The following is a 113,181-nucleotide window of genomic DNA, read 5'->3' as shown; positions in this document are numbered from 1 at the left end:
GCGTGCGTACGCCAGGTGAGCTCGTTCGCCAGCATGAGGTCGGAGACCCGGAACCCCTCCCGCTCGCAGGTGTCGAGCAGCTCGGCACCGGTGGCGAACGGGAAGCGTACGGGCGAGCGGTCGGGGACCACCCGCGCGGCGCCCACCGCGTGCTCGTCGACCACGAAGCCGCCGCCGACGGAGTAGTAGGTGCGCTCGCGCAGCACCTCACCCGAGGCGGCGTACGCCGTGAACACCATGCCGTTGGGGTGGCCCGGCAGGCTCTTGCGCCGATGCATGACCAGGTCGGTGGCGTTGTCGAAGCCGATCGATCGGTGGCCGCCGAGCGCTAGCTCGCCGGCCTCGCGGATGGCCGCCACCCGCGCGGACGAGGCTCGGGTGTCGACGGTCGCCGGCTCCTCCCCCTCGAGGCCGAGCAGCACCGCACCCTCGGAGCCGTGGCCGTGGCCGGTCGCTCCGAGAGAGCCGTACAGCTCGGCCTTCACCCGCCTCACCGCATCCAGGAGACCGTCCGCGACGAGGCCGTCGACGAAGATCTTCGCGGCCCGCATCGGCCCGACGGTGTGCGAGGACGACGGCCCGATCCCGATCGAGTAGAGGTCGAAGGCGCTCAACGCGGTCGCGACGGCCGTGGAGCCGGCGACCTCGGCGGTCACGTCACTCCTCGATCAACGCGTCGTAGGCCGCGGCGTCGAGCAGGTCGGCAGTGCTCGAGATGCGCATCTCGAAGAGCCAGCCGGCACCGAACGGGTCGCTGTTGATCAGCGCGGGGTCCTCGACCACGGCGGCGTTGACCTCGAGCACCTCGCCGTCGGCGGGCGCGAACAGGTCGCTGACCGACTTCGTCGACTCCAGCTCACCGCAGCTCTCTCCCCCGGTGATCTTGGTGCCCACCTCGGGCAGCTCGACGAAGACGATGTCGCCCAGCGCCTCGGTGGCGAAGGCGGTGACGCCGACGCGGGCGAGGTCGCCGCGGGTCTCGAGCCACTCGTGCTCGGCGGTGTAGGACAGGTGGGTCGGGTTGGTCATGGCTGCGCTCATCTCTCGGCTCATTTCTTGGAGTAGAAGGGAAGGTCGACGATCTCGGCGTCCTCGCGGCTGCCGCGCACGTCGACCTGGACCTTGGTGCCTGCGACCGCGAGATCGGGCCGGACGTACGCCATCGCGATCGGGTGGCCGAGGGTCGGCGACGGGGAGCCGCTGGTGACGGTGCCGACCTCGTCGCCGGTGGCCGGGTCGACCACGGCGTAGCCGGCCCGCGGGGACCGGCGCCCGGCGGCCACCAGGCCGACGAGCACGCTGCGCGGGCCAACGTCCCGGCGTACGGCCAGGGCGGCCTCCCCCACGAAACCGTCGGGCTTGTCGAAGGAGACGACCCGGCCGAGGCCGGCCTCGAAGGGCGTCGTGTCGCGGGTCAGCTCGTGGCCGTAGAGCGGCATGCCCGCCTCGAGCCGGAGGGTGTCGCGGCAGGCGAGCCCGGCGGGGAGGAGCCCGTGCGGCGTACCGGCCTCGGTGAGCGCCTCCCAGACAGCGACGGCCACCGCGGGAGCGCAGTAGATCTCGAAGCCGTCCTCCCCGGTGTAGCCGGTGCGGGCGAGCAGGACGTCGACCCCGGCGACCGTGCCGGCGTCGATGGCGTAGTAGCGCAGGGCGGGCACGTCGAGGTCGGTCAGGGCCGCGACGATCTCAGCCGAGGCGGGTCCCTGGACCGCGATCAGCGCCCACTCGGCGGAGGCGTCGCGGACCGCGGCGTCGTACCCCTCGGCCCGCGAGGCCAGCGCCGGAGCGACCACGTGGACGTTGCTCGCGTTGGCGACGACCAGGTAGCGCTCCTGCTCGAGCCGGTAGACGACGAGGTCGTCGATGATGCCGCCGTCCTCGGCGCAGAGCATCGAGTAGCGGGCGCGGCCGATGCCGATCGCCGAGGGCCGGCCGACCAGGGCGTGGTCGAGGGCGCGTCCCGCCTCGGGGCCGGTCACCTCGATCTCGCCCATGTGGGAGAGGTCGAAGAGGCCCGCGGTGGTGCGTACCGCGTGGTGCTCGGCGGTCTCCGAGCCGTAGCGGACCGGCATGCTCCAGCCGGCGAAGTCGGTGAACGAGGCGCCGAGCGCCTGGTGGATCTCATGCAGAGGGGTAGCGACGGGTGAGGTCATGTGTGCGGGAGGCTCCCTGTTGGTGGGTGCCGACAGCGGCACCCGTGGACGGGTGACCTCCCCGCTCTGTCATCGCTACCTGAGAGCTTCACCGCCACGTCGGGGCGGTTTGCACCGTGGGTGCAGGACCGTCGGATCCTGACTTTCCAGAGGTCGCCTCACCACAGCGGTCAGTGGGCCTGAGAGATTCTGGGGAGGTTTGCTCCTTCGGCGCCTCACCCGGGATGGGCAAGGACTCTCCCGCTGCGGTTCAAGTGGCGGATGTGAAGTTGTGCGGCAAACCTAGGTCTGGCCACCTCGGCCGTCAAGATCCGGGCACCTCGACACCCACTAACGGGAACTGTTCTCACCCGCTCTACGATGGCGCGGTGCCACCGACCAACGCCAGCACCCGGGTCCCCGTGGTCATCCTCACCGGCCATCTCGGGTCCGGGAAGACCACCCTGCTCAACCATCTGCTGCGCCAGCCCGGTGCCCGGGTGGGCGTGGTCGTCAACGACTTCGGCGACATCAACGTCGACGCCGGCCTCGTCACCGGCCAGATCGACGAGCCGGCCTCGATCGCCGGCGGCTGCCTGTGCTGCCTGCCCGACGCCGGCGGTCTCGACGACGCGCTGGAGAAGCTGACCCACCCGCGGCTCGCGCTCGACGTCGTCATCGTCGAGGCCAGCGGGCTCGCCGAGCCCGGCACCCTGGCCCGGCTGGTCCGGTTCAGCGGCGTCGAGCGCGTACGCCGCGGTGGGCTCATCGAGGTCGTCGACGCCTCGGCCTACTTCGACACCCTCGACGACGGCCGGGGCCCGGCGCCGGTCAGGTTCGCGGCCGCGTCCCTGGTCGTCGTCAACAAGACCGACCTGGTGCCGGCTCCTGAGCGGGACGAGGTCCTGGCCCGGATCGAGCGGCGCGTGCGGGAGCACAACCCCGAGGTCCACATCGCGTACGCCGTGGGCGGCCGCATCGACCCGCGGCTCGTCTACGACGCCGCGGTGCCCGAGGACCCGCCCGACGAGCTGCCGATCGCGGCGCTGCTGCGCGAGGCGGCCGCCTCGCACGAGGCCCATCAGCATGCCCGGGCCGTCACCGTGACGACCCCGGGCACCATCGAGCCGGCGCGGCTGGTCGACCTGCTCGAGGAGCCGCCGGCGACGGCGTACCGGGTCAAGGGGACCGTCGCCGTCGCGACCGGCCAGGGCCCGCGCAGCTACCAGGTGAACCTGGTCGGCCGCAGCGCCCATGTCGCGGCGGCGCGGACGCCCGGCCCGGCGAGCGAGCTCGTGGCCATCGGACTGGAGCTCGAGACCGACGCGGTGCGGCAGCGCCTCGCCGACGCCCTGGCCCCGGCCGAACGGCCGAGCACCGAGGGTCTTCGCCGGCTGCGCCAGCTGGTCCGGGTCAGCCTCTGACCAGCGGCCTCGGCCCGCGACGTACGGCGAAGTGTGAGGACATCGACGACAGTCGCGCCGTCCCGGCGTGCTGAGCAGCTAGCCTCGTAGATGTGAACCAGCCCAGCACCGACACGCCTGACATCAAGCCCAGGTCGCGCGCCGTCACCGACGGCCTGGAAGCCACCGCTGCGCGAGGGATGTTGCGCGCGGTCGGCCTCGGAGACGACGACTTCGCCAAGCCGCAGATCGGCGTCGCCTCGTCGTGGAACGAGATCACGCCCTGCAACCTGTCCCTGGACCGGCTCGCGAAGGCGGTGAAGAACGGCGTTCACGCGGCCGGCGGCTATCCGCTGGAGTTCGGCACCATCTCCGTCTCCGACGGAATCTCGATGGGCCACGAGGGCATGCACTTCTCGCTGGTCTCGCGCGAGATCATCGCCGACTCGGTCGAGACCGTGATGAACGCCGAGCGGCTCGACGGCTCCGTGCTGCTCGCGGGCTGTGACAAGTCGCTGCCCGGCATGCTGATGGCGGCCGCCCGGCTCGATCTCGCCTCGGTCTTCCTCTACGCCGGCTCGATCATGCCCGGGCAGCTCGACGGCCGCGACGTCACGATCATCGACGCCTTCGAAGCGGTCGGGGCCTGTCTCGCGGGCAAGATGAGCCGCGACGAGGTCACCCGCATCGAGAAGGCGATCTGTCCGGGCGAGGGCGCCTGCGGGGGGATGTACACCGCCAACACGATGGCCGCTGTCGCCGAGGCGCTCGGCATGTCGTTGCCCGGTTCGGCGGCTCCGCCCGCGGTGGACCGACGTCGCGACGGCTTCGCCCACCGCTCCGGCGAGGCGGTCGTCGGGCTGCTGCGCAAGGGCATCACCGCGCGTCAGATCATGACCAAGGAGGCCTTCGAGAACGCCATCGCCGTCGTCATGGCTCTCGGCGGCTCCACGAACGCCGTCCTCCACCTGTTGGCGATCGCCAACGAGGCCGAGGTCGACCTGGCCCTCGACGACTTCACCCGGATCGGCGAGAAGGTGCCCCACCTCGCCGACCTCAAGCCGTACGGCAAGTACGTCATGAACGACGTCGACAAGATCGGCGGGATCCCGGTCGTGATGAAGGCGCTCCTGGACGCGGGGCTGCTCCACGGCGACTGCCTCACCGTGACCGGGAAGACCATGGCGCAGAACCTCGCGGAGCTGAGCCCGCCCGCGCTCGACGACGACGTGATCCACACCTTCGAGCGGCCGATCCACCGCACCGGTGGCCTCACCATCCTGAAGGGCTCGCTCGCGCCGGACGGTGCCGTCGTCAAGACGGCCGGCTTCGACGAGACGGTCTTCCGCGGCACCGCCCGGGTCTTCGACGGGGAGCGGGCGGCGATGGACGCCCTCGAGGAGGGTCGCATCGTCGCCGGCGATGTCGTGGTCATCCGCAACGAGGGCCCCAAGGGTGGACCCGGCATGCGGGAGATGCTCGCCATCACCGGTGCCATCAAGGGTGCCGGTCTCGGGAAGGACGTCCTGCTCGTCACCGACGGCCGGTTCTCCGGGGGCACCACGGGCCTGTGCGTCGGCCACATCGCCCCGGAGGCCGTCGACGCCGGGCCGATCGCCTTCGTCCGCGACGGCGACACCATCGTCCTCGACGTCCTCAACCGCACCCTCGAGGTCCACGTGGACCCCGAGGAGCTGGAGCGTCGCAAGGTCGGCTGGGAGCCGCTGCCTCCGAAGTACCGTCGCGGTGTGCTCGGCAAGTACCGCCGCACCGTGCAGTCGGCCGCGGTCGGCGCCGTCACGAGCTGACCGCGGCCCGCGCCTCAGCCGGCGCGGCGCACGATCCGTTCCATGTCGGTGATGATCACTCCGCGTGACTCCAGCTTGACCCAGCCCTTGGCGGCGAAGTCGGCCAGCGCCTTGTTGACCGTCTCCCGAGCCGCGCCGACGAGCTGCGCGAGCTCCTCCTGGGTCAGGTCGTGGCGTACGTGGAGGCCGTCCTCGGTCTCCTGACCGAACCGCTCGGCGAGGTCGAGCAGGGCCTTCGCCACCCGGCGGGGCGCGTCCGCGAAGACCAGGTCGCCGATCACGTCGTTGGCCCGGCGCAGACGACCCGACAGCAGGGCGAGCAGCCCGCGCGTCACGCTCGGGCGACCGTCGAGCAGGCCCAGCAGGTCGTCGTGCGACAGCGAGGCCAGCTCGACGTCGTCGGTGACGGCCGTGACCGTCGAGGAGCGCCGGCCGGGGTCGAAGAGCGACAGCTCGCCGAACACCTGGCCAGGCCCGAGGATCGCCAGCAGGCTGTCCTGTCCGTTGGCCGCGGCCCGGCTCAGCTTCACCTTGCCCGCCACGACGGCGTAGAGCCGGTCGGCGGCATCTCCCTCGTGGAACAGCACCTCGCCGCGCCTGAGGCGTGTCTGGCCCATCATCGCGAGCAGCGCCGTCATCGACTCGTCGTCCAGCTCGCTGAAAAGCGGTGCGTGCCGAAGCACGTCCTGATCCATTACCCAGCCGCTCCTGTCGTCATGTGGCCGAAGCCATCAGCGTACCGAGACCGGCGGCTCCGACAGCGGATGTGTGTCCCGCATCGCACGCCTGTCGAGTGCGTTCTTCGCCACACCTTCCCGTCGGGAAGGCGCGAGGCCCTCGCGTCGTTGTGATGAGGGTGAAGCTCTCCATGCTGGATCGGTCCCGGACCCGGGCGGGGTACGCCGAGGGCGCTGCGCTGACCCACACGATCGAGCGGGCGGTGGCCGCCGAGCGGCTCGGCTACCACCGGTTCTGGGTCGCCGAGCACCATGCCGTGGCCGGGATCGCGTCGGGGTCGCCGCCGGTCCTGCTCGGTGCGCTCGGCGTGCACACGTCCACGATCAGGCTCGGGTCGGGCGGGGTGATGCTGCCGCACCATCAACCGCTGGTCGTCGCCGAGCAGTTCCTCATGCTCGACGCGCTCTACCCGGGCCGTCTCGACCTGGGGCTGGGGCGCACGCTCGGCTTCACCGCGCCCGTACGCCGCGCGCTGCGGCAGGATCTCGACGACCCGGACACGTTCGCCGAGGACATCGAGGAGCTCCGCGGCTACCTCGACCGCACCGCGGCGGTGACGGCGCGGCCGGCGGCCGCCCAGCAGATCCCGATGTTCGTGCTCGCGACGGGGCGCGGGGTCGCGCTCGCGTCGCGGCTCGGGCTGCCGGTGGTCCTGGGCGGTCCGGTGCTGGACAGCCCGCGGCTGGATGAGGTGCTGGGGGCGTACCGGAAGGACTTCCGGCCCTCCTCGCGGACTTCTGAACCCTCGGTCATGATCTCCGTCGACGTGCTCGTCGCCGACACCGACGCCGAGGCCGCCGAGCTCGCGCTGCCCGAGGCCTGGGCGATGGCCAGGTCGCGGCAGACCGGCGAGTTCGGCCCGCTCGAGCCGGTCGCGGCGATCCGGTCGCAGACCTGGTCGAACCAGGTGCGTGAGCGGGTCGACGCGCATCTCGCGCGGACGACCGCCGGCTCGGCCGACACCGTCCGGCGCCGTCTCGACCAGCTGTCCGAGGCCACCGGAGCCGACGAGCTCCTCGCCTTCACCTCGACCTACGACCGCGACGCCCAGCTCGCCTCCGACGCCGCGCTCGCCCAGATCATGACCGCATCCACCCACCGCCGAGTCGGCTCGTCCTGACCGAAATCTCTGCCGAGTCGGCTCGTCATGACGCGCCGACTCGGCGGGTCGTGGTCAGCGTGTCAGCGTATGGGCGGCCTCGAGGAGGAGACGGCCGAGCTCGGCCTGGCGCGGGGGCGCGAGGCGGGCCTCGATGCCGGTGATGCTCAGCGCACCGTAGGGCTGATCGTGGGCGTCGAAGACCGCGGCACCCAGGCCCCAGCTGCCGACCACGATCAGGCCGGGGTTGACGGCGAAGCCACGCTCGCGGGTCGCGGCGATGCGCTTTCGCAGAGCGGACGCCGAGTGCTCCTCGCCGTAGGCCGGGACGAGGTCGGTGCGGGCCAGGTAGGCCTCGCGCCGCGGCTCGGGCATGAGCGCCAGGATCGCCAGGCCCGCCGAGGCGACCCCGAGCGGGAACCGGATCCCCTCGTGGAGCACGTGCGAGCGGATCGGGAAGCTGCCGTCCTCGCGCAGGACGCAGACCGTCTCGTCGCCGCGCCGGATCGAGAAGAACGCGCTCTCCCCCGTCTCCCGGGCGATGCGCAGGACCGCCGCCCGCGCCGCCGGGGTGATGTCGTGGCGGGTGGTCGCGGCGGCGCCGAGCAGGAAGCACTCCGGGCCGAGGTGCCAGTCGCCGGTGTCGTTGTCGCGCTCGACCAGGCCCTCCTCCTGGAGTGTGCTGAGCAGCCGGTGGGCGGTCGGGCGCGGGATGGCGGCGGTCGTCGCGAGCCGGGTGGTCGTCGCACCCTCCGGCTCGCGCGCGGCGAGCAGTCGCAGCAGGTGCGCGCTGCGGCGGATCACGCTGGGCTGGGTCGTGCCCGGACCGGGTTCCATGAGACGTACGATAAGGGACGTCCACTGAGTGAACGCATCTGCGGCAGCGAGGTCGGTCATCGAAAGACTGAGCGTGAACTTGCGCTCACCTATTGACCGAGCGGCCGACCCATCCTTGACTGATCAGCATGGACAAGGTCATCTCCTCAGCCGCCGAGGCGGTCGCGGACGTCCCGAACGGAGCGACCCTCACGGTCGGCGGTTTCGGGCTGTGCGGCATCCCCTCGGTGCTCATCAATGCTCTGCTCGAGGCCGGCGTGACCGACCTCGAGGTGGTCTCCAACAACGCCGGCGTCGACGACTGGGGCCTGGGTCTGCTGCTCGGCGCCGGACGCCTGCGCCGGGTCGTCGCCTCGTACGTCGGTGAGAACAAGGAGTTCGCGCGGCAGTACCTCTCCGGTGACCTCGAGGTCGAGCTCACCCCGCAGGGCACGCTGGCCGAGCGGATGCGTGCCGGTGGCTCCGGCATCGCGGCGTTCTACACCCGCACCGGCGTCGGCACGCAGGTGGCGCAGGGTGGGCTGCCGTGGAAGTACGACGACGCGGGCAACGTCATCAAGACCTCGCCCGAGAAGCCGGTGATGACCTTCGAGACGCCTGACGGCGAGCGTGAGTTCGTCCTGGAGGAGGCCATCGTGGCCGACTTCGGGATCGTGCGCGCCTGGAAGGGCGACCGCCACGGCAACCTCCTCTTCAAGGACTCCGCCCGCAACTTCAACCCGCTGGCCGCGATGGCCGGTCAGATCACGATCGCGGAGGTCGAGGAGCTCGTCGAGCCCGGCGAGATCCCGCCGAACGACGTCCATCTCCCCGGGGTCTACGTCCACCGCGTCGTACCCCTGACCCCCGAACAGGCCGCCGACAAGCGCATCGAGAAGAGGACGGTCCGCTGACATGGCATGGACACGTGAAGAGATGGCCGCCCGCGCCGCCGCGGAGCTCTCCGACGGCGACTACGTCAACCTCGGGATCGGGCTGCCGACGCTGGTGCCCAACTACGTCCCCGACGACGTCGAGCTGGTGCTGCAGAGCGAGAACGGCATCCTCGGCACCGGCGCCTACCCGACCGAGGACGCCGTCGATCCCGACCTGATCAACGCCGGCAAGGAGACGGTCACGGTACGCAAGGGCGCCTCGTTCTTCGACTCCGCGACCAGCTTCGGGATGATCCGCTCCGGCAAGATCGACGCCGCGATCCTCGGGGCCATGCAGGTCTCGGCCTCCGGTGATCTGGCCAATTGGATGATCCCCGGCAAGATGGTCAAGGGCATGGGCGGCGCGATGGACCTCGTCCACGGCGCCAAGAAGGTCGTCGTGCTGATGGAGCACGTCGCCCGCGACGGCTCCTACAAGATCGTCGACGAGTGCTCGCTGCCCTACACCGGACTCGGCGTCGTACAGCGCATCATCACCGACCTCTGCGTACTCGACATCACTCCCGACGGCCTCCGTCTCGTCGAGCTCGCTCCCGGTGTCACGATCGGTGAGGTCGAGGAGAAGACCGAGCCGCCGTTCCTCCGCTGATCGCCGAGGCGTCAGCCGGGTCGGGCGAGGCGTCAGCCGGGTCGGGCGAGGCGTCAGCCGGGTCGGGCGAGGCGTCAGCCGGGTCGGGCGAGACGTCAACCCCGTCGGGCGAGACGTCAACCCCGTCGGGCGAGACGTCAACCCCGTCGGGCGAGACGTCAACCCCGTCGGGCGAGACGTCAACCCCGTCGGGCGAAACGTCAACCCCGTCGGGCGAAACGTCAACCCCGTCGGGCGAAACGTCAACCCCGTCGGGCGAAACGTCAGCCCCGTCGGGCGAAACGTCAATGGATGACGATTCGGCCGTCCGGGGTGACCTCTCGGCCGTCCGGGGTGACGCCTCACCCGACGTACGAGACATCTCAGCCGACCGAAGTGACGCCTCGACCGACGCACGAGACGCCTCGGCCGACCGGGGCGACCTCTCAACCGACCGGGGCGACGCCTCGACCGACCGGGGTGACGCCTCGGCCGACCGGGGCGACTTCTCGGCCGACGTACGTGACGGCTCGGCAGGTCTGCGACAATGTGCGGCGTGGATCTGAGGGTGGTGCGGCCGACGCGCGGGAGCGTGTGGCTGGCGCTGCTCGCGGCGGTGGAGATCACCACCGGGTCGAGCTTGGCCCACCTGGCCGGCGGCGGGGAGCTGCCGGATGCGTTGTGGCTGGTGGCGACCGGGTTTGCTGCCTTCGGCGCCGGAGTCGTGGTGCTTCAGCGACGGGTCGGGATCGCCGTCGGGGCGGTGCTTGCCGGAGCGGCGCAGCTGGGGATGCACGAGGCGTTCGAGGCGTACGCGGCACCCACGGCGCACGCGCACAGCACCGGCTCCGGCGACACCTCGATGCTGGTCGCGCACACCGCGGCGGCGGTGCTCACCATCGCCGTGTGGCTGCTGCACCGCCGGGCCTGGCAGGTCATCTCAAGGGCGCTGACGACGCCCCGGATCCCGATCCCGTTCCGCCTGCCGACCCAGGCGCAGCCGGTGGTGCTGCGCACCGACCTGTGGACGTACGTCGCTGCTGGACGCGGGCCGCCGGTCCTCGCCTGAGGACCCGACCCGACACGTGGGCACACGCCCATTCAGCAGACACTCCACAGAAAGCAACAACCATGTCTCGACGTACCCTCGCGCGCCTCGGCGCGCCCGCCATCGCTGCCGCGGGCATCACCTTCCTCCTCGCCGCTCCGGCCTCCGCGCACGTCACGGTCACCCCGACCGAGACCGCCGCCGGCGCCTACACGGTGCTGACCTTCAGCGTCGGCCACGGCTGCGAAGGCTCCCCCACCAACAAGATCACCATCCAGGTGCCGGAGGGGATCAACACGGTCACCCCGACGCGTCAGCCGTTCTACGACGTGAAGGTCACCACCGAGAAGCTCGCCGAGCCGATCAAGGACGCCCACGGCAACGAGCTGACCGAGCGCGACGCGACCATCGTCTACACCGCGAAGACCCCGCTGCCCGAGGGTCAGCGCGACGCCTTCGAGGTCTCCGTGCAGCTGCCGGAGGAGGAGGGCACCCTGGCCTTCCCGACGGTGCAGACCTGCGAGAAGGGCGAGACCGCCTGGATCGAGGAGACCCCCGAGGGCGCCACGGAGGAGCCCGAGAGCCCGGCCCCGGCCTTCGAGGTCACCGCGGCGGAGGCCGAGGACGGCCACGGCCACGGCTCCGCGGAGCCGGCCGGCGAGAAGGCCGAGCCGGTCGCGGACGACGTCGAGGACGGCGACAGCAACAACCTGTGGGGTGCTGTCGGGGCCGGCGCCGGCATCCTCGGCCTGATCGCGGGCACGACCGCCCTCGCGCTGGGACGTCGTAAGGCGTGAGTGCTCCCCTGACGCGCCGGCCCGGCCTCGACCAGGGTCTGGGCCGGCGCGCGCTGGGCCGACGCGCCCTGGGGCGGCTGCTGGTGGCGCTCGCCGCCGCCGCGTACGCCGTCCTGCTCAGCGTCTCCCCCGCCCAGGCGCACGCCAGCCTCATCGGCACGGACCCCGAGGAGGGAGCCGTCCTGGAAAAGGCGCCGGAGACGATCACCTTCACCTTCGACGAGGCGGTGACGCTGCCGCCGGCGGGCGTGACGGTCTACGACGCGAAGGGTGAGGAGGTCGCCTCCGAGGCCAGCGCGAGCGGCACCGAGATGAACGTCGCGCTCGCGGAGGCGAGCACCCTCGGCGACGGCACCTACGTCGTCGCCTGGCGAGCGGTGTCGGCCGACGGCCACCCGATCTCGGGCTCGCTGACCTTCGCGGTCGGCGCCCCGAGCCTCAGCGTCGCCCCACCTCCGTCCACGGAGCCGTCCCGGGCGACGGCGGTGATCCACGGGGTCCTCCAGTTCCTCCAGTACGCCGCGCTGCTGCTGGTCGTGGGCCTGGTCTGGTTCCGCGCGGTGATCGTGGGTGAGCACCGCGTCCCCGACCGTGCCGTCGCCCGGGTGCAGCGCGTCCAGATCCTGGCCGGCATGGTCGCCGTGGTGGCGCTGGTGGCCCTCGCCCCGGCCAGCGGCGCGCTGCAGAGCGAGAGCGGGCCGGGCGCGATGCTCACCTTCGACGCCTGGTCGCCGGCCTCGGTCGGCAAGGAGTGGCTCAGCGCGCTGGTGGGGATCGTGGGCATCGCGGCCGCGCTCGCGCTGCGCGAGCGGCCCCACCTGGCCGCCGCCGCGGGTCTGGTCGCGATCTGCTCCCCGGCGCTGGTCGGCCACTCCCGCGCGGTCGTACCCGCCTGGCTGGTCACCGCCACCGACGTCATCCATCTCGTCGCCGGCGCGCTCTGGCTCGGTGGTCTGGTCGGTCTCGCGCTGACCCTGCCGCTGATCACCCGGCGCGGCACCGTGGCGGCCGAGATCGTCACCCGGTTCTCCACCCTCGCCGCCGCGTCGCTGGCCGCCCTCGCGGTCTCGGGCGTGCTCATGGGCTGGCGGATCCTCGGCTCCTGGGACAACCTGCTCAACAGCACGTACGGCACCCTGCTGATGACCAAGATCGCCCTGGTCGTCGCGGTGGCGGTGATGGCGGCCGGCAACCGGCTGCTGGTCCTGCCCCGCGTACGTCAGGCGGCCGGCCACGACGACACCGTCGAGGCCGGCTCGATGCTGCGCCGGGCGGTGCTGATGGAGGCCGGCGTGCTCGTCGTCGTCCTCGGCGTCACCGGCTTCCTGGTCGACCAGCCCCCACAGGCCGGTGCCGGCTCGACCGGGACGGGCTCGGCCACGGTCGCGCAGACCAACACCCAGGCCGCGGCGCTGGGCGAGGACCACCGGGTCTACGCCACGCTGACCCCGGCGGGTCCGGGTCCGAACGTGCTCCGGCTGCAGATCCAGGACGCGGCCGGCGAGCCCGTCGAGGCCTCGGCGGTCCCGACCGCCAAGCTGCGTTCGGGCGAGCTCGACCTGGGCAGCCTCGAGCTGACCTCGGTCGCCGCGGGCACCTGGGAGGCCGATGTCGTACTGCCCAAAGGCGGCACCTGGGAGGCCACCGTCGGGCTCCGGCTGGGCGAGTTCGAGAGCCCGCTGGGAGTGCTGAAGTTCCCCGTCAGGCAGTGATGCGGACGGTGAGGTTCAGACGGTGACGGGGAGCCGGAGCGTGTGGACCATCCCGTCCACGCGCGCCTGCACGAAGAAGACGTAGTCACCTGCCTTCGGCGGCTTCACGTGGATGCCGAGGCGGGTGCCGTCCTCGCCGTTCTCGGGGCCGCCGAGCGGGTGCAGGTGGATCACCTCGCCGGTCTCGCGGCTGAACGCGGTCACGTGCGCGTAGACCCCGAGGTACGTCCCGAGGTTGACCGGCCGGCCGGCCGGGTCGGAGAGCAGCACCCCGATCTCCTGGTCGATCCCGGGCTTCGGGGTCTCCTCCAGCGCCGCGATCACGGTGCCGTCGTCGGAGCCCGGTACGTCCACCTCGGTCGCCCCGGCGACCTTCGCCGTCGTGCCGAGCATCGCCTGCTCCCCCTTGCCGTCGGGGGTGCGGGCCGCGAACTCGACGACCACCCGGTAGGTGCCGCCCGCGGGCAGCGTCAGGTCGCCGGACCAGTCCCCGCCCTCCCCGCGAGTGGGGTGCAGGTGGCGGAAGACCTCCAGGTCGTCGCGGACGACGTAGAGGTGGAGGTCCTTGGTCTGCTCCTCGATGTAGTCGGTGACCGGACTGTGCCCTTGGTCTCCGGCGTCCTTGGTGATCGTGAAGCTCACCTTCCCCGGGGTGCCCGCCTCGGCGGGCAGGCTGACGTCACCGATCGTGTAGCCGCCCGCGGTCGCGGAGGTGCCGTCGGCGCCCTCGATGGCGGTCACGACCGTCGCGACGCTCGGCTCCGAGGTCGGGTCGGCCGCCTCGGGTTCGCCGCCGCAGGCGATCAGGGTGACCGCAAGACCGAGACACAGGACGACAGCAGCAATTCCGAAACGCACGGGGAAAGGGTGTCATGGCCGTGGTCGAAGCGGAGCACGAGACCGTCAACGGAGTCAGAACCCGACACCCGGATTGAGAATCCCGAGCGGGTCCAGCGCCGCCTTGATCCGGTGCTGCACGTCGATCGAGCCGGCGCCGATCTCGGGCTCGAGCCACGGGCGCTTGAGCCGGCCGATGCCGTGCTCGCCGGTGGTGGTGCCACCGAGCTCGAGCGCGAGCCCGAAGATCTCGTCCCCCGCGGCGGTCTCCGCCGGCGGCATCACACCAGGGACGTCGTCCGGGGACGGGTCCCAGCCGATGACCGGGTGGAGGTTGCCGTCGCCCGCGTGCGCGAGGGTGTAGATGCGTACGCCGTGCCGGTCCGCGATCTCGGAGATCCGCTCGACCGCCTCGGCGAGCCGGGAGCGGGGCACGCAGATGTCCTCGATGAAGAAGGCGCCCTCCGTCTCGATGGCCGGCAGGATCTGGCGGCGGGCCTCGACCAGGCGGTCGGAGGACTCCTCGTCGACGCCCTGCTCGATCCAGGTCGCCTCCTTGCCGAGGACGGCCGCGATCGCCGCGATCTCGGTCTCGGCAGCGGGCCCGTCGGCCTGGGCGATCACCAAGGCGTGGCCCCGGGAGGCGTAGGTGGTGCCGGCGAACCGGTCGATCGCCTCGAGACAGCGCCGGTCGATGAACTCCAGCATCGACGGCAGCCGCCGGGCGGCGGCGATCTCGGCGCAGGCCCGAGCGGCCGCCTCGACCGAGGCGTACGCAGCCGACACCGTCGACGTGGAGACCGGCCGCGCCCTGAGCCGCAGGGTCGCGCCGACGACGATGCCCAGGGTGCCCTCGGAGCCGACGAAGAGCGCGGTGAGGTCGAGGCCCGCGACGCCCTTCATGGTGCGGCGGCCGGTGTGGATCAGGGTGCCGTCGGCTAGGACCACGTCGAGGCCGAGGACCGCCTCCCGGGTGACGCCGTACTTCACGCACCGCAGCCCGCCGGCGTTGGTGGCGACGTTGCCGCCGATCGAGCAGATCGCCGCCGAGGCCGGGTCGGGTGCGTAGCGCAGCCCCACCTCGGCCGCCGCCGCGTCCAGCCGCGCGGTGAGCACGCCAGGCTCGACGACCGCGATCTCGTCGACCGGGTCGAGCTCGAGGATCCGGTCCATCGCGGAGAGGTCGACGACGAGGTGGCCGGCGCCGGCCACCGCTCCCCCGGCCAGCCCGGTGCCCGCACCCCGCGGGACGACCGGCACCCGGTGTGCCGAGGCGATCCGCATCGCCGCCTGGACGTCCTCGATGCCGTGCGCGCGCACCACCGCCAGCGGCAGGCCGACGGCGACCGAGCCCGACCGGTCGGTCGAGGCCGCCAGCCGGGACAGTTCGTCGGTGGCCACCTCGGAGACGTGGGCGGCGAGGTCGTCGACCAGGGACAGCTGTGACTCCGTCGTCATCGCCCCATTGTCGTGTGCGGCCGACTTCGAGGGGGCGATTTGCGTACCCCTTCTCTGCTACCGATACGCTTGACCTCGAGGGGAGTACCTCACCAAGCTCATTCCGGTCAGTACGTCGGTGCCACCACCGTCCCGGAATGACACCCCGATCCGGGGTGAGGGAGACCTCAGACGTTCATCGACACGCCTGAGGACCCTTCATGCTCGATACCATCGGCACACCCACCCTGTGGGCCGTGACCATCACCGCCGTCGTGGTGCTGATCGCCCTCGACTTCCTCCTGACCCGTCGTCCGCACGAGGTCTCCATGAAGGAGGCGCTGGGGTGGTCGGCCTTCTACATCGCGCTTCCGCTCGCCTTCGGCGTCTGGGTCTGGAACGCCCACGGCAGCCAGACCGGCTTCGAGTACTACACCGGCTACATCGTCGAGAAGTCGCTCAGCGTCGACAACCTGTTCGTGTTCATGCTGCTGCTCGCGGCGTTCGCGGTGCCACGGCACCTGCAGCAGAAGGTGCTGCTCTTCGGCATCGTCGGCGCGCTCGTGCTGCGCGGCATCTTCATCGCCCTGGGCGCCGCGGCGCTGTCCCAGTGGGACATCGTCTTCCTGATCTTCGGCGCGATCCTGCTGATCACCGCCGCGAAGCTCTTCATCGAGGCGGTCCAGGGCCACGACCAGAAGGTCGACCCCGAGGAGATGCTCGCCGTACGCATCGGCCGCAAGATCGGACTGAAGCCGATGGCCATCGTGGTGCTCGCCATCTTCGCCACCGACATCATCTTCGCGGTCGACTCGGTGCCGGCGGTCTACGGCATCACCGGCGACCCCTACCTGGTCTTCGCCACCAACGCGTTCGCGCTGCTCGGTCTGCGGGCCCTCTACTTCGTGCTCGAGGGTGCCCTGTCCAAGCTGGTCCACCTCTCCTACGGTCTGGCCGCGATCCTCGCCTTCATCGGCGTCAAGCTCGGCCTGCACTGGGCCCACGGCCACTGGGACGGCGTCCCGGTCGTTCCGACCTGGCTCTCCCTGGTGATCATCGTCGGCATCCTCGCCGTCACGGTCACCACCAGCCTGATCGCCTCCGCGCGCGCGGAGGCTCAGGAGGAGACCAAGGACCTGGAGAAGACGAACAAGTAGGCGACCGTGTTGGTCTCGACACGCCTCCGCCTAGCGGCTCCGGCGGCTCGACCGACGGGCCACCCCGTCGGTCGAGCCGGACTCGTGAGGAACGAACGAGTCCGTGTCGAGACCAACACATTCCCATCCGCGCTCAGTCCAGCGCGAGTCCCTCCGCCGGGCTGACCTTGGTGGCCCGCTTGGAGGGCGCCACGCAGGAGACCAGGCCCGCCAGGCCTGCGGCCGCGACCACCGCCACCAGCTGCAGCACGGGCAGCTCGAAGGTGGCGTCGGGCAGCATGTCGCCGACCAGGATCTCGCTGCCGCCCCAGGCGAAGAAGACGCCCAGCGCGGTGCCGACGAGGGCCGCCACGGCCGAGAGCAGCACCGCCTCGGCGGCCAGCGTCCGCCGCAGCTGACGCCGGGTCAGGCCCAGCGCCCGCAGCAGTGCGTGCTCACGACCACGCTCGAGCACCGAGAGGCCCAGCGTGTTGGCGATGCCGGCCAGCGCGATCAGCACCGAGATCGCCAGCAGCCCGATCACCGCCCAGGTGAACACATCCAGCTGCAGCTCGACCCAGGAGCGCTGAGCCTTGCCGTTGGTGAGCTCCGCGTCGGGGGCGAGCACTCCGAGCGTCCCCGCGAGATCCTCCGGGTCGGCCCCGGCATCGGCACGGACCCAGACGGCGTACGTCTGCGGGTCGGCGCTCAGCTCCCGGAGCGTCGCGGCGGAGATCTGCGGGGCCCCATCGATCTCGCGTACGTCCAGGGTGACCGTCGCGCTCCGGTCCCCGACGACCAGCGTCACCTTCTCCCCCGAGGCCTCGAAGGAGTCCTCCACGAACGCCGAGGCGGCGAACGGCGAGATCACCATCGTGCCGGGCTTCACGGTGAGGTCCATGAGCGCGATGTCGCCCCCGGGCGGAGCGACGACCGGGACCGGGACGGGCTTGCCGTCGGACTTCACGGTCGCCACCGCACCCGGCACGGCCACCGCGTCGGCCACGCCGGGAACGGCCTTGGCGTCCCCGACCACCGAGTCGTCCAACGGCTTCGACTCCGACTGGAGCGCGATGTCGATCGGGTGCTGCTTGGCCATCTCGTCGAGCGTGGCACCGCGGATGGTCGCCATCCCGGTCAGCACACCGGTGGTGAGGGTGACGCCGACGAGCAGCGACGCCGCGGTGGCGGCGGTGCGCTTCGGGTTGCGCCCGGCGTTGGCCGCCGCGAGCTTGGCCGGTGAGCCGGCGACCAGGGCCAGGGCCGACCCGGCCAGCCGCACCAGGCCCGGCACCAGCGCGGGCCCGAGGAGCATCACGCCGAGGAAGGTGACCCCGCAGCCCAGCAGCACGATCAGCATCCCGGTCTGCGCGTCGTCCCAGCCGACGGCGACGAAGATCGTCGCGATGCCGGCGAGCGCCACGACCAGGCCGAGGCCGATCCGGAACAGCCCCGCGCCGCGTACGTCGAAGCCCTCCTGCGGCCGCAGCGCGGCCAGCGGGCTCAGCCGCATCAGCCGGCGCGTCGGCAGCCAGGAGGCGACCAGCGTGGTGAGCACGCCGAGGACGAACGCGCCCACGAGCCACGGCCACTCGAAGGCGACCTCACCCAGCGGTGCGGTCTCGGCGAGCTGCCGCACCAGCGCGACGATCCCCCAGCCGAGCACGACGCCGACCACGAGGCCGAGCAACGAGGCCAGGAGCCCGAGGACGAGCGCCTCACGGCGTACCGATCGCAGGACCTGACGCTTCGTCGCGCCCATCGCCCGCAGCAGCGCGAAGTCGCGCATCCGCTGGGCGAACAGGATCGAGAAGGTGTTGGTGATGACCAGCACGGAGACGAACAGCGCGATGAAGGCGAAGATCAGGATCATGTACGCGACGACGTCGACCTCCTTGTTGAGCTGGGTCTGCAGGTCGGTGAGGAAGTCGTCGGTGCTCTTCCAGCTGTCCGCCTCGGAGCCGGTGCCGGCGGTCATGACGGCTTGGACGTACTGGCTCTCCCAGCCCTGCATCTCGGGCCAGGTGACATAGATCGGCGAGGACCACATCGACGGGGCGTCCACCAGACCGACGACGGTCGTCTCGACCGCGGTCCTGCCGCTGCCGACCTTCAGTGTGTCGCCGATGGCGACCTTGTTGGTCTTGGCGGCGTTGGCGTCGACGACGGCCTCGCCGGCGCGGGTCGGGAACCGGCCGTCCTCGAGATCCTGCCACTGCCAGCGCTTCTCGGTGGAGACCGCGCCGACCATGATGTCCTGACCGAGCATGGTCGTCTCGGTGCGCACCGGCTGCATCGACATCGCGAGCGCCCACCCGCCCTTGTCGACGTACTTCTCGGTGACCTCCTCGCTCGGGAGGTCGACCGCGCCGACCGCGTTGCGGAACGGCGCGTCGATGCCGGCGAAGAGGCCCGACTTCGTCGCGGAGGTCAGGGCGTTGGTGACCACGATCAGCGCGACCGCGGCGACGACCGCCACCACGGCCGCGGCGTATCGACGGGCGTAGGTCCGCAGGGATGCGAACAGCACCGTCCGCATCAGCGCGTCACCCCTTCGATGTGTCCGTCCTTCACGGTGACGATCTCGTCGGCGTACGCGGCGGCGGAGGCCTCGTGGGTCACCATCACCACGGTCTGGCCGAGCTCGCGGACGCTGCGGCGCAGGTGGTCGAGCACCTCGGCCGAGGTCTCGGAGTCGAGGTTGCCGGTGGGCTCGTCGGCGAAGAGGATGGCGGGCTGGGTGACCAGCGCGCGGGCGATGGCGACGCGCTGCTGCTGGCCACCGGAGAGCTCGGAGGGCTTGTGGCCCAGGCGCTTGCCGATGCCGAGGGTGTCGGCGACCATCTGGGCCCGCGCACGGGTCTCGTCGGTCACCCGCTTGCCGGCCAGCTCCAGCGGCAGCTGGATGTTCTGCCCGGCGGTGAGCATCGGCAGCAGGTTGAACGCCTGGAAGACGAAGCCGATGTTCTCCCGCCGGAAGATCGTCAGCTGGTCGTCATTGAGGTTCTGCAGAGGCTGGCCCGCGACCATCACCTCACCTCCGGTGGGACGGTCGAGCCCGGCGAGGCAGTGCATCAGCGTCGACTTGCCCGAGCCGCTCGGGCCCATGATCGCGGTGAACGCGCCGCTGCGGATCTCCAGATCCACGCCACGTAGCGCGTGCACCTCGGTGGCACCCTTGCCGTAGGTCTTGGTCAGGCCCACCGCTCGGGCGGCGGCCGTCATCGTGGGAACAGAGGTCTGTGTCATGCCCCAGAGCCTCTCGTCGGGAGGCGTCAGCGCACATCGGGCTGGGGGCTGATCCCGGCGTACGACCTGGGGCTGATCGGCAAGGGTCGGCTCAGGGTCATCCCCGGGTGAGCGTGACCCCCTCGGCCAGCCGGTAGGGGTTGGTCGCGACCAGGGCGCCGATCGAGCGGCGCAGGCGGGAGACCTCGGCGCGCACGGTGACGACGTGCTCGGCGTCGCCGAAGACGGCCTCGCTGAGGCCGCGGGCGGTGAGTCCGGCGGGGCCGGCCCGGTCGACGAGGGTGAGGATCTCGACGTGGCGGCGGGTCAGGGTGGTGCGCCACCGTCCCGACTCCGAGACCACCTCGAGGGTGCCGTCGGGGTCGAGCCGGGCCGTCAGGCTGCCCGCTCCGGAGGCGCCGGAGGAGGTCGGCCGGACGAGCCAGCCGCGCTCGCCGACCCGCTCGGGCAGGCACAACCCCAGGCCGGGGACGGTCAGCATCTTGTCCTGCCGGGGCGCCGAGATCCGGTCGCGGGCGGCCATCCCGGCGTGGTGGGCGACCCAGCCGTCGTCGTCGACGACGAGCAGCGGACCCTCGACGCCGGAGACGACGTGGTCGGTCTCGCGGCGCAGCCGCTCGAGCCACTCCTGGTGGCGGCGCCACAGGCTCATCTCGGCCAGGCGCACGGCGCTCTCGACCAGGGCACCGATCGCCGGGTGCAGGGTGAGCGCGGGACCGCTGACGTCGACGACGCCGAGGAGGGCTCCGGTGCGGGGATCGTGGATCGGGGCGGCGGTGCAGTACCAGGGATGCTGGGCCTGCTCGAAGTGCTCGGCGGAGAAGAGCTCGACGGGCGCCGCCTCGGCCAGCGCGGTGCCGATGGCGTTGGTGCCGACCGCGCGCTCGGTCCACAGCGCACCTTCGACGAAACCGAGCTGGTCGGCGATCTTGAGCACCCGCGCCGACCCCGCCCGCCACAGCACCACGCCCTCGGCGTCGGTGACGACCATCAGGTACGTCGCCGCATCCGCGGCCGAGGTCAGCACCGCGCGCAGGTCGTCGATCACCATCGCCAGCGGCGAGCGGGCTCTCCTGGCCGCGCACTCGGCCGCGGAGGGCGTACGTCTGCCGTTGCTGCTTCCGGGCTCCAGGCCCATGCTCATGACGCGGCGCCAGGAGCGCTCGACCAGGATCCGGGGTGTGCTCGGTGGGCGGCCGCCGGACAGGACGGCGTCGTGGACGCGTACGAGGTCACGGGCGAGGCGCGGCAGGTCGGCTCCCGCCGGGACTGCTCCGGTCACTGTCATCTGGCGTCCACCTCCGACTCCGAGGGTAGGTCCTCGCTGTGACCCGCGCCACATGCAATCGGCTGCAACCCTTTCTCCCGCGCCCGCGCGGCGGTGTGCTGGGGGCATGACCCAGACACTCGAACCCACTCCCCCGGCCGTCCAGAGCGGACCGGCGCAGACCTGGCTCGCCGACTTCGAGGCCGCCCTGAAGGAACGCGACATCCCCCGGGCCGCCGACCTGTTCGCCACCAAGAGCTTCTGGCGCGACCTGGTCGCCTTCTCCTGGAACATCACCACCGTCGAGGACCCCACCGGGGTCACCGACCTGCTCTCGGCCACGCTGGAACGGGTCGATCCCTCCGGCTTCGCGCTCGAGGAGCCGGAGGCCACCGCGGACGGCGTGACCACGGCATGGTTCACGTTCGAGACCGCGATCGGGCGTGGCCGCGGACTGCTGCGGCTCAAGGTGGAGGATGACCGCCCCAAGGCGTGGACGTTCCTGACCACGCTCTACGAGCTCAAGGGCCACGAGGAGCCCCGGGGCGAACGTCGCCCGAAGGGTGCCGAGCACGGCGTCAACCGTGACCGGGTGACCTGGGCCGAGAAGCGGCAGGCCGAGGCGGAGACGCTGGGCCTGACCGAGCAGCCGTACGCGGTGGTCATCGGTGGCGGGCAGGGCGGCATCGCGCTCGGTGCGCGGCTGCGGCAGCTCGGGGTGCCGTCGCTGGTGATCGACCGCTACGAGCGGCCCGGCGACCAGTGGCGCGGGCGCTACAAGTCGCTGTGCCTGCACGACCCGGTCTGGTACGACCACCTGCCCTACCTGAAGTTCCCCGACAACTGGCCGGTCTTCGCCCCCAAGGACAAGATCGGCGACTGGCTGGAGTCCTACGTCAAGGTGATGGAGGTGCCCTACTGGTCCTCGACCACGGCGACCAGCGCGTCCTACTCCGATGAGGACGGGGAGTGGACGGTCACCGTCGAGCGCGGCGGGGAGGAGATCACGCTGCACCCCAAGCAGCTCATCCTGGCCACCGGGATGTCCGGCAAGCCGAACATCCCCGACCTGCCCGGGATGTCCGACTTCCAGGGCGAACAGCATCACTCCTCCCAGCACCCGGGGCCGGATGCGTACGAGGGCAAGCGGGTGGTGGTGATCGGGTCCAACAACTCCGCCTTCGACATCTGTGGGGCGCTCTTCGAGCACGGCGCCGACGTGACGATGGTGCAGCGGTCCTCGACCCACATCGTGAAGAGCGACACCCTGATGGACATCGGCCTCGGCGACCTCTACTCCGAGCGCGCGCTCGCCTCCGGGATGACCACCGAGAAGGCCGACCTGGTCTTCGCCTCGCTGCCCTACCGGATCATGCACGAGTTCCAGATCCCGCTCTACCAGCAGATGGCCGAGCGCGACGCCGACTTCTACGATCGTCTGGAGAAGGCCGGGTTCCGGCACGACTGGGGCGACGACGGCTCGGGCCTGTTCATGAAGTACCTCCGTCGTGGCTCGGGCTACTACATCGACGTGGGCTCGGCCGAGCTGGTCGCCGACGGGTCGGTCAAGCTCGCCCAGGGGCAGGTGTCCCACCTGACCACGTCCTCAGTGGTGCTCGAGGACGGCACCGAGCTCCCCGCCGACCTCGTCGTGTACGCCACCGGCTACGGCTCCATGAACGGCTGGGCCGCCGACCTGATCAGCCAGGACGTCGCCGACCGCGTCGGCAAGTGCTGGGGGCTGGGCTCGGACACCACGAAGGATCCGGGTCCGTGGGAGGGCGAGCAGCGCAACATGTGGAAGCCGACCCAGCAGGAGGCCCTGTGGTTCCACGGCGGCAACCTGCACCAGTCCCGCCACTACTCGCTCTATCTCGCGCTGCAGCTCAAGGCGAGGTACGAGGAGATCGAGACGCCCGTCTACAACCTGGCGCCGGTGCATCACCTGTCGTAGGGGCCTCTCGGAGGAGCACGGCATCATCCGATCGGCTATCCGATCGTGGCCCGTTGCCAGATGGCTGCGGGCCACGATCGGGCGATCGTTGAGGCATGAAGAACTTCTCGATCTCCACCAAGCCCGTCCGTCTCGTCGCCACCTCCGTGGCCGCCCTCGCCACCGCGGCCGTGCTCGCCGCGTGCGGCGCGACCGACGACGCCTCCTCCGGCTCCGAGCAGGCCGGTACGTCCCAGCAGGCCGCCGACTCGGCCCAGACCACCACCCCGTCCGACATCCTGGCCTCGACCGCTTGGGAGACCACCGGGGCGGTGGACCAGGACGGGAAGGACGTACCTCTGGAGGACGAGAACGTGTCGACCTTCGTCGGCTGGGCGTACTTCGATGCCGACGGCACGTTCACGATGTACGACCTCGACGACGCCCCGAAGATGCAGGGCGACTGGACCGTCACCGAGGACGGCACGACCCGCCACATCGTGGCCAAGGACGAGGACGGCGAGGTGATGTTCGAGCGGGACTCGGACATCGTCACGCTGACCGAGGAGGAGTTCACCTACCGCGTCTTCCCCGACGAGAACGACGCGTCGGTCTACTTCGACATCGTCCACACGCCCACCGACCACGCTGAGCCCACCAGCTGATCCGCTCCCCCGCTGACCCGGTCCCCCGGGGTCAGCGGCCGACCAGGCCGGTCTCGTAGGCCAGCACCACGAGCTGGACGCGGTCACGAGAACCGGTCTTGGCCAGCAGCCGGCCGATGTGGGTCTTCACGGTCGCCTCGGCGACCACGAAGGTCTCGGCGATCTCGGTGTTGGACAGGCCGCGGCCGACCAGCGCGAGCACCTCGCGCTCGCGCTCGGTCAGCGCCTCCAGCCGCCTCTCCACAGCGGGCCCGGCCGTTGCGGGAGCGGAGGCGGCGAAGTGCTCCAGCAGTCGCCGTGTGGTGCTCGGTGCGACGACCGAGTCGCCGGCGTGCACCGTACGGATCGCGCTGAGCAGGTCCTCGGGGCGGGCGTCCTTGAGCAGGAACGCCGCGGCGCCCGCCCGGATCGCGGCGAAGGCGTACTCGTCGAGGTCGAAGGTGGTCAGCACGATCACCCGGGGTGCGCCCTCGCGGCCGGCGATCAGACCGGTCGCCTCGACGCCGTCCATGCGGGGCATGCGTACGTCCATCAGGACCACGTCGACCTCGGTGCCGCCCTGGGTGAGTGCGGCGACGGCCTCGCGACCGTCACCGGCCTCGCCGACCACAGTCAGGTCGGGCTGGGAGTCGATGAGCATCCGGAAGCCGGCGCGGACGAGCTCCTGGTCGTCGACGAGAAGAACACGGATCGTCACGGCGCCAGTCATAGCGGAAGTCTTGCGTAGACACGGAAGCCGCCGCCGGGCGCCGGGCCGGTCTCGAGCGTTCCGTTGTGGGCGGTGATCCGCTCCTCCATCCCGACCAGGCCGAGGCCACCGGAGCGGCTCGCGTCCGCGGCGGCACCCCGGCCGTCGTCGGTGACCTCGATCTCGAGGCCGTCGCCCTCGGCCGTCACGCTGACCCTGGCCGCGGCGCCCGGGCCGGCGTGCTTGCGTACGTTGCTGAGCGCCTCCTGCACCACCCGGAAAGCGGTCAGCGCGACCCCCTCGGGCACCGCGAGGCCGGGCTCGGGAAGAGTCGCGACCAGCTCCATCCCACCTGCCCGGGTCTCCTCGACGAGCGTCGCGATGTCGGTGAGCCGGGGCTGCGGGCGGGTCAGGGTGTCGCCGTCGCGCAGCAGACCGAGCAGCTGCCGCATCTCGGCGAGCGCCTCGCGCGCGGTCTGCGCGACCGTCTCCAGCGCCTTGGGCGCCAGGGCCGGGTCCTGCTCGGCCGCGTAGCGCGCGCCGTCGGCCTGCACCACGATCACGCTCAGTCCGTGGGCCACCACGTCGTGCATCTCGCGCGCGATCCGGGCCCGTTCCTGGGTCGCCCCGAGCTCGGCGCGCTGCTCGGCCTCGCGCCGCAGCTGCTCGTTGCGCTGGATGAGGGAGTCGACGTACGCCGTTCTGGTGCGGGCCAGCGCGCCCAGCGCCCAGGCGGCGACGGGGAAGGTGGCGAGCGAGAGGACGACCGGGACGTACGTGCTCCACTCGACGCTTTCCTGGACCACCCCGTCGGGGACGGCAGCGTTCATCCAGTCGTAGGCGCCGAGGACGGAGCCGAAGAGGCCCACCGCGAGCGCGGCGAGTCCCCAGCGCGGGCGGGCGTACCGCGCCACCGAGTAGACCGCGATCGGGAAGGAGACCTGCGAGACCAGGGGGTAGTCGATGAGGAGCACCTGCAGACCGCAGGCACCGGCCACGATGGCGTAGACGATCACCGGGTGCCGGCGCCGCCACAGCAGCGGAACCAGCTGGACCACCACGAGCACCAGGTCGGCGACGTGGCTGCTGCTCGAGACGTCCTTGGCCGCGCCGCCGTTCACCATCGCCTGGATGGCGTAGAACGGGATGATCAGGAACAAGGTGCCGGCGAGCAGGACGTCGAACCACCATCGCCCACGCGGGCCGAGCCGCCAGGGGCGTACCAACTCCTCCACAGCCCCACCGTAGAGGAGCCGAGGCGGCTGCGACGTCAGCCCGGGGACGGATGTGAGGATCAGACCCCGGACGGACTAGAATCCAAAGGCTGGCAATGGATCTGGCAGCGGTTACTGGGCTGGATGACTGGGGTTGGAGGACTCGTGGAGGCAGTGCGCTACGTCGCGATCGGTGACTCGTTCACGGAAGGAGTCGGCGACGAGACCCCCGACGGTCACGTACGCGGCTGGGCCGACCTGGTCGCCCAGGGCTGGGCGGCGTCGGGGACTCCGGTGGAGTACGCCAACCTCGCCATCCGCGGCCGCCTGATCCGCCCGATCGTCGAGGAGCAGCTTCCCGCCGCGCTGGCGCTGAAGCCGACCCACCTCTCCTTCAACGGCGGCGGCAACGACATGCTCCGCCCGAAGGCCGACGCCAACGCGATCGCCGACTTCCTCCACCCGGTGCTCGAGGCCTGCGACGCCAACGGGATCACGCTGATCCTGCTCTCCGGCGCCAACCCCTCGGCCCGGCTCCCGCTCGGCAAGATCTTCCAGAAGCGCGGCGACGAGCTCTGCGACCTGGTCGAGCGGCGGGTCGCCCACCGCGAGGACGTCGTACGGGCCTACAACTGGCCCGACACCACCCTCACCGACGGCCGCTTCTGGTCCGAGGACCGGCTCCACATGAACGCCCGCGGCCACCACCGGGTCGCCGCCCGCGTCCTGGACTCGCTCGGCGTCGAGGTCCCCGAGGGCTGGTGGGACCTCGACTTCGAGGCCGCGGCCGGCAAGCAGGGCCTGGCCTACTACCGCGAGTTCGTCGGCCCCTGGATCCACCGCCGCCTCACCGGCCGCTCCTCCGGCGACGGCCGCACCGCCAAGTTCCCGACCTGGACCCCGATCGCCGGCTGACCTCCGGGGGTCAGAGTCGTCGAACGCGAAGCACGCAGGTCCTCATCGGGAGGGTGAACTCTCCCGACGTCTCCGACCTGGTGGCGAGGTAGTCCCGGACTCGGGCCAGCGTGGCCTTCCGCTCGTCCTCCGGCATGACCAGCATCCCGGCCCGGGTGCCGAGAGTCGCGACGAGCGAGTCCGAGGTTCGGAGCTGGCCGTGCGCGAACTCGGCCTGTTCCGGTGAGCCGAACCGGGGCGGCGCATCGGTCCGGGGCAGATGCAGGGTCGCCGTCTCGGTACGCCAGCTCGCTGGCGTGTCCCGAGGCCCGATCGCCGCGGGGCCACTGATCCGGGCCAGTCCGGCGACCCAGTCGACGCCGTCGTCCACGGTGTTCCACAACCCGGCGAGCACGCCACCGGGTGCCAGTACCCGGGCGATCTCGGGCCCGGCGAGCGCCATGTCGAACCAGTGCATCGCGTTGCCGGCGAGGACCACGTCGACGGATGCGTCCGGCAGCGGGATCGCCTCGGCGCTGCCCGGCAACGCCGTGATCGCCGGGAGTCCGCGCCGCAGCTCTGCCAGCATCGCCCGGTCGGGTTCGACGGCCGTGACGTCGAGGCCCATCGCAGCCAGGGTGGCGGTGAGCTTCCCGGTGCCGGCGCCCAGGTCGAGGACCCGCGGTCCGGGAGCGGGCTCGAGCGCCCACCGGACGGCGTCGCGGGCGTAGTCGGGGCGGTGGGCGGCGTAGGCGTCCGCCGCGGCTCCGAAGGATGACGCGTGCAGGTGGCGAACGTCCGAGTCCATGCGGGCAAGACTCCGGTACGTCGTCACGACTGACAACTCGATTGTTCTACGTGACGCCTCGGCCGACGGGGGTGACGCCTCGGCTTCAGGACCAGTGGCGGCGGATCACGGCGGTGACGTCGAAGGGGTCGGCGCCGCGCTGGACGGCCAGGAGCCCGGCACCCTCGGGAGAGCCGGAGTAGAGCAGGCCGGAGCCGCCGACCCAGTGCTCCCAGGCGGTGCGGAACGCCTTCGCGTCGGCGGCGCGACGGCCGAGGGCGGTGGGGACCGCGTGCCAGGCCTCGGCCTTCGCGCCGTGTCTGCCGGAAGCCCCCAGCCACAGTCTCTCGAGCGTGTCCAGCTCTCCCACGACCGGACGCGAGACCAGATAGCGGGGCGCGGCGATCGGCGCAACGGCCTCCTCGAGCGAGGTCGCGAAGAGCGCGGACTCCTCCTCGGGGACCCCGGCCAGGTGGAGCCGGTAGCTGCCGTCGGTGTCCACCGCGATCTCCAGCCCGTCGGCGCCCACCGAGGTCTGGCCGGTCTCGCGCAGCCCGTCGGCGACCGCCGCCGCGACGGCGCCCACGCTCGGTCGCCGACCCGATCCGGGTGCCGTCGCGATAGACGTACGCCGCCCACAGCGCCCACAACGCACCAGTCACGCCACCCAGCGCCGCAGCGATCCCGCCGCCCGAGACGATGGCGAGGACCAGGCCGATGGTCAGCAGGACCGCGGGCGCCAGGACGGGCTTGGCCGGCAGCCGCCACTCCGGGACACGCCCCTGGAGCAGCCGGAAGCCCGGTGGGCGTGGCGCGAGGACGACTCCCGCCGGCGCACGCAGCACACCGGCCCTGCGCAGCCGGATCCGGACGGTGCGGCCGGCGACGTCGGCGTACGGCTCCCCGATCCGCCACCGCTCCCGGATCGCGGCGCGGTCCTCGGATCGGGCGACCATGCGGGCGTTGACGGCGTCGAAGTCGGACTCGGTTGGTGCGGCGTACGGGGAGAAGGACTCGTCGATGTGACCGACGCCGTCGACGACGGAGCCGTCCTCGTCGGCGCCGAAGAAGCCGGTGTGCTTGCGGACCAGCCGCTTCCAGTCGTTGTCGCCGCGCGGGTGCTCCTCCTCGACGCAGACGACGGTCCAGTTGACCGCGACCTTGTCGGGCCGCCCCGGATCCGTACGCAGCGACCGCCCGCGCAGCTGCACGACCGCGGTGGTGGTCGTGGCGGCGGTGAGATCGACGATCCCGGTCACCGACCGGGCGTCCCAGCCCTCCCCGAGCAGCCCACGGGTCCCGACGAGCACCCGGCAGCCGCCGGCCTCGAAGAACCGGGTCACGTGCATGACCCACTGCCGGCTGCTCCAACGCCCCACGAGCGTGGCGTACGCCTCCGCCTTCTCGACGGCCAGTCCCTCGGCGAGAGCGGGGTCGGTCTCGGCGATGTGTGCCACCAGCGCGGCGAGGGTCGCCGGCGGACCTGCGACGGTGGCGCCGGTGACCAGCAGGACATCGTCGTGGGACGCGCACAGGGTCGCGAGCACCGCCCGCGCCGAGCCGGACTGCTCGGCGATCACCCCGCGCAGATCGACCGGCAGCGTGGCCGTGGCCCGCTCGTGGTCGGTGACGACGAGGAGCCGCAGCGAGTCGCCGTGCGCGAGCCGCTCGTGATCGACGATGGCCGCGGTCGCGGTCGTCTTGGCCTGCGAGCGCGCGAGCACCCGGTCGACGGGCGATCGACCGGCGCGGATGCCACGGCGGGTCAGCGCGTAGCCGACCGCCGGGAGCGCCTGCTTGATCGCGGCCAGCGCCTCCTGGTCGGCGGCCTCCTCGGAGGCCACCAGATGTCCACGCACCCAGTCGCCGATGAGCATCACCCAGTCCTCGGCCGACGGGTCGCGTCGGTGCGCCTCGGTCGGGCTCGCCCCCTCGGGCAGGGCGAGCAGCCCGCGGTGGTGGGCTCGTAGGGCGGCGGTGGCCAGGTCGGGCGAGGCCTTGGCGAGCTCGGCCCAGGAGGGCGCACCGTCCGACCGCGCCACGAACCGCCGGTCCAGCCAGGTCAGGAACGGCACGCTGCCCAGATCGGCCGAGGTCAGTGCGGTGAGCAGCTCCTCGAACCGCTCCGCGCTCCCCCGCAGCCACTCCCGCTCGCCCGGCGTCGGCGCGGTCAGCCAGACCAGGTCGGCGAACGGCGCCAGGTCGCCCTCGCGCACCACTGCCGGGATCGAGGTCGAGAAGACGACCTCGCCGAACAGCGTCGCGACCAGCGCCGACTCCTCCTTGGTGAGCGCCTCGGGAGGAGTCGCGGTCAGCCCCAGCACCCGCGCGTCCGGCAGCAGCTGGAGGATCTCGCCCAGCAGCTCGCCCCAGACCTCGAGCAGATGATGGCACTCGTCGAGCACGAGCAGCAGCGGCCCGGCTCCTCGCAGCGCGGCGACCAGCGCCCGGCCGTTGTCGTGCAGCCTGGCCAGGTGGCTCTCCCCGGTCTCCGCCTCGTCGTCGGGATCGCCGAAGACCGCGACCGACTGGTAGGTCAACGAGGTCAGCGACGCGTCCAGTCCGCGCCACGAGGACGCCTCGATCCCCCGCGCGGCAGCCTGCCGCAGCCACTGCCCCTGGATTGCCGTGTTGGGGCTGAGCACGACGACCTTCGCCCGGTCCTCGATTGCCTCCCGCGCCGTCTCCAGCCCGACCAGCGTCTTCCCGGCCCCCGGCGGCAGCACCACCCACGCCCGCGACCGCCCCGCCTCCCAGGCCGCACCCAGAGCGGACAGCGCACGCTGCTGATGAACACGGAACTCCACCCCGCGAAGCCTAGTCAGCGCCGAGAACCACAGCCGCCGAGGCGTCACGTACGTCGGACGAGCCGTCACCCGCGCCGGCCGAGGCGTCACCCCCGTCGGCCGAGGCGTCACGTACGTCCGACGAGGCGTCACGTACGTCCGACGAGGCGTCACGTACGTCCGACGAGGCGTCACGCCTGCTGGCCGAAAGGCCACGTACGTCGGCCGAGACGTCACCCCACCGACCGAGGCGTCACGTATGTCGAGCGAGACGTCAGCTCGGCGGCCGAGACGTCACCCTCGCCGGCCGAGAAGTCCCGTACGTCGGCCGAGACGTCACGTACGTCGAATGAGAAGTCACCGCCGTCGACCGAGGGGTCACCTACGTCAGCCGAGACGTCACAGCGCTGCCCACTCGCCCGACCTAGGAGACTTCTCGCCCGACCTAGGAGACTTCTCGCCCGACCTAGCTGACGTCTCGCCCGACGTACGTGACGCCTCGCCCGACCTAACCGACGCCTCGCCCGACCTAACCGACGCCTCGCCCGACCTAACCGACGCCTCGCCCGACCTAACCGACGCCTCGCCCGACCTAACCGACGCCTCGGCCGAGGACGGACGGCTCAGGCGGCGGTGGCGAAGGCCGCCTCGGACTCGGGGTTGCGGGCGACGGAGCGGCGGGCGAGGGAGAAGGCGAGCGCGCCGAGGACCGAGGTGACCACCATGGTGATGGCCAGGGGTACTGCGGTGTGCTCGCCGGCGACGGCGCCGAGCGGGGAGGCGAGGCCACCGCCGAGGAACATGATGCCGCCCATCAGCGCCGAGCCGGCGCCGACGGAGGGCCGCGCCTGCTCGATGGCCAGGGCGCCGGTGTTGCCCATGATCAGGCCGACGCAGGTGGTGACGACCAGGATCGGCAGCAGGATGAGCGCCTTCGGCACCGGCAGCAGCGCGACGACGAGCACGAGCATCGCGCCGATGGCCAGGACCGGCTGCGCCGAGCGGATGATCTGCGCCGGGTGCACCTGCCGCTTGGCCAGCCGCGCCGAGACCAGCCCGGCGACGGTGAGGAAGGCGGCGTTGACGGCGAACCCGATGCCGTACACGGCCGCCGACGTGCCGATCACCGACTGGTAGAGGAACGAGGAGGAGGAGACGTACGTCATCAGGGTGGCGAACGTGAGCGACTGCGTCAGGGTGTAGCCGAGGAAGGCGGGCTTGGCGAGGAGACGCCCGAGATCCGCGTACTCGACCCGGGCGGTCCGGCGCTCGGCCGGCAGGCTCTCCCGGATGACCAGCAGCACGCAGACGACCTGCGCGACCGCGATCGCGGCCACGATCCCGAGCACGCCGCGCCACGGCACGAACCCGGCGATGGCGCCGCCGATCACCGGAGCCAGGATCGGCGCGATCCCGCTGATCGACATCATGATCGACATCGCCCGGGCAGCGGCGAAACCGTGGAGCACGTCGGCCACGATCGCCCGCGCCATCACGATCCCCGCCGCGGCGGCGAGCGCCTGGACGAATCGGGCCGCGATCAGCAGCTCGACGCTCGGTGCCAGCGCGGCCAGCACGCCGGCGACCGCGGCCACGACGGAGCCGATCAGCAGCGGCCGCAGCCGGCCGAAGCGGTCAGAGATCGGACCCCAGGCGATCTGCCCGAGGGCGAGCCCGATCAGGAAGGCGGTGAGGGTCAGCTGCACGTTGCTCGCAGCGGCGCCGAGGTCGGAGCCGATCTGCGGGAAGGAGGGTAGGTAGAAGTCGATCGCAAGCGGCGCGGATGCCGAGAGCAGGGCGAGTGCGAGCAAGAGCCGCGGCGGGACTGACGTCACCGAGGAGACCTCCGAAAGAGTTTTGGTTGAAGAAGACAACCAACGAAACGCCCTCGCCCCGCCGGGCATTCCTCACCAGAGCGTGATGGACCTCTCGAAGATCCCGGTCAGGTCCTCCGCCGACGGCTGCTTCGGCGCGGTGGCGAGCAGCCGCTGCTGCTTGAGCGCGCCCTCGACCAGATCCGGGATGTCCGCGGAGACGTAGCCGACCTCGCCGATCCCCGCCGGGATCCCGATGTCGCGCATCAGGTCGGCGAGCACCCGAGGAAGCACGTCACGCGGCTCCTCCTTCGACTCGTCGAAACCCGGCGCCAGCAGCCGGGCCGCACGGAGGTGTCGCTCGGGAGCGGCGTCGAAGGTGTAGCGGAACGCCTCCGGGGCCGTCAGCGACACCGCCATCCCGTGCGGCACCAGCGCCTCGTCCCCGGGGTAGTCCGCCGGGTGGAAGTCACGCACCCGCCCGGCGATCGGGTAGGCGCACGCGTGCGGGATGTGCACCCCGGCGTTGCCGAAGCCCAGGCCGGCGAAGGTCGCCGCGAACGCCATGTCGCCGCGGGCGAGGGAGTCGTCGCCGTGCGCGACGGCCTGCCGGAACGAGCCGGCCAGCAGGGACAGGCCCTTCTCCGACCACATGTCGGAGATCGGGTTGGCGCCGCAGTAGGGCACCCGCTGGGCGGGCTCCTTGCGGTCGTAGGAGGTGTAGGGGCGCGCGGTGTAGCTCTCCAGCGCGTGACACAGGATGTCCATCCCCGACGCGGCGGTCACCCCGGCCGGCTGGGTCATCATCAGGTCGGGGTCGACGACGGCCAGCGTCGGCCGCAGGCGCGCGTGCGAGATCCCGGTCTTCACCTTGAGCGAGAGCACGTCGAGCACGCACACGGTGGTCGACTCCGCCCCGGTCCCGGTGGTCGTCGGCACCGCGACCAGCGGCAGCAACGGATTCGCCGGCGCGAGCCCGCGGCCCACCGGAGCATTCAGATAGTCCTCCAGCGAACCGTCGTTGGTGATCAGCAGGTTGACCGCCTTGGCGGTGTCGATGCTCGACCCGCCCCCGACCGCCACGATCGCGTCGAACGGCCCGTTCTCGCGAGCGAACTCCACCGCCGCCCGCATGCTCTCGTCGGTCGGCTCGACGTGCACGCCGTCGAAGACCACGGCGGTGACGTCGTACGCCTTCATCTGCTCGGCCACCCGCTGCGGCAGTCCGGTCGCGGAGATGCCGGGATCGGTGACCACGAGGGCGCGGCGGGCGCCCAGCGACGCGAGGTCGTAGCCGATCTCGGCCGATGCGCCGGTGCCGAACTTGAGCTGCGGGGAGCCATAGGTGAACACGGTCTCGGGTGTGGCGAGCGTCATGAGCGCACGATATCGGCCGCCTCCATCGGCATCACCGGTCGGAGCGCCCAAACATCTCGTGAGACACCGGTGGTCTTAAGTCATGTATTTCACTAGACTTTATTCAGATCGAATCGACGCCGTCAGAGGAGACCACGCATGACCATCACCGAAGCATCACCCGTCAACGAGCTCACCGTCCACAAGGTCGGCGGCCGGATCGGGGCCCGCATCGACGGCGTCACGCTCTCCGGCGACCTCCCCGCCGAGACGATCGCCGAGATCCGGTCCGCGATCCTGGAGAACAAGGTCGTCTTCTTCCGCGGTCAGGACCATCTCGACGACCGCGCGCAGATCGCGTTCGGCGAGCGCCTGGGCCCGCTGACGACCGCCCACCCGACCGTGAACACCGGGAGCGCCCGCGTCCTGACCCTCAAGGCCAACCGCGGCATGGCCGCCAACTCCTGGCACACCGACGTCACCTTCGTCGACCGGCCGCCGGCGTTCTCGATCCTGCGCGGTGCCGAGATCCCCGAGTACGGCGGCAACACCGTCTGGGCCAACACCGCCACCGCCTACGAGCGGCTCCACCCCCAGCTCAAGGCGCTGGTCGACAACCTGTGGGCGGTCCACTCCAACGACTACGACTACGTACGCCCCGACGAGGCTGCGTCCACCGACGACGTGGCCGCACGCAAGCGGGAGGAGTTCGTCTCGACGATCTACCGGACCGAGCACCCCGCGGTCCGGATCCACCCCGAGACCGGCGAGCGCACGCTCGTCTTGGGCCACTTCGTCAAGCACTTCAGCGGCCTGAACCAGAAGGAGAGCGCGATCCTCTTCAACCTCCTCCAGGACCGGGTCACCGCCCTGGAGAACACCGTCCGCTGGCACTGGCAGCAGGGCGACGTCGCGATCTGGGACAACCGCGCCACCCAGCACTACGCCGTCGCCGACTTCGACGAGCTGCCGCGCGAGGTGCGGCGCATCACCGTCCAAGGTGACGTACCCGTCTCCATCGAGGGCGAGCACAGCCGGGTGATCGAGGGTTCGGCCGAGGTCTACAACCGTCTCGACGAGCTGATCTCCTGACCGACGAACGACGCACGCCCGGGAGGTCAGGCGAGGGTGAAGCCGACCTTCCGGGCGACGACGTCGGCCGTCTCCAGCCGCACCTGGACCTCCTCGCCGAGCGGGAGGGCCGTCGCGCCCGTGACCCGGGCCTCGATGGCCGGCTCCTCGACGGTGATCGAGCCCTTCTGCTTGTCCTCGTCGTCGACCTCGACCACCACCGCGGCGAAGGTCTCCCCCACCCGCTTGGACAGCAGCCCGGCCTCGACGAGGTCGACGACGCCACGCTCGTAGGCACCGCTGGCGCGCGAGGAGGAGCGCATCGTCTCCGGCAGGGTGGTGAACGCGCTGGTGACCCACTCGGGAACCGGCTCGTCGGCACACAGCGCCAGGCAGACCTCGCCGGCGTAGCGGTCGATCAGCCGGCGCAGCGGGGCCGTCACGTGCATGTACTCGTTCGCCAGCGCCGAGTGCTCGGTCAGCTCGGGAAGCTCGCCGTTGAACGAGGCGTACCCGCTCCCGCGCAGCAGCCGGGTGCACGCGATCGCCATCGCGGCGTGCTTGCCGTTCCTGCCGTCGAGCGAGCGGATGAAGTCGGGGTAGAGCATCTCCGCGGGCCACTCCAGCCCGAGCGCGCGTGCGGTGCGGTGCAGGCGCTGGACGTCTCGGGGGTCGGGTTCGGGGAGGGTACGCAGCAGTCCGACGCGGGCGTAGACCATCAGGTCCGCCGCCGCGAAGCCGGTGAGCAGCGAGATCTGGGCGTTCCAGTTCTCGACGGGCAGCAGGTCGCGGTACTCCAGCGACCAGCGATCGCCCTCGACCGAGATCTCCTGGTCGCGCAGCGGCAGGTTCACCCCGCCACGGGCGGCTTCGAGGGCGATCCGCTTCTCGCCGATCTCCTTGAGCAGCTCGAGCGACTCGGCGTAGTCGGCCTCGCCGAACCCCTCCCCGTCGAACATCTTCTGCACACCGGCGTAGGAGAGCTTGGCCCGCGACCTCACCAGCGCGCGCTCGACGACGGTGTCGGTCCCCTCGCCGGTCGGATCGAGCCGGTGGGTCCACAGCAGCGCGGGGCGTACCTGGTCCGGGAGCAGCGAGGCGGCGTCCTCGGAGAGCACCTTGGGGTGCAGCGGGATCTTCGCGTCAGCGGCGTAGAGCGTCTCGCCGCGCTTGTTGGCCTCCAGGTCCACGGGGTCGCCCGGCGTCACGAAGGCCGCCACGTCGGCGATCGCGTAGTGCACCACGTAGCCCTCGCCGTCGCGCTCCAGGTGGAGCGCCTGGTCGAGGTCCATCGACGTCTCGGGGTCGATCGTGACGAACGGCAGGTCGGTGCGGTCCAGCTCGGGAAGCCTCGGGGCGGCCGCCGCGGCGGCCGCGGCCGCCTCCACCTCCGGCGGGAACTCGGGGGTCACTCCCAGCTCGGCCTGGAGCGCGGCGATCCCGTCTCGGAGCGTGGCGGCGGCGACACCGTCGTCGGCGCTGGCCACCCGGATGATGCGTGCGGAGCCCATGGCCGAACTGTAGTTGCTACTTCTTCTTGGAGGCCTTGTACGCCTTGTGCAGCGCGGCGGCGTCCTTGCCGAACGCCTTCGGGTTGCCCTTGAAGGCCGCGAACTGGCCCCACAGGTCCTTCTTGGCCCCGTTGTACGCCTTCGCCGACCTGTCGATCCTGGCCAGCGCCTTGCGCTGGGAAGAGGTCAGCGACCGCTTCGCCCTGAGATGCTCCGAGCGGGCCCTGGACTTCTTCGAGAGGTCCTGGATCATCCAGAACGCCCCGAGGACGATGGCCACGAGGAGGATGGCCCCGAGGTTGGGCCCGGAGGTGGGCTCGGCGGCCAGGACGATCATGATGGCAACGTAGGCACGCGCGTTATCCCAGGTCACGGACCCTTTGAAAGATACCCAATCCTCGATTCGGCCATCCCGGCGCCGGGCGGCACCATAGTCCCGTGCTGATCCTGCTGCCGCCCTCGGAGGGCAAGACCGCGGCCGTACGCGGCAACCCGCTCGCGCTCGACGACCTCCACCTCCCGGTGCTCAACCCGGCCCGCGCCAAGGTCATCGACGCGCTCGTCGAGCTCTGCAGCACGCGCCCGGAGGAGGCCGTCGACATCCTCGGCATCCCGAAGACCCAGCCCGAGCTCGTCACTCTGAACGCCGGACTGAACGATGCCCCCACCGCGCGCGCCGACCGGATCTACACCGGCGTCCTCTACGACGCCCTCTCCCCCGCGACCCTGTCGCCGGCCGCCAAGCGCCGCGCGACCGGCCGGGTCATGGTGACCAGCTCCGTGTTCGGCCTCGTCGGCCTGGCCGACCGGATCCCGGCGTACCGTCTCTCGGGCGACACCACCCTCCCCGGCATCGGCGGCATCCAGGCACACTGGCGCGCACACCTCGGCGCCGGGATGACCGAGGCCCTCGGCGACGGCCTGCTCGTGGACCTGCGGTCCGGGACGTACGCCGCGTTCTGGCGCCCCGACGCCGAAGGGTCGAGCACCGTGCCCGCCCGCACCGCCACCGTCCGCGTGCTCCACGAGCACAACGGGCAGCGCAAGGTGGTCAGCCACTTCAACAAGGCCACCAAAGGCCGCCTCGTCCGCGCTCTGCTCGAGTCCGGCGCCAACCCCCGTACCCCCGCCAAGCTCGCCGAAGCCTTCCGCGACCTCGGCTGGAGCGTGGAGGAAGGCGCCCCGACGAAGAAGGGCACCCAGCTAGACGTGATCGTCACCGAGATCTGACAAGAACCCCGCCGAGTCGGCGCGTCTGTCCCATCCAGGACCGTCGAGTCGGCGCGTCTGTCCCACGACGATGAGACAGACGCGCCGACTCGGCGCTGGAATCCGGGACAGACGCGCCGACTCGGCGTCAGTTCAGCGTCAGAAGGTGCCGGTGGCGAAGGGGTCGCGGGCGACCGGGAGGCCGTTGAAGAGGCGCATGGAGGCGCGGCCGTCGGCGTAGAAGGAGACCACGGTCACCGATGCGGGCGAGAGCTCCATCTTGAAGACGCCGCTGATCGGGGTGCCCAGCGCGTGAGCGACGATCAGCTTGATCGGCGAGACGTGGGAGGTGACCACGACGGTCTGGCCGGCGTGGGCCTCGAGCACCCGCGAGAGCCCGTCGAGCACCCGCGCCTGGGCGGCGTCGAACGACTCCCCGCCAGGCGGCGCGACCGCGGTCGCGCCCATCCAGGTCTTCATCTCGTCGGGGAACCGCTCGGCGACCTCGGCGAAGGTGAGCCCTTCCCACTTCCCGAACTCGATCTCCGCGAACGCCGGCTCCTCCTCGAGCCGGGCGCCGAGCGCGCCGGCGAGGATCTCACCGGTCTCGGCGGCCCGCAGGACCGGCGAGGTCACCACGGCGTCGACCGCGGGCGCGAGCGGCTTGAGCCACTCCGCGGTCAGTAGCGCCTGCTCGCGGCCCTCCTGGGTCAGCGGTGGGTTGTCGCCGCCGAGCCCGCCGGAGAAGGCCTTGGACGCCGTGTGCTTGGTGACGCCGTGGCGTACCAGGACAAGGGTCGTCGCGGCCGCCCCCGCACTCCATCCACGCGAGGCGGACGACGTGGACGACGTGCTCACAGGCCGGACTCGGCGGTGCGGACCAGGATCCGGGAGCACTCCTCGCAGCGGACGACCTCGTCGGCGGCGAGGCCGCGGATGCGGGAGATCTCGGCGGGGTCGAGCTGGAGGTTGCAGCCGCCGCAGCGGCGGGCGCGCAGCTCGGCGGCACCGACACCCATCTTCGAGCTCAGCCGGTCGTAGAGGGCGAGGAGGTCCTCGGGGATGCCCTCGAGCGCCGGCGTCCGCTCCTCGGCGACCCCGGCGAGCTCGCCGTCGATCTTCGAGGTCTCGACATCGACGGAGTCGACGGCGACCGCGAGCTTCTCGGTGATCTCGGCGAGCTCGGCCTCGAGCCGGGTCACGTTCGCCTGAGCCTCCTCGAGCTGCTCCATGACCTCGAGCTCCTCGTCCTCGAGCACCGAGATCCGGCGGTCGAGGGTGGCCAGCTCGTGCTGCATGCGCTCGAGGTCCTTGGCGCTGCTGATCGCTCCGGAGTCCATCCGCTCCTGGTCGCGCCGGCGGCGGGTCTTGACCGCCTCGACGTCGGCGTCAGCCTTCTTCTGCACGCGCTCGAGGTCGTCGCGGGTGACCCGGGCGTCGCGTACGGCATCGTCGGTGGTCTTCTTCGATGCCTGCAGCTCCGCCACGACGGCGGCCTGCGGCAGATGCGCACGGCGGTGGCGAAGCTGGAGCGCACGCGAGTCGAGCTCGCAGACGTCGAGCAGCTTCACCTGGGCGAACGGGTCGGCTTTCAGCGGATTCTCCTCAGCTATTCACACACGATGTTCTTACAGACGCAGCGTCCACGGGTCGGTGACGATCTCCGAGACCCGGGTCTCCACCGTATCTCCGAATGCCTCCCGAAGTCGCCTCGCCAGGACAGGCAGCCAGGTCCACTCCGCCGCCCAGTGCGGGATGTCGATCAGCGCACCGCCCTTCTCGAGGAACTCCGAGGCCGGATGGTGGCGCAGATCACTTGTCACGTAGACGTCGTACGCAGCCACCTGGTCGAGCAGGAAGTCACCCGCACCACCGCACAGTGCCACCGAGGACACCGGCCGGTCCAGGTCACCCGCGACCCGGATCCCGGCCGCGGTGGCGGGCAGCGCGGCGGCCACCGACTCGGCGAAGGCGCCGAGCGTGGTCGGCTCCACGGTCCCGGCCCGGCCCGTCCCGACCTCGTCGGTGAGCCCCGGCACCAGCGGCCGCAGCGAGCCCAGCCCGAGCGCGAGCGCCAGCGACTCCGAGACCCCGCCGAGCGCCTGGTCGGCGTTGGTGTGCGCGGTCAGCAGGGCACACCGCGCGGAGACGAGCGTCGAGAGCGTACGCCCTTTGGGGGTCGTCGGCGCGAAGCCATGCACCCCCTTGAGGAAGAGCGGATGATGGACCACGACCAGGTCCGCACCCCAGGCGGCCGCCTCCTCGGCGACCGGGAGGGTGGGGTCGACGGCGAGAAGCACCTTCGAGACGGGCTGCGAAGGCTCGCCCCAGACCAGCCCGACAGCATCCCAGTCGTCGGCGGTGGCGGGCGGATACCAGTCGTCCAGCAACGAGGTGACGGCAGACAGTGACGGCGGGGTCGGCATGGTGTAAACCCTAGATCCCGCCACCGGGCCCACACCCAGCGGCAGCACCTAGCACGGAATCCAGTTCGTAACCGTTCTTTTACAACCGATTCCGTACTTTTCCCGGAATCTTGTGGTGGAATGCAGCGCTAAGTGAACAATCGACTGGAGCAGCGATGACCACGAAAGCTACCCCGGACCCATCCTCCGGCTCGGTGACGATCAACGGCCTGACCAAGACCTATGGCCAGGCCACGGCGGTCGACGGCCTCGACCTGGAGATCCGGGCCGGTGAGTTCATCTCGCTGCTCGGTCCCTCGGGCTGCGGCAAGACCACGACGCTGCGCATGATCGCCGGGTTCGAGAAGCCCGACTCCGGCAGCATCGTCATCGGCGGCAAGGACGTGGTCAGGCTCGCGCCCTATCAGCGCGACGTGAACACAGTCTTCCAGGCGTATGCGCTGTTTCCCCACAAGTCGGTCGCGGAGAACGTCGCCTACGGTCTGCAGCAGCGCCGGACCCCGAGGGCCGAGGTCCGGGAGCGGGTCGTCGAGGCGCTGCGGATGGTGCGCATGCTCGACTTCGCCGACCGTTCACCGACCCAGCTCTCCGGCGGCCAGCAGCAGCGGGTGGCGCTCGCCCGGGCACTGGTCAACAGCCCCGGCGTCCTGCTGCTCGACGAGCCGCTGGGCGCCCTGGACCGCCAGCTGCGCGAGGAGATGCAGCTCGAGCTCAAGCTCCTCCAGTCCCGCCTCGGCATCACCTTCGTCTTCGTCACCCACGACCAGCACGAGGCGCTCGCGATGAGCGACCGGATCGCGATCATGCGCGCCGGGCGGATCGAGCAGCTGGCCGACGCCGACACCGTCTACAACCAGCCCGCCAGTGCGTACGTCGCCGGCTTCGTCGGCCAGCAGAACTTCCTGCAGGGCGAGGTCAGCGCCGACGGCACCACCGTCGAGACGCCGTTCGTGGTCGTCGAGGGTCCCGCGAAGCCCGACGGCAGGCCCGGCGAGCCCCACCAGGCAGCGATCCGCCCGGAGCTGATCTCGATCGGGCCCGCGAACGGGACCGGCACGGTCGCCGAGGGCCTCAACTCCGTCGCCGGCGAGGTCCTGCAGGTCTCCCCGCTGGGCGAGGTGATCCAGTACCTCGTCAAGGTGACGGAGGAGACGAGCCTCCTCGTCCGCCGCCCCACCCACGGCGCCGCCCGGCTCGCCCCCGGTGACCAGGTCCTCTGCGGCTGGGCCGCCGAGGACGTACGTCTCTTCCCCCTCGACACACCAGACCACCGCTAGGAGTCCCCGATGAACAAGGACAACAACGTACGCATCCTGGCCAGCCATGCCGGCGCGCGAGCGATCCGCCAGGAGCTCTCCCGGCGCCACTTCCTGAGCCTGGCCGCTCTTGCCGGTGCCGGCGTCGCGCTGAGCGCCTGCGGCTCGGAGGGCGGCGGTTCCTCCAGCGCGGTCGAGCCGGGCGGTGGCGCGAGCGGCGGGCCGGTGGAGAAGTCGCTGTCGATCTACACCTGGGGCGACTACGACTCCCCCGAGGTGATCGACGCGTTCAGCAAGACCGGCCCGAAGGTGACGCTCGACTCCTACGGGTCCAACGAGGAGCTGATCTCCAAGCTGGTCGCGGCCGAGGGCACCAGCGGCTACGACATCGTGGTGCCGACCGGGGTCTACATCCCGCAGCTGATCGAGAACGAGATCATCGTCCCGCTCAACAAGGACCTGATCCCCAACATGGCCAAGGTGGACCCGCAGTTCCTCGGCCAGGACTGGGACCCGGAGAACGAGTACTCCGTGTGCAAGTGCTGGGGCACCACCGGGTTCGTCTACGACACCACGCTGATCAAGCGCGACCTGGTGACGTGGAACGACTTCATCGACGCGATGCAGAACGAGGCCTCGGGCCGCACCTCGCTGCTCGACGACCCGCAGGGCGTCGCCGGCCTCTACTTCTGGGCCAACGGCATCGACTGGAACACCGAGGACATGGCCGACTACGACGCCTACGAGGCCGAGGCGGTCGAGAAGTGGGCACCGCACATCGCCGGCTTCGACTCCTACCCGGCCACCGGCGCGATGCAGCAGAACACCTTCGCGCTGATGCAGAACTGGAACGGCGACTCCCGCCTCGGCATCCTCGAGCACAAGCAGCCCGACCGCTGGAAGTGGGTCCTGCCCGGCCCGACGACCGAGCTGTGGATGGACAACTGGTGCATCCCGACCGGCGCGCCCCACCCCGAGGCCGCGCACGCGTTCCTCGACTTCGTGCTGGAGCCGGAGAACTCCTTCCTGGAGATGGACTACATCGGCTACAACACCGGCGCGCTGGGCATCGAGGAGCTGGCCAAGGAGCGCAAGGTCGAGCTGCCCGAGATGATCTTCTTCACCGAGGAGCAGCTCGCCACCATGAAGAACGGCGCGGTCAACGAGGCTCAGGACCGGCGTACGGAGGTCTACGACAAGCTGAAGGCCGCCGCCAGTGCCTAGGAGCGGGTCCAGCCGGCTTCCCGGGTTCGTCCTCGCCGTCCCGGCGTGGCTGTGGCTGACGGTCTTCTTCGTGGTGCCGTTCCTGCAGATCGCCTGGTTCAGCCTCGGCGAGAAGCCCGGGATGTTCGGCACCCACAGCAACGAGGTGATGTCGCTCGACCGCTACGTCCAGGCGTTCAGCCCGACCTTCTTCACGATCTTCCGGGCGACGCTGTGGATGAGCGTGCTGGGGACGGTCGCCTGCCTGCTGATCGCGCTGCCGGCGGCGTACTTCATGGCGAAGAAGGTCCCCGCACAGCATCGCGGGCTGCTGGTCGCCCTGGTGATGGTCCCCTACTGGACCTCGTTCCTGATCCGGACGATCGGCTGGAAGGTGATCCTGTCCTCCGAGGGCGCGCTGGCCGGGTTCCTGACCGATGTCGGCCTGGTCGCCGACCCGCACGACCTGCTCAACACCCGCGGCGCGGTGCTGCTGGGCCTGATCTACAACTATCTGCCGCTGATGATCCTGCCGATGTACGTCGCCTTCGACCGCGTCGACGGCGCGCTCGGCGAGGCGTCCAAGGACCTCGGCGCCGACCGGCTGCGGACCTTCTTCCAGGTCACGCTGCCGCTGGCGCGGCCGGGGATCATCGCCGGCGTCATCCTGGTCTTCATCCCGATGATGGGCGACTACGTCACCCCGGCGGTCCTCGGCGGCGCCAAGGGCACGATGGTCGGCTCCTTGATCGCCAGCCAGTTCCTGACCGCGCAGAACTGGGCGCTGGGCTCGGCCATGGCGGTCGTCCTCATCCTGCTCACCATGCTCGTCGTCGTCCTCGCCATCGCGCTGCTGTGGGGCGTGGGCTGGCTCCTGCACAGGCGCAGCAAGCTGGTCATCGGAACCGTCCCGCCTCCGGACTCGAGGCTGTCCACCAAGGAGGTGGTGACCGCATGAGCAGGCCCTCCGGGACCAATCTCGCGCTCGGCGCGTGGACCACGCTGGTCTTCGTCTTCCTCTTCGCCCCGATCATCGTGATCGGCATCTACTCCTTCAACGGCGGCCGCCTGCTGACCGCCTGGGACGGCTTCAGCCTGCAGCCGTTCACCGCGATCATCGAACGGCCGACCGTACGTCACACCGTCGCGGTCTCCCTGCAGACCGCTGTGATCGCCGCGCTCCTGGCGAGCGCGCTCGGCACCCTGGCCGGGATCGCGATGGCCCGGTTCCCCGGCCGGTGGGCGGGCCCCTTCACGCTGCTGTTGCTGCTGGTCTCGGTGACCCCCGAGATCGTCGACGGCATCGCGCTGCTCCCCTGGTTCGTGACGCTCGGCCAGGACTGGTCGCTGCTGCCGTTCAACAACGGCTACGTACGCCTCGTGATCGGTCACTCGCTCTTCGCGACCGCGGTCGTCACCTACATCGTCCGTGCCCGCCTGGTCGGGCTGGACGCGTCCCTGGAGGAGGCCTCGGCCGACCTCTACGCGAAGCCGGTCGCGACGTTCTTCAAGATCACCCTTCCGCTGGTCGGCCCGGCGGTCCTGGCCGGCGGGCTGCTCGCCTTCACCCTGAGCCTGGACAACACGGTGATCTCCTCGTTCATCAACGTCTCCGGCACGACCTCGTGGCCCGTCTACGTGCTCTCCTCGGTCCGCTCGGGCCTCAAGCCCGAGATCGCCGCGGTCTCCACCATCCTGCTGGTCTTCACCCTCCTGGTCCTCGGCCTGGTGGCCTGGGTGCTCAAGCGCTCGGGCTCCTCGGTCACCGACACCATGGCCGTCAACTGATGGGTGCCCACGCCCTCCCGGCGGACCTGCTGCTGCGCGGTGGCCGCGTGCTGCGCGAGGGCCGCTGGGAGGACGCGGCGCTCGCCGTCCGGGACGGGCGGATCGCGGCCGTCGGCGCGTCTCTCGACGCGCTCGTCGGTCCCGAGACCGTCGTCGAGGAGCTCGAGGGCCGGTGGGTGCTGCCCGCCTTCCACGACTCCCACGTGCACCCGGTCCAGGCCGGGCTGGAGATGAACCAGTGCGGCCTGACCGGGCTCTCGACGCTCGAGGGCTACCTGGACGCCATCGGGTCCTACGCCGCGGCCCACCCGGATCGCGCCTGGGTCACCGGCGGCGGCTGGTCGATGGACTCCTTCCCGGGCGGGGTGCCGAGCGCCGCGCCCCTCGACCGGCTCCTTCCCGACCGGCCGGTCTTCCTGCCCAACCGCGACCACCACTCCGCCTGGGTGAACAGCCGCGCGCTCGAGATCGCCGGCATCGACGCCCACACCCCCGACCCCGCCGACGGGCGCATCGAGCGCAACGCCGCCGGTCGGCCCACCGGCGCACTCCACGAGGGCGCGATGGCGCTGGTCGGCTCGCTGGTCCCCGCCCCGACCACGAGCGACCTGACCGAGGCGCTGCTCACCGCGCAGCGGCATCTCCACTCCGTCGGGATCGTGGGCTGGCAGGACGCGCTGGTCGGCGACGGGCTCGGGATGCCGGACTCGCTGCCGACCTATCTCGCCGCGCGGGAGTCCGGCGAGCTCACCGCGAAGGTCGTCCTCGCCCAGTGGTGGGACCGCGACCGTGGCCTGGAGCAGCTGCCCGAGCTGGTCTCGCGCCGCGCCCTGGCCGCTCGGGCGGGGCTGGACGCCGGCAGCGTGAAGCTGATGCAGGACGGCGTCTGCGAGACGCACACGGCCGCGATGCTCTCGCCTTACCTCGACGCGCACGGCCGGCCCACCGACAACCGCGGGCTCTCCTTCATCCCGGCCGACGCCCTGGCCACCTACGTCGCGGCGCTGGACGCCCACGGGTTCCAGGCCCACATCCACGCGCTCGGTGACCGGGCGGTCCGCGACAGCCTCGACGCGATCGAGCACGCGCGCACGGCCAACGGGTCCAACGGTCTGCGACACCACCTGGCCCACGTCCAGGTCGTCGACGCCTCCGACGTCCCTCGGTTCGCGGCCCTGGAGGTCACCGCCAACATCCAGCCGCTGTGGGCGTGCCGGGACGAGGCGGTCGAGGTGCTGACCCTGCCGTTCCTGCCACCGGCCGCGCGCGAGCAGCAGTACGTGTTCGGGTCGCTGCTGCGTACGGGTGCCCGGATCGCGTGCGGCAGCGACTGGCCGGTCTCCGACCCGGCGCCGCTGCTCGGCATGCACGTCGCGGTCAACCGCCGCTCGCCCGACCAGCCCTCCGACGCCACCCCGCTGCTGCCCGAGGAGGCGCTGACGGTCACCGAGGCTCTGGCCGGCTACACCACCGGAACCGCCTATCTGAACCGGCTCGAGGGCTCCACGGGCCGGATCGAGGTGCGCTACGCGGCCGACCTGGTCGTGGTCGACCACGACATCCTCGGCACGGACACCACCGTCCTCGGCCGGACCCGGGTGACCCACACCTACGCCGACGGTCGCGAGGTCCATCGGCTCTGATCGCGTGCAAGACTCGTCGTCATGATCATCTTCGGGCTCAAGACCTACACGCGGCTGCTGGCCACGCTCTCGCTGGTCTGTCCCCACTGCCGCCAGCAGGCGGCCCATCGCCTCTTCGAGGTCGTCAACAAGTTCACCCTCTTCTTCATCCCGCTCTTCCCCGTCAGCACCTCGCGCCGGATGGACTGCACCTACTGCGGCTACGCCTCGAAACTGTCCAAGGAGCAGGCGGCGCAGCTCCAGTCCGCCCCGCGTCCGGGCCTCGGCTGATCCTGGGCTGATCCTGGGCGGCTTTCACAGGAACCCCACAGGCGGGGCAGGAGGTCCTCACGGATCCAGACGTCAGAGTCAGGTCAACGCACCAGGACCGACGTCAAGGAGAACCAGATGAGCCGCGTACCCGAACCCGAGCACACCCCTGAAGGCCCCGCCTATGAGGGCCGCCTGCTGTCCCGCCCCGAGGAGGAGGTGGTCGACCAGGGTGCCGGCTTCGACATCTCGACGCTGCTGACCCGCCGCCGGGTCCTCGGGCTCGTCGGGGTCGGCGTCGGGGCGGCCGCCCTGGCCGCCTGTGGGTCGGGCTCGTCGGGCTCGGGGTCGACCTCCTCGGGGTCCGGCGCGGCGGGGTCGACGACGTCGACGGCCTCCGACGGTGAGATCCCGCAGGAGACCAACGGCCCCTACCCGGCCGACGGGACCAACGGCACCAACGTGCTGACCGAGTCCGGGATCGTACGCAGCGACATCACCTCCAGCCTGGACGGCGGCACGACCGTCGACGGGGTACCGCTCGAGTTCACCTTCACCGTGACGGACATGGCCAACGACAACGCGGCCTTCGAAGGCGTCGCGGTCTACCTGTGGCAGTGCGACGCCCAGGGCCAGTACTCGATGTACTCCGAAGGCGTCGAGGACGAGACGTACCTCCGTGGGGTCCAGGTCGCCGACGCCAACGGTCAGGTGACCTTCAAGACCATCGTCCCCGGCTGCTACTCCGGCCGCTGGACGCACATGCACTTCGAGGTCTATCCCGACGCCGACTCGGCGACCACCGGCGACAACGCGATCGCGACCTCCCAGGTGGCGTTCCCCGAGGACATGCTGACCCCGATCTACGAGCTCGACACCTACGACGGCTCGGCGGACAACATGTCGCAGGTCTCGCTCGACACCGACAACGTCTTCAGCGACGGCTATGAGCTGGAGCTGGGCACGTTCGAGGGCGACGCGGAGTCCGGTTACACCGGTTCACTCGCGGTCGCCGTCGACACGACGACCGAGGCCACCATGGGTGCCGCTCCCGGCGGCGGTGGCGGCGAGGGCGGCGCTCCGCCCCAGGGCGGCGACGGCGGCACCCCGCCCGAGATGCCGTCCAACTGACCCCGACAACCGACCAAGGAGAACACCATGTTGCAGAACCTCACGGGCTGGCACGCCCTCGTCATCCTCGCCATCATCCTGCTCGTCTTCGGCTCGGCCAAGCTGCCTGCCCTCGCCCGCAGCGTCGGCCAGTCCGTACGCATCCTCAAGGACGAGACCCACGACGCCGCCGAGGCGCAGCCCGCCACGGTCGAGGCCGTGGCTGACCGCAGGGCGTCATGACCACCGCCGCCGTCGCACCGGACACCCCGACGGTCACCGCCAAGGGGACCATGCCCGTCGCCGGCCACCTGCGTGAAGCGAGCAGGCGTGGGATCCGGGCGGCGGTGGCTCTCCTCATCGGCGTGGTCGTGGGCTTCTGGCTGTCCGACCAGATCCTGGAGGTCCTGCGCGCACCCGTGGAGCAGATCGCGCAGTCCCAGGACGCCAGCCTCAACTACGACACCGTCACCGGCGCCTTCGATCTCAAGCTCAAGATCGCGCTCTTCACCGGCGTGATCCTCTCCAGCCCGGTGTGGCTGGCCGAGCTCTTCGCGTACATCACCCCGGGTCTGACCCGGCGCGAGCGCCGCTACACCTTCGGGTTCCTCGCGGCCGCGATCCCGCTCTTCGCCGCCGGCTGCGCCTTCGGGTTCCTGCTCTTCCCGCACATGGTCGAGATGCTCGCCGGGTTCTCCTCGGTCGAGGACAGCACCATCCTCAACGCCGGCTACTACGTCGACTTCGTGATGAAGATGGTCCTCGCGATCGGGGTCGCCTTCGTGCTGCCGGTCTTCGTGGTCGTGCTCAACCTGCTCGGCCTGCTCTCCTCGCAGACCCTGCGGCGCGGCTGGCGCGCCATCGTGGTCGTCATCGTGCTGTTCAGCGCGCTGGTGACACCGGCTGCCGACGTCCTCTCGATGTTCCTCGTCGCCGCGCCGATGTCGGCGCTCTTCGCCGCCGCCGTCCTCATCACCCACGTCCATGACCGCCATGTCGAAAGGAGCCGGCCATGTTCGGTCTGAGCTTCGAGAAGCTGTTCCTCGTCGCGATCCTCGCCGCCCTCGTGATCGGCCCCCAGCGGCTCCCGCTCTACACCCACCGCCTCGCCGAGCTGATCCGCTCCTTCCGGAGCTTCGTCGACACCTCCAAGGCCCGCGCCGAGAGCGAGATCGGGATCTTGCGCGAGGAGCTGGAAGCCCTGGACGTACGCCGGTACGACCCGCGCCGCATCGTGCGCACCGCGCTCACGGAGACACCCTCAGCCGCGGCGGAGGCGACCGCTGCGGCGGCTGCAGATCTGGAGGCGGAGGCGAGCCGCGTACGTCCCGGGCAGAAGTATCTCGTCACCGGAGGCTCCGCCCACCCCCGCCGCATCCTGATCTCCTCGCTCCCCGCCGACGACCCCCGCCGCCTCGCCGCGTACGTCCCACCCCCGGCCTCCGACGACGCGACCGAGCTCCTCCTGACCGAGGTCGACACCCTCCTCCAGGAGTCCCGATCCGCCCACTCGGCGGGTCAGTTGACCTTGCGGTCGCGGTCGCCCCAGTAGGGCTCGCGGAGCTTGAACTTCTGCAGCTTGCCGGTGGCCGTACGGGCCAGGGTGTCGCGGAACTCGACGACCGTGGGCGCCTTGTAGCCGGCGGCCCGCTCCTTGCACCAGGCGATCAGCTCCTCCTGGGTCGCCTCCGCACCCTCGGCGAGGACGACGAGAGCCAGGATGGTCTCGCCCCACTTCTCGCTGGGGATGCCGATGACGGCGACCTCGGCGACCGAGGGGTGCAGGAAGAGGACGTCCTCCACCTCGGCGGAGCTGACGTTCTCGCCGCCGGTGATGATCACGTCCTTGATGCGGTCGGAGATGGTGAGGTAGCCGTCCTCGCCGATGCTGCCGCCGTCGCCGGTGTGGAACCAGCCGTCGGCCAGCGCCTTCTCGGTCTCCTCCGGCTTCTCCCAGTAGCCCTCGAGCACCACGTTGGACCGGGCCAGGACCTCCTTGTCGGGCGAGATGTCGAGGCTCACCCCGATCGCGGGCGCGCCGGCGCGGGTCAGCTTCGCGGCCTGCTCCATCGGGTCGAGGTCGTCCCACTCGGCGCGGGTGCGGTTGATGGTCAGCAGCGGCGAGGTCTCGGTGAGGCCGTAGATCTGGATGAACTCCCAGCCGAGCTCCTCCTGGACGCGGACGACCGTCTTCGTGGGCGGCGGCGCGCCGGCCATGATGATCCGCACCTTGTCCCGTCCGGGGATCTCGCCCTCGGTGGCCTGCCACTGCGGCAGCGCGTCGAGCACGGCGGCGGCCACCGCGGGGGCGGCGCACATGTAGGTGACGCCGTGGTCGCGGACGCGGCGCAGGATCTCCATCCCGTCGACCTTGCGCAGCACGATGTGCTTGATGCCGAGACCGGTCGCAGCGAACGGCATCCCCCAGCCGTTGGCGTGGAACATCGGCAGCGTGTGCAGGTAGACGTCGCGGTCGGTGCAGCCCGCGTGCAGCGCGAAGGTCATCGCGTTGGTCCAGATGTTGCGGTGGGTGATCTGCACACCCTTGGGCCGGGCGGTGGTGCCGGAGGTGTAGTTGATCGCCGCGGTGGCGTTCTCGTCCGGCTCCCACGGCTGCGGCTCGGCTCCCTCCGCGGCGTAGAGGTTGGCGTCGTCGCCGAGCACGAACCGATGCTTGGCGGTCACGTCCTTCAGCGCCTCGTCGACCTCGGGATCGACCCAGAGCACCGAGGCGCCGGACTGCTCCACGATGTAGGAGACCTCGTCGGGGCGCAGCCGGAAGTTGACGGGCACCAGGATGCGGCCGTAGCCGGCGACGCCGTAGAACGCGGTCAGCAGCCGGGCGGAGTTGTGGGACACGATCGCGACCCGCTCCCCCACCCCGATGCCGAGCTCGTCGAGCTTGGCCGCCATCCGCTTCGCGAGCGACTTCATCTCGGCGTACGTCACCTCCCCGAGGGAGGCGGCCGGCTGGTCGGGCTCGTCGACGATGCCCACCCGCTCGCCGTAGACCGAAGCGGCGCGGTCGATGAAGTCGTTGACGCTGAACGGAACGAACACTGGCTACCTCCAGATGCATGCGGTGACCTGCCTCACTGTATCCATGAGAGGTCTCTCATGGACCCCCACATCGGACAGGTGGTCAGGCACTATCGAAGGGTCATGCCCCGCACCCTGAAGTTCCTTCTCCCGCTGGTCGTCCTCGTGGCGGTCGGGGTCTACCTCGCCGGCTCCTTCGCGGGAGCCTCCGAGAACGACCCGCCGCCGCGCGAGCCCGTCGTGCTGCCCTCGCAGTCGGCCACGCCGTCCGCGCCGAGCACCGGATCCTCTCCGAGCACGGATCCCTCGGGTGTCCCGGTCGTGACCCCTGGTCCCGTCGACGATGATGATGACGACGACGATGACCACGACGACCGCCATGACGACGACTGACCCCCAGCCACCCGGGACCACACCGCCACCGCCGCGCCGGGGGCTCTCCGTGCGTGCCCGGATCACGGCCTCCGTCGCTCTCCTGGTCACCCTCGCCCTGGCCGGGGCCGGTCTCATCGTCTACGCCGTCGAGCTCGGCCGCGTCGATGCCGCGACCACGCGGGAGATGGAGCAGGAGCTCGACGAGTTCTCCCGGCTGCGCACCGAGGGCATCGACCCCGAGACCCGGGCGCCGTACGACGTCGAGGGTCTGCTGCTCACGTTCCTGCGCCGCAACGTCCCCGACGACGACGAGCTCCTCGTCGCCTGGGTGGACGGCAAGCCGGGCGCGCAGTTCCCCGAGGACCCGCTGATCTCCACCGCGCGGTTCCGGGAGGCCGTCGCCGATCTCGTCGTCGACGGCGGGACGACCTACCTCGACACCGCCGACGGCGAGGTACGCATCACCAGCCAGCCCGTTCGGCAGGACACCGCCACGGGCACGACCGAGGGCGCCCTCCTGGTCGTCTCCTACCTCGACGAGGACCGCGCCGAGCTGCGCAGCACGATGCGCACGTACACGATCGTCGCCGGCCTCCTCGCCCTCCTGGTCACCCTGGTCGCGGCCTGGCAGTCCGGGCGCCTGCTGGCGCCGCTGACCCGGCTGCGGCAGGCGACCGGCGCGATCAGCGCCACCGACCTCTCCGCCCGGCTGCCCGAGTCCGGCAACGACGACATCTCGGCCCTGACCAGGAACTTCAACGACATGCTGGCCCGTCTGGAGCAGGCGTTCACCGACCAGCGCCAGTTCCTCGACGACGCCGGTCACGAGCTGCGTACGCCGCTGACGATCATCGGTGGCCACCTCGAGCTCCTCGACGAGTCCGACCCGGCCGAGGTCGAGCAGACCCGGCGGCTGGCGCTCGACGAGATCGACCGGATGAGCCGGCTGGTCGGCGACCTGATCCTGCTGGCCAAGCACGACCGTCCCGACTTCCTCACCCTGGAGGAGGTCGACGTCGACACCCTCACCGAGGACATCCTCGCCAAGGCCAGCGCCCTGGCCGACCGCGACTGGCACCTCGACGCGGCCACCCCCGGCACCTGGCGCCTGGACCCGCAGCGGATCACCCAGGCGATGCTGCAGCTGTGCGACAACGCTGCCGGCCACACCGCCCCCGGCGACCGGATCGCGGTCGGCTCGGCGGCCGTCGACGCCACTCTGCGACTGTGGGTGCGCGACACCGGGCCGGGCGTGCCCGCCGAGGACCGGGACCGGATCTTCGAGCGGTTCGCCCGCGGCGCCGAGACCGGCTCGGGCGACCGGCCCGGACTCGGTCTCGGGCTCGCCATCGTCTCCGCCATCGCCGGCGCCCACGGCGGCTCGGTCGGTGTCGAGGACGCGACGCCTCCCGGCGCCCGCTTCACGATCACCCTGCCCGCACGCACCGAAGGAGAGGCATGGCCCGCATCCTGATCGTCGAGGACGAGGACCGCATCGCGGCCTTCCTCGCCAAGGGTCTGAGCGCTGACGGCCACCAGGTCAGCACCGTCGCCGACGGCCTCGAAGGACTCGAGGAGGCGCTCAGCGGCGCCTTCGACCTGATGGTGCTCGACATCGGGCTGCCGACCATCGACGGCTTCGAGGTCCTCGACCAGCTGCGCGCCCAGGGCTCCCGGATGCCCGTGGTGGTGCTGACCGCCCGCGACTCGGTGCACGACACCGTCTCCGCCCTCGAGGGCGGCGCCGACGACTACCTGGCCAAGCCGTTCCGCTTCGCCGAGCTGCGGGCCAGGATCAACGTACGCCTGCGGCAGCAGGACAACACCGACGCCGAGGTGGGCGAGCTCCGCTCCGGTTCGGTCGGCCTGGACCTGCGTACGCGGCGGCTCCGGGTCGACGGGCGCGAGAGCGACCTCTCCGCGCGCGAGTTCGCCCTGGCCGAGGTGCTGCTGCGGCATCCCGGGCAGGTGCTCTCCCGCGCGCAGCTCCTCGACCTGGCCTGGGGCATGGACTTCGACCCCGGTTCCAACGTCGTCGACGTCTACGTCGGCTACCTGCGCAAGAAGCTGGGCTCGGCCCGGGTCGAGACCGTCCGCGGCATGGGCTACCGCTTCCAGCCCTGAGACGTCAGCCGATCCGCAGGCCGCCCAGGGAGGCGCGCGGGAGGCGCTCGACGGGAGGCGAGACGGTCTCGGCGATCTCGGCCGGGGCCGGGCGGTCACCGGCGGCCGGGGCGAGGCACGCCTCGATCACCTTGACGATCTCGGGCGGCGTACGTCTGGGGAGGGCGCCGGGACGGGAGACGAGCTGCGGGTAGCGCTCGGCGCGGTCCGAAGCGTCTGGGTCGCCGTGGGCGAAGGGCCGCTCGCCGGTGACGGCGTGGAAGAGGGTCGCGCCGAGCGCCCACACGTCGGAGGCGGGGCCGACCTCGCCGCGCTCACCGGGCAGGCACTGCTCGGGCGCCATGTAGGCGTCGGTGCCGATCTCGTGGCGCAGCGCGGCGGCCTCGGCGACCGGCCGGGCAACCGAGAGGTCGATCAGCCGGGCCGGCGAGCCCATGATCAGGTTGCTCGGCTTGAGGTCGAGGTGCACCCAGCCGGAGCGGCGCAGGTAGTGCAGCACCGAGGCGAGGTCGAGCGCCAGCGGCAGGTACTGCTGCTCCGGCAGGCGCCCGTGGCGACGGATCAGTGTCGAGAGCCGGGGGCCCTCGACATGCTCCATCACGACATAGGGCCGCTCCCCGTCGAGGTCCTCGCGCAGTCCGCGGACGAGGACGGGGTGCCTCAGGTTCGTCAGCGCGTCGGTCTCGCGCCGCAGCGCGTTCCGGCTGGTCTCGCTCTCGACCAGCCCCGGTCGCAGCACCTTGGCCACGACCGGACCGTAGGTGACCTCGTCGAAGGCCAGGAAGGCCTCGTACGACGAGCCGCCCCCGAGCAGCCGCATCGCGGTCAGCTCGGGGGTGATCGCGTCACCCTGGACCAGGCCCCAGGTGTCGGTCATCCTTCGACTCAGCCCTGGGTCCGGTCGTTGGTGTTGTCGCGGGTGTTGTCCCGCGTGTTGTCGCGGGTGTTGTCCCGCGTGTTGTCCCGCGTGTTGTCGCGGGTGTTGTCGCGGGTGTTGTCCTTGGTCGCCCGGGTCACGCCGGTGCCGTTGGTCACGGTGTCGTTGCCGGCGGCGTCGCGGGTGACGTCGTCGGCGTCGTTGTCGTCGTCATCGTCGACGGTGGTCACCTGGGTGTTGGACTTCTCCTCGCGCTTGGCGTAGTCGTCACCATCGACGGCGGCAGCGCTCTGGTAGGTGAGCACACCGGCCGCGACCACGCCGACCAGGCCCGTACCAAGGATCATCGGAAGCTTCTTCATGATTCGTCCCTTCAGGTTCTGCCCCGGGTGTTCCCGGCGCCATGCAAGAACCATCTCGGCCCGCGGTGAGGTGATCGTGAGACGACCATGAGAGCTCTCTCATCCGCGAGCCGGTTCGGGTCCTGGGGCCGCTGGTGGTAGGAACGTCCCGTGCAGAGCAGCGAGTGGCGCGAGATCGCGCTCAAGGTCGGAGTCCTGGTCCTGGTCGGGGTGCTGATCTCGGTGGCCGGCTACGGCTACTCGCGCTCACGCTTCCGCGAGCACGCCACCGAGCAGGCCGAGTCGGCCGCGAGCCGGTTCGCCCGGACGACCAGCTGGACCACGGTCGAGGCCGACCCGGAGCTGGTGGCGCAGTGGGCCCGGGCCTGCCCCTCGGTCCAGACCCCGCCCACCGAGAAGACCGCCGACGCCCGCGGCCACCTGGAGAAGGTACGCATCTCCTCCACCGACCTCACCGAGAGCGGTGCCACGGTGGAGCTGACCCCCGATGGCGGCCGGTCGGTGTTCACCTTCGCCGTCACCCGCTCCGGAGAGGGCAAGGACGAGGAGTGGCACGTCGCCGAGGTGACCTGCGAGGCCGGTTGATCCGGACCGTGTGACAGCCCCCGCCGGTGGGTACCACACAGGTATGGACACCGCTGGATTCACCAACCTGTTGACCCGCCCGGGGCCGTACGCCACTGTGCTGGCCGATGTCAGCCAGGACTCGGAGAACGCGGCCCATGCCAAGGAGCTGCGCGTCCGGGCCGCCTGCGAGGAGCTCTCCGCGCAGGGCGCACCGCCCGACGTCGTGGCACAGGTCTCCGATCGGCTGGACGTGAACGTACGTCAGCCCGCACCGGTGGCTCGCGTCGTCGTCGCGACCCCGGACGGGGTCGCCTACGACCAGGTGGCCGTCGCCGAGGTGCCGAACCCGGTCGCGACCTGGGACCCGCTGCCCGACCTCGGCTCCTGGATCGCCGCACGCGAGGCCTCGATGCCGTTCGTGCTGGTCCTGGCCGACCACACCGGTGGCGACATCTCGCTGTGGGACTCGGGACTGCCGCACCCCACGAGCACGACCACCGTGGACGGCGACGAGCTCGAGCACGTCCACAAGGTCCAGGACAACGTCGGCTGGGCGGGCTTCCGCATGCAGCAGACGACCGACAACGTCTGGCGCCACAACGCCGACAAGGTGGCCGGGGAGGTGACCAGGCTGGTCCGCGACCACGGCCACGAGCTCGTGCTCGTCGGCGGTGACCCGACCACGGTGGGCAGGCTGCGCGAGGACCTCGCCGGGCTCACCGCCGAGGTCGTCGAGCTGGCGAGCGGGCAGCGCGCCGAGGACGGCGGCGACCAGGCTCGCGACGACGCGATCCGCAGCGCGCTGCTCGACCAGGTCGTCCGCCGGCGCACAGCGCTGGTCGGGCGCCTCGAGGAGGCCTGGGGCCGAGGCGAGCGCGCGGCCACCGGAGTCCGCGACGTCGCCGACGCCTTCGTCACCGGCCGCGTCGAGACCCTGCTGATCGACCCCGCCGCGATCGCCGGGCACACCCTCGACCCGGCGGACCATCCCGGGCTCACCTTCGGCGAGGCCCCGGTCTCCGGTCCGGTCGAGGCCGGAGAGGCGCTCATCGCCGCCGCGGTCCTCACCGACGCGGAGGTGTCCGTCCTGCCCGCCAGCGTGCTGGGCGACGCCCCGGTGGCGGCGCTGCTGCGCTGGGCCTGACCAGGTTCAGCGGCTCCGGATCAGCGCCGCCAGGCCCTGATCCGGTCGGGCTCGGGGTCGGGTGACTCCGTGGCCGCCCAGACCTTGCGCCACTCGGCGATCTCCTCACCGGCCGGGTCGGGCGTGCGCGACTCCGCGGCGCGGCGCATCGAGGCGTACCAGTCGGTGGCGTCCTCATCCAGCAGCCGCGCGACCGCGGACCGGATCCGGGGCGCGAACTCGCGCATCGACTCGCCCTCGGCCGGGCGGAGCGGCTCCCCGAAACGTACGGTCAGCTGGCGACGGCCCCCGGATCGGTCCTTCCCGGGCCAGCTCACCCCGCGCGGCATCGCCGCGTAGGTGCCGCGGTGGGCGATCGGGACGACGGGGACGCCGTACTCGAGGGCCAGGTAGGCGGCGCCGGACCGGAACCGGCCGACGGTGCCGTCCTTGGACCGGGTGCCCTCCGGGAAGACGACCAGCGACCAGCCGTCGGCGAGCACCTCACCGGGCGCGTTCGCGAGCGCGCCCCCACGGCGGTCGATCGGCAGCGTGTTGAAGACCAGCGAAGAGCCCACCGCCCGCCACCAGGTGTCGAAGAAGTAGTCGGCCGCGGCCGCGACCGCCGTACGCCGCCGCCACCGGTCCGGGAGGCTCAGCAGGATCAGCGGGGTGTCCAGGTGAGAGGCGTGGTTGGCCACGAAGATCACCGGCCCGTCGAGCTTCTCGAGCACATCGAGACCCTCGACCCGGGTCTTCACCTGGGAGCGGAACACCGCCTCCAGACCGGCCTGGGCGACCTCCCTGACCGCCCGCGCGGCCGGCTTGCGCGACCACTCGTTGTCGAAGACCGTCGTCGTCGCCGGCGGCACGAACGGCTCCGCCGACCGCGGCACCTGCGCGCGGTGCCCCCACCGCCAGCCCCGCTTCATGAGGCGTACGTCGCGGACCGTCTCTTTCCAGAAGCTGCTCATCGCGTCGCCTCCTCGCGGTGTAACACGTCGTTCGTAGGACTATTCGCCCGATCAGAACGACCGGATAGTCCTACGAACAGCGTGTTACAGCTGTCCCGCGACGCGCTGACCCACCTCATCGAACGTCCGCCAGCAGGTGCGGAGGGTTGCGCAGATAGGTGATCGACGGGCTCGGGCCGACCGTCGAGCTGGCCATCTCGAGCGCGTCCCGCAACGTGGTGGCGCTCCGGAAGCCCATCCGGGCCGCGGCCTTGGGGTTCCCACCGACCCAGATGACGTCGCCGAGGTGGTCGAGGGCGTGCGCGATCCAGTACCACATGTAGAACGGGTGGACGCCGTGGTAGGCGTTCGAGGTGCGGTAGAGGTGGACGTACCAGGGGTCGGTGGCGAACTGCTCCTCGAACTTCGGGCCGATCAACGCCGGGTCGGTGGTGTCGGCCAGCACCTCCTCGTAGAAGTCGACGTAGGAGGGGTGGGTGAGGGTGTTGAAGCCCTCGTCGAGCGGGTGGTAGAGGATCGCGACGCCGCCCTCGCGCACGACCGGCCGGCGCAGGTAGGAGTTGAAGTAGTAGCCCAGCCCCATACAGGCGGCCAGGATCGGGTTCATGGTCGAGTTGACGTTGTAGGGGCCCAGGTAGGGCACCCCCATCACCATCACGTCGGACTGTCCCTCGACCTTGACCCGCTGCTGCTGGTGGACGCGCTGCACGGTGAGCTCGTGCACCGGCTCGACGGCGCCGGCGGTGATCCCGGTCAGCCCGTAGTTGGACCGCAGGTCGTGGAACATCTTGTGGCGCATCTTCTGCGGCGCGACCGCGAGCCCTCGGCGCAGGCCGAGCACCGTCGCCTGGTCGCGCAGCGACCACTCCCACTCGCGCTTGAGCAGCGTGTCGTACGGCTTCCCGAAGACCTCGTTGTCGAGCGTCGTCTCGATCTGGAAGACCTTGACGTGCTCGCCGATCAGCCGGCCCATCCGCCAGGCCGAGGAGTGCATCTCGGAGTGCTTGTGGTCCATGAAGGAGCGCGAGTGCACCATCGTCTTGGCGTTGTGGTGGTGCTTGATCGACTTGTAGGAGGCCAGCCCGATGCCGACGGACTTGTGGCCGCCGTCCATCGCGACGAGGTTGACGTTGACGTAGATCAGCAGGTCGGAGGTGGCCGCCCGCTTGTTGATCTCGACGTCCTCGCCCTTCTCGGTGACGCCCATGTGCTCGAGGTTGGTGCGGTCCTCAGCATCGTGGTTGTAGAGCAGCCCCTGCGGCGCGAAGCTGCGGAAGACCCGCTCGCCGACGATGTGCTTCATCTCGGCGTCGGTCATCCGGCGGTGCAGGGCGAGCGCGGCGATGATCTCGACGTCATCGACACCCTTCTCGGCCGCGATCGTGAGCACCTGCTCGATGATCCGGCCGCGGATGTCGGGGGCCTTCATCGTGGGCAGTGGCAGGGAGAGGTCGTCGAAGGCGATCGTCAGCCGCATCCCCGGGAACATCAGCTCCCGCAGCGGCTCGGAGTCCACCGGGTTCTCCAGGGCCTCCCGGATCGCCCCGTCGACGTCCGGCACCGTCGGCAGCGACTCGGGCGGGTAGACCACCCGGGTGCCCTGCGGGAACTCCTCCAGCCGGAACCCGAGCCCCTCGTGGACGAGCAGGGGCGGCGTACGGTCGTCGACCTCCAGCACGAAACCTGGCCGTGTCATCGATGACTCTCCTTCTTCAAGACGGCTGTGCTCAATTCGTTCGGCGGGGGTCGAAGGCCACCTTGACGGTGCCGAGCCGACCGGCTGAGTGGGCATGGTCGAGGGCCTCGCGCCAGCGGTGGAGCGGGTAGGGCGCGACGGTCTTGGCGAGGCGGCACATGGCGTCGTGACCCACCAGGTCCAGCGCGGTGGCGAAGTCGCCGGAGCCGCGCGAGGAGGCGTACGTCCCGACGATCTCGAGCTCCCGGAACCAGGCCGCGGACAGATCGGCTGAGGCGGGCATCCCGGAGAGCACCACCCGCCCACCCGCGCGGGTGGCGTGCAGGCAGGTCTGCAGCGACTCCTTCGAGCCGACCGCGTCGACGGTCACGTCCACGCCACCGAGGAGGTAGGGAGACGAGAGCATCTCCGGCTCGAGCATGAAAGCGCTGGTCGCACGGCGAATTCTCCGCAGCGTCTCGGAGGGCGCGACCACCTCGGTGGCGCCGAACTCCAGCGCCAGCTCGCGCTGGTGAGCGTGCTTGGCGACGACCAGGATCTCGCCGGCGTCGGTGAGCTCGCGCAGGGCCAGCGTGGCCAGCAGACCGACCGAGCCGGCACCCGAGACGAGCACCCGGTCACCGGGCTTGACCGCGGCTCTTCGTGCGGTGTGCACCGCGCAGGCCACCGGCTCGGCGAGCAGCGCCTGCTCGTCGGAGTAGCCTTCCGGCACCACGTGGAGCTGGGAGCGGTGCACCGAGAGCTGCTGGGACCAGCCGCCTCCGGTGTCGTGACAGAAACCCGTCTGCAGGCCGGAGGAGATGTCGCCGACCGTGATCCGGGAGCACCGGTTGGTCTCGCCGCGCACACACGCCTCGCACGCCTCCAGCCCGCGCGCGGCGCAGGTCAGGACCGGGTCGACGACCACGCGGGTGCCGGCCGCCAGGTCGCCGCAGGGCTCGAGCAGCTCGCCCACGATCTCGTGGCCGGGCACGAACGGCAGGCTGACCAGCGGCTGGAAGTAGAGGCTCGTCCTTCCCGACAGCATCCCCAGGTCGGAGCCACAGATGCCGGAGAGCGAGACCCGCAGCCGCGCCCACCCCTCGTGCTCGACCCTCGGCGGGTCGAGCGTCACCAACCGCAGCGGCGCCGCGGCCCCGGTCAGCAGCAGCGGCAGGTGCCGCCCGGCCAGCTTCCCGACCGCCGTCTTGGCGACGCTGCGGTACATCTCGAGCGCGAGCATCAGTGCCTCCTCATCGGCGCAGTCCCACCGGATCGAGAGTCCGGCTCGCGTGGCCCGGGGACTCCCAGTCGACGATCGGCCAGTGCGACTTCTTGGCGTGCCGGAAGAGAGGTACGTCGGGCCGGACCGCCACCGGGTGGCCGACCGCCGCCAGCAGCGGGAGGTCGGAGTGGGAGTCGGCGTAGGCGAAGCAGTCGGCCGGGGCGATCCCCTCGCGGCGTGACCATTCGCGGACGAACGCGCCGCGCGACTCACCGACCAGCGGCGAGGCGGCCAGGTGACCCGTGCAGAACCCACGGTCGTCGACGGCCAGGTCGGCCGCCTCGATGTGGTCGAAGAGTGGCAGCAGCGGCCGGGTCAGCGGGCGGATCGCGCCGGTGACCAGGACCGTGACGTGCCCCGCCGCCCGGTGCTCGCGGATCCGCCGGACCGCGTCCGGTGCCAGCCGCCCGAGGATGTGCGTGGTCAGGTGCTCGTCGACGATCTGGTCGAGTTCGGAGAGCCGCGCGCCGGCGTACTCCTTGTAGACCGTACGCAGCAGCGAGCTGCGCTCGGCACGGTCCGCCCACACGTACCTGGGCACCTTGCCGGCCATCCGGGCGATCTCGGCGGCCTTCCGGGTGCCCGACAGCTCACCGAGGCGCAGCCAGAGGTAGGTCTCGATCACGTTGGAGGACATCAGGGTGCCGTCGAGGTCGAAGAAGGCCGCGACCCGTCCGTCCTTGAGCTGCGGGAGCCGGCCCGGGACCGGCCTCTTCCGCAGCTTGCGCAGCTCGTCGAGCTCACGGACCGGCTTGGTCACCGACGGCACGTGGATGTCGTGGAGGTATTCGTGCCAGTCGATCACGCCGGTGTCGAAGGCGAAGGTCTCCTGGTCGGCCGGCGACAGCGAGCGATAGAGCGCGAGCGTGTTGGCATCGACGAAGCGGAGGTCGGCCTGGGCGTACTCCTTGTAGAGGTCCAGGTAGCGCCGCAGGAACTGCAGCCGCCGGCCCTGCCGGTCGAGGTCGCGGGCCCAGCCGCGGGTGCGGTCGCTGCGCGGGGCCAGTCCGAGCAGCCTGTCGGCGACCTTGTGCACCCTCTCACCGGTCGCCATCATCCGCTCGACCGAGGCCCCGCCCGGGAACGTCCACTCCGGCAGCCGGGCCGCACCGCGGTCACCCGCCGCGAACGGCTCCTTGGAGAAGTAGGCCCGCACGGTCTCGTAGAGCATCCCGAACGTCACCGGGTTGCGGTCTCCGGAGGCGAGGTGGAAGTAGGCCCGGTCGCCGTGCTCCGGCGGGTGGGCCAGGCAGGCCACGATCGCGGCGACGACGTGGTCGACGGGGACTATGTCGACGGGAGTGTCCGCGGCCGCCGGGAAGAGCGGCAGCTCGCCGCGCCCGTAGGCCAGGATCAGCGGCTCGGCCATCTTGAAGCCCTCGATCCAGCCCGGGTAAGGGCGCGAGAGGGACGACTCGATGATCGCGGGGCGGAAGATCGTGACCCGGTTCCCCGCCGCGGCGTGGGCCTCGACGACCCGCTCGCCCAGCGCCTTGGTGAAGGTGTAGCAGTCGGTCCAGCCCAGCGACCGCGCCCGCTCGGTGCCGAGCCGGACGAGCTCGTCCTTCACCCACTTCTTGCGCGCCTCCTCGGCGGCAGCGGCGGCGGTGATCAGGCCCGCGCGCCCGTGCTCGCGCTCGGCCTGCTTGCGCAGCCGGGAGATCACCTCGACACCGCGCGAGCGCTCCTCGACCGCCGCCCGCTGCGCGAGCCCCCAGGCGAGCTCGGCCTCGAGGTCGACGTCATGATCGACCGGGCCCTCGGGGATGTGCCCCCGGCGCCGCCCGGAGACGTACGCGGTCGAGACGTGCAGGTAGTGGATGTCCCGCCCCGACTCCTCGACCCGCCTGAGCAGCTCGCGGACGCCGACGACGTTGGTGACGAAGCCTTCGTCGACCGGCGGGTCGAACGAGACGTCGCCCGCGGAGTGCACCACGGCGTCGAGGTCGTCCGGCAGCGCCGGCGGGTCCGACAGATCGCCCTCCACGACGTTCACCTGTGCGTCCGCGACGGACTCGAAGATCGGCTTGGCCAGCATCTTCGCGATCCGCGCGGCTCCCGGCGTCGACCCCTTGGGCCGGACCAGGACGCTGAGACGTACGTCCGGCACCTCGGTCAGCAGCAGATGCAGCAGCGCCTCCCCCACGAACCCGGTCACCCCCGTGAGCAGCACATGCTGTCCCGCGAGCCGTTCCCGAATGGAGGCCCGAGTGTGGTCGTCGTGATGGGTTCCCTGCACCAGGTCAGAGGTCACGGGAGCGATTGTGCCCGGTCGAGGCAACCCCCGTGACTCCTTTTCCGGGCTCGACCTGAGAAACTGCGTAGAACCCCGAATCCCGAGGAGAGGTACGTGTCGAGGAAGCTGCTGAGCGTCGCGGCCGTCCTCTCCGCGACCGCTCTCGCGGGCTGCGGGTCCGGGGAGCCCAGCAGCGGCAGCCCAGGGCCGAGCCCCTCGACCTCCTCCCCCGTCGAAGCCTCCGGGCCTTGTCTCTTCGAACCTGCCCAGGTCGCGCGTGCCATCCCTGGTTCGTGGTCGCACACCGCCGACGAGGACGTCTGCACCTACACCAGCGACCGGGGCGCGATCTTCGTGACGACCCTCGTCGACACCTCCGTCTCTGCCGGGCTCGCTGCCAGTCGGGAGGACTGCATCTCCTCTCCTGCGCCTGTCGAGGTCGGCGATCGGGCGTTCGTGTGCATCGAGTCGCACGATGACGGGGACCTCGTCGTCGGCAACGTTGCTGTCGGGAGTCGGCTGTGGTCTCTTGTCATCGTTCCTGACGAGGGGGTTCATGACGCTGAGCTCGGGGCCATGGGGCGGCTTGTGGCGATGGTTGCTGGGTCGTAGGTGGCTTTCGGCTCGCTGGTCGAGCCGCGTGCCCCGCTTGCTCCCGCTGGTCGAGCCGCCGGAGCCGCTAGGCGAAGGCGTGTCGAGACCAACACGGTCACTTTGCTCGGGACTTCTCGGTTGGCGACTGCTTCTTCGTTTTAGGGTTCGCCGCCGACCCGGTCTTTGAGTGTTTCTCGATCGCGCGCCGCGTCAAGGACGGGCTGCGCCCGCCGGCTTCGCCGGTGGCCTGCGGCCATCCTGGACTCGGCACCCGATCGAGAAAAGATTTCGCCTGTATCGGGGCGGCGGCGAGGGGTGTGGTGCGGGTTCACGTGTCTTGTTCGCTGACTGCGTACATTGGTTCTGACCAGCATAAATGGTTCGTCTTATCGTGCTCGATCGCATATAATAAGGCGCATGAACGAGACCATCGACCACCTCCTCTACGGGCCACCTTCGGGTGCGTCCGAGGGGGACCTGGTCGACTGGATCAGCCGTCTCGAAGCCATCAAGTGCGCCGCCGAGGCCGTTCAGGCAGAGGCTTCGGTACGGCTCGACGAAGTCGTCCGGGCACGCCAATCCGAGGCTGGGGTACCTGCCCGGAAGCTGGGCGAGGGGGTCGCCTCCCAGGTCGCTTTGGCGCGCCGGGTCTCCCCGGAGAAAGGCGCCAAGCTGCTCGGGCTCGCGAAGATCCTGATCGCGGAGATGCCGCACACCTTCACGCTGATGAAGGCCGGGCTGTTCTCGCAGTGGCAGGCCACCATCCTCGCCCGCGAGACCGCCTGCCTCTCCCTCGATGACCGCCGCGCCATCGACGAGCAGCTCTGCTCCACCGGCCCTGCCGGAGAGCCGGCCCGGGCGGTGGCGATGGGGCTGCGCCAGCTCGAGAACGCCGCCAAGAAGCTCGCCATCACCCTCGACCAGGAATCCGTCGTCGCCCGCGCCGCGAACGCCGAAAAGGACCGCCGCGTCAGCCTGCGGCCGGCACCCGACACGATGACCTGGCTCGGCGCTCTGCTCCCCGTCAAGGACGGAGTCGCCGTCTTCGCGGCCCTGGACCAGGCCGCGAAGAGTGCTGCGGCTGCCGGTGACGAGCGGAGCCGGGGTCAGGTCATGGCCGACACCCTCATCGACCGCGTCACCGGCCGCGAGACCGGCGGTGTGAAGCCTCGGATCGAGGTCAAGATCGTGATGAGCGCCGAAGCCCTCGCCAACACCCACGACCAGCCCGCCCTCGTGGAGGGCTACGGACCCGTCCCCGCAACCTGGGCCCGCGAATCCCTTGCTGACGCCGAGGTGTTCCTCCGGCGCCTGTTCACCGACCCCGCCGGCCAGCTCGTGGCAATGGAGTCCCGCGCCCGCAAAGCCCCCGACGGGCTCGCCGAGTTCATCACCACCCGCGACGGCGGGACCTGCCGCACCAACGGCTGCGACGTCCCGATCCGCAACATCGACCACATCCAACGCCACACCGACGGCGGCGAAACCAGCGCCGCGAACCTTCAAGGTCTCTGCGTGCGATGCAACCAAGCCAAGGAGGCCCTCGACTGGCGGGCCAGAGCAGAACCAGACGGCAGCATCATCACGACCACACCCACCGGGCACACCTACACCAGCCCGCCACCCGACACCTGGAAACCGGACCCACCGCCCGACACCCGGGCGCCAGACCCAGTGCCCCTGTCACCAGCCGAGATCCGGTTGCGCGACCTGATCCTCGACCACACCCTCGCGGCCTGAGGGCCACGACCGGCGGAAACTTTCTTCGGATCGGTGCTTGACCTTGACGCTACGTCAGGCCTGCACGCTTCTTCCACAGCCCCAAACCGGGGCCAAGCAAACAACCCGGAAGAAGGAGCGCCACCATGAACAACATCCTCACCCGCCTCATCGGTGACAAGAAGGACTGGAAGCGGATGGAAGCCCGCGCCGCCGAGCTCCCGGCCGACTACCGCACCGTCTATGGCGAGATGAAGAACTACCTGTGGCGCTTCACCAGCGGTGACGGCATGGACATCGTCGAGGTCCTGCGCGACATCCTCGACCTCTTCGAGACCGAGGCCGCCGCCGGACGCAGCGTCATCGAGGTCACCGGACCCGACCTGGCCGCGTTCTGCGACGCCCGGCTGCCCGAGCAGCACGACGCCTACCGGAACAAGCTCCGCGCCAACCTCAACCAGGTCGCCGAGAAGCTGTCGTGAGTCAGGGCAGGTCGAGGAAGGCGTACTGGGCGACCTTGTGCGGAAGCTCGACGACGGGGCCGCGTTCGAAACCGTAGTCGTCGAGCCGGGCGAGGGAGGCGTCGTTGGTGGCGTCGGGCTCGACGACGACGCGGCGGGCGCCGGACTTGGAGATGACCTCTTGGATGAAGAAGTCGAGGACGTCCTCGGTCCGGCCCTTGCGGGCCGGGGTGTCGGCCAGGAAGAGGTGGGCGCCGATGTCGCCGGGACGGCGGTCGTAGAAGGTGCCGAGCTCGTCGACCTCGGGGTCCCAGGTCTGGAAGAGCGCGACCGGCTCGCCGTCGATCTCGACGATGTACGCCGCCAGGTGCGGTTGCTCCTGCAGCCAGGTGTAGATCTCCTCGATCTCCTCGCGCGGCTTCTCGACCATGCCCCAGAAGCGGGCGCGGTCGTCGTGCAGCCAGCCGTCCAGCAGATCGAGGTCGGCCGAAGGATCCAGGTCGCGGATGGTCAGGGCCGGGCTTGTCAGGGGCATGTCTTCTCCTCGGTGAGCAGGGACCAGTCGGTGACGACGCGTACCGCGCCTCCGGCGGCCCAGGCGTCGTGCTGGTCGGTGTGGTGGGGGCTGTCGGGATCGCCGCCGGCACCCAGCGGTACGACCCATCGGCTGTTGTCGCGGTCGGCGAGGTCCCAGGCGTACCGGGCCACCGAGCCCCGGACGGTCACGGCCGTGCCCGGGATCCAGGCGTTGCTGCGGACCGTGTCGGTGTCGCCAGGCAGCGGGGTGGCGGGGACGGTGCGGGTGTGCGGGAGCTCGAACTGCTCCAGCGCGTGCAGCGGCCAGAAGCGGTGGTTCTGCGGCCAGGCGACCGGATCGTGCACCGCGCGTGCCGCGTCGGCGACCAGCTCGCGCAGGTCCAGCCCGAACGGCTTCTCGGCGGCCAGGATGACGTGCAGCGCGCCGGCCACCCGGGCGGGCAGGCTGAACCACGGCTCGTAGAGCGGCCCGTGCTCCGACGGCTCCCGCAGCGGCGCGAGCACCGGTGCCGCACAGATACGGTCGACCACCTCGGCCCGCAGCGCGGCGTACCAGGCAGCGCCCGAGGAGCTGTCCATCGCACCGTCCCAGTCGTCCAGCGCCGGCGGCCACACCTCGGACGGGACCAGCGCGAGCAGCGGATCCCCGGCGGTCTGGGTGGTGTCGGCGAGCACCGCCACCGCCTGCTCGGCGTCGAGCGGTCCGGCATCGTCGAGAAGCTGCCCGATCCGGTCGGCCCGGAACGGCGGCGCGAAGCCGGCCGCGAGCACGTCGAACTCCGGCATGCACCGGTCGTTGGCGGTGACGACGGAGCCGTCCGCAGGGGCCGTACGCCGCGGAAGCGGGTCGACCCAGCCGGTCCACTCCCCCGCCTCGTCGCGCCGCGGCACCCGGCCGCCGACGGTGTGGACGACCTCGCCTGCGACGTCGGCGATCACCCAGTTGTTGACCGGCTCGACCCAGTGCTCCACCGCGGCCTCGACGTCGGCGGCCGAACGGGCCCGCAGCAGCGGCAGCAGCGCCCCGAAGCCGAGGTCGTCGAGCTCGTGGCCGGGCGTACGCAGCGCCTGGCCCCAGCCCTCCTCCGGATCATCGAGGACCACCGGCCCACGCTCGGTCTCGAGGACCTCGACCGAGACCGGCTCCTGCCCGCGGACCAGCACCGTCTCCACGCTCCGGCGCACGACGTCACCGCCCGGGCGCAGGTCGACACGGTAGAGATCCTGATAGTCGCCCATCGCGTTGGTGATCCCCCACGCGACGTGCCCGGCGTGCGCGAAGTGCTGCACGCCGGGCACGCCGGGGAAGGTCATCCCGACCACGTCGAAGGTGTCCTCGGGGTCGGTGCAGGCCAGCCGGACCTGGAGGTAGACGTTGGGCGCCTCGAAGACCCGGTGCGGGTCACCGGCCACGATAGGCGCCCCGGAGACCGTACGTCCGCCGCCGACGGCGTACGCGTTGGAGCCACCGGACAGGCCCTCGGTGCGGAACAGCTCGGACTCGACACCGAGCACCCGTGCGGCCCGCGCCCCGAAGAGCTTCGAGGGGAACGAGCCGAAGAGGATCTGCTGCACCCAGAAGACCGCCAGCGGGGTCCACGGCTGCCAGGTCCCCGGCGCCGGCCCGAGGCCGTCGGGCCCGTCGAGCTCGACGCACGACGTCTCCTCGAGCCCGGCCCGGACCCCCTCGACGTACGCCGTCAGGAACCGCCGCGTCTCCTCGTCGAGCCGCTCGAAGGCGGCCTGTGCCACCGCCGCGATCCGGGCACGGCGGGCGAAGGTGTCCCACTCCAGCCCAGCGGGGCCGAGCAGCTCGGCGGTGCGGCCCTCGCCGCGCAGGCGCTCGATCTCGAGCTGCCAGACGCGGTCGCGCGCGGTGGCCCGGCCCTGCAGCCGGGCCACCTCGGCGAGCGAGGCACCCCGCACGTGCGGGATGCCCCACTCGTCGCGGCTGAGCCCATGTGATGGGCCGCTCATGCGATCGGGTTGGCCAAAGTGCCGGCGAACATGAGCGACTCGGCCTGGTCGGTGATGTCGACCATCTGCAGCGTGTTGCGCAGCTGGAGCCGGTTCAGGCACGAGTGACGGAAGCGCGGGCGGAGGAAGTCGTAGCGCTCCACCGCCTCGGCCAGCTCGGGGTGGTCGGCGGCGTGGTCGACGATGCAGGCCCGGGCCTCGGCCCAGAACTCGGTCTCCGGAAGCACCCCCTCATCATCGAGGATCGCGGCGACGTAGCGCAGCACCCCGTCGAAGATGTCCGTGTGGACGGCCAGCGCCTTGACGTCGTCGGGGAAGGAACCGCGGATCCGGGAGACCTCCGCGGGCAGCGGCAGGTCACCCATCACCGCCACCTCCTCGCCGATGTCCTTCATGAACATCCGCACCGGGACGTGGTCGCGCAGCACCATCACCAGGTTCTCGCCGTGCGGCATGAACGCCAGGTCGTAGGCCAGCAGGCAGTGCACCAGCGGGCGCAGGTAGGCGTCGAGGTAGCGGCGCACCCACTCCCGGGCCGGCAGCCCGGAGGCGCGCACCAGCTCGGCGGCGTACGAGGCGCCGGCGGCGTCGCGGTGGAGCAGTGCCGCCATCGTCGCGCAGCGCTCGCCCTCGGCGAGCCGCGGCACCGGCGACTCGCGCCACAGCGCGGCGATCATCTTCCGGTACGGCGAGGGGCTCGGCAGGGCATGGAAGACGTCGCCGGTCCAGCCGATCGAGGCGAGCTCGCGCAGCACCCCGAAGCCGCGCTCCTTCAGCTCCGCGTCGCCCTCCACCAGGTCGGCGACCCAGTCGTTGATGACCGGCGTGGCCGCCATGTAGGCCGGCGAGAGCCCCCGCATGAAGCCCATGTTCTGGATCGACAGCGCGGTCTTGACGTAGTGCCGCTCGGGACGCGAGGTGTTGAAGTACGTCCGGATCGACTGCTGCGGGCGGTGGACGTCCTCGGCCTCGCCGACCAGGACGAGCCGGCGCGCGGCCACGTCGGTGGCGAAGGTGACCGCCAGCTTGTGGCGCCACTGCCAGGGGTGGACGGGCAGGTAGCGGAACCCGTCCGGGTCCAGCCCGAGCCCGCGCAGCTTCGCCGCGAACCGGGCCAGTGTCGCCTCGCCGAGCTCGGCGGCATACAGCCGCGACTCGTCCTCGCCGCGGCCCAGGGCCAGGTGGGACTGGTCCCGGGAGACGGCGACCCACAGCAGGCTCAGGTCGTTGCTCGTCTCCGGCGCCCAGCGGGCGTGGTCGTCGATGTCGAAGCCGATCCGGCCGTTGTTGGCGACGAAGGCCGGGTGGCCCTCGCTCATCGCGCCCTCGACGCTCTGGTGGTCGGCGTCGACCAGGTCGGCGGCGGTCAGCGTCTGGTGCTCGAGCTTCCAGCAGGCCGAGGCGATGGTGGCCGCCAGCTCCTCCAGGTAGGTCGGCAGCAGCTTGTCCGGGATCCCCAGGTCGGGCGCGAACTCGGCGACGAACGCCTGCGCGTCGACCTCGGCCTCCTCGCCGTCGGTCCGCCGGACGATCGAGGCCGGGTCCACCACCCAGTGCTCGAGCTGGAAGCGGCGGGCGGTGAAGGCGTACGTCGAGGACGGTCCGTGCAGCTCCCAGCCCGCGTCGGTCGCCACCGGCGCGATCATCCGCTCGTGGCTGAACTCCGCGATCGCCTTGGCGACCAGGTGCCGGTGCGCGACGCGCAGGTTCTCCGGGCGCAGGTGGGCGGCCGCGAACATCTCCCGGGTGCAGACCGAGAGCATCGCGGTCTTCTCCCCGAGGCTGAGCTCGCGCAGCTCGACGAAGCCCGCCTCGGTGTTCTTGCGCCGGATCGCCTCGTTGCGTACGTCCGGCTCGACCACCACGCGACGCACACCCGGGTCCGCGAAGCAGTGCCGCATGACCGCCCGGAAGACCCGGGTCGTGTAACCGGAGACGGCCTCACCGGAGGTCGGCGCGACCAGGACGTGCATGCCCAGGTCGCCAGGTGCCAGGTCGGGCACGTGGGTGATGCCGGCGAGCTCGCTGCGCGCGGGGTCGTAGGTCTCGACCAGGAACGCGGGCGCGCCGTCGACCCGGCCGAGCCAGGCGTGGTGGTGCGGGTGCTCGGCGATGCGCGCATACTCCGCGGCGACGTCCTCCAGCGTCGCGTCCAGCATCATCCAGTACGCCGAGCGCGGGTGGGTCACCCAGGCGTGGACGGTGCCGAGGTGGGCCTCGATCTCGAGCGGCTCGATCGTGATCCTCATCGGTTCTCCTCCGTCTGCCGGCCGGCGCCGGGCTGAATCTTGAAGCGGTCGGGCACACCGAACTCCTGGAAAGCGACCCGCTTCTCGACCGGATAGGGCTCCCGGCCGAGGATGGCGGCGAGGATCACCGAGCTGCGGTAGGCGCCCATGCCGAGGTCGGGGGCGACGAAGCCGTGGGTGTGCTCCTCGCCGTTCTGCACCCAGATCTCGCGGTCGGCGGTGTCGACCGAGAAGGTCGAGCTGGCGGCGTAGCGCCCCTGCTCGTCGAGGCGGAGCCGGTCCCGGACGGGCTCGAGGAAGGACGGGATGCCGGCGCGGTAGCCGGTGGCCAGGACCAGCGCCTCGGTCGCCATCTCGTAGTCCTCCTCCTGCTCCACGTGGTGGAGAGCGAGGTGATAACCGTCCTCGGTGCGGGTCACGCCGCGCACCTCGGTGTTGGTCAGCAGCGTGGTCTCGGCCGCCTCGGTGACCGAGCGGGTGTAGAGCGCCTCGTGGATCGCGTCGATCGTGTCGCCCGAGATGCCCTTGTAGAGGCTCTGCTGCGCCTTCAGGAGCCGCTCGCGCTTCTCGGCGGGCAGCGCCTGGAAGTAGGCGGAGTACTCCGGGGAGGTCAGCTCGAGGGTGAGCTTGGTGTACTCCATCGAGAAGAACCGCGGGCTGCGGGTCAGCCAGGCCAGCTGGTAGTCGTGGTCGGGCTGGGCGGTCAGCAGGTCGAGGTAGACCTCGGCGGCCGACTGACCGCTACCCACCACGGTGATGCTGCGCCGGGTGACGAGCTCGTCGCGGCGAGCCAGGTACTCCGAGCTGTGCAGCGCCGTACCCTCCGCGGCCACGGCCTCGGCCGCGCACTCGGGGACTCGTGGGGTCGTCCCGGTCCCGAGCACCAGCCGCCGGGTCCGATGCCGCTCCCCGGAGGCGGTGGTGACGACGTACGTCTCCCCGTCGTGCTCCACCGAGGTGACCTGCTGGCCGAAGCGGACGGAGTCGAGCCGTTCGGCGACCCACTGGCAGTACTGGTTGTACTCACGCCGGTGGGGCAGGAAGTTCTCCCGGATGTAGAACGGGTAGATCCGGCCGGTCTGCTTGAGGAAGTTGAGGAAGCTGAACCGCGAGGTCGGGTCGGCCATCGTCACCAGGTCGGCGAGGAACGGCACCTGCAGGGTCGCCTCGTCGAGCATCATCCCGGGGTGCCAGTCGAACCGGTCGCGGCCCTCGAGGAAGAGACAGTCGAGCTCGTCGATCGGGTCGGCGAGGGCGGCCAGGCCGAGGTTGAACGGGCCGAGCCCGATGCCGATCAGGTCATGTGTCGTCATCGGACGACCTCCGGGACGGCCCGGCCCAGCGTACGGACCTGCTCGATGAGGTCGAGCACGTCGGCGACGGTGGCCTTGGGGTTGAGCAGGGTGAGCTTGAGGAACTGCCGGCCGTCGACCTTGGTCGCGGCGACGACGCCGCGGCCGCCGCTCCACATCTCGGCGCGGATGCGGCGGTTGAGGTCGCCAAGAGCGTCTTCGTCCAGGTGCGGGTCGACGTAGCGGAAGACGACCGTGGAGAGCTGGGAGGGCGTGATGACCTCGATGTCGGGCTGCACGCTGAGGATGTCGTAGACCTCGCGCGCCAGGTCGATCACGGTCTCGAGGTAGGCGCCGATCTGGTCGGGGCCCATCGTGCGCAGCGTCAGCCACAGCTTGAGCGCGTCGAAGCGGCGAGTGGTCTGCAGGGACTTGTCGACCTGGTTGGGGTTCTCCGACTCCCGCGGGTTGAGGTAGTCGGCGTACCAGGAGGCGTGCTGCAGGCTCGCCCGGTCGCGGACCAGCAGGGCGCTGGAGGAGACCGGCTGGAACCACGTCTTGTGGTAGTCGATGGTGATCGAGCTCGACCGCTCGATGCCGTCGAGCAGGTGGCGGTACTTCGGCGAGGCGAGCAGCCCGCCGCCGTACGCCGCATCGACGTGGAACCAGACGTTGAAGTCCTGGCAGGCGTCCGCGATGGCGTGCAGCGGGTCGATGACGCCGAAGTCGGTGGTGCCGGCGGTGGCCACGACCGCGGCCGGGACGAGACCGTCGACGACGCACTCGTCGAGCGCCTCGCGCAGCGCGACGACGTCCATCCGGTGCTCGGCGTCGGTCGGGATCGCGATCGCGGCCGCGTCGCCCATGCCGAGCAGCCGAGCGGACTTGGCGATGGAGAAGTGGCTGTCGGCCGAGGTGAGGAAGCGCAGCCGGTCCAGAGGTACGCCGCGGCGCTCCGCCTCACCACGGGCCAGGAGCAGCGCCTGCAGGTTGGACTGGCTGCCGCCGCTGGTGAAGATGCCGTCGCGGGTCGCCTCCGGGTAGCCGGCGCGCGCCGCGGTCCAGTCGATGAGACGGCGCTCCATGAACGTACCGCCCACCGACTGGTCGAAGGTGTCCATCGAGGTGTTGACGGCCGCGATCAGCAGCTCGCCGACGAGGGAGGGGATCACGACCGGGCAGTTGAGGTGCGCGGCATAGGAGGGGTCGTGGAACCAGACCGCGTCCTGGAGCCACAGCTTGCTGACCTCGGCCAGCGCGGCGGCGCCATCGGCGAGGGGGTTGTCCAGGTCGACCTCGGCGACCGGTTCGGCGGCCGCCTCGGGCGAGATCCCGGTGGTGGGGCCCTCGAGGGTGGCGAGCTGGTCGACGAGCAGCCGGATTGCTTCGGTGATGCCGCTGGTGTACTCACGAGCATTGTCGGGGTGGAACAGATGCTCCAAGTGCGGTGCGCTCACTGGTCTCCTTCGACACGGGGGGGATTAGGTTAGGCGAACCTAAGTGAGGCTACCCTAAACGTATTCCCGCCAGACAGGTGGGCCAGAGAGAGGACGATCACACCCGTGCCGCACTCCCCCACCCAGGCCACCCGCGTGCTCGCCGGCTTTGCCTTCGCCTCCCTCGGCAACGGCCTGACCCTCCCGTTCCTCTACGTCTACATGGCTCAGGTGCAGGACCTCGGGTCCTCCACCGCCGGTTGGATGTTCGCCTGGATGGGCGTGGTCGGCCTGGTCGCCGCCCCCGGGGTCGGAGCGCTCCTCGACCGCTTCGGGCCGCGCCCGGTGCTGCTGGCCGCGCTGACCGTGGAGTCCGTCTCGATCGGGTCGCTCGGCTTCGTCGACGGGACCGTGCCGACGATGGCGGTGCTCGCCGGCGTGGTCCTGGGCGCCTCTCCGCTGTGGCCCGGCACGACGACCCTGCTGGCCGCGATGGTTCCGGCCGAGGAGCGCGAGCGGGCCTACGGCTTCGCCTTCCTGGGGCTGAACGCGGGCATCGGCGTCGGCGGCCTGGTCAGCGCGTTCCTCATCGACGTGGACCGCCCCGAGACGTTCCAGGTGCTCTACCTGTGCGACGCCGTCGCCTATCTCGTCTACGCCGCGGTGCTGGCGTTCCTGGTCCGCTCCCCCGCCCGTCCCACCGACGACGACCCGGACCGCGCGAGCGCCGGCTCCTGGGGCGAGGTCCTGCGCGACAGGCGGGCGGTGGCCCTGGTCGCCTGTGGCGTGCTCGCGGTGACCTTCGGCTACGGACAGCTCGAGGCCGGCGCGACCGCCTACGCCGTCGACGTGGCCGGGGTGCCGGCGACCGCCCTGGGCTGGGCCTTCGCCGCCAACGCCGCGGTGATCGTCTGCGGGCAGGTGATCCTGCTGCGGCTCACCTCCGGGTGGCGGCGCACGACCGCGCTGGCCTGCGCGGTGCTGACCTGGTCGCTGGCCTGGACCGTGCTCGCGGCCGCCGACCTGATGCCCGTGGCCGGCGCGATCGCCGCCGTCGTGATCGGCCTCGCGATCTTCGGCCTCGGCGAGACGCTGTGGGCTCCGATCGTGACCGGCCTGGCGAACACCATCGCCCCCGACCACCTGCGGGGCCGTTACAACGCCTCCCTCGGTCTCACCCTGACCCTCGGCCAGATCCTCGGCCCGGCGCTGGCCGGCACCCTCATCGGCAGCGGTCTCGGCCACCTGTGGGCGGTCGTCGTGATCGGCGGCACCCTCACCGCGGGTCTGGTGCTGACCCGGCTCCGGTTCCTGCTCACCGCGGCCGAGGACGGCGCCCCGGAGACCGAAGCCTCCGGGGAGCCGGTCGCCGAGCGGATCTGATCAGCTGGAGTATCCCAGCCGCCCGCGCGTCGCGACGACGAGCAGCGTCGCGACGACGCCCGACCCGACCAGCAGCGCGAGCTGGAACTGGTCGGCGTCGACGTCGGGGAAGACCTCGGCGAAGGCCACGGAGGCGAAGTTGTTGACGCTGACGTGCAGGAGCATGGCCAGCGGCAGGCTCTGCCCGGTGCGGTTGAAGACCCAGGTCATCACGATGCCGAAGGTGAAGCAGAAGCCCGCGAAGACGAGCGGCGCGAACCAGCTGACCTCCGGCCAGCCGCCCCAGTCGGTCAGGAAGAGCGGCATGTGCCACAGCGCCCAGATCGGACCGAGCACGAACGCGGAGACGAGCGGTCCGACCTTCCGCTGCAGCCGGGGCAGAGCGAAGTCGCGCCAGCCCGGCTCCTCGGCGAGACCGGTCGTGACCATCTGCATCAACAGCCCCGGGACGTACGCCACCGCCACGATCAGCCACGCCTGCGACGGTGTCGCCATCTGGTGCCCGGCGGCCTGGAGCGAGACGATGATCGCGGCCGGCACGCCGATCAGGATCCCGGCGTACCAGCGCCAGCTCGCCCGCCAGCGCCACATCCCCCGCACCCAGGCTCGTAGCCCGTCCCGGCCGCCGACGATCGCGGTGACGAGCGCGGCGCTGCCGATGGGGCCGAGGTACGCACCCGGGAGCATCCCGAGGAGCTGGCCGCCGATCACGCCGCCGGGGAAGGTGAGGTCCCAGAGGCCGAGGCCGCTGTCGGACAGGACGTACGGTGTCCAGGCCAGCCAGCTCGCGGCGAGGGCGAGCACGAAGAACGTGGAGAGCTGGTGGCGGCGTACGAAGGCTCGTGGGCCTTGGTCCGGTTGGGTTATCGGAGTTGTCGTCGTTGTCGTGGTCATGGTCGTTCCCTTTCGGCATGGGTCGATCTGCTGACCTGAACCTAGGAATCAGAGCGACCCGGTCGCGCCGGGCAAAGGTGCGAACCTTCGTACTTGCATCGAAAGATGCTGGTGACCGGGACCGGTTGCGGGAAAGGATGATGGCGTGAACGAGGAGACGACCCGGATGGCGCCGCGACTGATCCCACCCGTCGTGGTCTGGCTGGTCGCCACGGTGCTGCTGGTGGTCGCGCCGGGCCTCGACTCGGCCGACGCCTCGGTCGCCGGGAGCCCGGCGCTCGGCAGCGGCGGCTGGTGGTTCGCCTTCGTGGTGCTCACGGCGCAGGCCGTGCTGCTCCTCGAACGGCGCGCCCGGCCGTTGCCGGTGCTGCTGGCCGTGGCCGCCGGATCGGTCGTGCTGGCGCTCACCGGCGCGGGTGACTCCACGAGCCTCGCCGCTGCGGCCGTGCTGGTCGTGGTGTGGTCGGCGGTGACCTCGACGCCGTTGCCCCGTGGGATGCGTGCCCTCGTCGGGGCACTGTTCGGCGCCGGGCTGCTGGTCGCGCTCGGCACGGCCCTGAGCCAGACGAGCATCGGTGTGCCCACCGGCACCGCGGTCCTCGCCGGCCTGGTCCAGGGCGCGGGCGTGATCGTCGCGCCGGCCCTGCTCGCCGCCACCGTCCGGGCACGTCGCGACGCCCGGGATGCTCGGACCGACCTCGCCCTCGCCGTCGACCGCGAGCAGTCCGCCCAGATCGCCGCCGCGATCGCGGAGGAGCGTACGGCGATGGCGCGCGAGCTCCACGACATCGCCGCCCACCATCTGACCGGGATCGCGGTGATGACCGGCGCGGTCGAGCGGCAGATCGACACCGACCCGGCGGGCGCCAAGGAGTCCGTCCGCCAGGTCCGCACCCAGAGCACCGCGATGCTGCGCGAGCTGCGTGGCCTGGTCACCCTCCTGCGCAGCCCCGGACAGGCCGAGGAGGCGAGCGGGCAGGAACGCCTCTCGCACCTGCCCTCGCTCGTCGAGGATGCCCGTCGTGCCGGGCTCGAGGTGTCGTTCTCGACGCTGGGTCCCGGGGCGGACCAGAGCGTCGGTCCGCTCGCCCAGCTCTCCGCCTACCGCACGGTGCAGGAGTGCCTGGCCAACGCCGCCCGGCACGCGCCGGGCGCCCGGTGCGAGGTCGTCGTCGACTCCCGCGACCCTGCCGAGGTGGTGGTGACGGTACGCAACGGACCGCCCCGCACCACGCCTCCCGACCACACCCGGAAGCGCCGTGGGCTGGGCCTGGTCGGCATGCAGGAGCGCGCCGACCTGACCGGCTCGACCCTCGAGGCCGGACCGACCGCCGACGGCGGCTGGCAGACCCGGCTCAGGATCCCCGCATGATCCGGGTCGTGGTCGCCGACGACCAGCCGCTGGTGCGTGCCGGGCTGCGTACGCTGCTGCAGACCGAGCCCGACATCGAGGTCGTCGCGGTGGCCGAGGACGGTGCGGAGGCGGTCGAGCAGGCCCTCGCGCTGCGCCCCGACGTGGTCTGCATGGACATCCGCATGCCCGGCCGCGACGGCATCAGCGCCACCCGCGAGCTGTGCGGCCCCGACGTCCCCGACCCCATCCCGGTGCTCGTCCTGACCACCTTCGACATCGACGACTACGTCTTCGGCGCCCTCGAGGCCGGCGCCTCCGGCTTCCTCCTCAAGGACGCCGATCCCGACGCCATCGTCGCCGCCGTCCGCTCCGTCGCCGCCGGCCACGGCACCCTCGACACCTCGCTGACCCGACGGGTCCTGCGAGAAGTGGTCACCCGCAGGCGTACGCAGCCCGTCACCGCCGCACGCGCCAGCGAGGTCCTCACCACCCGCGAGCTCGACATCCTCCTCCACCTCGCCGAGGGCATGTCCAACGAGGAGATCGCCCAGGCGCTCGTCCTCGAGGTCTCCACGGTCAAGTCCCACCTGGCCCGGATGATGCCCAAGCTCGGCGTCAAGTCCCGTCTCCAGGCCGCCGTGTGGGCCTACCAGTCGGGCCTCATCGAGCACTGAGACCCGGCCCCGGAGCCGCTCAGATCAGGCCGGTCTCCTGCGCGACGTGGATGGCGCGGGAGCGGCTGTCGACGTCGAGCTTGGTGAAGATGTGCGCGAGGTGGCTCTTCACGGTGGCCTCGGTGACGAAGAGGGTGCGCGCGATCTCCTTGTTGGTCGCGCCCCTCGCCAGGTGTCGCAGCACCTCGATCTCCCGGTCCGTGAGCCGCGGCAGCGGGCTGCGCATGCCCTTGAGCGCCCGGCTGGCCAGGTCGGGAGCGAGGACCATGTCACCGGCAGCGGCGCGATGGATCCCCTGGACGATGACCTCGGGGTCGACGTCCTTGAGGAGGTAACCGGCGGCACCGGCCTCGATCGCGCCGAGCACCTCGGCGTCGCGGTCGAAGGTGGTCAGGATCAGCACCGCCGGCGCCGGATCGAGGGCGCGGAGCGCGACCGTGGTCCGGATTCCGTCGATCCCGCTCCCCAGGCGCAGGTCGCACAGCACGACGTCGGGACGGAGGTCACCGGCGAGGGCGATGGCCTCCTCCCCCGTCGCAGCCTCCCCGATCACCCGCAGCGTGTCGCCGGCGTCGATGACCGCCCGCAACCCGCTGCGTACGACCGGGTGGTCGTCGACGAGAAGCACCGTGGTCGTCATGACACCGCCTCGACGTGGATCGGGAGATGTGCTGAGATCGCGGTGCCCTCGCCCGGTGTGCTCTCCACGTCGAGCCCTCCGCCGAGCTCGCGCAGCCGGGCCCGCATGAACCGTAGGCCATAGCTGGACGACCCCATGCCGGCGTCCCGCTCCCAGGCGGCGACGTCGAACCCGGCGCCGTCGTCGCTGATGTCCATGCGTACCGCATCCTGGTCGTCGGTCAGCGTGATGACGACCCGGGTGGCACCGGAGTGGAGACGTACGTTGGAGAGCGCCGACTGGGCGGTGCGGAGCAGCGCGACCTCGACCTCGGTCCGAAGGATCGGGAGCGTGTCGTCGACATGGAGCTCGACCAGCAGGCCGGCCTCGTCATGGGCTCGGTCGAGCATGCGTCGCAGCGCCGAGGCGAGCGCCCCGTCCTCGAGCTCGGCGGGCGCCAGAGCCGCGATGATCCGGCGTACGTCGCCGAGGCTGTCGCCCGCGAGCGCCTCGACCTGCGCGAACGTCCGTGACGCGTCCGCATCCGTGGTGCGGCTGCCTCCGGCATGGGTCAGCAGGCGGATCGAGGAGAGCGCCTGCGCGATGGTGTCGTGGATGTCGCGGGAGATCCGGGTGCGCTCGGCGATCGCACCCGAGTGGCGCTGGGCGAGGGCGAGCTCGTCCTGCAGCTCGGCCATCTCCCGCTGCGCATTCCGCAAGGAGGTCACCAGCCGCTCACGCTCGGCGGCGTCATGGAGCAGCTGGAGATATCCACGTGAGATGCCGAACGCGAAGACGCCCCCGATGAACGGCCCGAAGACGTCCGCGTAGCTGGTCGTGCCATGGTGCAGGATCGGCGCGACCACCACGACCACGAGGATGACGGCCGAGAAGGCCAGCCCCCATCGCAGCGGCAGCAGGTGCCCGGCGAGCAGCCACAGCAGGAAGGCCAGCCAGACGAACTCGGGCGAGACGGCGACGGCGCCGATCCAGATCACCGCGAAGCCGAGCAGCCACCACACCGGGAGGCTGTGCGAGCGCGTCCTGGAGGGCAGGACCGTGCCGGCGGTGTGCCAGAGCAGGATCACCGCCCCGGAGACGATCGCGGCGGGAGCCGCCACCCCGTCGCCGATCGCCCTGCTGACGCCGATCGCGGTCAGCACGACGGCGATGACGTGCTGACCGATCTCCATCGCCCGCACGGTCGGCCCGGCGGGGATCGATCCCGAGCCGGGCCGCCGCAACGGCGCGTGTACGACGCTCATGGCCTCGATTCTCTACCCTGCAACGTTCCCGGCCACCAGATCCGGTCGCCCACCAGGCTGAAGATCGCCGGCACGATCACCGTACGCACCACCAGCGTGTCCACGACGACGCCCACACCGACGATCAGGCCCAGCTGCCCGAGGGTGACCAGCGGCAGCACACCGAGAGCGGCGAAGACCCCGGCGAGGACGATGCCCGCGCTGGTGATCACACCACCGGTGTGGGCGACCGCCTCGACCACACCGGCCCGGGTGCCGAGCCGCGCCGCATCCGAGCGCGCCCGGTGGACGAGGAAGATCGTGTAGTCGATCCCCAGGGCGACCAGGAACAGGAACGCCAGGATCGGCACCTGCAGGTCGAGCGCCTGCTGATCGAACAGGACGCGGCTCAGCCAGGCCCCGGCGCCGATCGCGGCGACCGCGCTGGCGAGATTCACCAGAAGCAGCAGCACCGGTGCGACCAGTGAGCGCAGCAGCACGAGGAGCACCAGGAAGCTCGCCGCGAGCACCAGCGGCGCGACCAGCAGCAGGTCACGCTCGCCCCCGTCGCGCGCGTCCAGCTCGGTCGCGACCGCGCCACCGACGAGAGCATCCGCCCCTGCGATCGGGTGGACCGCCTCCCGCAGCTCGGTGATCTGGTCGAGACTCCGTTCGGTGCCCGGCGAGTATTCGCTGGTCACCATGATCTTCGTCAAGGACCCGTCGTCGGTGACCCCGGCCGGCTGGGCGCGCACTACCCCCTCCACATCACCTGCGGCCGCGGCCACCTCGGCGGCGGCCGCACTGTCGGCGACGATGTAGGCCGGCTGGGCCGCACCGGGCGGGAAGTGCGCCGAGAGGGTCTCGAGACCGGCAGCCGACTCGGACTGCACCCGGAACTTCTCGACCTGGTCGAGCCCGACCGACGTACCGAAGAGGCCGGAGGCCATCACCGCGAGCAGCGCGAGCCCGCCCAGCAGGCTCACCACCGGACGCTTCAGGACCCGCGCCGCGACCGCGCGCCAGACCCCGCCCTGGTCGCGTGACTCACCCGGACGAGGGACGAACGGCCAGAACAGTCGACGGCCACACACCGCCAGTGCCGGTGGCAGCACGAACAGCACCGCGACGACGGCGATGAGCAGACCGATCGCCGCGGGAACTCCCAGGCCACGGGTCATCGGGATCGTGGCGAGGACCAGCGTCAGCAGGGCGAGCACCACCGTCAGGTTGGAGGCGAGGATCGCGAGCACCGTCTTCCGCCAGGCCCTGCTCAGCGCCAGACGGTCATCATCGGTCCGCTGCAGCTCCTCCCGGTACCGCGAGATCAGCAGGAGCGCGTAGTTCGTCCCCGCGCCGAACACCAGGACGCTGACGACACCGGCATCGAACCCGAAGCCCCACAGCTCTCCCGCCGCCGCGGTGACGCGCCCGGCGAGCGCGTCGGCGAGGGCGACCACGACCAGCGGGACCAGCCACAGCACCGGCGAGCGATAGGTGATGATCAGCAGCAGCGCCACGATCAGGATCGTCACCAGCAGCAGCGTGACGTCGGCGCCGTCGAAGGCAGCGGCCGCATCGGCCCCGAACGCCGGCCCGCCCGTCACCTGCAGGGTGACCCCGTCGGGTGCCTGCGCCGCGATGTCCGTACGCAGCGCCTTGATCACCTCCGATGTCTCTGCGTTGTCGGCGCCGACCGTGACCGGCACGGTGAGAGCCGCGGCCTTGTCGTCCTCGCTGACCATCGGACCGGCGGAGCCCGGCGCGGCTTGAGCTCCGACCTGGCCGCCGAGCCGCTCGAGGCCGTCGAGATCATCCTGGGAGAGCGCACCGCCGTCGTCGCGGGAGGCGACGACGAGCACGGACTGCCGATCCGCCCCGGGGAACTCCTCCAGCAGCTCGCTCACCTGCGTCGACTCCGCGCCCGCCGGCGCCTCCCCGGTCTTCGCCGGGGCCTCCGCCCCGGCGAAGGCCCCGAAGAGCACCCCCATCACCACCACCGCGAGCCCGAGCGCCACCCATGCTCCCCGCCGCGAGGTCAACCTGTCGGAGAGATGCGGACGGGTATCCGACCGCGTACGAACCAGAGAATCTGCCATGCCACCAACTCCACCAGCGGCGGCTTCGCGGATCATCGCGAACAAGGCTGAGGCAGGAATCAGCCAAATGGCTGATGTGACTCGATCACGAGCCGGCGTCCGAGCGCGCGTGCACGCTCGCGAAGGAGGGTGCGCGAGAGGTCGGGGTCCTCGCGGGTGTCTCGGACGGTGTGGCTCGTGATCGCGTCGACGCCGGCGAGGCCGAGAGCCCCTGTCTCCGCGGGCCGAAGCGCACAGTCGCCGACGAGCAGGTGCAGCGGGCGGCCGGCCGCCCGTCGTACGACTGCGCTGATCAGCTTGCCGCCCAGGCTCTGTCGGTCGAGGCGTCCTTCGCCGGTGACGACGACGTCGTGTCCCTCGACGTGCCGATCGAAGTCGAGCAGATCGAGGAAGAAGTCGGCTCCGGAGATCCGGGTCGCGCCGAGCCAGAGACAGGCGAAGCCCAGTCCTCCGGCAGCACCAGCCCCCGGTTCCGAGGCCAGAGGTGCGGCCGACATCACCCGCGCCAGCGACGAGAGTCCCAGGTCCAGACGCCGTACGTCCTCTGGCGTCGCGCCCTTCTGAGGCCCGAAGACCGCGGCGGCGCCGCGCAGGCCGAGCAGCGGATTGTCGACGTCGGTGGCGACGACGAGCTCGACTCCACTCAGGTCGATCATCCGATCGGTGTCCACGCGAGCGATCAGGCCCAGCCCGGCTCCCCCGGCGTCGATCTCCCGGCCGTCCGAACCACACAGGCGCACACCGAGGGCGGCGAGCATCCCGATGCCCCCGTCGGTGCTCGCCGAGCCACCCAGCGCGAGCACCACGCGTCTGGCCCCGCCGGTGACGGCCGCACCGACCGCCTGCCCGAAGCCGTGACTCGACGCCGTCATCGGGCGCAGCTGCCCCGCGGGAAGCGTCGCCAGGCCACAGGTGCTGGCGACCTCCACGACAGCGGTGTGGCCGTCGTAGGCGTAGGACGCGTCGACCGGAGCGCCGTCTGCGCCCCGGACCCGGACGGGGACGCGGTCGAAGCCGGCCGCCAGAGCCGCCGCCACGCTCCCGTCACCGCCGTCCGCAAGCTGTAGGGCGGTCGCAGTGAGCCCCACGTCCTCGAGGCCGCCGCAGATGGCGGCGGCGACCTCGAGGGCGGTCAGTGTTCCCTTGAACTTGTCCGGGGCGACCAGGACACGCATCAGCGGCTCGCGATGTTGCCGAGCACGAGCTCGGTGAACTCCTTCGTGCTGGCCGTCCCGCCCAGGTCGGGAGTGCAGGCGTCGGTGGTGGCCAGGACGGTTGCGAAGGCGTCCAGGACCTCGGCCCCGGCCTCGGGGTGGCCGAGGTGGTCGAGCATCATCGACGCCGACCAGATGGCACCGATCGGGTTGGCGACTCCCTGGCCGGCGATGTCGGGGGCGGAGCCGTGCACGGGCTCGAACATCGACGGGAACTCACGCTCGGGATCGAGGTTCGCCGCCGGCGCGATGCCGATGCTGCCGGCGACCGCGGCGGCCAGGTCGGAGAGGATGTCGCCGAACAGGTTCGAGCCGACGATGACATCGAACCGGCCAGGGTCGAGAACGACCTTCGCGGCCAGCGCGTCGATGTGCTCCTGACGCCAGCTGACCTCGGGATACCGCTCCCCGACCTCCTTGGCGATCTCGTCCCAGAACGGCATCGTGTGGACGATCCCGTTGGACTTGGTGGCAGAGACGAGCCGGCCCTTCCGGCCCTTGGCGGTCTCGAAGGCATAGCGCAGGATGCGCTCGGTCCCCGCTCGGGTGAACACGGCCTCCTGGACGGCCATCTCCTCCGGGAAGCCGCGGTTGAACCGGCCTCCGATCTCGGAGTACTCGCCCTCGACGTTCTCACGCACCACCACGAAACTGACCTCGCTGGTCGCCTTGGCGACCGGGCTGGGCACGCCCTCGAGGACCTTGATCGGGCGAAGGTTGACGTACTGCCGGAACTGACGCCGGATCGGGATGAGGAGCCCCCACAACGAGACGTGGTCCGGTACGCCGGGCCACCCGACGGCGCCGAGGAGGATGGCGTCGTGGTTGCGGATCCGGTCCAGCCCGTCCGCGGGCATCATCGCCCCCTGGTCGAGGTAGCGCTGGCACGACCAGTCGAAGGAGTCGTAGGCGAAGGTCAGGCCGTGGCGCTTGCCGACGGCGTCGAGAACGGCGCAGGCCGGGGGCAGGACCTCGGTGCCGATACCGTCACCAGGGATCAGGGCGATGCGATAGCTGGTCGTCATGCGACCCATCGAACAACGACGCCTTCAGCGACGTCCAAGACCAGTTTGCAGCCCGATCGATAGGATCGACCTATCGGTTCTCGGCCGACGCCACGAACGCCGCGGCAGCAGGGCTGAGCCGGTGGGGCTGCCAGACGAGGGCGACGTCGAGCTGGTCCTGGACCGCCAGTCGCCGCACGCGGAGGCCGACGGCATCGGCGAGCGGTCGCCAGGAGTCCGCGACCACGGCGACGCCGACGCCCTCGAGCACGAGCGGGAGCAGCCCTTCCCGGTGCTCGATCTCGACCACGATGTGGCAGTCCGTGGCCGCGACGATGGCATCGGCGACGCGACGCATGCCGGTGCCGGGCTGGCCGGCGACCAGCGAGAGACCGCTGAGCTCACCGACCGTGATGTCATCCGCCCCCGCCGGAAGGTCCGCATCCGAGCGGGCCACCAGCACGAACGACTGGCGCTCGAGCGGCAGCCTGTCGAGATCGGCGAGCATCTCGGCCGGGCCGGCCGTGGCGACGACACCGATCTCGGCCGCGCCCCGACGCAGCGCGTCCCGGACATCGTCGGGCCGCGCCGCGGCGCCGACCGCGACCTGCACCCCGGGATAGCGCTCGACGAAGGTCGCCAGCAAGCCGGTCAACGGGCTGACGACCTGCGAGGGCATCGAGGCGATGCGCAGCGTGCCACCCCGAAGGCCGTCCACGGCGGCGACCGTCTCGCGGGCGACGTCCAGGGACCGTACGACCTCTCGAGCCGGGGCGACGAGGGCCGTGCCTGACGGGCTCAGCGTGAGACCACGGCCTTGGCGGTGGAACAGCTCGGTGCCGAGCTCTGCCTCGAGCCTGCGGATGGTCTGGGTCACCGACGGCTGAGCCACGAACAGCTGCTCGGCGGCACGGTGGACGCTGCCCTGGTCGACGATGGCGAGGAAGTAGCGCAGCTGCCGTACGTCCATGACACCCATCTCCACTTCGACCTGATCGCTGACCTGCAGCAACGCTCGAACGATAGCGCAAGCCTATCGATCAGGCTGCAAATGAGTCTTGGACACCACAGGGGTGACGTTCGTCACGATGGTGGGGTCTCACCCGCCTGGTGACCGCACGGTCGCCGACTACCAGGAGCGCAGATCGTGTCGCATGACGTACTCCTCATCGCCAACACCGCGATCGCCATCACCGGCATCGTCCTCGCGATCGTGTGGCTGAAGTTCCCACCGGTCTTCGCGCTGCTGTTCGGCACCCTCTATCTGGGCCTGACCACCTCGGTCGGCGCCAAGGGCACGATCGAGGCGATATCCGGCGGCTTCGCCGACGTGATGGCCGACATCGGCATCCTGGTCACCTTCGGCGTGATCATCGGCGCACTCCTGACCGTCACCAACACCATGGAGCGCATCGTCGAGGCGATGCTCAGGCTGTTCGGCGAACGAAGCATGCCGTACGTCTTCGCTGTCGCCCTGAGCACGCTGTTCACCTCGATCTACTCCGATGTGCTGCTGGTCCTCGCCTCCCCGCTCGCTCGCCGGATCGGACCCAAGCTCGGACCCCGCGGTCGCGCCCTCATGGGCGGTTCGCTCACCGCGGGGATCGAGGTCGGGCTCGTGTTCGTCGCTCCGGGAGTCGCCGCTCTCGCCATCGCCGGCATCCTCGACGTACCGCTGGGCCAGATGTTCGTCCTCGGTCTGGTCGTGGGCCTGCCCACCGCGGTCCTCACGATGCTGGTCTTCTCGGTCGTGCTCCGGTTCATGAAGTGGGAGCCCGAGCTCGACGAGCTGCCCGACGACGTCGAGGACTCGGAGGACTCGGAGGGCCCGGAGCACGAGGGCCCGGTCTCGCCGACCCCGGAGTCCGGTGGCGCCGGAACCGGGGTCGTCACCCAGGTCGGGGTCGCCCCGGCACCGGTGCGCGAGCTGTCCCTGGTGGCCTCCATCAGCCCTGTCCTGGTCGCCCTGCTGCTCATCGCAGGTGGCGCCGCTGCCCAGGCCGCGAACATCGACGCTCCCGCCGTCGTCCTCCTCACCGACCCCATCGTCGCCCTCTTCCTCGGCGCCACCCTGGCCTACGCCCTGGCCTGCCGGGTCCGTGAGCGCGGGGAGATCAGCGGTGCCATCGGCACCGCCCTCACCCAGTGCGGACCGATCCTGGTGCTGTCCGGGATCAGCGGATCTCTCGGATTCGTCATCGAAGGCTCCGGGATGGGAGAGGTTCTCGGCGACGCGTTCTCGACCGGTTTCCTGCCGCCCCTGCTGCTGGTCTGGCTCGTCGCGGCCATCCTCCACCTCGCGCTCGGATCCATCTCGGTCGCGGGTATCACGGCCGCCGGCATCCTGGCTCCGATCGCCGGGAGCCTGGACACCCCAGTCGCGCTGATCGCTCTCGCGGCCGGCTCCGGCGCCCTGTTCGTCCCGCACGTGAGCAGCAACTTCTTCTGGATGTTCCAGTCGCTGCTCGGGTTCACGACCCGCGGCACCGTCAAGACCCACAGCGTCCCGATGACCCTGGCCTCGCTCATCTCCTTGCCGATCATCCTGATGCTTGCCGTGTTCATCTAGAGGTCGCCCGCATCGCGACGACTGTCGGAGATCGCTGCGCGTCGATGCCCGATGGACACCGAGTGGTTTAGGCCTGGTCGCCCTCCCAGAGGAGCGGTTCACGGATCCGGAGCGGCGCGGTGAAACCGACGCGGCGTACGGGGTCGAACTCGGTCTCGGTCCCGGGCTCGTCGGTGTCGACCCGGTCGGGGCCGCCGGTGTGGCTGACCGAGGCCTCAGGAAGGGCAAGGTCATGGTGGAGGACCTCGATGGTCCCGTCGAAGTAGCCCCGCGGCGAGGCGTCCTGTCGTCCGGCGATGTTCCGACCTGCCATGCAGTTCATGATGGCACCGCCCGATCCAGCGGCGCACGGAATCTCCGAGGAAACGCGCGGATCACCCGGCCAGGGGACGAAGGCCGATCTCGGTCAGCCGCCGACCCCGGCGACGGAGCAGGTCCTGGAAGGCGGCCGCGAGCGTCGAGGGCTTGCGGTCGAGCCAGCAGGCACCGATGTGACGTACGGCCTCGGGATCCGTCAACGGCACCTCGACACAGCCCGCGGCCCCGTGCGGGTCACGGGGTGCCAGGCTGACACCGAGGCCGGCGGAGACGAGTCCTCGGAGCGTGGCGAGGTCGTCGCCCTCGAAGCCGATGGTGGGCGTGACGCCGCTGGCCTGGGCGAGCCCCTCGAGCAGCGTACGCATCCCATAACCGCGCTTCATGCAGATGAACGTCTCCGCGCCGGCCTCCGCGAAGCTCACCCGGGCACGTGTCGACAGCCGGTGCCCGGTCGGCACGACCAGGACCAGGGGCTCGGTGTGCAGCCGCCACTGGCGCATACCGGAGCCCTCCTCGAGCGGCGAGATCAGCGCGACCTCGGCGGTGCCGTCGTCGACCGCCTGCAGGCACCGCGGACGCGAGGTCTGGATCAGGTCGACGGACGTGCCGGGATGCTCCTGGAGGAACGCCTTGACCAGCGCCGGCACGACCCGCTCGCCGAGCGTGCTCTGGAACGCGAGGGCGATCCGCCCGCGGGCGCCTGACTCCTGGGCCTGGACCGCCTCGATGCCCGCCGTGGCCGCCGCGACCGCGGCGGCGGCGTGCGGGGCCAGCGCCTCCCCCGCCCGAGTGAGCCGCAGACCCCGCCCGTGCCGCTCGACCACGTCGACGCCGAGCTCGCGACCGAGGCGCGCGAGCATGCGGCTCACCGTGGGCTGCGGCATCTGCAGCAGGTCGGCGGCGGCGTGCGTCTGTCCCGTCTCGGCCAGGGCGGCGAGGGCCGGGAGCATCGCCAGGACGTTTCGGGCGGTGGCATCCACTCCGACATCGTATGCAGATCAGCATCATTCGCGCATCACCGATGCATTGGACGCACGGTTCCAGAGTTTCTAGCGTGACCAGGGTGAGCGAACAGGCAGCCGACCCGGGACATCGACGCGTGCTGATCGCTCTTGTCGCGATCGGAATGACGACGTTCGTGCAGCTCTACTACCCCCAGGCACTGATTCCGGCGCTCAGCCGCGACTTCGAGGTCGATGCCTCCCAGGCCGCTCTGACCGTCTCCGGGGCCACGATCGGGCTCGCCCTCGCCGCGCTCGGCTGGCCCTGGGTCGCCGACCGGATCGGCCGCGGGCGGGCGATGACGATCGCCATCGTCGCCTCGGCCGTGATCGGGCTGGCACTCCCCTTCGTGACCTCGTTCCCGGTGCTCGTCCTCCTCCGCGTCGGGCAGGGCATCGCCCTGGGCGGCACCCCGGCGCTCGCACTCGCCTATCTGAGCGAGCAGGTGAGCCCGCGCGCTGCCATGGCCGCCGGCGCGACGTACATCTCCGGAACGGTCCTCGGTGGCGTGGTCGGACGGCTGATCGCCGCGCCGATCGCCGACGTGAGCGACTGGCGCGTGGCAGCTCTGGTGGCAGGTGTCGTCAGCGCACTGGGCGCCGTCGTCGCGGTCACCACCCTCCCCCGCGAGCGCCCCGGCTCCGCGACGGGGCAGCCTCGACCTGCCGGCGTATGGGCCGGGATGGTCGCCAACCTCACCGACCCCGGTCAGCTCGCGCTCTACGCGCAGGGGTTCTTCCTGATGGGCGCACAGGTGGCGGTCTTCAACTACCTCGGCTACCGGCTCGAGCTGGAGCCGTTCGACCTGCCGCCCGCACTGACTGCGGTGATCTTCCTGGCCGGCCTCTCCGGCGCGGTGTCGGCCCGGCTGGCGGCCACGCTCGCCGGCCGCTTCGGCCGCAGACGCGTACTCCTGGCCTCGTCGCTGACCATGGTCGCCGGAGCTGCGCTGACGATCCCCGACTGGCTGGCCTCGGTCCTGATCGGGCTGCTGCTCTTCGCCACGGCCTACTTCGCCGCGCACTCGATCGCGTCGGGCTGGGTGGGACCGATGGCGACCAGCGGCGTCGCCCAGGCCACCTCGCTCTACACGCTGTTCTACTACGCCGGCTCCAGCCTCTTCGGCTGGGTCGGCGGCCTCGCCTTCGCCACCGGCTGGACCGGCACCGCGAGCATGGTCATCGCGATCACCCTCATCGCCTTCGCCGCCGCCCGCACGCTCCTGCCCCACGCCGACGCCGAGGTCAGGACGCCGACGCCGGCGAAGACGTACGCAGCTCGCCGCTGACCCCGCCAGCATCCCCCGCCAGCCTCGACGAGCCGATTGACCTGAGGATCACGACAAGATATGCATGAGTCATGCATAGGTCACGGACAGCGAACCTTCTCGGCGCCGCCGCCCAGGGCCTCAGCGACCACATCCGCACCGGCCTCGCCGAGGCAGCCAGGCTCAGCGACAGCGCCTCGGCCACGCTGATCCTGCTCTCCGACAGCAGCGGGATCGGGGCCAGCGAGCTGGGCAGACGACTCGGTCTCACCCAGTCCGCCGCCGTACGCATGGTCGAGGGCCTGGAGCGGGACGGCCTCCTCCAGCGTGGTCCGAGAGCAGGCAGGAACGTGGCGATCACGCTCACCGCTCGAGGGCGTGACCTCGCACAGGATCTTCGCGAGGCCCGGCGGCGTTCACTCGACGCGATCGTGGACACCCTGGAACCGGAGGAGCAGGAGCAGCTGGAGGCTCTGCTGATGAAGCTCCTTCCCGAGCTCCACCACCGGCCCGGAGACGACGATCGCCTGTGTCGGCTGTGCGACCGGCAGGCCTGCATCGCAGGCGATGCGATCTGTCCGGTGGGCCAGGCCGAGAGAGACTGCCGGGCCGACCCCCGTGGGTGAGATCCTCGCGCTGAGCGCAGCGCTGTTCTTCGGGCTCACCCACTTCTTCAGCGGACTGCTCTCCCGACGAGCGGACGGAACGGTCGTCGCGTTCTTCGCTCAGGCAGGCGGCAGCGTCTTCATCCTGTTGTGCGTCCCGTTCTTTCCCGCCGCGCAGGTCGACGCCGTCTCGATCCTGTGGGGCACGGCGTCCGGAGTCGGGACCGGGATCGGCGTGGCCTTCCTCTACCGCGCCATGAGCATGGGCAAGTTCAGCGTCGTGGTGCCGGTCAGCGACGTCACCGCCGTCGCACTACCGGTACTGGCCGCGGTGGTCGTCTTCGGCGACCGGCCCCCGGCGCTCGCCTGGGCCGGCATCGCCCTCGCCCTCCCCGCACTGTGGCTGACCTCCCGAACCACGGCCGATACGCCAGGGGTCGCGGCCGGCTTCGCCGCCGGGACGACGTACGCGCTGATCGCAGGAGTGGGCTTCGCCCTCCAGTTCGTGGCCCTGGCCCAAGCAGACCCGAGCGCCGGGATGTGGCCCGTCCTCGCCAGCAGACTCTCCTCCGTCGCGGTGATCGGGGCCCTGCTGATCGGCAACCTCTCGGCACTGAAGATCCCACCGAAGATCACCGCCCCCGCCGCTGGTGCCGGCGTGCTCGGCACCTTCGCCCTGGTCCTCTACAGCTTCGCCGCTCAGCAGCAGCTGCTCTCGCTGGCCGTGGTGCTGACCGCGCTCTACCCGGCGATCCCGGTCATCCTGGGGCTGATCGTCCTACGAGAACGGCTCAGCACCCTCCAGGTCACCGGCCTGGTCCTCACCGCCGCCGCGATCTCGCTCATCACGCTCGGGTAGCTGCCCCGCCGGGGTTGTCATGGAGGCGATGTGCCGCCGTCGATGTGGTGGACGCAGAGGGACTCGAACCCCCGACATCCTCCTTGTAAGGGAGGCGCTCTACCAACTGAGCTATGCGTCCGAAGCGCCCCAAGAGTACGCGATCAGGGGCGGGCCCGACGAACCGGGCCGACGTACCAACCCTGAAATGGAAGTTGAGCCGCTGACGTCTCGGGTCATCAGCGGCTCAACAACTCAAGGTTAGATCCCGCCCCGGGCATAGGAAAAGCGATGTAACCAGCCTGTTAACGGAACTTTGATGACCCGTAAACTACCTGCTCAGACCGCCGCGTGGAGCTGCCGGAGGTGCTCCTCGAGGTCGCGGCCGTCGGCGTTGTCGTTGTGCACGGACCACCGCACGACACCCGACTTGTCGATGACGTAGGAGGAGCGCAGGGGCGCGCCGGTGCGGTCGTTGAAGACCTCGTACGCCTTGGCGACCTCGCCGTGCGGCCAGAAGTCGGAGAGCACCGGGAAGTTCAGCCGGTCGGTGTCGGCGAACTGCCGGATCGCGTACACCGGGTCGCACGAGATCGCCAGGACCTCGGTGTCGAAGGTGACGAACTCGTCGAGCCGGTCGCGCAGCCCGCTCATCTCGCCGGTGCACACACCGGAGAAGGCGAACGGGAAGAAGAAGATCGCCACCGCCTTCTTGGCGTGGAAGTCCGAGAGCGTGACGTCGGCACCGAACTGGTCGCGGAGCGTGAAGTCCGGAGCCGGACCGCCGATCTGAAGTCCAGTCATTGCTCTGCCGCCCTCTCGCCGTTGGAACCCACTGCCTCGGTGTCCCAGGTCGCCAGCTCACGCCGGAGCACCTTGCCGGTCGCGTTGCGCGGCAGGGCGTCGGTCACGACGATCTCGCGGGGCACCTTGAAGCGAGCAAGATTCTCCTTGACCCAGTCCTTCAACGCCGCATCGACGCCACCGTCGAGGTCGCCGTCGGCGTCCGGAACGAGGACCACGAACCCGCGCAGCCGCTTCCCGAAGTCGGCGTCGTCGACCCCGACACAGGCGGCGTCGGCGACGAGCGGGTGGCGCATCAGGCAGTCCTCCACCTCCTGCGGGAAGACGTTCTCGCCGCCCGAGACGATCATGTCGTCGTCGCGGCCCTCGACGTAGAGCCGGCCGTCGGGCCCGAACCGCCCGACGTCGCCGGTCGCCATCAGACCGTCGACGACCTCCTTGCCGCCGCCGCTGGTGTAGCCCTCGAAGAGGAGCCCGTTGCCGACGAAGATCCGGCCGGCCTCGCCATCGGGCACCGGAACGCCCTCGCCGTCGAGGATCCGCATCCGGGTCCCCCACGGCACCTTGCCGGCCGAGGTCGGCGCCTCGCGCAGGTCGACGGGGTCGGCGATCGAGGCGTAGGAGACCTCGGTCGAGCCGTAGACGTTGTAGAGGCTGTCGCCGAACCGGTCCATCCACTCCAGAGCCAGGTCGCCGGGCAGCGCCGAGCCGGAGGACGCGACGGCCTTCAGCTTGGAGGCGATCCCCTCCAGGTCGTACGCAGCCAGCGTCTCCTCCGGCAGCGACAGGATCCGCTGCATCATGACCGGGATGACCACGAACGAGTCGGCCTCGGTCTCCGCGAGGGTGGCCAGCGCGTCCTCCGGGTCGAACCGGCGGCGCAGGATCATCGTGGTGCCGAGCAGCTCGGCGAAGAGCAGGTGGGCGATTCCCCAGGTGTGGAAGAGTGGCGCGGCGATGAAACAGCGCCAGCCGTCCTTCATCGGCATCCGCGACATCAGCGCGACCGCGGCGTCGATCCCGGCCTCCTGACGCGGCGCCGACTTCGGCGCCCCGGTGGTGCCGGAGGTCAGGATCACGATCCGCCCGTGCCGCTTCGGCGGCGCCACCGGCCGGGCGTCGCCGGAGACCAGCGACTCGAGCGTCTCGCCGGGGTCGTCGGAGTCCACCCAGGCGACCAGCCGCGCGGCCGAGGTCGCCGAGGACAGCAGCCCGGTGAACTCCTCGTCGTGGATGATCAGGGCGGGCTTGTCCCGCTCCAGCACCCCGACGAGCTGCGGACCGGCGAAGGCGGTGTTGAGGTAGAGCGCGTCGGCACCCAGCTTCGCCACCGCCAGGGTCGCGTCGACGAACCCCCGGTGGTTGCGGCACATGATCGCGACACCGTCGCCCTCACCGACCCCCCGGGCGGCCAGGGCCCGGGCGATCGCGTTGGAGCGGCGGTCGAGGTCGGCGTACGTCAGCGACCCCAGCTCGTCGATGACCGCGGTGCGCCGCGGGTAGCGGTGGGCGAGGCCGATGAACCCTCCGGCCGGCCCGGTGCCCCAGCGCGCCAGCGCCAGACCGGTGCGTGCGAGCCCGAGAGGGTTGACCGGCCGGACGATGCCGGAGCCGGCCAGGATCTTCGCCGCGGATCCGGCGGTGCGTGCCTTGGCAGCCGTAGTCGAGAACACCGTCGGGAGTCTAACGAGGCTCACGCAAGGACGCCTGCGCGTGTCCAGCGATCCGGTCGAGACGGAGCCCGAGACGATCGGCGCCCGGAGTCGCGGACATCAGACCGGGGTCTTCGGCGCCAGCAGACGCGTCGCGGCCCAGTCCTTGCTCACAGATGCGGTGGTGGTCTGGGACAGTCCGGCGATCGGCGCGGCCTCGGCGATGTCGGCCGGGTCGACCGCACCAGGGCGGCCCACCTTCGGCGTCAGCAACCAGATGACCCCACCCCCGACGAGGTCGGTCAGCGCGTCGACGAGACCGTCGACGAGGTCACCGTCGTCATCGCGCCACCACAGCAGCACGGCGTCGACCACGTTGCCGTAGTCGCCGTCGACCAGGTCTGCGTCGACGGAGTCTTCGATGGCGACCCGCAGCTCGTCATCAGTATCGTTGTCCCAGCCCAGTTCCTGGATGACCATGCCGGACTTGAGGCCCAGCCGGTCCGCAGGCCCTGTGGCTGCGGTCGAGCTCACGTGTCTTTCCTCCAAAAGCTTTGATGTCCACGCCGCTTGCATGAACTTGGTTGGTGGTAGTCCAGCGGACAACGCTGGTCCACGCAACCCCACCCGCCTGTCATTCGCTAGATAACGGCGTGTCGGAGGCCTTTCAGGCCCTCGGATCGAGCAGGTGGAGCAGTACGTTGCGATCCTGTGCCGTCCCGGCCGACGGGTGCTCGGCGAGGGGCACCTGCGGCCCCTGCCAGTCGTTGGCGGCCAGCTCACGCGAGAGCGAGGCGAGGTGTCCGACCTCCTCGATCGAGCCGCTCCAGCGCGCCGGACCGGCGTGGTCGAGCATCGTGGTGGCGATGGTGAGCACGTCGCCGTCGGAGATGAGCTCGACGATCCGGCCCTGCTGCGGCCAGTCGACGAGCGAGGGCGCGGTGACCTCCCACCACGATCCGCGAGGCTTCACCGACGTACGGTGCGTGTGCCCGTTGAGCCAGAGCACGGCGCTCTCATGGCGTGAGACGGTCTGCTCGACCTCGTCGCTGAGCACCCGCCGCGCGCCGCCGGCGCCGCTCATGTCGTTGACCAGCGAGGCCACGTCGTGGTGGCTGGCGATCACCGCGAGCCGCTCGTCGTAGTCGGTGGAGGCGAGCACGGCGTCGAGCCACTCCAGCTGCTCGGCGTCGATCGATCCCTGGAAGCCGCCGGCCGGGTTGACCGTGTCGAGGACGACGAAGGTGACCTCGTCGTTGACGTCGTAGCGGTAGTAGGGGTCGCCGCCGGCCCGGAAGCCGTGGCCGGGCGGCTTCGCCTCGTCGTGCACGTGGGAGTCGATGAACTCCTGCAGCGTGGTCTGCCGCCGGCGCCGGTCGGGGGTCACCTCGTAGGGCTCGAGCTCGCCCAGCATCCCGAGCGCCACCGGGTCGCCCGAGATCAGCCCGGCGATGAGCTTCGCCTTGGCCTCGTCGGTCCAGTGCTCGGGCATGGAGATCGCCTTCAGATCGCCGACCGCGACCTCACCGATGGCGGAGTTGCCGGGCACGGTGCCCTGCAGGAGGCTGTCGTGGTTGCCGTTGACGGCGAGCCAGGGCACCTCCAGCCCGGGTGAGTCGATCGCGCGGCGCACGGCCTTGAGCAGCCCGGGGACCAGCGGGAAACCGTGGTCGCCCCGGCGCATGTCGTACGTCTCGCCCTGCGGGTGCCAAAAACGCTTGTCCGGGCGGTCGGCGACGCCCTCGTAGTGCAGCATGTCGCCGGAGTCGGGGGTCAGCCGGCCGCCGTCGAGCAGCGTCAGATACCAGTCGAGCTCGTTGTACTGCCCGTTGTCGGTGTTGTCGCCGGTCGCGATCGCCAGATCGAGCGGGCCACCGCCGATGGGGCCCGCGGTGATCTCGTTGACCGCCTCGACCATCGCCGCGCCGACCTGTGCGGTGAGCAGCTCCTGGGCCCGGTACGTCCCGATCTCGTCGATCAGCTCGCGGGTCGCGGCGTCGGGGTCCATGAGCCGGTCCAGGACCTCGACCCGAGCCGGCGACTGGTGGTCGCAGACGTGCATGTCGGACAGGTGCGCGACGGTCAGCACCGGCTCGCCCAGGTCCTCGGGCTTGCGAGCCAGGTCCGTGCGCGAGATGTGGCGCTCCTGCGGGCCTTCGGCCAGACGTACGTAGGCACCCTTCCGGCCTCCGGCGACGATCCGCCCGCTCTCGCTCGTGACACCCATCTACGCCGCCTCTTCTCCAGGACCGGCCGCCGCGGTCCGTGCGCGAACGATACTCCCCGGCGCCAGGTCGCTGAAGTCCCGACCGGACAGAGAATGTGGGTTTGCTCAGACGGCGGGGACGAGGGGCCCTCAGGTGCGGTGGAACCTCAGGGTGCGGACCTCGAAGGCGCCGAGACCGAGCGCGACGACTCCGCCCTCAGCGCTCACCTCCGCGATCGGGTCCTCCACGAGCGTGACCTCCTCGACCCGCCCGAACCTCCCGTCGACGCGCAGCTCTCCCTGCGTACGCGCGCCGGTGGACTCGTAGACACGCACGACCAGGTCGCCGGAGCGGTCGGCGGCGAGCTTCACGCTCGAGACCACGAGGCCCTCGCCGGAGACGGTCACCAGCGGCTCGACGGCCTTTGCCCCGGTGATCTGGCGAGGCGGGGTGTTGAGCGCGGCCCCCGCCTCCGTCGCGGCCGCGACGTCGGCGCCGATGACCAGTCCGTAGCGGTGGGTCTGCACGCCCTGGTCGGTCTCCGGGTCGGGGAAGCGTGGCGCCCGCAGCAGCGAGAGCCGCACCTCCGTGGTCAGGGCGGAAGGACGGGTGACGTCGAAGCCGTACGTCGAGTCGTTGACCAGCGCGACCCCGAACCCGGGCTCTTCGGCCAGGACCCAACGGTGCATCGAGGTCTCGAACTTCGCCGCCTCCCAGGAGGTGTTGGTGTGCGTCGGGCGGCGGTGGTAGCCGAACTGGGTCTCGGCGAGCGTCTGCTCGGCCTTGACGTCGAGCGGGAAGGCGACCTTGAGGAACTTCTCGGTCTCGTGCCACTCGGTGCGCTGCGCGATGTCGAGCACCCGCGAGCCGGGAGCGAGCGAGAGCACCTGCGTGGTCGAGGAGTCGGCGGAGATGGGCCGTTCGATGACCAGCCCGTCGGGCGTCACCGAGATCGAGGTGACCTCGCGCAGGTCGGTGACCCGGTTGCGGTAGAACCGGTCGACGTCCCAGGCGTCCCACATGTTCGGGAAGTCCTGGTGGAGCTGGAGCAGGTTGGCCTCGGCCCCGGCCGGGATCGCGTCGCGCCCGGTCGCCAGGTCGAGCGCCGAGGTGATCAGCCCCTCGGCGGAGACGGTGACCTCGACGACCCCGTTCCCCACGACGTACGTCCCGTCCTGCTCGACCACGGAGACCGCCGCCACGGGCTCGGCCGCCAGGACCGACCCGGCGCGCCCGTCGGCACGCAGCGCGGCCGTGCCCTCGCCGGCCAGCGCACCCAACGCCCGCGAGATCAGCGCCTCGGCGGCCGCGGCGACCCGGGCGTACTGCGCGACCGCCTCACGGTGGACCCAGGCGATGGAGGTGCCGGGCAGGATGTCGTGGAACTGCTGGAGCAGGACCTGCTGCCACAGCGCGTCGAGCTCGTCGTAGGGGTAGTCGAGCAGGCCACGAGCCGCGGCAGTCGAAGACCACAGCTCGGCCTCGACCAGCAGGTGCTCGCAGCGCCGGTTGCCCTGCTTGGTCAGGTGCTGGGAGGTGAGGGTGGCGCGGTGGAGCTCGAGGTAGAGCTCACCGACCCACACCGGCGGCTCGGCCAGCTCCTGGCGAGCCTCGGCGAAGAAGTCGTCGGGGTGGCGCCAGGACACCTGGGCCGAGCCCTCGAGATCACGGAGCCGACGGGCCTTGCCGGCCATCTCGCGGGTGGTCCCGCCACCGCCGTCGCCCCAGCCGACCGGCGCGATGGAGCCGGTGGCGACCCGGTTCTCGCGGAACTGCCGCGAGGCCTTGGCGACCTCGGCGCCCGAGAGCCGGGAGTTGTAGGTGTCCATCGGCGGGAAGTGGCTCAGGATGCGGGAGCCGTCGATGCCCTCCCACTCGAAGGTGTGGTGGGGAAACCTGTTGACCTGGTTCCAGGAGATCTTCTGGGTGAAGAACCACTCGAACCCGGCCCGCTTCATCAGCTGTGGCAGGGCCGGCGAGTAACCGAAGGAGTCCGGCAGCCAGACACCCTTGCACCGGATCCCGAGCTCGGTCTCGAAGAAGCGCTGGCCGTAGAGGAACTGCCGCACCAGCGACTCCCCCGACGGCATCGTGGTGTCGGACTCGACCCACATCCCGCCGAGCGGGATGAAGCGGCCCTCGGCGACCGCGGCCTTGACCTTGGCGTAGACCTCGGGACGATGCTCCTTGAGCCACGCATACTGCTGCGCCGAGGACATCCCGTAGCGGAACTCGGCATCCTCGCCGAGCAGCTCGGTCATCGAGGAGGTGGTGCGGGCGACCTTGCGGATCGTCTCGCGCACCGGCCACAGCCAGGCGGAGTCGATGTGGGCGTGGCCGATCGCGGCGATCTGGTGGGCGGAGTCGTGCGCGGTCGCTTCGAGGACCCCGATGAGAGCCGAGCGGGCCGACGCCGCCGTCTCGGGGATCCGCTGCAGGTCGACCCGGTCGAGGGCGTCGTCGATGGCCTGCAGGATCCGCGACTTCCGCGGCCCCTCGGGCAGCTCGACCTGCAGCTCGTGGAGCGTCTCCAGGTCCAGGCACAGCTCGAAGACGTCCCTCTCGAAGACGGCGAGCTCGATGCGCCGGGTCGTGTAGAGCCTCTTCGTCGACGAGGTCTGGATGTCGCCTTCCTGGGTCGGCAGGAAGGGGTGGTAGTCGAGCAGCACCGGGTTGGCCGCGGCCTCCACGAAGAGCTCGATCTCCTCGCCACCCCTCGCCTCCTCGGCGACGAGCACCCACTGGTTGCGCGGGTTGAGGCTCTTGAGCGGCTCGCCCTCGGGCGTGTAGACCAGCCCCTCGCACTGGAAGCCGGGCTTGTTCACGTCGAAGCCGAGGTCGCAGACCAGCTCCACCCGCCTGCCGGCCCACTCCGCGGGCACGGTCCCGGTGCCCCGGAACCAGGCGGTCCCCCAGGCCGGGCCCCAGTCGCTGCCGACCTCGAAGGGCTCGTACGTCAGGGCCAGCCCCTCCGCAGGGGCGATCGGCTCCCCCGGCAGCTCGTGCCACTCGACGCTCACGGGAGCGGCGGTGGTGTGGACCGCCGGCCACAGGCGCTCCGCGAGGACCCGGCTCACGCGGCCTTCGGTGAGGTGTACGTCGTCGTGCATCAGCGCTCGTCCTGTCTGTCGTGGCTCGTCGAGGATCGGGACCTAGTTGAGCGGTTATATTGCGCGAGTGCCAGCCCTACCGACGCCGCCGGCCCCCGCCCCGTTGCGCTTCGGCGCCAACCACGTGCCCTCGTCCGGCTGGTTCTACTCCTGGCTCGACTTCGACGCCGACCAGATCGCCCGGGACTTCGACGACCTCGCCGGGCTCGGCCTCGACCACGTACGCATCTTCCCGGTCTGGCCCTGGATCCAGCCCAACCGCTCGCTGATCCGGTCCTCGGCGGTCGACGACGTGCTCACGACCATCGACCTGGCCGCGGCCCGCGGGCTCGACGTCTGCGTCGACCTGGTCCAGGGCCATCTGTCCAGCTTCGACTTCCTGCCCTCGTGGGTGCTCACCCACCACCAGCGATCGCTCTTCAGCCACCCGGAGGTGCGCGCGGGCCTGCGCACCTACGTCGACACCCTCGCCGGCGCGGTCGCCACCCAGGACAACGTCTTCGCGCTGACCCTCGGCAACGAGGTCAACAACCTGTGGCCCGCCAACCCGACCACCCTCGCCGAGTCCCGCTCCTGGGCCCAGGAGCTCCTCGAGACCGCCCGCAAGGCGGCGCCGGGGCTGCTCTGCCTCCACTCGCTCTTCGACGACGCCTTCTACGCGCCCGACCACCCCTTCGGGCCCGCCGACGTCACCACGCTCGGCGACCTCAGCACCGTGCACTCCTGGGTCTTCAACGGCGTCGGCGCGATCGACGCGCCCCTGGGACCGGCCACGCTCACGCACGCCGACTACCTGGTCGAGCTGGCCACGGCGTACGCCACCGAGCCCGGGCGTCTGGTCTGGCTCCAGGAGATCGGCGCTCCCCTGCCGGAGATCACCCCGGAGAGCGTGCGCGAGTTCGTCACCGGCACCGTCGGCCACGTCGCCCAGAACCCGGCGCTCTTCGGCATCACCTGGTGGTGCTCCCACGACCTGGACCGGTCGCTGGTCGACTTCCCCGATCGCGAGTACGACCTCGGCCTCTTCACCGTCGACCACCGGCGCAAGCCCGTCGCCGAGGCGCTGGCCGAGGCGATCGCGGCGCACAGCGGTCCTCGCCCCGAGCCGGTCGCCCGTCAGCGGATCGAGTGCCCCGTCGACCTCATCGGTGAGCCCGAGCGCCGCGCCGAGGTCGCCCCCGGCAGCGACTTCCACCGCGCCTGGGTCGCAGCCCGGGTCGAGGGGCCGGTCGAGATCGTCCCGCCGAGAGCCTGATGCGGACTCAGCGAGCCGAGTACGCCACCTGGCGGTCGGCAGCCTGGCTGCGCTTCCACGTACGGAAGCTGTCCTCGTTGTTGCCGCGGCGCCAGTAGCCGGAGATCGACAGGTCGCCGCGCGGCACCCCGCGCTCACGCAGCAGGTAGGGCCGGATCCGCTGCATGGTGACCTCGGCCTCGCCGTGCACGAACGCGTGCACGCGGCCGAGCAGCCAGGGCAGCTCACGCACGACGGTCTCCAGAGGCGGGTCGACGGTGGCATCCAGCCAGCGCACCTCGACCCCGGCCGGGCTCTCGACCTGCTGGAGATGCTCCGCGGAGGGCACCTCGATCACGGCGTAGCCCACGGCGTCGGCCGGCAGCGCCGCCAGCGCCGCCCGGATCGCGGGCAGACCGGACTCGTCGCCGACGAGCAGGTGCCAGTCGGCCGCCGGGTCCGGGGCGTACGTCCCGCCCGGACCGCGCACGGTGAGCACGTCTCCCGGGCCGGCGGTGGCCGCCCAGCGGCCGGCGACGCCCTCGTCGCCGTGGTGCACGAAGTCGACGGCCAGGGTGCCTTCGGAGACCGAGGGGTCCAGCGCGGTATAGGTCCGGCAGACGGTCGAGCCGTCACCGACCGGGATCTCCAGCCGGACGAACCGGTCGGTGCACACGCTGCCCTCGAACGCGGAGAGGTCCTCGGCGCGGAGATGGACGCGGGTCATCCCAGCACTGAGACGCCGGGTCGAGGTGACCACGACCCGCGTCTCCGGCTTGGTCTCCGGCTTCACCGCGCGAAACATGAGGGGAGCCTAACCTAAATTCCGAGAAATGCGGATGATGGCCCGCGGACTGCCCTAGAGTTTGCGCCGTGCTCTACTCCGCCGGGTTCGAGTTCGAGTATGCCCTGGTGACGGAGTCACCCGACGTAGGCGCGGGCACGTTTCGCGACCTGGGCAGCTTCCACGACTTCGTGGATCTCGACTTCCACACCCTCCAACGCGCCCTGGCCGACGGCTCCGGCACCACCGACGACGGCCTCGTCCGCGGTGACCTGGGGATCAAGAGCGGCTACTGGTACCTCGAGGGCGACGAGCGGTTCAGCACCGACGGCACCTTCACGACGATGCTGGTCAAGGGTGTGGAGATCCGCACGCCGATCTGCACGAGCATCACCGAGGCCGCCGACCGCCTCGCCGACCTGCAGGACGACATCTCCAAGCGTCTCGAGCCCCTCGGCCTGCACCTGGGCATCGTCGGCTTCAACCCCGTCCGCGAGGCGTACGTCCTGGACCCGCCGCTCAACGAGTGGGAGCGGACGATGCGGGCCGAGCATCGGGAGTACGACCACGCCGAGGTCTCCAACCTGAGCTACGGCCCCGACATCAACCTCTCCTTCCCCGGGCTCTCCGCGGAACGGGTCGTCGAGGTGACCCGCCGGCTGACCTACTACAGCCCGTTCATGGTGCCGTTCAGCTTCAGCTCGCCCTTCCACGCAGGCGCCCGCTGGCGAGGCCCCAGCAAGCGCACCTACGAGCGCACCTGGCGACGGGTGGCGGCGCGCTGCTTCGTCGAGCCGCCCGCGGGAGCCGAGCCCACGATGGTCCACCCACCGCGGATCCCGCGCGAGGAGGGACGCATCGAGTTCAAGGCCTACGACGCCTTCCTCTCCCGCGACCTGCTGCTCGCCGGCGCGGCGCTGACGCTCGGCGTCTGCCTCGCCGACGACCTACCCGGGCTGGCCGACAGGCCCAGTCGTGATCTGCACCAACGCGCCGCTGTCGACGCCTTCGCCGACCCGGAGATCGCCGCCGGTGCCGGTGAGGTGCTCGCGGCCGCCCGCCGGGCGCTCGCCGGCGTGCCGGAGAGCGGTCACCTCGACTGTCTGGACCAGTTGCTGAGCGCGGGGCGCACCCCAGCCGATAGCCTTCTGGACGCATATTCGCGCACCGGCCTGATGTACCTCCCGGAAGGACTTCGTTGACTGATCTCCCCGCCGACCTGACCGCTGAACTTCTCGTAGAGGCCGACGTGGCGATCTGCGGAGCCGGCCCGATCGGCGCCGCGACAGCGTATTTCCTGGCGCGGATGTCACCGGAGCTGCGGATCGTGGTGCTCAGCGACGACCCCGACGACGACCCCGGCCACGCCTCCACCTACCGCTACTCCGGCGGCAGCATCCGGTGGACCTGGGCCGACCCGGTCAAGCGCGAGATGACCGCCGAGACCGCCTCGTTCGTCCAGGGCCTGCTCGCCGAGGGCGTCGACCTGGACGCGATCGAGAACACCTACCACCTGCTCCACACCGGCGAGCACATCCCGGCGCTCAACATCTCCGCGACCCGGCTCGTCTCCCACCTGCTGGAACGGGCCACCGACGCCGGGGCACAGGTCGTCCCCGGCGCCGTCGTCGAAGGCGTACGTGCTGACGGCTCGGGCCATCTGGTTGAGACCGCACGCGGCACGATCCGCGCGGAGCGGGTCCTGTTCGCGCTGGGTGCCGCCAACGCCCGGCTCTTCCCGCAGACCGAGGCCGAGCTCGAGAAGCGCCAGCTCTTCGTGCTCGACCTGCCCGTCCCGCCCGAGCGGGAGCGGATGCCGCACACGATCGTGCCGGTCGGCGACGGCTTCGGCTACGCCTTCGTGAAGTCGGTCGACGGGCACCTGCGGGTGCTGGTCGGCCAGGAGGACATCGTCGAGGACGACGACCTCAGCGGCCCCGTCGACCACTGGGAGACCCTCCTCGATCGTGGCCTCGCCACCGCACTCCCCTGGCTTCGCGATGCCAAGGTCGAGCAGATCCTGTGGGGCGTCGACGTGGCCCAGAAGAAGCTGGTCCTCGACGAGCCGGCACCCGGCCTGCTCCTGGCCGGATGTGGCAGCTCGGTCCGCTCCTCGGCCTGGCTGGGACGTACCCTCGCCGAGCGTCTCGCCGCCTAGCCCTCGGGTCAGCCCTCGAGCTCGGCCCGGGTCGGCGGGTTGGCACCGGCGCGCGAGACGGTGACCGCCGCTGCCCGGACGCTGTGGGCGAGCACCTCGCGCCGGTCGCGCTCGAAGTCGTCCCAGAGCGCGTCGACGAGGCCTGCGGAGAAGGTGTCGCCCGCGCCGATGGTGTCCACGACGGTCACCTTCTCGGCCTCGACGTCGGTCCGCCCCTCGCCGGTGATCCAGCTGGCGCCGTCGCCGCCGCGGGTCACCGCGACCGCACCGGCACCGAGCTCGAGCAGCCGCGCGGCCGCCTTGTCGAGCCCGAGCCCGGGGTAGAGGGTCTCCAGGTCCTCGTCGCTGGCCTTGACCACATCGGCGTACGCCGCCGCGCGCTCGATCCGCGAGACGATCTCCTGGCCGGTTCCGGTCAGGGTGGGGCGCATGTTGATGTCGTAGAGGACCCGGACGGAGTCGGGGAGCCCGTCGAGCAGCGCGAAGACCGTCTCGGCTCCGGGCGAGAGCACCGGGGCGAGCGAGCCGATGTGCACGAACCGCGGCGTCCCCACCGCGACCTCGCCGAGCTTCCACTCCAGGTCGAAGACGTACGTCGCCGACCCGTCGGCCGTGATGGTGGCCTGCGCCGTCGAGGTCCGGGCCAGCACGTGCGGGTCGCACGCCATCCGGACTCCGGAGCCGGCCAGGTGAGCGGCCAGCGCCTGCCCACGGGCGTCGTCGGCGTAGGAGGCCGCGTAGCGCACCGGACGACCGAGCCGGCCCAGCGCGACCGCGACGTTGGCGCCGCTCCCGCCGGGATGGTCCTGGGTCACCCCGTCGGACGTGGTGACCACGTCGACCAGTGCCTCGCCTACCACCAATACGTCGGCAGCGGCATTGTCACGATCCAGGCTGGTCACGGCCGCAGGGTAGCAACTCGGCGTACGAAGGAATTTTCGGGGTTGACCAGCAGAAACCGCCTACTGTCCAGTAACCCACCGCGGGTGGGCAACCGCTCTCGACCGCGTGCGACCATTGAGGATGTGACCGAAGAATCCACCGAGACGACTGGTGGTCCGCAGGGCCCGACCCCCGCCCAGCCGACCGTAATCCACGAGGGTCTACCGACCCAGCTTCCGGACATCGATCCCGAAGAGACCAGTGAGTGGCTCGGCTCGTTCGACGCGATGCTCGAGTCGAGCGGACGCGAGCGAGCCCGCTACGTCATGCTGCGCCTTCTGGAGCGCGCCCGCGAACAGTCCGTCGGCGTCCCCGCACTGCGAAGCACCGACTACATCAACACCATCCCCTCCGACCGCGAGCCGTGGTTCCCGGGCGATGAGGACATCGAGCGACGCATCCGGGCCTTCATCCGCTGGAACGCCGCCGTCATGGTCTCCTCCGCCAACCGCAAGGGCCTCGAGGTGGGCGGCCACATCGCCACCTACCAGTCCTCCGCGAGCCTCTACGAGGTCGGCTTCAACCACTTCTTCCGCGGCAAGGACCACCCCGGCGGCGGCGACCAGGTCTTCATCCAGGGCCACGCCTCCCCCGGCATCTACGCGCGTGCCTTCCTCGAGGGCCGGCTCACCGAGGAGCAGCTCTTCCGCTTCCGCCAGGAGGTGCAGCACGGCGTCGGCCAGGGGATCTCCTCCTACCCGCACCCGCGCCTGATGCCCGACTTCTGGGAGTTCCCGACGGTCTCGATGGGCCTGACCGGGATCAACTCGATCTACCAGGCGCGGTTCAACCGCTACCTGCAGAACCGTGGCATCAAGGACACCTCCGACCAGCGTGTGTGGGCCTTCCTCGGCGACGGCGAGATGGGTGAGCCCGAGTCGCTCGGCGCCATCCGGGTCGCCGCCCGCGAGGAGCTCGACAACCTGGTCTGGGTGGTCAACTGCAACCTGCAGCAGCTCGACGGCCCGGTGACCGGCAACGGCAAGGTCATCCAGGAGCTGGAGTCCAACTTCCGCGGTGCCGGCTGGAACGTCATCAAGGTCATCTGGGGCCGTGAGTGGGACCAGCTGCTCGCCAAGGACGTCGACGGCGTCCTGGTCAACAAGATGAACTCCACCCCCGACGGCCAGTTCCAGACCTACTCGGTCGAGACCGGCGCCTACGTCCGGGAGAACTTCTTCGGCTCCGACCCGCGCCTGCGCAAGATGGTCGAGCAGATGAGCGACGAGCAGATCCGCAAGCTCCCCCGCGGCGGCCACGACTACCGCAAGGTCTACGCGGCCTTCGACGCGGCCACCAAGACCGTCGGTCAGCCGACCGTCATCCTGGCCCACACCATCAAGGGCTGGACGATCGACGCTCTGGAGGGCAAGAACGCCACCCACCAGATGAAGAAGCTGACCATGGCGGACCTGAAGAAGTTCCGCGACCGTCTGCTCCTGCCGATCTCCGACAAGGAGCTCGAGGCGACCTACGAGCAGACCGGGGCAGCCCCGTTCTTCAACCCGGGTCCGGAGTCGGCCGAGATCGAATACATGATGGAGCGCCGCAAGCAGCTCGGCGGCCCGATCCCGCAGCGCCGGGTCGAGTTCAAGCCGCTCGCCCTGCCGGGCGAGAAGGTCTACGCCGAGCTCAAGCAGGGCTCCGGCAAGAACAAGATCGCCTCCACGATGGCCACCGTCCGGCTCCTCAAGGACTGGATGCGTGACCCGGAGATCGGCAAGCGCATCGTGCCGATCGCGCCCGACGAGTACCGCACCTTCGGCATGGACGCGATGTTCCCCAGTGCGAAGGTCTACAACCCCGGCGGGCAGCAGTACGAGAGTGTCGACCGGAAGTTGTTGCTCTCCTACAAGGAGTCCGCGCAGGGCCAACTCCTGCACGAGGGCATCTCCGAGGCGGGGGCGCTGGCTTCGGCGACCGCTGCCGGCACGGCGTACGCAACCCACGGCGAGCCGATGATCCCGTTCTACATCTTCTACTCGATGTTCGGGTTCCAGCGCACCGGTGACTCGATCTGGGCGATGGCCGACATGATGGGCCGCGGCTTCCTGGTCGGCGCCACCGCCGGTCGCACCACCCTGACCGGTGAGGGTCTCCAGCACGCCGACGGTCACTCCCCGCTGCTGGCGGCGACCAACCCGGCCGTCGTGCACTACGACCCCGCGTTCGCCTACGAGGTCTCCCACATCATGCAGAGCGGCCTCGAGCGGATGTACGGCTCGACCGAGGAGCACCCGCACGGCGAGAACGTCATCTTCTACCTGACCGTCTACAACGAGCCGGTCAGCCAGCCCAAGGAGCCCGACAACGTCGACCTCGAGGGGATCCTGAAGGGCATCCACCAGGTCTCGACGGCCGAGGGCGAGGGCCCGAAGGTGCGCCTGCTGGCCTCCGGCGTCGGCTTCCCGTGGGTCGAGGAGGCTGCCCGCATCCTCGAGGAGGACTGGGGCGTCAAGGCCGACACCTGGTCGGTCACCTCGTGGAACGAGCTCGCCCGCGACGCCATCGACGCCGAGCAGTGGAGCCTCAACCACCCCGGTGAGACCCCGCGCACGCCGTACGTCACCGAGAAGCTCTCGGCGTCCAACGGTCCCGTCATCGCGGTCTCCGACTACATGCGGGCCGTCCCGCTGCAGATCGCCCGCTGGGTGCCCGACGACTACCGCGTCCTCGGCGCCGACGGGTTCGGCTTCGCCGACACCCGCCCGGCCGCGCGTCGCTTCTTCCAGATCGACGCCCAGTCCGTCGTGGTCCAGGCCCTCCAGGCCCTGGCCGAGGCCGGCGAGATCGACGCCGCGCTGGTGAAGAAGGCCTTCGACACCTACCGCATCGACGACCCGACGGCGACGAAGGGCATCATGCAGGAGGGCGGAGACGCCTGAGCGTCAGTCCGTCAGGTCGGGGGCTCGGAACGACAGTTCCGGGCCCCCGGCCGCATCTCCAGGTGGAAGGATCAGCAGTGTGACCAATCAGGCGAGCCTCGACACACGTCGACGGACAGCGACAGCGCTTCGGCGCGCGACCGGCCGGCTGGCCACGGCCGCCACGTCGCGGATGGACGACGCGATGCCGTGGTTCAAGGACCTCTCCGCGAAGAACCGCTCCCTCGTCGGCCTGATCGTGCAGGCCGGCATCAAGGAGTTCGTCGGCTGGTACGGCGGCGGCGCCTCCGCCGACACGGCCAAGCCCGACCTGGCGGCGTCGATGTTCGGCGTCGCACCGCGTGCGCTGACCGGCATCATCACGCTCCAGCAGACCGTGGACCTCGTCCGCCTCTCCATCGAGGTGGTCGAGGCCAACATCGACCACCTCCTCGGGCCCGAGGACGCCGCCGACGTCCACGAGGCGATCGGCCGCTATGCCCGTGAGGTCGCCTTCGCCACGGCCGAGGTCTACGCCCGTGCCGCCGAGCAGCGTGGCGCCTGGGACGCCCGGCTGGAGGCGCTCGTGGTCGACGCCGTCCTGCGCGCCGAGACCGACGAGGTCGTCCTCTCCCGGGCCAGCGCGCTGGGCTGGGACGCCGACCTGCCGCTGTGCGCGGTGCTGGGCCACGCCCCCGACGGCGTCCGCCTCGACGTCGCCATGGAGGAGGTACGCCGCCGCGGCCGCGCCCACGACCTGCACACCCTCTGCGCGGTCCAGGGTGACCGCCTCGTCGCCCTGCTCGGCGGCATCGAGGACCCGTTGGAGGCCGCGGAGCGCATCGCCGACCTGTTCGCCGACGGGCCCGTCGTGGTCGGCCCGATGGCGGCCGGGCTCGCCACCGCCGCCGAGTCCGCCCGGGCCGCGCTCTCCGCCTACCGGGCCGCGCCCGGCTGGCCCGACGCCCCGCGTCCGGCACGCAGCCAGTCGTTCCTGCCCGAGCGTGCCCTGGCCGGCGACGCGTGGGCCCACCGCTACCTGATCGAGCATCTCTACCAGCCGCTGGTGGAGGCCCGCAGCACCCTGATCGAGACGCTGGCTGCGTACTTCGCCGCCGGAGGTGGCCTCGAGGCCACCGGTCGCACGCTGTTCGTGCACCCCAACACGGTGCGCTACCGGCTCAAGCAGGTCGCGGAGCTCACCGGGTTCCTCCCGACCGACCCGCGCGACGCTCTCGCCCTCCAGGTCGCCCTGATTCTCGGCCGGCAACAGGACCACTAGGCCTGGCAGCGACGCAAGTTGTAGAACCCCTACAAGATTGCGGGAGAGATATTCGTTGCCACTGAAGGTGATCCGACCCCCCTCCAGACGGGACTATCATTCCGTGCTCGTCATTGTCGCCCCAGGACAAGGTGCTCAGACACCAGGATTCCTCACCCCGTGGCTGGAGGACCCCGCTTTCGCCGCTCGTATGGAGTGGCTCTCAACCGTCGCAGGCATCGACCTGATCGACTACGGCACCAATGCCGACGCCGAGACCATCCGCGCCACCGAGATCGCCCAGCCGCTGCTGGTCGCCACCGGTCTGGTCGCGGCGCTGCAGCTGTTTCCGCAGCCCGCCGACGCGTTCGCCAAGATCGGTGCGGTCGCCGGTCACAGCGTCGGTGAGATCACCGCCGCAGCGGGCGCGCGCGTGATCAGCGCCGAGCAGGCGATGGTCCTCGTCCGCGAGCGGGGCAAGGCCATGGCCGATGCCGCCGCGAAGACGCCGACCGGCATGACCGCCGTCCTCGGCGGCGACCGCGAGGAAGTCCTCGCCAAGATCGCGGAGCACGGCCTCACCCCCGCCAACGACAACGGCCCCGGCCAGATCGTCGCCGCGGGCACCCTCGAGCAGCTCGAGGCCTTCGCCGCCGATCCGCCGGCCAAGGCCCGGCTGATGCCGCTCAGCGTCGCCGGCGCCTTCCACACCAAGCACATGGAGCCCGCCGTCGGCCACCTCGCCCGGCTGGCCCAGAGCGTCTCGACCCATGACCCGCGTACGCGCCTGATCAGCAACAAGGACGGCCAGATCGTCCACGACGGCGCCAAGGCGCTGGACCGGATCGTCGGCCAGATCGCCAACCCGGTGCGCTGGGACCTCTGCCTCGACACCATGTCCGACATCGGCGTGACCGGCATCTTGGAGATGCCGCCGGCCGGCACCCTGACCGGGATCGCCAAGCGTGCCCTCAAGGGCGTCGAGACCTTCGCCCTGAAGACGCCCGACCAGCTCGAGGACGCCCGTGCGTTCGTCGAGAAGCACGGCGAGGCCAACCCGATCGAGACCACGCCGACCTGGCGCATGGTCGTGTCTCCGACCAAGGGCACCTTCCAGCTCTCCGAGACCGTGTCCGGGATCGACGTGATCCCGGCCGGCGCCGAGATCGGCGCCATCGCCAGCCTCCGCGACACGATCGCGATCACCTCGGCCCACGGCGGCGAGGTGATCGAGTGGCTCGTCGAGGACGGCGACCTCGTTTCCCCCGGTCAGCCGCTGCTGCGTCTGCACCCGACAGGAGTCCAGCACTCGTGATCTCAGCCCCGACAGGTTCCCCGCACGCCCGCATCCTCGGCGTAGGCGGCTATCGCCCGAGCCGGGTGATCCCCAACAGCGAGATCGTCGACCTCATCGACTCCTCCGACGAGTGGATCCGCACCCGCTCCGGCATCACCGAGCGCCGCTGGGCGACCGAGGAGGAGACCGTGCAGATGATGTCGGTCGCCGCCTCCCGCAAGGCCCTCGAGCACGCCAAGATCGGCATCGACCAGATCGACTGCGTCATCGTCGCCACCGTCAGCCACCTGCGCCAGACCCCCGCGGTCGCCGCGCTGATCGCCGACGAGCTCGGCGCCGACCACCCGGCCGCCTTCGACGTCTCGGCGGCCTGCGCCGGCTTCTGCCACGGCATCGCGATGGCCAGCGACTTCGTACGCGGCGGCAGCGCCCGTCATGTGCTCGTCATCGGTGTCGAGCGCCTCTCCGACATCACGAACCCGCACGACCGTGGCACCGCCTTCATCTTCGCCGACGGCGCGGGCGCCGCGATCGTGGGCCCGAGCGAGGAGCCCGGGATCGGTCCGGTCGTGTGGGGTTCCTCGGGCGACAAGGCCGACCACATCCAGACCCCCGACTGGTTCGAGGCGAACGAGGCCAAGGAGACTCCCTGGCTGACGATGATGGGCAACCCCGTCTTCCGCTGGGCCTCCTACGCCATGGCCAAGGTCGGCCAGGAGGCGCTCGACAAGGCCGGCATCACCGCTGACGAGCTCGACTGCTTCGTCCCGCACCAGGCCAACATGCGCATCGTCGACGCCCTGGCCCGCTCCATGAAGCTTCCGGAGTCGGTCAAGATCGCCCGCGACATCGCCACCATGGGCAACACCTCGGCCGCCTCGGTCCCACTTGCCCTCGAGCGGATGATCGAGGAGGGTCAGGCTGAGTCGGGCGACACCGCCCTGCTCATCGCGTTCGGCGCCGGACTGGTCTACGCAGCCCAGGTCGTCGTCGTTCCGTAGTCCCGCACCACCCCAGAGTTTCATCACACAAAAATCCGAGAGGAAGCACCACACATGGCCACCACCGAAGAGATCCGCTCCGACCTCGCCGAGATCGTCAACGAGGTCGCCGGCATCGATGTCGCCGACGTTCAGCTCGAGAAGTCCTTCGTCGACGACCTCGACGTCGACTCGCTGTCCATGGTCGAGGTCGTCGTCGCTGCCGAGGAGAAGTTCGGCGTATCCATCCCCGACGACCAGGTCAAGAACCTCAAGACCGTTGGCGACGCGGTGAGCTTCATCGAGAAGGCTTCCGCGAACGCCTGACGCGCCCCGGCGGCTCGGCCAACCCTCCCAGGCCGAGCCGCCGGACCTGCATCACCTGACCCAACGCGCCAACACCTCACACGGAGACCACATGAGCAGCCGCACCCGAGTCGTCGTCACCGGATTGGGCACCACCAACCCGGTCGGCGGAGATGTCGCCACCACCTGGGATGCCTTGATCGCCGGCCGCTCCGGCATCCGCGAGCTCACCGAGGAGTGGGCCCAGGACCTTCCCGTACGCATCGCCGGCCGTGTCGCCGTCGAGCCGTCCGAGGTCCTGGAGAGGGTCAAGGCCCGCCGTCTGGACCGCTCGGCGCAGTTCGCCGTGGTCGCCGCGGCCGAGGCCTGGAAGGACGCCGGCTTCGAGGGCAACGCGACCGAGGCCGGCCTCGATGGCGAGCGCCTCGGGGTCGCCGTCGCCACCGGTATCGGCGGCGTCACCACCCTGCTCGACAACTACGACACGCTTCTGGCCAAGGGGCCGCGCCGGGTCAGCCCGCTGGCCGTCCCGATGCTGATGGCCAACGCCTCGGCAGCCAACATCTCCTTGATCTACGGCGCCCGCGCTGCGGCTCAGACCCCGATCTCCGCCTGTGCCTCCGGCTCCGAGGCGATCGCCCTGGCCGCCGACCAGATCCGTCTGGGCCGCGCCGACGTCGTGCTCGCCGGTGGCACCGAGGCAGCGATCCACCCGCTGCCGATGGCCGCGTTCGCCAACATGATGGCGCTGTCCAAGACCGCCTCCGGCCCCGACGGTGGCGATCCGACCACGGTCAGCCGTCCCTGGGACACCGGCCGCGACGGCTTCGTCCTCGGCGAGGGTGCCGGCATCGTCGTGCTCGAGACGCTCGAGCACGCCCAGGCCCGCGGAGCCCGGATCTACGCCGAGGTCCTCGGCGCCGGTGTGACCGCCGATGCCCACGACATCGCCCAGCCCGACCCCGAGGGTCGTGGCGGCAGCCGTGCCATCAAGCGCGCGCTCGAGGACGGCGACATCGACCCGAGCACCATCGCCCACGTCAACGCCCACGCGACCTCGACCCCTCAGGGCGACATCGCCGAGGGTCTGATGCTCCACGCCACCCTCGGCAAGCACGTCGAGAACGTCGTGGTCACCTCGACCAAGTCGATGACCGGCCACCTGCTCGGTGGTGCCGGGGCCCTCGAGACCGTCGCGACCGTGCTGGCGATCCACCACCGTCAGTCGCCGCCGACGATCAACCTCGACAACCTCGACCCCGCGGTCGAGCTCGACATCGCCACCAAGACGCGCGACCTCCCGGTCGGCGACATCGCCGCCCTCAACAACTCCTTCGGCTTCGGTGGCGCCAACGTCGCGGTCGTCTACGGAAGCATCTGATGACCATCACCGCCCCGGCGCCTGCCCCCGCGACGAAGCAGAAGCTTCCTCGCGACCAGGACCCCCGTCATCCCCTGACCCGCCTCAGGGCGCTCTTCGACGAGGGCACCGTCGAGCTCATCTCCCCCGACGACGACTCCGGCATGCTGGCCGCCGTCGGCGAGATGGACGGCACCCGGGCGGTCGCCTTCTGCTCGGACGCCACCGTCATGGGCGGCGCGATGGGCGACCTCGGCTGCCGCGTGGTCGTCGACGCCTACCACCGCGCGATGACCGACGGCATCCCGATCATCGGCCTGTGGCACTCCGGCGGAGCCCGGCTCGCCGAGGGCGTACTCTCCCTGCACGCGGTCGGTCGCATCTTCCACGCGATGACCCAGGCCAGCGGCAAGATCCCGCAGATCTCGGTCGTCCTCGGCCCGGCCGCGGGCGGCGCTGCCTACGGCCCCGCCCTCACCGACGTCGTCATCCTCGGTCCCGAGGGCCGCATCTTCGTGACCGGTCCCGACGTCGTACGCTCCGTCACCGGTGAGGACGTCGACATGCTGCGCCTCGGCGGTCCCGAGCCGCACGGCCGCCGCTCCGGCGTCGTGCACATCCTCACCGATTCCGAGCGCGACGCGCTCGACAAGGCCCGCACGGTCACCTCCCTCCTCGGCTCCCAGGGCGGCCTCGACGTCGCCGCGGTCGAGGACAAGGACCTCGCCGCGCAGCTGCCCGAATCGAAGAAGCGCGCCTACGACGTGCACCCGCTGGTCGAGAACATCCTCGACGAGGGCACCGCCCAGGAGCTGCACGCCCGTTGGGCGCCCAACATCGTCACCGCGCTGGGTCGCTTCGGCGGCCGCACCGTCGGTGTCGTCGCCAACAACCCGCTACGGCTCGGCGGCTGCCTCGACTCCCTCTCCGCGGAGAAGGCCTCCCGGTTCGTACGCCTCTGCGACGCCCTCGGCGTGCCGCTGATCGTCGTCGTCGACGTCCCCGGTTACCTGCCCGGCGTCGGCCAGGAGTGGGACGGGGTCGTCCGCCGCGGCGCCAAGCTCCTGCACGCCTTCGGCGAGTGCGTCGTCCCCCGGGTCACCCTGGTGACCCGCAAGACCTATGGCGGCGCCTACATCGCCATGAACGCCCGCTCCCTCGGCGCGACGAAGGTCTTCGCGTGGCCGGGAGCGGAGGTCGCGGTGATGGGCCCTGTCGCCGCGATCCGCATCTTGCACCGCCGCAAGCTCGCCGAGGTCGCCGCCGACCTCCGTCCTCAGGTCGAGGCGGAGCTCGCGGCCGAGCACGAGCGTCTCGCCGGCGGTGTCGACAAGGCTGTCGAGATCGGTGTTGTGGACGAAGTCATCGAGCCGTCGGCGACCCGCGGGGCGATCGCGGCCGCCTTCGAGGACGCGATCCAGACCGTCGGCGTACGCCGCGGTGCTCACGGCAACATCCCACTCTGACCGACACCGGTCGGACACGGACTGAGGCCCCGGAGCTCACGCTCCGGGGCCTCAGTCTTGGTCGGCCGTGCTCTGCGGCCGACAGGGTCGCTCAGACGACCTGGTGCAGCCAGCGTACGGGGGCACCCTCCCCCGCGTGCCGGAACGTCTCCAGCTCGTCGTCCCACGGCTTCCCGAGGAGCTTGTCGACCTCGAGCTCGAGCGTGGTGTCACCGAGAGCGGCCTTGACCACCGCTGCCTTGAGCCGGTCCTCCGGGATCATGATGTCGCCGTGCATCCCGGTGACGGCGTGGAAGACGCCGAGATCGGGAGTGAAGGAGTAGCGCGCACCCTCGGAGGTCGACGTGCCGTCCTCGGTCACCTCGAAGCGCAGGTGCGTCCATCCCTTCAGCGCCGACGCGATCGCCGCTGCGGAACCGACCGCACCGGACCAGAAGAGCTCGGCCCGGTAGGTGCCGGCCTGGGCGGGCTGTGCCGTCCAGTCGAAGTTCACGGGCGCACCAAGCACCCCCGCGACGGCCCATTCGATGTGCGGGCAGAGCGCGGAGGGAGCCGAATGCACGAACACAACGCCTCGTGCGATGCCACGCGAGGCGCTCGGGTCCTTGATCTGAGTGGTCACCGAATATCTCCTTCGTTGCGGCGCGAGCTACGCCTTCCCCAGCGGGCTCGATCATGCGTGAAGGAAACACTTCGGTGGATCACATGCATGTAGTTGTGCTGCCCATTCTTACCTACCAGGCCCAGGATCTCCAGTATCGAAGCAAAACGGCCGGTGGCGACCGGCACGGATGCCGATCGCCACCGATGGTGCGTTCTGAGGGGACGTCAGTCCCGCTCCACCGTCTTCTCGAGAGCCTCGGCCCGCGCCGCGGCGTCAGTGATCTCCTCGGAGTCGATCGCGTAGGTGCGGTGGAACCAGGTCAGCGCATCCTTGTCGCGGCCCGCGTCCTGGAGCGTGTCCGCGTACGCGTAGCGCAGGCGAACGACCCAGGCCTCGCGGCTCTTGTTGTTGAGCGGCGACTGCTCGAGGATCCGCAGGGCCGCGTCGTACTGCCCCATGTCCCGGCGAGCACCCGCCTCGACGATCGTCATCTCGGCCTTCGCCGGCGCATCAAAGTTCGCGACAGAAGGGCTGTGCGCGAGCTTGATCGCCTGCTCGGGCTGGCCGAGCGCGCGGTGGCAGTCCGCCATGATCGGCAGGTAGGCCGTCGCACCGTTCATCCGCTTGGCGGCGCGCAGCTCGGCGAGCGCCTCGGAGTAGTGGCCGGCAGCGTACGCAGCCTCGCCCAGCGCCTCGCGGATGACAGCGATCCGCTGCGTACGCGACTTGGCGGCCTTGGCGTGCTGGTAGGCAAGCTCGGGGTCGGAGTCGATGAACATGTCGGCAGCGACCAGGTGGCGCGCGATCCGCGCCGCCAGCTTCTCGGGCAGGCCTCGCAGCTGAGCCGAGATCGCTCGGTCCAGCTCCTTGCCTGTCACCTCCTCCGGCAGCTCCGGACCGTCGTAGGCCCGCTGATCGGCCGTACGCTCCTCGCGCGGCTCGTCGAAGCGGCGCTGCGGCTTGCCACCGGGCTTGCCGCTGCGGTCCTTGGAGTAACCGCCCTTCCGGTCGCTCCCGCCACCACGCTTCGGGCCGTCGGAGCGGCCGCCGGCACGCGGGCCACCACGGCCGGGCGACGACGGCTTGCCGTCGCGACGCTCGTCGCCTCCGCGGCCGCCATCACGACGCTGCTCGCCTCCGCGACCTCCACCGCCATCACGACGGTCGCTGCTCCGACCGGCACCCGGGCGACCGCCACTCGGTCGACCAGCGCTCGGCTTGCCATCACCTGAGCGACCGCCACGGCCACCGGTGGATGAACCCGAACCAGAGCTCTTCGGACGCCCGGGGCGTCCGGCGGGCTTACCGCCTCTGTTGCTACGGCGCTCGTCAGCCATAGCTGCCATCCTCACTGCTGCGTACTGCAGCCGACTTCGAAAGATCCCCAGATCATTTCGCCAGTAGATCATTTCGTCAGTAAAAAGCAGTAGAGGCCGCCCCAAAGGGCGGCCTCTACCTGAAATTTTGTCCGGCGGCGTCCTACTCTCCCACAGCCTCTCGGTTGCAGTACCATCGGCGCTGAAGGGCTTGACTTCCGGGTTCGGGATGGGACCGGGTATT

General features: G+C 70.8%; 101 protein-coding genes, 1 tRNA gene, 1 rRNA gene and 2 riboswitches (1 of these 105 only partly in view). Of the genes, 50 read left to right on the top strand and 53 right to left on the bottom strand.

Features of this window, described 5'->3' with window-relative positions; all coding sequences use genetic code 11:
* The 3 genes in view from ACZ6WN_RS27900 to gcvT are tightly spaced (at most 20 nt apart) and all read right to left on the bottom strand, a layout consistent with a single transcriptional unit that may run on beyond the window.
* Positions 1-656 carry the 5' end (the start) of an L-serine ammonia-lyase gene (locus tag ACZ6WN_RS27900; RefSeq protein ID WP_465869420.1) on the bottom strand. It extends 787 nt beyond the left edge of the window, so 656 of the gene's 1,443 nt are visible here — the first part of the coding sequence; it begins with the start codon at positions 654-656; the stop codon falls past the left edge of the window.
* Between the two features lies 1 nt (position 657).
* Positions 658-1,029, bottom strand: coding sequence for a glycine cleavage system protein GcvH (gcvH, locus tag ACZ6WN_RS27895; protein ID WP_465869525.1), 372 nt, complete (start codon positions 1,027-1,029; stop codon positions 658-660).
* Positions 1,030-1,049: 20 nt separating this feature from the next.
* Entirely contained in the window at positions 1,050-2,153 is a 1,104-nt protein-coding gene (gene gcvT / locus ACZ6WN_RS27890; protein WP_465869419.1) for a glycine cleavage system aminomethyltransferase GcvT, read from the bottom strand.
* Positions 2,154-2,209: 56 nt separating this feature from the next.
* A riboswitch (glycine riboswitch) is annotated at positions 2,210-2,309 on the bottom strand.
* Between the two features lies 1 nt (position 2,310).
* A riboswitch (glycine riboswitch) is annotated at positions 2,311-2,406 on the bottom strand.
* 115 nt (positions 2,407-2,521) lie between these two features.
* On the opposite strand from gcvT, the gene ACZ6WN_RS27885 reads away from it, so the two are divergent.
* The gene (locus ACZ6WN_RS27885; RefSeq protein ID WP_465869418.1) at positions 2,522-3,556 is read left to right on the top strand and encodes a CobW family GTP-binding protein; all 1,035 of its coding nucleotides are present in this window, start codon (positions 2,522-2,524) and stop codon (positions 3,554-3,556) included.
* A gap of 92 nt (positions 3,557-3,648) precedes the next feature.
* A complete protein-coding gene (gene ilvD, locus ACZ6WN_RS27880) occupies positions 3,649-5,343 on the top strand; it encodes a dihydroxy-acid dehydratase (RefSeq protein WP_465869417.1) in 1,695 nt (564 codons plus the stop codon).
* A gap of 14 nt (positions 5,344-5,357) precedes the next feature.
* On the opposite strand, the gene ACZ6WN_RS27875 is transcribed toward ilvD, so the two are convergent.
* Positions 5,358-6,038, bottom strand: a complete 681-nt coding sequence (locus ACZ6WN_RS27875) for a Crp/Fnr family transcriptional regulator (protein WP_465869416.1) — start codon at positions 6,036-6,038, stop codon at positions 5,358-5,360.
* A gap of 155 nt (positions 6,039-6,193) precedes the next feature.
* Here ACZ6WN_RS27875 and ACZ6WN_RS27870 point away from each other — a divergent pair, with 155 nt between their 5' ends.
* Complete coding sequence (locus tag ACZ6WN_RS27870) at positions 6,194-7,201, top strand: LLM class flavin-dependent oxidoreductase (RefSeq protein ID WP_465869415.1); 1,008 nt, start codon at positions 6,194-6,196, stop codon at positions 7,199-7,201.
* A gap of 54 nt (positions 7,202-7,255) precedes the next feature.
* On the opposite strand, the gene ACZ6WN_RS27865 is transcribed toward ACZ6WN_RS27870, so the two are convergent.
* Positions 7,256-8,017 (bottom strand): IclR family transcriptional regulator, encoded by a 762-nt coding sequence (locus ACZ6WN_RS27865; protein ID WP_465869414.1) that lies wholly within the window; start codon positions 8,015-8,017, stop codon positions 7,256-7,258.
* Positions 8,018-8,145: 128 nt separating this feature from the next.
* On the opposite strand from ACZ6WN_RS27865, the gene ACZ6WN_RS27860 reads away from it, so the two are divergent.
* From ACZ6WN_RS27860 to ACZ6WN_RS27835, 6 genes are all read left to right on the top strand, one after another.
* A complete protein-coding gene (locus tag ACZ6WN_RS27860; protein WP_465869413.1) occupies positions 8,146-8,910 on the top strand; it encodes a CoA transferase subunit A in 765 nt (254 codons plus the stop codon).
* A 1-nt stretch (position 8,911) separates the two neighbouring features.
* Positions 8,912-9,541, top strand: a complete 630-nt coding sequence (locus ACZ6WN_RS27855; RefSeq protein ID WP_465869412.1) for a 3-oxoacid CoA-transferase subunit B — start codon at positions 8,912-8,914, stop codon at positions 9,539-9,541.
* A 287-nt stretch (positions 9,542-9,828) separates the two neighbouring features.
* Positions 9,829-10,086, top strand: coding sequence for a hypothetical protein (locus tag ACZ6WN_RS27850; RefSeq protein ID WP_465869411.1), 258 nt, complete (start codon positions 9,829-9,831; stop codon positions 10,084-10,086).
* Positions 10,068-10,589, top strand: a complete 522-nt coding sequence (locus tag ACZ6WN_RS27845) for a cell division protein FtsQ (RefSeq protein WP_465869409.1) — start codon at positions 10,068-10,070, stop codon at positions 10,587-10,589. The genes ACZ6WN_RS27850 and ACZ6WN_RS27845 overlap by 19 nt, the downstream gene beginning before the upstream one ends.
* Before the next feature lie 62 nt (positions 10,590-10,651).
* Entirely contained in the window at positions 10,652-11,365 is a 714-nt protein-coding gene (locus ACZ6WN_RS27840; protein ID WP_465869408.1) for a YcnI family copper-binding membrane protein, read from the top strand.
* A complete protein-coding gene (locus ACZ6WN_RS27835; protein WP_465869407.1) occupies positions 11,362-13,077 on the top strand; it encodes a copper resistance CopC/CopD family protein in 1,716 nt (571 codons plus the stop codon). Before ACZ6WN_RS27840 ends, ACZ6WN_RS27835 begins: the two co-directional genes overlap by 4 nt.
* A 15-nt stretch (positions 13,078-13,092) precedes the next feature.
* Here the strand turns inward: ACZ6WN_RS27835 and ACZ6WN_RS27830 are convergent, their stop codons facing one another.
* Both ACZ6WN_RS27830 and ACZ6WN_RS27825 read right to left on the bottom strand, forming a co-directional pair.
* On the bottom strand, positions 13,093-13,935 hold the full coding sequence (locus ACZ6WN_RS27830) for a hypothetical protein (protein WP_465869405.1): 843 nt from the start codon (positions 13,933-13,935) through the stop codon (positions 13,093-13,095).
* A gap of 54 nt (positions 13,936-13,989) precedes the next feature.
* A complete protein-coding gene (locus ACZ6WN_RS27825) occupies positions 13,990-15,372 on the bottom strand; it encodes an FAD-binding oxidoreductase (protein ID WP_465869403.1) in 1,383 nt (460 codons plus the stop codon).
* A 200-nt stretch (positions 15,373-15,572) separates the two neighbouring features.
* Between ACZ6WN_RS27825 and ACZ6WN_RS27820 the strand changes: the two genes are divergently transcribed.
* Positions 15,573-16,508 carry a TerC family protein gene (locus tag ACZ6WN_RS27820; RefSeq protein WP_465869401.1) on the top strand — a complete coding sequence of 312 codons (936 nt, stop codon included), beginning with the start codon at positions 15,573-15,575 and terminating at the stop codon, positions 16,506-16,508.
* A gap of 133 nt (positions 16,509-16,641) precedes the next feature.
* Here ACZ6WN_RS27820 and ACZ6WN_RS27815 read toward each other — a convergent pair whose 3' ends face one another.
* The 3 genes from ACZ6WN_RS27815 to ACZ6WN_RS27805 form a co-directional block, all read right to left on the bottom strand.
* Positions 16,642-19,026 (bottom strand): FtsX-like permease family protein, encoded by a 2,385-nt coding sequence (locus tag ACZ6WN_RS27815; protein ID WP_465869399.1) that lies wholly within the window; start codon positions 19,024-19,026, stop codon positions 16,642-16,644.
* Positions 19,026-19,736 carry an ABC transporter ATP-binding protein gene (locus ACZ6WN_RS27810; protein ID WP_465869398.1) on the bottom strand — a complete coding sequence of 237 codons (711 nt, stop codon included), beginning with the start codon at positions 19,734-19,736 and terminating at the stop codon, positions 19,026-19,028. The genes ACZ6WN_RS27815 and ACZ6WN_RS27810 overlap by 1 nt, the downstream gene beginning before the upstream one ends.
* 97 nt (positions 19,737-19,833) lie before the next feature.
* On the bottom strand, positions 19,834-21,024 hold the full coding sequence (locus ACZ6WN_RS27805) for a GAF domain-containing protein (RefSeq protein WP_465869396.1): 1,191 nt from the start codon (positions 21,022-21,024) through the stop codon (positions 19,834-19,836).
* Positions 21,025-21,130: 106 nt separating this feature from the next.
* Between ACZ6WN_RS27805 and ACZ6WN_RS27800 the strand changes: the two genes are divergently transcribed.
* Both ACZ6WN_RS27800 and ACZ6WN_RS27795 read left to right on the top strand, forming a co-directional pair.
* Positions 21,131-22,957: a flavin-containing monooxygenase gene (locus ACZ6WN_RS27800; RefSeq protein ID WP_465869395.1), complete on the top strand. Its 1,827-nt coding sequence runs from the start codon at positions 21,131-21,133 to the stop codon at positions 22,955-22,957.
* 95 nt (positions 22,958-23,052) lie between these two features.
* Positions 23,053-23,601 carry a DUF4822 domain-containing protein gene (locus ACZ6WN_RS27795; RefSeq protein WP_465869393.1) on the top strand — a complete coding sequence of 183 codons (549 nt, stop codon included), beginning with the start codon at positions 23,053-23,055 and terminating at the stop codon, positions 23,599-23,601.
* Positions 23,602-23,632: 31 nt separating this feature from the next.
* On the opposite strand, the gene ACZ6WN_RS27790 is transcribed toward ACZ6WN_RS27795, so the two are convergent.
* Both ACZ6WN_RS27790 and ACZ6WN_RS27785 read right to left on the bottom strand, forming a co-directional pair.
* A complete protein-coding gene (locus ACZ6WN_RS27790) occupies positions 23,633-24,310 on the bottom strand; it encodes a response regulator (protein ID WP_465869392.1) in 678 nt (225 codons plus the stop codon).
* On the bottom strand, positions 24,307-25,524 hold the full coding sequence (locus ACZ6WN_RS27785) for a sensor histidine kinase (RefSeq protein ID WP_465869391.1): 1,218 nt from the start codon (positions 25,522-25,524) through the stop codon (positions 24,307-24,309). Before ACZ6WN_RS27785 ends, ACZ6WN_RS27790 begins: the two co-directional genes overlap by 4 nt.
* A gap of 144 nt (positions 25,525-25,668) precedes the next feature.
* Between ACZ6WN_RS27785 and ACZ6WN_RS27780 the strand changes: the two genes are divergently transcribed.
* Positions 25,669-26,418 carry an SGNH/GDSL hydrolase family protein gene (locus ACZ6WN_RS27780; protein WP_465869389.1) on the top strand — a complete coding sequence of 250 codons (750 nt, stop codon included), beginning with the start codon at positions 25,669-25,671 and terminating at the stop codon, positions 26,416-26,418.
* Between the two features lie 10 nt (positions 26,419-26,428).
* On the opposite strand, the gene ACZ6WN_RS27775 is transcribed toward ACZ6WN_RS27780, so the two are convergent.
* The 4 genes from ACZ6WN_RS27775 to ACZ6WN_RS27760 form a co-directional block, all read right to left on the bottom strand.
* Positions 26,429-27,205: a class I SAM-dependent methyltransferase gene (locus ACZ6WN_RS27775; protein ID WP_465869387.1), complete on the bottom strand. Its 777-nt coding sequence runs from the start codon at positions 27,203-27,205 to the stop codon at positions 26,429-26,431.
* Between the two features lie 23 nt (positions 27,206-27,228).
* On the bottom strand, positions 27,229-29,991 hold the full coding sequence (locus ACZ6WN_RS27770) for a DEAD/DEAH box helicase family protein (RefSeq protein ID WP_465869386.1): 2,763 nt from the start codon (positions 29,989-29,991) through the stop codon (positions 27,229-27,231).
* Positions 29,992-30,593: 602 nt separating this feature from the next.
* The gene (locus tag ACZ6WN_RS27765) at positions 30,594-31,805 is read right to left on the bottom strand and encodes a multidrug effflux MFS transporter (RefSeq protein WP_465869385.1); all 1,212 of its coding nucleotides are present in this window, start codon (positions 31,803-31,805) and stop codon (positions 30,594-30,596) included.
* A gap of 72 nt (positions 31,806-31,877) precedes the next feature.
* Entirely contained in the window at positions 31,878-33,161 is a 1,284-nt protein-coding gene (locus ACZ6WN_RS27760) for a hydroxyacid-oxoacid transhydrogenase (protein ID WP_465869383.1), read from the bottom strand.
* Between the two features lie 138 nt (positions 33,162-33,299).
* Between ACZ6WN_RS27760 and ACZ6WN_RS27755 the strand changes: the two genes are divergently transcribed.
* A complete protein-coding gene (locus ACZ6WN_RS27755; protein ID WP_465869382.1) occupies positions 33,300-34,232 on the top strand; it encodes a TauD/TfdA dioxygenase family protein in 933 nt (310 codons plus the stop codon).
* A 26-nt stretch (positions 34,233-34,258) separates the two neighbouring features.
* On the opposite strand, the gene ACZ6WN_RS27750 is transcribed toward ACZ6WN_RS27755, so the two are convergent.
* Both ACZ6WN_RS27750 and ACZ6WN_RS27745 read right to left on the bottom strand, forming a co-directional pair.
* Complete coding sequence (locus ACZ6WN_RS27750) at positions 34,259-35,722, bottom strand: RNB domain-containing ribonuclease (RefSeq protein WP_465869380.1); 1,464 nt, start codon at positions 35,720-35,722, stop codon at positions 34,259-34,261.
* Positions 35,723-35,738: 16 nt separating this feature from the next.
* Positions 35,739-36,059, bottom strand: coding sequence for a hypothetical protein (locus ACZ6WN_RS27745; protein WP_465869378.1), 321 nt, complete (start codon positions 36,057-36,059; stop codon positions 35,739-35,741).
* A 101-nt stretch (positions 36,060-36,160) separates the two neighbouring features.
* Here ACZ6WN_RS27745 and yaaA point away from each other — a divergent pair, with 101 nt between their 5' ends.
* Positions 36,161-36,952, top strand: coding sequence for a peroxide stress protein YaaA (yaaA, locus tag ACZ6WN_RS27740; protein ID WP_465869376.1), 792 nt, complete (start codon positions 36,161-36,163; stop codon positions 36,950-36,952).
* Positions 36,953-37,090: 138 nt separating this feature from the next.
* Here yaaA and ACZ6WN_RS27735 read toward each other — a convergent pair whose 3' ends face one another.
* From ACZ6WN_RS27735 to ACZ6WN_RS27725, 3 genes are read right to left on the bottom strand one after another with little or no spacing between them, the layout of a single operon-like run.
* Entirely contained in the window at positions 37,091-37,789 is a 699-nt protein-coding gene (locus tag ACZ6WN_RS27735) for a histidine phosphatase family protein (RefSeq protein ID WP_465869374.1), read from the bottom strand.
* On the bottom strand, positions 37,786-38,502 hold the full coding sequence (locus ACZ6WN_RS27730) for a zinc ribbon domain-containing protein (protein WP_465869373.1): 717 nt from the start codon (positions 38,500-38,502) through the stop codon (positions 37,786-37,788). The genes ACZ6WN_RS27735 and ACZ6WN_RS27730 overlap by 4 nt, the downstream gene beginning before the upstream one ends.
* A gap of 57 nt (positions 38,503-38,559) precedes the next feature.
* Positions 38,560-39,357 carry a Nif3-like dinuclear metal center hexameric protein gene (locus ACZ6WN_RS27725; protein ID WP_465869371.1) on the bottom strand — a complete coding sequence of 266 codons (798 nt, stop codon included), beginning with the start codon at positions 39,355-39,357 and terminating at the stop codon, positions 38,560-38,562.
* A 155-nt stretch (positions 39,358-39,512) separates the two neighbouring features.
* Here ACZ6WN_RS27725 and ACZ6WN_RS27720 point away from each other — a divergent pair, with 155 nt between their 5' ends.
* The 10 genes from ACZ6WN_RS27720 to ACZ6WN_RS27675 all read left to right on the top strand — a co-directional run bounded on the left by ACZ6WN_RS27720 (position 39,513) and on the right by ACZ6WN_RS27675 (position 48,158).
* Positions 39,513-40,634: an ABC transporter ATP-binding protein gene (locus ACZ6WN_RS27720; protein WP_465869370.1), complete on the top strand. Its 1,122-nt coding sequence runs from the start codon at positions 39,513-39,515 to the stop codon at positions 40,632-40,634.
* A gap of 9 nt (positions 40,635-40,643) precedes the next feature.
* The gene (locus tag ACZ6WN_RS27715) at positions 40,644-41,837 is read left to right on the top strand and encodes a polyamine ABC transporter substrate-binding protein (RefSeq protein WP_465869369.1); all 1,194 of its coding nucleotides are present in this window, start codon (positions 40,644-40,646) and stop codon (positions 41,835-41,837) included.
* Positions 41,830-42,774, top strand: a complete 945-nt coding sequence (locus ACZ6WN_RS27710; protein WP_465869367.1) for an ABC transporter permease — start codon at positions 41,830-41,832, stop codon at positions 42,772-42,774. Before ACZ6WN_RS27715 ends, ACZ6WN_RS27710 begins: the two co-directional genes overlap by 8 nt.
* Positions 42,771-43,604: an ABC transporter permease gene (locus ACZ6WN_RS27705; RefSeq protein WP_465869366.1), complete on the top strand. Its 834-nt coding sequence runs from the start codon at positions 42,771-42,773 to the stop codon at positions 43,602-43,604. Before ACZ6WN_RS27710 ends, ACZ6WN_RS27705 begins: the two co-directional genes overlap by 4 nt.
* Positions 43,604-45,247 (top strand): amidohydrolase, encoded by a 1,644-nt coding sequence (locus tag ACZ6WN_RS27700; protein WP_465869364.1) that lies wholly within the window; start codon positions 43,604-43,606, stop codon positions 45,245-45,247. Before ACZ6WN_RS27705 ends, ACZ6WN_RS27700 begins: the two co-directional genes overlap by 1 nt.
* 21 nt (positions 45,248-45,268) lie before the next feature.
* Complete coding sequence (locus ACZ6WN_RS27695) at positions 45,269-45,517, top strand: zinc-ribbon domain-containing protein (RefSeq protein ID WP_465869363.1); 249 nt, start codon at positions 45,269-45,271, stop codon at positions 45,515-45,517.
* A gap of 117 nt (positions 45,518-45,634) precedes the next feature.
* Positions 45,635-46,627, top strand: coding sequence for an intradiol ring-cleavage dioxygenase (locus ACZ6WN_RS27690; RefSeq protein ID WP_465869362.1), 993 nt, complete (start codon positions 45,635-45,637; stop codon positions 46,625-46,627).
* Positions 46,628-46,654: 27 nt separating this feature from the next.
* The gene (locus ACZ6WN_RS27685) at positions 46,655-46,849 is read left to right on the top strand and encodes a Sec-independent protein translocase subunit TatA/TatB (protein WP_465869360.1); all 195 of its coding nucleotides are present in this window, start codon (positions 46,655-46,657) and stop codon (positions 46,847-46,849) included.
* Positions 46,846-47,631, top strand: coding sequence for a twin-arginine translocase subunit TatC (tatC, locus tag ACZ6WN_RS27680; protein ID WP_465869358.1), 786 nt, complete (start codon positions 46,846-46,848; stop codon positions 47,629-47,631). Before ACZ6WN_RS27685 ends, tatC begins: the two co-directional genes overlap by 4 nt.
* Positions 47,619-48,158: a twin-arginine translocase TatA/TatE family subunit gene (locus ACZ6WN_RS27675; protein ID WP_465869357.1), complete on the top strand. Its 540-nt coding sequence runs from the start codon at positions 47,619-47,621 to the stop codon at positions 48,156-48,158. Before tatC ends, ACZ6WN_RS27675 begins: the two co-directional genes overlap by 13 nt.
* Here ACZ6WN_RS27675 and ACZ6WN_RS27670 read toward each other — a convergent pair.
* On the bottom strand, positions 48,125-49,666 hold the full coding sequence (locus ACZ6WN_RS27670) for an AMP-binding protein (RefSeq protein WP_465869355.1): 1,542 nt from the start codon (positions 49,664-49,666) through the stop codon (positions 48,125-48,127). The two genes, ACZ6WN_RS27675 and ACZ6WN_RS27670, sit on opposite strands and share 34 nt — an antisense overlap.
* Positions 49,667-49,768: 102 nt before the next feature.
* On the opposite strand from ACZ6WN_RS27670, the gene ACZ6WN_RS27665 reads away from it, so the two are divergent.
* Genes ACZ6WN_RS27665 through ACZ6WN_RS27655 form a run of 3 tightly spaced genes read left to right on the top strand, consistent with a single transcriptional unit; the run spans position 49,769 to position 52,144 of the window.
* Entirely contained in the window at positions 49,769-50,038 is a 270-nt protein-coding gene (locus tag ACZ6WN_RS27665; RefSeq protein WP_465869354.1) for a hypothetical protein, read from the top strand.
* Entirely contained in the window at positions 50,025-51,494 is a 1,470-nt protein-coding gene (locus ACZ6WN_RS27660) for a sensor histidine kinase (RefSeq protein ID WP_465869353.1), read from the top strand. Before ACZ6WN_RS27665 ends, ACZ6WN_RS27660 begins: the two co-directional genes overlap by 14 nt.
* Positions 51,479-52,144, top strand: a complete 666-nt coding sequence (locus tag ACZ6WN_RS27655; RefSeq protein WP_350666096.1) for a response regulator transcription factor — start codon at positions 51,479-51,481, stop codon at positions 52,142-52,144. Before ACZ6WN_RS27660 ends, ACZ6WN_RS27655 begins: the two co-directional genes overlap by 16 nt.
* A 4-nt stretch (positions 52,145-52,148) precedes the next feature.
* Here the strand turns inward: ACZ6WN_RS27655 and ACZ6WN_RS27650 are convergent, their stop codons facing one another.
* Both ACZ6WN_RS27650 and ACZ6WN_RS27645 read right to left on the bottom strand, forming a co-directional pair.
* Positions 52,149-53,021 (bottom strand): serine/threonine-protein kinase, encoded by an 873-nt coding sequence (locus ACZ6WN_RS27650; RefSeq protein WP_465869351.1) that lies wholly within the window; start codon positions 53,019-53,021, stop codon positions 52,149-52,151.
* A gap of 8 nt (positions 53,022-53,029) precedes the next feature.
* Positions 53,030-53,383, bottom strand: a complete 354-nt coding sequence (locus tag ACZ6WN_RS27645; RefSeq protein WP_465869350.1) for a hypothetical protein — start codon at positions 53,381-53,383, stop codon at positions 53,030-53,032.
* Between the two features lie 150 nt (positions 53,384-53,533).
* Here ACZ6WN_RS27645 and ACZ6WN_RS27640 point away from each other — a divergent pair, with 150 nt between their 5' ends.
* Positions 53,534-53,968 (top strand): hypothetical protein, encoded by a 435-nt coding sequence (locus ACZ6WN_RS27640; RefSeq protein WP_465869349.1) that lies wholly within the window; start codon positions 53,534-53,536, stop codon positions 53,966-53,968.
* Between the two features lie 43 nt (positions 53,969-54,011).
* Positions 54,012-55,094 carry a baeRF2 domain-containing protein gene (locus tag ACZ6WN_RS27635; protein WP_465869348.1) on the top strand — a complete coding sequence of 361 codons (1,083 nt, stop codon included), beginning with the start codon at positions 54,012-54,014 and terminating at the stop codon, positions 55,092-55,094.
* A 20-nt stretch (positions 55,095-55,114) separates the two neighbouring features.
* On the opposite strand, the gene ACZ6WN_RS27630 is transcribed toward ACZ6WN_RS27635, so the two are convergent.
* The 4 genes from ACZ6WN_RS27630 to ACZ6WN_RS27615 form a co-directional block, all read right to left on the bottom strand.
* The gene (locus tag ACZ6WN_RS27630; RefSeq protein WP_465869346.1) at positions 55,115-56,047 is read right to left on the bottom strand and encodes a lysophospholipid acyltransferase family protein; all 933 of its coding nucleotides are present in this window, start codon (positions 56,045-56,047) and stop codon (positions 55,115-55,117) included.
* A gap of 115 nt (positions 56,048-56,162) precedes the next feature.
* Positions 56,163-57,743: an NPN-dependent hydroxyacid isomerase, LarAH14/15/16 family gene (gene larAH, locus ACZ6WN_RS27625; protein ID WP_465869344.1), complete on the bottom strand. Its 1,581-nt coding sequence runs from the start codon at positions 57,741-57,743 to the stop codon at positions 56,163-56,165.
* 31 nt (positions 57,744-57,774) lie between these two features.
* On the bottom strand, positions 57,775-58,965 hold the full coding sequence (locus tag ACZ6WN_RS27620) for a zinc-dependent alcohol dehydrogenase (RefSeq protein WP_465869342.1): 1,191 nt from the start codon (positions 58,963-58,965) through the stop codon (positions 57,775-57,777).
* Positions 58,966-58,975: 10 nt separating this feature from the next.
* Positions 58,976-61,261 (bottom strand): HAD-IB family hydrolase, encoded by a 2,286-nt coding sequence (locus ACZ6WN_RS27615; RefSeq protein WP_465869340.1) that lies wholly within the window; start codon positions 61,259-61,261, stop codon positions 58,976-58,978.
* A 96-nt stretch (positions 61,262-61,357) separates the two neighbouring features.
* On the opposite strand from ACZ6WN_RS27615, the gene ACZ6WN_RS27610 reads away from it, so the two are divergent.
* The 3 genes from ACZ6WN_RS27610 (at position 61,358) to ACZ6WN_RS27600 (ending at position 64,038) form a co-directional block, all read left to right on the top strand.
* Positions 61,358-61,855: a hypothetical protein gene (locus tag ACZ6WN_RS27610; protein WP_465869339.1), complete on the top strand. Its 498-nt coding sequence runs from the start codon at positions 61,358-61,360 to the stop codon at positions 61,853-61,855.
* Positions 61,856-62,254: 399 nt separating this feature from the next.
* Entirely contained in the window at positions 62,255-63,577 is a 1,323-nt protein-coding gene (locus ACZ6WN_RS27605; protein ID WP_465869337.1) for an HNH endonuclease, read from the top strand.
* A 125-nt stretch (positions 63,578-63,702) separates the two neighbouring features.
* The gene (locus tag ACZ6WN_RS27600; protein WP_465869335.1) at positions 63,703-64,038 is read left to right on the top strand and encodes a DUF1048 domain-containing protein; all 336 of its coding nucleotides are present in this window, start codon (positions 63,703-63,705) and stop codon (positions 64,036-64,038) included.
* Position 64,039: 1 nt separating this feature from the next.
* On the opposite strand, the gene ACZ6WN_RS27595 is transcribed toward ACZ6WN_RS27600, so the two are convergent.
* Genes ACZ6WN_RS27595 through ACZ6WN_RS27575 form a run of 5 tightly spaced genes read right to left on the bottom strand, consistent with a single transcriptional unit; the run spans position 64,040 to position 71,529 of the window.
* Positions 64,040-64,552 (bottom strand): GNAT family N-acetyltransferase, encoded by a 513-nt coding sequence (locus tag ACZ6WN_RS27595; protein WP_465869333.1) that lies wholly within the window; start codon positions 64,550-64,552, stop codon positions 64,040-64,042.
* The gene (locus tag ACZ6WN_RS27590; protein ID WP_465869332.1) at positions 64,543-66,531 is read right to left on the bottom strand and encodes a penicillin acylase family protein; all 1,989 of its coding nucleotides are present in this window, start codon (positions 66,529-66,531) and stop codon (positions 64,543-64,545) included. Before ACZ6WN_RS27590 ends, ACZ6WN_RS27595 begins: the two co-directional genes overlap by 10 nt.
* Positions 66,528-68,780, bottom strand: a complete 2,253-nt coding sequence (locus ACZ6WN_RS27585) for a GNAT family N-acetyltransferase (RefSeq protein ID WP_465869331.1) — start codon at positions 68,778-68,780, stop codon at positions 66,528-66,530. Before ACZ6WN_RS27585 ends, ACZ6WN_RS27590 begins: the two co-directional genes overlap by 4 nt.
* Entirely contained in the window at positions 68,777-70,093 is a 1,317-nt protein-coding gene (locus ACZ6WN_RS27580; RefSeq protein WP_465869330.1) for a lysine N(6)-hydroxylase/L-ornithine N(5)-oxygenase family protein, read from the bottom strand. Before ACZ6WN_RS27580 ends, ACZ6WN_RS27585 begins: the two co-directional genes overlap by 4 nt.
* On the bottom strand, positions 70,090-71,529 hold the full coding sequence (locus tag ACZ6WN_RS27575; RefSeq protein ID WP_465869328.1) for a pyridoxal phosphate-dependent decarboxylase family protein: 1,440 nt from the start codon (positions 71,527-71,529) through the stop codon (positions 70,090-70,092). The genes ACZ6WN_RS27580 and ACZ6WN_RS27575 overlap by 4 nt, the downstream gene beginning before the upstream one ends.
* Before the next feature lie 105 nt (positions 71,530-71,634).
* Between ACZ6WN_RS27575 and ACZ6WN_RS27570 the strand changes: the two genes are divergently transcribed.
* Positions 71,635-72,891 (top strand): MFS transporter, encoded by a 1,257-nt coding sequence (locus ACZ6WN_RS27570; RefSeq protein ID WP_465869327.1) that lies wholly within the window; start codon positions 71,635-71,637, stop codon positions 72,889-72,891.
* On the opposite strand, the gene ACZ6WN_RS27565 is transcribed toward ACZ6WN_RS27570, so the two are convergent.
* Positions 72,892-73,785 (bottom strand): CPBP family glutamic-type intramembrane protease, encoded by an 894-nt coding sequence (locus tag ACZ6WN_RS27565; RefSeq protein WP_465869325.1) that lies wholly within the window; start codon positions 73,783-73,785, stop codon positions 72,892-72,894.
* Between the two features lie 145 nt (positions 73,786-73,930).
* Between ACZ6WN_RS27565 and ACZ6WN_RS27560 the strand changes: the two genes are divergently transcribed.
* Both ACZ6WN_RS27560 and ACZ6WN_RS27555 read left to right on the top strand, forming a co-directional pair.
* Positions 73,931-75,157 (top strand): sensor histidine kinase, encoded by a 1,227-nt coding sequence (locus ACZ6WN_RS27560; RefSeq protein ID WP_465869324.1) that lies wholly within the window; start codon positions 73,931-73,933, stop codon positions 75,155-75,157.
* Positions 75,154-75,813 (top strand): response regulator, encoded by a 660-nt coding sequence (locus ACZ6WN_RS27555; RefSeq protein ID WP_465869322.1) that lies wholly within the window; start codon positions 75,154-75,156, stop codon positions 75,811-75,813. The genes ACZ6WN_RS27560 and ACZ6WN_RS27555 overlap by 4 nt, the downstream gene beginning before the upstream one ends.
* Before the next feature lie 19 nt (positions 75,814-75,832).
* On the opposite strand, the gene ACZ6WN_RS27550 is transcribed toward ACZ6WN_RS27555, so the two are convergent.
* The 6 genes from ACZ6WN_RS27550 to ACZ6WN_RS27525 form a co-directional block, all read right to left on the bottom strand.
* On the bottom strand, positions 75,833-76,453 hold the full coding sequence (locus ACZ6WN_RS27550; protein ID WP_465869320.1) for a response regulator: 621 nt from the start codon (positions 76,451-76,453) through the stop codon (positions 75,833-75,835).
* The gene (locus ACZ6WN_RS27545; RefSeq protein WP_465869318.1) at positions 76,450-77,697 is read right to left on the bottom strand and encodes a sensor histidine kinase; all 1,248 of its coding nucleotides are present in this window, start codon (positions 77,695-77,697) and stop codon (positions 76,450-76,452) included. The genes ACZ6WN_RS27550 and ACZ6WN_RS27545 overlap by 4 nt, the downstream gene beginning before the upstream one ends.
* Entirely contained in the window at positions 77,694-79,694 is a 2,001-nt protein-coding gene (locus tag ACZ6WN_RS27540; protein WP_465869317.1) for an MMPL family transporter, read from the bottom strand. The genes ACZ6WN_RS27545 and ACZ6WN_RS27540 overlap by 4 nt, the downstream gene beginning before the upstream one ends.
* Positions 79,695-79,834: 140 nt before the next feature.
* A complete protein-coding gene (locus tag ACZ6WN_RS27535) occupies positions 79,835-80,950 on the bottom strand; it encodes a glycerate kinase (RefSeq protein ID WP_465869316.1) in 1,116 nt (371 codons plus the stop codon).
* A complete protein-coding gene (locus ACZ6WN_RS27530; RefSeq protein WP_465869314.1) occupies positions 80,950-82,014 on the bottom strand; it encodes a tartrate dehydrogenase in 1,065 nt (354 codons plus the stop codon). Before ACZ6WN_RS27530 ends, ACZ6WN_RS27535 begins: the two co-directional genes overlap by 1 nt.
* A 70-nt stretch (positions 82,015-82,084) precedes the next feature.
* On the bottom strand, positions 82,085-82,963 hold the full coding sequence (locus tag ACZ6WN_RS27525) for a LysR family transcriptional regulator (protein WP_465869313.1): 879 nt from the start codon (positions 82,961-82,963) through the stop codon (positions 82,085-82,087).
* Between the two features lie 177 nt (positions 82,964-83,140).
* Here ACZ6WN_RS27525 and ACZ6WN_RS27520 point away from each other — a divergent pair, with 177 nt between their 5' ends.
* Positions 83,141-84,562, top strand: coding sequence for a GntP family permease (locus tag ACZ6WN_RS27520; RefSeq protein ID WP_465869311.1), 1,422 nt, complete (start codon positions 83,141-83,143; stop codon positions 84,560-84,562).
* A 67-nt stretch (positions 84,563-84,629) separates the two neighbouring features.
* On the opposite strand, the gene ACZ6WN_RS27515 is transcribed toward ACZ6WN_RS27520, so the two are convergent.
* Entirely contained in the window at positions 84,630-84,875 is a 246-nt protein-coding gene (locus ACZ6WN_RS27515; protein ID WP_465869310.1) for a hypothetical protein, read from the bottom strand.
* A gap of 61 nt (positions 84,876-84,936) precedes the next feature.
* Positions 84,937-85,860: a LysR family transcriptional regulator gene (locus ACZ6WN_RS27510; RefSeq protein ID WP_465869308.1), complete on the bottom strand. Its 924-nt coding sequence runs from the start codon at positions 85,858-85,860 to the stop codon at positions 84,937-84,939.
* A gap of 83 nt (positions 85,861-85,943) precedes the next feature.
* Here ACZ6WN_RS27510 and ACZ6WN_RS27505 point away from each other — a divergent pair, with 83 nt between their 5' ends.
* The 3 genes from ACZ6WN_RS27505 (at position 85,944) to ACZ6WN_RS27495 (ending at position 88,613) form a co-directional block, all read left to right on the top strand.
* Positions 85,944-87,170, top strand: a complete 1,227-nt coding sequence (locus ACZ6WN_RS27505) for an MFS transporter (protein WP_465869305.1) — start codon at positions 85,944-85,946, stop codon at positions 87,168-87,170.
* A 71-nt stretch (positions 87,171-87,241) separates the two neighbouring features.
* On the top strand, positions 87,242-87,775 hold the full coding sequence (locus ACZ6WN_RS27500) for a MarR family winged helix-turn-helix transcriptional regulator (RefSeq protein WP_465869304.1): 534 nt from the start codon (positions 87,242-87,244) through the stop codon (positions 87,773-87,775).
* Positions 87,768-88,613, top strand: coding sequence for an EamA family transporter (locus tag ACZ6WN_RS27495; RefSeq protein ID WP_465869302.1), 846 nt, complete (start codon positions 87,768-87,770; stop codon positions 88,611-88,613). The genes ACZ6WN_RS27500 and ACZ6WN_RS27495 overlap by 8 nt, the downstream gene beginning before the upstream one ends.
* A 45-nt stretch (positions 88,614-88,658) precedes the next feature.
* On the opposite strand, the gene ACZ6WN_RS27490 is transcribed toward ACZ6WN_RS27495, so the two are convergent.
* The 6 genes from ACZ6WN_RS27490 to ACZ6WN_RS27465 all read right to left on the bottom strand — a co-directional run bounded on the left by ACZ6WN_RS27490 (position 88,659) and on the right by ACZ6WN_RS27465 (position 96,365).
* Positions 88,659-88,734, bottom strand: a tRNA-Val gene (locus ACZ6WN_RS27490).
* A 197-nt stretch (positions 88,735-88,931) separates the two neighbouring features.
* Entirely contained in the window at positions 88,932-89,396 is a 465-nt protein-coding gene (locus tag ACZ6WN_RS27485; RefSeq protein ID WP_465869300.1) for a peroxiredoxin, read from the bottom strand.
* Positions 89,393-91,069, bottom strand: a complete 1,677-nt coding sequence (locus tag ACZ6WN_RS27480; protein ID WP_465869298.1) for an AMP-binding protein — start codon at positions 91,067-91,069, stop codon at positions 89,393-89,395. The genes ACZ6WN_RS27485 and ACZ6WN_RS27480 overlap by 4 nt, the downstream gene beginning before the upstream one ends.
* Before the next feature lie 99 nt (positions 91,070-91,168).
* On the bottom strand, positions 91,169-91,582 hold the full coding sequence (locus ACZ6WN_RS27475) for a DUF3052 domain-containing protein (RefSeq protein WP_008358178.1): 414 nt from the start codon (positions 91,580-91,582) through the stop codon (positions 91,169-91,171).
* A 133-nt stretch (positions 91,583-91,715) separates the two neighbouring features.
* Entirely contained in the window at positions 91,716-93,275 is a 1,560-nt protein-coding gene (locus ACZ6WN_RS27470; protein WP_465869296.1) for a TIGR03767 family metallophosphoesterase, read from the bottom strand.
* Positions 93,276-93,404: 129 nt separating this feature from the next.
* A complete protein-coding gene (locus ACZ6WN_RS27465; RefSeq protein WP_465869295.1) occupies positions 93,405-96,365 on the bottom strand; it encodes an alpha-mannosidase in 2,961 nt (986 codons plus the stop codon).
* A 67-nt stretch (positions 96,366-96,432) separates the two neighbouring features.
* Here ACZ6WN_RS27465 and ACZ6WN_RS27460 point away from each other — a divergent pair, with 67 nt between their 5' ends.
* Positions 96,433-97,620 (top strand): glycoside hydrolase 5 family protein, encoded by a 1,188-nt coding sequence (locus ACZ6WN_RS27460; RefSeq protein ID WP_465869293.1) that lies wholly within the window; start codon positions 96,433-96,435, stop codon positions 97,618-97,620.
* 7 nt (positions 97,621-97,627) lie between these two features.
* Here the strand turns inward: ACZ6WN_RS27460 and ACZ6WN_RS27455 are convergent, their stop codons facing one another.
* Positions 97,628-98,404, bottom strand: coding sequence for a siderophore-interacting protein (locus tag ACZ6WN_RS27455; protein WP_465869292.1), 777 nt, complete (start codon positions 98,402-98,404; stop codon positions 97,628-97,630).
* 68 nt (positions 98,405-98,472) lie between these two features.
* Here ACZ6WN_RS27455 and ACZ6WN_RS27450 point away from each other — a divergent pair, with 68 nt between their 5' ends.
* Positions 98,473-99,585, top strand: coding sequence for a glutamate-cysteine ligase family protein (locus ACZ6WN_RS27450; protein ID WP_465869290.1), 1,113 nt, complete (start codon positions 98,473-98,475; stop codon positions 99,583-99,585).
* Entirely contained in the window at positions 99,582-100,541 is a 960-nt protein-coding gene (locus ACZ6WN_RS27445; RefSeq protein WP_465869288.1) for an NAD(P)/FAD-dependent oxidoreductase, read from the top strand. The genes ACZ6WN_RS27450 and ACZ6WN_RS27445 overlap by 4 nt, the downstream gene beginning before the upstream one ends.
* A gap of 8 nt (positions 100,542-100,549) precedes the next feature.
* Here the strand turns inward: ACZ6WN_RS27445 and ACZ6WN_RS27440 are convergent, their stop codons facing one another.
* Positions 100,550-101,443 carry a carbohydrate kinase family protein gene (locus ACZ6WN_RS27440; RefSeq protein ID WP_465869287.1) on the bottom strand — a complete coding sequence of 298 codons (894 nt, stop codon included), beginning with the start codon at positions 101,441-101,443 and terminating at the stop codon, positions 100,550-100,552.
* 189 nt (positions 101,444-101,632) lie between these two features.
* Between ACZ6WN_RS27440 and aceE the strand changes: the two genes are divergently transcribed.
* The 7 genes from aceE to ACZ6WN_RS27405 all read left to right on the top strand — a co-directional run bounded on the left by aceE (position 101,633) and on the right by ACZ6WN_RS27405 (position 111,017).
* Entirely contained in the window at positions 101,633-104,368 is a 2,736-nt protein-coding gene (aceE, locus tag ACZ6WN_RS27435) for a pyruvate dehydrogenase (acetyl-transferring), homodimeric type (protein WP_465869524.1), read from the top strand.
* 79 nt (positions 104,369-104,447) lie between these two features.
* Positions 104,448-105,629, top strand: coding sequence for a PucR family transcriptional regulator (locus ACZ6WN_RS27430; protein WP_465869286.1), 1,182 nt, complete (start codon positions 104,448-104,450; stop codon positions 105,627-105,629).
* Positions 105,630-105,732: 103 nt separating this feature from the next.
* Positions 105,733-106,923, top strand: coding sequence for an acyltransferase domain-containing protein (locus tag ACZ6WN_RS27425; protein ID WP_465869284.1), 1,191 nt, complete (start codon positions 105,733-105,735; stop codon positions 106,921-106,923).
* Positions 106,920-107,906 carry a beta-ketoacyl-ACP synthase III gene (locus tag ACZ6WN_RS27420; protein WP_465869282.1) on the top strand — a complete coding sequence of 329 codons (987 nt, stop codon included), beginning with the start codon at positions 106,920-106,922 and terminating at the stop codon, positions 107,904-107,906. Before ACZ6WN_RS27425 ends, ACZ6WN_RS27420 begins: the two co-directional genes overlap by 4 nt.
* 54 nt (positions 107,907-107,960) lie before the next feature.
* Positions 107,961-108,212: an acyl carrier protein gene (locus ACZ6WN_RS27415; RefSeq protein WP_465869281.1), complete on the top strand. Its 252-nt coding sequence runs from the start codon at positions 107,961-107,963 to the stop codon at positions 108,210-108,212.
* Positions 108,213-108,303: 91 nt separating this feature from the next.
* Entirely contained in the window at positions 108,304-109,572 is a 1,269-nt protein-coding gene (locus tag ACZ6WN_RS27410) for a beta-ketoacyl-[acyl-carrier-protein] synthase family protein (protein ID WP_465869279.1), read from the top strand.
* Positions 109,572-111,017: an acyl-CoA carboxylase subunit beta gene (locus tag ACZ6WN_RS27405; RefSeq protein WP_465869277.1), complete on the top strand. Its 1,446-nt coding sequence runs from the start codon at positions 109,572-109,574 to the stop codon at positions 111,015-111,017. Before ACZ6WN_RS27410 ends, ACZ6WN_RS27405 begins: the two co-directional genes overlap by 1 nt.
* Positions 111,018-111,108: 91 nt before the next feature.
* Here the strand turns inward: ACZ6WN_RS27405 and ACZ6WN_RS27400 are convergent, their stop codons facing one another.
* The 3 genes from ACZ6WN_RS27400 to rrf form a co-directional block, all read right to left on the bottom strand.
* Entirely contained in the window at positions 111,109-111,639 is a 531-nt protein-coding gene (locus tag ACZ6WN_RS27400; RefSeq protein ID WP_160028558.1) for a DUF3145 domain-containing protein, read from the bottom strand.
* Positions 111,640-111,845: 206 nt separating this feature from the next.
* Positions 111,846-112,958 (bottom strand): tetratricopeptide repeat protein, encoded by a 1,113-nt coding sequence (locus ACZ6WN_RS27395; RefSeq protein WP_465869276.1) that lies wholly within the window; start codon positions 112,956-112,958, stop codon positions 111,846-111,848.
* Between the two features lie 129 nt (positions 112,959-113,087).
* Positions 113,088-113,181 (bottom strand): 5S ribosomal RNA (gene rrf / locus ACZ6WN_RS27390); the annotation flags it as partial.

It is taken from the genome of Nocardioides sp. NPDC054178 (assembly GCF_055585005.1).
The sequence above is the reverse complement of the archived record's forward strand: the minus strand, read 5'-3'. Positions and strand labels throughout refer to the sequence as shown.

What these genes read in the sequence shown, in the direction of transcription:
- ACZ6WN_RS27795 (WP_465869393.1), top strand. Translation starts at nt 23,053, where the DNA reads ATGAAGAACTTCTCGATCTCCACCAAGCCCGTCCGTCTCGTCGCCACC.
- ACZ6WN_RS27550 (WP_465869320.1), bottom strand. Translation starts at nt 76,453, where the DNA reads ATGACGACCACGGTGCTTCTCGTCGACGACCACCCGGTCGTACGCAGC.
- ACZ6WN_RS27485 (WP_465869300.1), bottom strand. Translation starts at nt 89,396, where the DNA reads ATGACTGGACTTCAGATCGGCGGTCCGGCTCCGGACTTCACGCTCCGC.
- ACZ6WN_RS27565 (WP_465869325.1), bottom strand. Translation starts at nt 73,785, where the DNA reads ATGACCACGACAACGACGACAACTCCGATAACCCAACCGGACCAAGGC.
- ACZ6WN_RS27635 (WP_465869348.1), top strand. Translation starts at nt 54,012, where the DNA reads ATGGACACCGCTGGATTCACCAACCTGTTGACCCGCCCGGGGCCGTAC.
- ACZ6WN_RS27410 (WP_465869279.1), top strand. Translation starts at nt 108,304, where the DNA reads ATGAGCAGCCGCACCCGAGTCGTCGTCACCGGATTGGGCACCACCAAC.
- ACZ6WN_RS27455 (WP_465869292.1), bottom strand. Translation starts at nt 98,404, where the DNA reads ATGTTTCGCGCGGTGAAGCCGGAGACCAAGCCGGAGACGCGGGTCGTG.
- ACZ6WN_RS27875 (WP_465869416.1), bottom strand. Translation starts at nt 6,038, where the DNA reads ATGGATCAGGACGTGCTTCGGCACGCACCGCTTTTCAGCGAGCTGGAC.
- ACZ6WN_RS27515 (WP_465869310.1), bottom strand. Translation starts at nt 84,875, where the DNA reads ATGGCAGGTCGGAACATCGCCGGACGACAGGACGCCTCGCCGCGGGGC.
- tatC (WP_465869358.1), top strand. Translation starts at nt 46,846, where the DNA reads ATGACCACCGCCGCCGTCGCACCGGACACCCCGACGGTCACCGCCAAG.
- ACZ6WN_RS27675 (WP_465869357.1), top strand. Translation starts at nt 47,619, where the DNA reads ATGTTCGGTCTGAGCTTCGAGAAGCTGTTCCTCGTCGCGATCCTCGCC.
- ACZ6WN_RS27725 (WP_465869371.1), bottom strand. Translation starts at nt 39,357, where the DNA reads ATGCCGACCCCGCCGTCACTGTCTGCCGTCACCTCGTTGCTGGACGAC.
- ACZ6WN_RS27525 (WP_465869313.1), bottom strand. Translation starts at nt 82,963, where the DNA reads ATGGACGTACGGCAGCTGCGCTACTTCCTCGCCATCGTCGACCAGGGC.
- ACZ6WN_RS27705 (WP_465869366.1), top strand. Translation starts at nt 42,771, where the DNA reads ATGAGCAGGCCCTCCGGGACCAATCTCGCGCTCGGCGCGTGGACCACG.
- ACZ6WN_RS27645 (WP_465869350.1), bottom strand. Translation starts at nt 53,383, where the DNA reads ATGAAGAAGCTTCCGATGATCCTTGGTACGGGCCTGGTCGGCGTGGTC.
- ACZ6WN_RS27750 (WP_465869380.1), bottom strand. Translation starts at nt 35,722, where the DNA reads ATGGGCTCCGCACGCATCATCCGGGTGGCCAGCGCCGACGACGGTGTC.
- ACZ6WN_RS27855 (WP_465869412.1), top strand. Translation starts at nt 8,912, where the DNA reads ATGGCATGGACACGTGAAGAGATGGCCGCCCGCGCCGCCGCGGAGCTC.
- ACZ6WN_RS27530 (WP_465869314.1), bottom strand. Translation starts at nt 82,014, where the DNA reads ATGACGACCAGCTATCGCATCGCCCTGATCCCTGGTGACGGTATCGGC.
- ACZ6WN_RS27865 (WP_465869414.1), bottom strand. Translation starts at nt 8,017, where the DNA reads ATGGAACCCGGTCCGGGCACGACCCAGCCCAGCGTGATCCGCCGCAGC.
- ACZ6WN_RS27825 (WP_465869403.1), bottom strand. Translation starts at nt 15,372, where the DNA reads ATGACGACGGAGTCACAGCTGTCCCTGGTCGACGACCTCGCCGCCCAC.
- ACZ6WN_RS27820 (WP_465869401.1), top strand. Translation starts at nt 15,573, where the DNA reads ATGCTCGATACCATCGGCACACCCACCCTGTGGGCCGTGACCATCACC.
- ACZ6WN_RS27415 (WP_465869281.1), top strand. Translation starts at nt 107,961, where the DNA reads ATGGCCACCACCGAAGAGATCCGCTCCGACCTCGCCGAGATCGTCAAC.
- ACZ6WN_RS27465 (WP_465869295.1), bottom strand. Translation starts at nt 96,365, where the DNA reads ATGCACGACGACGTACACCTCACCGAAGGCCGCGTGAGCCGGGTCCTC.
- ACZ6WN_RS27755 (WP_465869382.1), top strand. Translation starts at nt 33,300, where the DNA reads ATGACCATCACCGAAGCATCACCCGTCAACGAGCTCACCGTCCACAAG.
- ACZ6WN_RS27500 (WP_465869304.1), top strand. Translation starts at nt 87,242, where the DNA reads ATGCATAGGTCACGGACAGCGAACCTTCTCGGCGCCGCCGCCCAGGGC.
- ACZ6WN_RS27405 (WP_465869277.1), top strand. Translation starts at nt 109,572, where the DNA reads ATGACCATCACCGCCCCGGCGCCTGCCCCCGCGACGAAGCAGAAGCTT.
- ACZ6WN_RS27685 (WP_465869360.1), top strand. Translation starts at nt 46,655, where the DNA reads ATGTTGCAGAACCTCACGGGCTGGCACGCCCTCGTCATCCTCGCCATC.
- ACZ6WN_RS27860 (WP_465869413.1), top strand. Translation starts at nt 8,146, where the DNA reads ATGGACAAGGTCATCTCCTCAGCCGCCGAGGCGGTCGCGGACGTCCCG.
- ACZ6WN_RS27745 (WP_465869378.1), bottom strand. Translation starts at nt 36,059, where the DNA reads ATGATCGTCCTGGCCGCCGAGCCCACCTCCGGGCCCAACCTCGGGGCC.
- ACZ6WN_RS27630 (WP_465869346.1), bottom strand. Translation starts at nt 56,047, where the DNA reads ATGAGCAGCTTCTGGAAAGAGACGGTCCGCGACGTACGCCTCATGAAG.
- ACZ6WN_RS27775 (WP_465869387.1), bottom strand. Translation starts at nt 27,205, where the DNA reads ATGGACTCGGACGTTCGCCACCTGCACGCGTCATCCTTCGGAGCCGCG.
- ACZ6WN_RS27800 (WP_465869395.1), top strand. Translation starts at nt 21,131, where the DNA reads ATGACCCAGACACTCGAACCCACTCCCCCGGCCGTCCAGAGCGGACCG.
- ACZ6WN_RS27555 (WP_465869322.1), top strand. Translation starts at nt 75,154, where the DNA reads ATGATCCGGGTCGTGGTCGCCGACGACCAGCCGCTGGTGCGTGCCGGG.
- ACZ6WN_RS27660 (WP_465869353.1), top strand. Translation starts at nt 50,025, where the DNA reads ATGACGACGACTGACCCCCAGCCACCCGGGACCACACCGCCACCGCCG.
- ACZ6WN_RS27600 (WP_465869335.1), top strand. Translation starts at nt 63,703, where the DNA reads ATGAACAACATCCTCACCCGCCTCATCGGTGACAAGAAGGACTGGAAG.
- ACZ6WN_RS27690 (WP_465869362.1), top strand. Translation starts at nt 45,635, where the DNA reads ATGAGCCGCGTACCCGAACCCGAGCACACCCCTGAAGGCCCCGCCTAT.
- ACZ6WN_RS27720 (WP_465869370.1), top strand. Translation starts at nt 39,513, where the DNA reads ATGACCACGAAAGCTACCCCGGACCCATCCTCCGGCTCGGTGACGATC.
- ACZ6WN_RS27585 (WP_465869331.1), bottom strand. Translation starts at nt 68,780, where the DNA reads ATGAGGATCACGATCGAGCCGCTCGAGATCGAGGCCCACCTCGGCACC.
- ACZ6WN_RS27700 (WP_465869364.1), top strand. Translation starts at nt 43,604, where the DNA reads ATGGGTGCCCACGCCCTCCCGGCGGACCTGCTGCTGCGCGGTGGCCGC.
- ACZ6WN_RS27590 (WP_465869332.1), bottom strand. Translation starts at nt 66,531, where the DNA reads ATGAGCGGCCCATCACATGGGCTCAGCCGCGACGAGTGGGGCATCCCG.
- ACZ6WN_RS27620 (WP_465869342.1), bottom strand. Translation starts at nt 58,965, where the DNA reads ATGCTCGCGCTCGAGATGTACCGCAGCGTCGCCAAGACGGCGGTCGGG.
- ACZ6WN_RS27850 (WP_465869411.1), top strand. Translation starts at nt 9,829, where the DNA reads ATGGATGACGATTCGGCCGTCCGGGGTGACCTCTCGGCCGTCCGGGGT.
- ACZ6WN_RS27535 (WP_465869316.1), bottom strand. Translation starts at nt 80,950, where the DNA reads ATGCGTGTCCTGGTCGCCCCGGACAAGTTCAAGGGAACACTGACCGCC.
- ACZ6WN_RS27815 (WP_465869399.1), bottom strand. Translation starts at nt 19,026, where the DNA reads ATGCGGACGGTGCTGTTCGCATCCCTGCGGACCTACGCCCGTCGATAC.
- ACZ6WN_RS27805 (WP_465869396.1), bottom strand. Translation starts at nt 21,024, where the DNA reads ATGACAGTGACCGGAGCAGTCCCGGCGGGAGCCGACCTGCCGCGCCTC.
- ACZ6WN_RS27605 (WP_465869337.1), top strand. Translation starts at nt 62,255, where the DNA reads ATGAACGAGACCATCGACCACCTCCTCTACGGGCCACCTTCGGGTGCG.
- larAH (WP_465869344.1), bottom strand. Translation starts at nt 57,743, where the DNA reads ATGACACGGCCAGGTTTCGTGCTGGAGGTCGACGACCGTACGCCGCCC.
- ACZ6WN_RS27790 (WP_465869392.1), bottom strand. Translation starts at nt 24,310, where the DNA reads ATGACTGGCGCCGTGACGATCCGTGTTCTTCTCGTCGACGACCAGGAG.
- ACZ6WN_RS27845 (WP_465869409.1), top strand. Translation starts at nt 10,068, where the DNA reads ATGTGCGGCGTGGATCTGAGGGTGGTGCGGCCGACGCGCGGGAGCGTG.
- ACZ6WN_RS27665 (WP_465869354.1), top strand. Translation starts at nt 49,769, where the DNA reads ATGCCCCGCACCCTGAAGTTCCTTCTCCCGCTGGTCGTCCTCGTGGCG.
- ACZ6WN_RS27595 (WP_465869333.1), bottom strand. Translation starts at nt 64,552, where the DNA reads ATGCCCCTGACAAGCCCGGCCCTGACCATCCGCGACCTGGATCCTTCG.
- ACZ6WN_RS27395 (WP_465869276.1), bottom strand. Translation starts at nt 112,958, where the DNA reads ATGGCTGACGAGCGCCGTAGCAACAGAGGCGGTAAGCCCGCCGGACGC.
- ACZ6WN_RS27715 (WP_465869369.1), top strand. Translation starts at nt 40,644, where the DNA reads ATGAACAAGGACAACAACGTACGCATCCTGGCCAGCCATGCCGGCGCG.
- ACZ6WN_RS27840 (WP_465869408.1), top strand. Translation starts at nt 10,652, where the DNA reads ATGTCTCGACGTACCCTCGCGCGCCTCGGCGCGCCCGCCATCGCTGCC.
- gcvT (WP_465869419.1), bottom strand. Translation starts at nt 2,153, where the DNA reads ATGACCTCACCCGTCGCTACCCCTCTGCATGAGATCCACCAGGCGCTC.
- gcvH (WP_465869525.1), bottom strand. Translation starts at nt 1,029, where the DNA reads ATGACCAACCCGACCCACCTGTCCTACACCGCCGAGCACGAGTGGCTC.
- ACZ6WN_RS27470 (WP_465869296.1), bottom strand. Translation starts at nt 93,275, where the DNA reads ATGGGTGTCACGAGCGAGAGCGGGCGGATCGTCGCCGGAGGCCGGAAG.
- ACZ6WN_RS27545 (WP_465869318.1), bottom strand. Translation starts at nt 77,697, where the DNA reads ATGAGCGTCGTACACGCGCCGTTGCGGCGGCCCGGCTCGGGATCGATC.
- ACZ6WN_RS27650 (WP_465869351.1), bottom strand. Translation starts at nt 53,021, where the DNA reads ATGACCGACACCTGGGGCCTGGTCCAGGGTGACGCGATCACCCCCGAG.
- ACZ6WN_RS27655 (WP_350666096.1), top strand. Translation starts at nt 51,479, where the DNA reads ATGGCCCGCATCCTGATCGTCGAGGACGAGGACCGCATCGCGGCCTTC.
- ACZ6WN_RS27810 (WP_465869398.1), bottom strand. Translation starts at nt 19,736, where the DNA reads ATGACACAGACCTCTGTTCCCACGATGACGGCCGCCGCCCGAGCGGTG.
- ACZ6WN_RS27870 (WP_465869415.1), top strand. Translation starts at nt 6,194, where the DNA reads ATGAGGGTGAAGCTCTCCATGCTGGATCGGTCCCGGACCCGGGCGGGG.
- ACZ6WN_RS27695 (WP_465869363.1), top strand. Translation starts at nt 45,269, where the DNA reads ATGATCATCTTCGGGCTCAAGACCTACACGCGGCTGCTGGCCACGCTC.
- ACZ6WN_RS27760 (WP_465869383.1), bottom strand. Translation starts at nt 33,161, where the DNA reads ATGACGCTCGCCACACCCGAGACCGTGTTCACCTATGGCTCCCCGCAG.
- ACZ6WN_RS27580 (WP_465869330.1), bottom strand. Translation starts at nt 70,093, where the DNA reads ATGACGACACATGACCTGATCGGCATCGGGCTCGGCCCGTTCAACCTC.